Source organism: Flavobacterium granuli (genome assembly GCF_900129705.1).
In the GTDB taxonomy this organism is placed as follows: Bacteria; Bacteroidota; Bacteroidia; order Flavobacteriales; family Flavobacteriaceae; genus Flavobacterium; species Flavobacterium granuli.
Window position 1 is genome coordinate 230,687 of sequence record NZ_FQWO01000001.1, and the last position, 115,343, is coordinate 346,029.

The 115,343-nt window shown below is 35.4% G+C and carries 76 protein-coding genes (2 of these 76 running past the window's edge); 44 read left to right on the forward strand and 32 right to left on the reverse strand.

What is annotated here, in order from left to right; all coding sequences use genetic code 11:
• The 3 genes from BUB25_RS01025 to BUB25_RS01035 all read left to right on the forward strand — a co-directional run.
• A protein-coding gene (locus tag BUB25_RS01025) for an efflux RND transporter permease subunit (protein WP_072938418.1) crosses the window boundary here: on the forward strand, positions 1-2,071 show its 3' portion. It extends 1,094 nt beyond the left edge of the window; the window shows 2,071 of its 3,165 coding nt (coding positions 1,095-3,165); its start codon lies off the left edge, out of view; its stop codon occupies positions 2,069-2,071.
• A 2-nt stretch (positions 2,072-2,073) separates the two neighbouring features.
• Entirely contained in the window at positions 2,074-3,501 is a 1,428-nt protein-coding gene (locus tag BUB25_RS01030) for a TolC family protein (RefSeq protein WP_072938421.1), read from the forward strand.
• Positions 3,502-3,767: 266 nt separating this feature from the next.
• On the forward strand, positions 3,768-6,275 hold the full coding sequence (locus tag BUB25_RS01035) for a beta-N-acetylglucosaminidase domain-containing protein (protein ID WP_072938424.1): 2,508 nt from the start codon (positions 3,768-3,770) through the stop codon (positions 6,273-6,275).
• 87 nt (positions 6,276-6,362) lie between these two features.
• Here the strand turns inward: BUB25_RS01035 and BUB25_RS01040 are convergent, their stop codons facing one another.
• Positions 6,363-6,806 carry a hypothetical protein gene (locus BUB25_RS01040; protein WP_072938427.1) on the reverse strand — a complete coding sequence of 148 codons (444 nt, stop codon included), beginning with the start codon at positions 6,804-6,806 and terminating at the stop codon, positions 6,363-6,365.
• A 273-nt stretch (positions 6,807-7,079) separates the two neighbouring features.
• On the opposite strand from BUB25_RS01040, the gene BUB25_RS01045 reads away from it, so the two are divergent.
• The 6 genes from BUB25_RS01045 to BUB25_RS01070 all read left to right on the forward strand — a co-directional run bounded on the left by BUB25_RS01045 (position 7,080) and on the right by BUB25_RS01070 (position 15,694).
• Positions 7,080-7,313, forward strand: coding sequence for a hypothetical protein (locus BUB25_RS01045; RefSeq protein ID WP_072938430.1), 234 nt, complete (start codon positions 7,080-7,082; stop codon positions 7,311-7,313).
• Complete coding sequence (locus BUB25_RS01050) at positions 7,301-7,561, forward strand: type II toxin-antitoxin system RelE/ParE family toxin (RefSeq protein ID WP_072938434.1); 261 nt, start codon at positions 7,301-7,303, stop codon at positions 7,559-7,561. The genes BUB25_RS01045 and BUB25_RS01050 overlap by 13 nt, the downstream gene beginning before the upstream one ends.
• 124 nt (positions 7,562-7,685) lie before the next feature.
• Complete coding sequence (locus BUB25_RS01055; protein WP_072938438.1) at positions 7,686-10,529, forward strand: M16 family metallopeptidase; 2,844 nt, start codon at positions 7,686-7,688, stop codon at positions 10,527-10,529.
• Between the two features lie 14 nt (positions 10,530-10,543).
• Positions 10,544-12,442: a heavy metal translocating P-type ATPase gene (locus BUB25_RS01060; RefSeq protein WP_244533799.1), complete on the forward strand. Its 1,899-nt coding sequence runs from the start codon at positions 10,544-10,546 to the stop codon at positions 12,440-12,442.
• A gap of 173 nt (positions 12,443-12,615) precedes the next feature.
• A complete protein-coding gene (locus tag BUB25_RS01065) occupies positions 12,616-13,281 on the forward strand; it encodes a DUF6629 family protein (RefSeq protein WP_072938444.1) in 666 nt (221 codons plus the stop codon).
• 262 nt (positions 13,282-13,543) lie between these two features.
• Complete coding sequence (locus BUB25_RS01070) at positions 13,544-15,694, forward strand: PAS domain-containing protein (protein ID WP_170066870.1); 2,151 nt, start codon at positions 13,544-13,546, stop codon at positions 15,692-15,694.
• A gap of 186 nt (positions 15,695-15,880) precedes the next feature.
• On the opposite strand, the gene BUB25_RS01075 is transcribed toward BUB25_RS01070, so the two are convergent.
• Positions 15,881-16,237, reverse strand: a complete 357-nt coding sequence (locus tag BUB25_RS01075) for a hypothetical protein (protein WP_072938450.1) — start codon at positions 16,235-16,237, stop codon at positions 15,881-15,883.
• A 108-nt stretch (positions 16,238-16,345) separates the two neighbouring features.
• Complete coding sequence (locus BUB25_RS01080; RefSeq protein ID WP_072938453.1) at positions 16,346-17,524, reverse strand: AIR synthase related protein; 1,179 nt, start codon at positions 17,522-17,524, stop codon at positions 16,346-16,348.
• 250 nt (positions 17,525-17,774) lie between these two features.
• Between BUB25_RS01080 and BUB25_RS01085 the strand changes: the two genes are divergently transcribed.
• Entirely contained in the window at positions 17,775-18,047 is a 273-nt protein-coding gene (locus BUB25_RS01085) for a DUF4242 domain-containing protein (RefSeq protein WP_072938456.1), read from the forward strand.
• A gap of 73 nt (positions 18,048-18,120) precedes the next feature.
• Here the strand turns inward: BUB25_RS01085 and BUB25_RS01090 are convergent, their stop codons facing one another.
• Entirely contained in the window at positions 18,121-20,310 is a 2,190-nt protein-coding gene (locus BUB25_RS01090; protein ID WP_072938459.1) for a glutamine synthetase III family protein, read from the reverse strand.
• Between the two features lie 301 nt (positions 20,311-20,611).
• Here BUB25_RS01090 and BUB25_RS01095 point away from each other — a divergent pair, with 301 nt between their 5' ends.
• Positions 20,612-21,589 carry a TerC family protein gene (locus tag BUB25_RS01095; RefSeq protein ID WP_072938462.1) on the forward strand — a complete coding sequence of 326 codons (978 nt, stop codon included), beginning with the start codon at positions 20,612-20,614 and terminating at the stop codon, positions 21,587-21,589.
• Positions 21,590-21,661: 72 nt separating this feature from the next.
• On the opposite strand, the gene BUB25_RS01100 is transcribed toward BUB25_RS01095, so the two are convergent.
• The 5 genes from BUB25_RS01100 to BUB25_RS01120 form a co-directional block, all read right to left on the reverse strand.
• Entirely contained in the window at positions 21,662-22,171 is a 510-nt protein-coding gene (locus BUB25_RS01100) for a hypothetical protein (RefSeq protein ID WP_072938467.1), read from the reverse strand.
• Positions 22,172-22,344: 173 nt separating this feature from the next.
• Complete coding sequence (locus tag BUB25_RS01105; protein WP_170066871.1) at positions 22,345-24,555, reverse strand: T9SS type A sorting domain-containing protein; 2,211 nt, start codon at positions 24,553-24,555, stop codon at positions 22,345-22,347.
• Between the two features lie 513 nt (positions 24,556-25,068).
• On the reverse strand, positions 25,069-30,873 hold the full coding sequence (locus tag BUB25_RS01110; protein ID WP_072938476.1) for a hypothetical protein: 5,805 nt from the start codon (positions 30,871-30,873) through the stop codon (positions 25,069-25,071).
• A gap of 1,174 nt (positions 30,874-32,047) precedes the next feature.
• Complete coding sequence (locus BUB25_RS01115) at positions 32,048-33,268, reverse strand: 3-oxoacyl-[acyl-carrier-protein] synthase III C-terminal domain-containing protein (RefSeq protein ID WP_072938481.1); 1,221 nt, start codon at positions 33,266-33,268, stop codon at positions 32,048-32,050.
• Between the two features lie 504 nt (positions 33,269-33,772).
• Positions 33,773-37,225 carry a methylmalonyl-CoA mutase family protein gene (locus BUB25_RS01120; protein WP_072938485.1) on the reverse strand — a complete coding sequence of 1,151 codons (3,453 nt, stop codon included), beginning with the start codon at positions 37,223-37,225 and terminating at the stop codon, positions 33,773-33,775.
• A gap of 304 nt (positions 37,226-37,529) precedes the next feature.
• Here BUB25_RS01120 and BUB25_RS01130 point away from each other — a divergent pair, with 304 nt between their 5' ends.
• Both BUB25_RS01130 and purU read left to right on the forward strand, forming a co-directional pair.
• Positions 37,530-38,240, forward strand: coding sequence for a DUF4197 domain-containing protein (locus BUB25_RS01130; protein ID WP_072938493.1), 711 nt, complete (start codon positions 37,530-37,532; stop codon positions 38,238-38,240).
• Between the two features lie 82 nt (positions 38,241-38,322).
• Positions 38,323-39,177 (forward strand): formyltetrahydrofolate deformylase, encoded by an 855-nt coding sequence (gene purU, locus BUB25_RS01135; RefSeq protein WP_072938497.1) that lies wholly within the window; start codon positions 38,323-38,325, stop codon positions 39,175-39,177.
• Between the two features lie 9 nt (positions 39,178-39,186).
• Here purU and BUB25_RS01140 read toward each other — a convergent pair whose 3' ends face one another.
• The 7 genes from BUB25_RS01140 to prfA form a co-directional block, all read right to left on the reverse strand.
• On the reverse strand, positions 39,187-39,843 hold the full coding sequence (locus BUB25_RS01140) for a VOC family protein (protein ID WP_072938500.1): 657 nt from the start codon (positions 39,841-39,843) through the stop codon (positions 39,187-39,189).
• Between the two features lie 16 nt (positions 39,844-39,859).
• A complete protein-coding gene (locus BUB25_RS01145) occupies positions 39,860-41,347 on the reverse strand; it encodes a catalase (RefSeq protein WP_072938503.1) in 1,488 nt (495 codons plus the stop codon).
• A 358-nt stretch (positions 41,348-41,705) separates the two neighbouring features.
• Positions 41,706-42,491: an alpha/beta fold hydrolase gene (locus tag BUB25_RS01150; protein WP_072938506.1), complete on the reverse strand. Its 786-nt coding sequence runs from the start codon at positions 42,489-42,491 to the stop codon at positions 41,706-41,708.
• Positions 42,492-42,509: 18 nt separating this feature from the next.
• Positions 42,510-43,310, reverse strand: a complete 801-nt coding sequence (locus BUB25_RS01155) for an ABC transporter substrate-binding protein (protein WP_072938509.1) — start codon at positions 43,308-43,310, stop codon at positions 42,510-42,512.
• Between the two features lie 222 nt (positions 43,311-43,532).
• The gene (gene pyrF / locus BUB25_RS01160; RefSeq protein ID WP_072938512.1) at positions 43,533-44,372 is read right to left on the reverse strand and encodes an orotidine-5'-phosphate decarboxylase; all 840 of its coding nucleotides are present in this window, start codon (positions 44,370-44,372) and stop codon (positions 43,533-43,535) included.
• Positions 44,373-44,402: 30 nt separating this feature from the next.
• Complete coding sequence (locus BUB25_RS01165) at positions 44,403-44,762, reverse strand: four helix bundle protein (protein ID WP_072938514.1); 360 nt, start codon at positions 44,760-44,762, stop codon at positions 44,403-44,405.
• 46 nt (positions 44,763-44,808) lie between these two features.
• Positions 44,809-45,885: a peptide chain release factor 1 gene (gene prfA, locus BUB25_RS01170; protein ID WP_072938517.1), complete on the reverse strand. Its 1,077-nt coding sequence runs from the start codon at positions 45,883-45,885 to the stop codon at positions 44,809-44,811.
• A 1,362-nt stretch (positions 45,886-47,247) separates the two neighbouring features.
• Here prfA and BUB25_RS01180 point away from each other — a divergent pair.
• The gene (locus tag BUB25_RS01180; RefSeq protein WP_072938525.1) at positions 47,248-47,760 is read left to right on the forward strand and encodes a hypothetical protein; all 513 of its coding nucleotides are present in this window, start codon (positions 47,248-47,250) and stop codon (positions 47,758-47,760) included.
• Between the two features lie 195 nt (positions 47,761-47,955).
• Here the strand turns inward: BUB25_RS01180 and BUB25_RS01185 are convergent, their stop codons facing one another.
• Together BUB25_RS01185 and BUB25_RS16385 are read right to left on the reverse strand one after the other, a co-directional pair.
• Positions 47,956-50,442 (reverse strand): DUF4982 domain-containing protein, encoded by a 2,487-nt coding sequence (locus BUB25_RS01185; protein ID WP_084089371.1) that lies wholly within the window; start codon positions 50,440-50,442, stop codon positions 47,956-47,958.
• Between the two features lie 368 nt (positions 50,443-50,810).
• Positions 50,811-50,990, reverse strand: coding sequence for a hypothetical protein (locus BUB25_RS16385; RefSeq protein ID WP_139256878.1), 180 nt, complete (start codon positions 50,988-50,990; stop codon positions 50,811-50,813).
• Positions 50,991-51,500: 510 nt separating this feature from the next.
• Here BUB25_RS16385 and BUB25_RS01190 point away from each other — a divergent pair.
• From BUB25_RS01190 to BUB25_RS01215, 6 genes are all read left to right on the forward strand, one after another.
• Positions 51,501-53,792: a DNA topoisomerase 3 gene (locus tag BUB25_RS01190; protein ID WP_072938529.1), complete on the forward strand. Its 2,292-nt coding sequence runs from the start codon at positions 51,501-51,503 to the stop codon at positions 53,790-53,792.
• Between the two features lie 189 nt (positions 53,793-53,981).
• On the forward strand, positions 53,982-54,461 hold the full coding sequence (locus tag BUB25_RS01195; protein ID WP_072938532.1) for a DUF6265 family protein: 480 nt from the start codon (positions 53,982-53,984) through the stop codon (positions 54,459-54,461).
• A 198-nt stretch (positions 54,462-54,659) separates the two neighbouring features.
• The gene (locus BUB25_RS01200) at positions 54,660-57,053 is read left to right on the forward strand and encodes a TonB-dependent siderophore receptor (protein WP_072938536.1); all 2,394 of its coding nucleotides are present in this window, start codon (positions 54,660-54,662) and stop codon (positions 57,051-57,053) included.
• Positions 57,054-57,178: 125 nt separating this feature from the next.
• Positions 57,179-57,727 (forward strand): PepSY-associated TM helix domain-containing protein, encoded by a 549-nt coding sequence (locus BUB25_RS01205; RefSeq protein WP_072938539.1) that lies wholly within the window; start codon positions 57,179-57,181, stop codon positions 57,725-57,727.
• A gap of 241 nt (positions 57,728-57,968) precedes the next feature.
• On the forward strand, positions 57,969-58,640 hold the full coding sequence (locus BUB25_RS01210; RefSeq protein WP_072938542.1) for a ferredoxin reductase domain-containing protein: 672 nt from the start codon (positions 57,969-57,971) through the stop codon (positions 58,638-58,640).
• Between the two features lie 31 nt (positions 58,641-58,671).
• Entirely contained in the window at positions 58,672-59,031 is a 360-nt protein-coding gene (locus BUB25_RS01215; RefSeq protein ID WP_072938545.1) for a DUF488 domain-containing protein, read from the forward strand.
• A gap of 75 nt (positions 59,032-59,106) precedes the next feature.
• On the opposite strand, the gene BUB25_RS01220 is transcribed toward BUB25_RS01215, so the two are convergent.
• Complete coding sequence (locus BUB25_RS01220; RefSeq protein WP_072939696.1) at positions 59,107-61,740, reverse strand: valine--tRNA ligase; 2,634 nt, start codon at positions 61,738-61,740, stop codon at positions 59,107-59,109.
• A 228-nt stretch (positions 61,741-61,968) separates the two neighbouring features.
• On the opposite strand from BUB25_RS01220, the gene BUB25_RS01225 reads away from it, so the two are divergent.
• Positions 61,969-62,361, forward strand: a complete 393-nt coding sequence (locus BUB25_RS01225) for a DUF1573 domain-containing protein (RefSeq protein ID WP_072938548.1) — start codon at positions 61,969-61,971, stop codon at positions 62,359-62,361.
• Positions 62,362-62,425: 64 nt separating this feature from the next.
• Here BUB25_RS01225 and BUB25_RS01230 read toward each other — a convergent pair whose 3' ends face one another.
• Positions 62,426-63,754, reverse strand: coding sequence for a PDZ domain-containing protein (locus BUB25_RS01230; RefSeq protein ID WP_072938551.1), 1,329 nt, complete (start codon positions 63,752-63,754; stop codon positions 62,426-62,428).
• Between the two features lie 128 nt (positions 63,755-63,882).
• On the opposite strand from BUB25_RS01230, the gene BUB25_RS01235 reads away from it, so the two are divergent.
• From BUB25_RS01235 to lgt, 5 genes are all read left to right on the forward strand, one after another.
• On the forward strand, positions 63,883-65,076 hold the full coding sequence (locus BUB25_RS01235; RefSeq protein ID WP_072938554.1) for a pyridoxal phosphate-dependent aminotransferase: 1,194 nt from the start codon (positions 63,883-63,885) through the stop codon (positions 65,074-65,076).
• Between the two features lie 265 nt (positions 65,077-65,341).
• Positions 65,342-66,013, forward strand: coding sequence for a GTP cyclohydrolase I FolE (gene folE, locus BUB25_RS01240; RefSeq protein WP_072938557.1), 672 nt, complete (start codon positions 65,342-65,344; stop codon positions 66,011-66,013).
• A gap of 48 nt (positions 66,014-66,061) precedes the next feature.
• Complete coding sequence (gene cysS / locus BUB25_RS01245; RefSeq protein WP_072938561.1) at positions 66,062-67,540, forward strand: cysteine--tRNA ligase; 1,479 nt, start codon at positions 66,062-66,064, stop codon at positions 67,538-67,540.
• A 38-nt stretch (positions 67,541-67,578) separates the two neighbouring features.
• Complete coding sequence (gene yidD, locus BUB25_RS01250; protein ID WP_072938564.1) at positions 67,579-67,827, forward strand: membrane protein insertion efficiency factor YidD; 249 nt, start codon at positions 67,579-67,581, stop codon at positions 67,825-67,827.
• 61 nt (positions 67,828-67,888) lie between these two features.
• Complete coding sequence (gene lgt, locus BUB25_RS01255) at positions 67,889-68,842, forward strand: prolipoprotein diacylglyceryl transferase (protein ID WP_072938567.1); 954 nt, start codon at positions 67,889-67,891, stop codon at positions 68,840-68,842.
• A gap of 64 nt (positions 68,843-68,906) precedes the next feature.
• On the opposite strand, the gene BUB25_RS01260 is transcribed toward lgt, so the two are convergent.
• The 8 genes from BUB25_RS01260 to BUB25_RS01295 form a co-directional block, all read right to left on the reverse strand.
• A complete protein-coding gene (locus tag BUB25_RS01260; RefSeq protein WP_084089373.1) occupies positions 68,907-70,463 on the reverse strand; it encodes a T9SS type B sorting domain-containing protein in 1,557 nt (518 codons plus the stop codon).
• Between the two features lie 151 nt (positions 70,464-70,614).
• On the reverse strand, positions 70,615-71,226 hold the full coding sequence (locus BUB25_RS01265) for an acyloxyacyl hydrolase (RefSeq protein WP_072938572.1): 612 nt from the start codon (positions 71,224-71,226) through the stop codon (positions 70,615-70,617).
• A 149-nt stretch (positions 71,227-71,375) separates the two neighbouring features.
• The gene (gene secDF, locus BUB25_RS01270) at positions 71,376-74,345 is read right to left on the reverse strand and encodes a protein translocase subunit SecDF (protein ID WP_072938576.1); all 2,970 of its coding nucleotides are present in this window, start codon (positions 74,343-74,345) and stop codon (positions 71,376-71,378) included.
• 225 nt (positions 74,346-74,570) lie between these two features.
• Complete coding sequence (gene mdh / locus BUB25_RS01275; protein ID WP_072938579.1) at positions 74,571-75,506, reverse strand: malate dehydrogenase; 936 nt, start codon at positions 75,504-75,506, stop codon at positions 74,571-74,573.
• A gap of 112 nt (positions 75,507-75,618) precedes the next feature.
• On the reverse strand, positions 75,619-77,562 hold the full coding sequence (gene gyrB / locus BUB25_RS01280; protein WP_072938583.1) for a DNA topoisomerase (ATP-hydrolyzing) subunit B: 1,944 nt from the start codon (positions 77,560-77,562) through the stop codon (positions 75,619-75,621).
• Positions 77,563-77,744: 182 nt separating this feature from the next.
• A complete protein-coding gene (gene asnB / locus BUB25_RS01285) occupies positions 77,745-79,358 on the reverse strand; it encodes an asparagine synthase B (protein ID WP_072938586.1) in 1,614 nt (537 codons plus the stop codon).
• Between the two features lie 310 nt (positions 79,359-79,668).
• Complete coding sequence (gene asnB, locus BUB25_RS01290; RefSeq protein WP_072938589.1) at positions 79,669-81,345, reverse strand: asparagine synthase B; 1,677 nt, start codon at positions 81,343-81,345, stop codon at positions 79,669-79,671.
• Positions 81,346-81,558: 213 nt separating this feature from the next.
• Positions 81,559-82,008: a hypothetical protein gene (locus tag BUB25_RS01295; protein ID WP_072939700.1), complete on the reverse strand. Its 450-nt coding sequence runs from the start codon at positions 82,006-82,008 to the stop codon at positions 81,559-81,561.
• 226 nt (positions 82,009-82,234) lie between these two features.
• Between BUB25_RS01295 and BUB25_RS01300 the strand changes: the two genes are divergently transcribed.
• Positions 82,235-82,780 (forward strand): DUF2911 domain-containing protein, encoded by a 546-nt coding sequence (locus tag BUB25_RS01300; RefSeq protein WP_072938592.1) that lies wholly within the window; start codon positions 82,235-82,237, stop codon positions 82,778-82,780.
• 131 nt (positions 82,781-82,911) lie between these two features.
• Here BUB25_RS01300 and BUB25_RS01305 read toward each other — a convergent pair whose 3' ends face one another.
• The gene (locus tag BUB25_RS01305; protein ID WP_072938595.1) at positions 82,912-84,663 is read right to left on the reverse strand and encodes a porin family protein; all 1,752 of its coding nucleotides are present in this window, start codon (positions 84,661-84,663) and stop codon (positions 82,912-82,914) included.
• Positions 84,664-84,785: 122 nt separating this feature from the next.
• Positions 84,786-87,800, reverse strand: coding sequence for a tetratricopeptide repeat protein (locus BUB25_RS01310; protein WP_072938598.1), 3,015 nt, complete (start codon positions 87,798-87,800; stop codon positions 84,786-84,788).
• A 273-nt stretch (positions 87,801-88,073) separates the two neighbouring features.
• Here BUB25_RS01310 and BUB25_RS01315 point away from each other — a divergent pair, with 273 nt between their 5' ends.
• From BUB25_RS01315 to BUB25_RS16540, 17 genes are all read left to right on the forward strand, one after another.
• Positions 88,074-88,757 (forward strand): cell division ATP-binding protein FtsE, encoded by a 684-nt coding sequence (locus tag BUB25_RS01315; protein WP_072938601.1) that lies wholly within the window; start codon positions 88,074-88,076, stop codon positions 88,755-88,757.
• Positions 88,758-89,311: 554 nt separating this feature from the next.
• Positions 89,312-89,839, forward strand: a complete 528-nt coding sequence (locus BUB25_RS01320; protein ID WP_072938603.1) for an RBBP9/YdeN family alpha/beta hydrolase — start codon at positions 89,312-89,314, stop codon at positions 89,837-89,839.
• Positions 89,840-90,437: 598 nt separating this feature from the next.
• Positions 90,438-92,351, forward strand: coding sequence for an AAA family ATPase (locus BUB25_RS01325; protein WP_072938606.1), 1,914 nt, complete (start codon positions 90,438-90,440; stop codon positions 92,349-92,351).
• 3 nt (positions 92,352-92,354) lie between these two features.
• Positions 92,355-94,184: a site-specific DNA-methyltransferase gene (locus BUB25_RS01330; RefSeq protein WP_072938609.1), complete on the forward strand. Its 1,830-nt coding sequence runs from the start codon at positions 92,355-92,357 to the stop codon at positions 94,182-94,184.
• 11 nt (positions 94,185-94,195) lie between these two features.
• Positions 94,196-96,511, forward strand: coding sequence for a DEAD/DEAH box helicase (locus tag BUB25_RS01335; protein WP_072938614.1), 2,316 nt, complete (start codon positions 94,196-94,198; stop codon positions 96,509-96,511).
• Between the two features lie 7 nt (positions 96,512-96,518).
• Positions 96,519-96,734, forward strand: a complete 216-nt coding sequence (locus BUB25_RS01340) for a DNA modification system-associated small protein (protein WP_084089375.1) — start codon at positions 96,519-96,521, stop codon at positions 96,732-96,734.
• A gap of 5 nt (positions 96,735-96,739) precedes the next feature.
• A complete protein-coding gene (locus BUB25_RS01345) occupies positions 96,740-98,743 on the forward strand; it encodes an AAA family ATPase (protein ID WP_072938618.1) in 2,004 nt (667 codons plus the stop codon).
• 12 nt (positions 98,744-98,755) lie between these two features.
• Positions 98,756-100,336: an ATP-binding protein gene (locus BUB25_RS01350; protein WP_072938621.1), complete on the forward strand. Its 1,581-nt coding sequence runs from the start codon at positions 98,756-98,758 to the stop codon at positions 100,334-100,336.
• 30 nt (positions 100,337-100,366) lie between these two features.
• Entirely contained in the window at positions 100,367-100,945 is a 579-nt protein-coding gene (locus tag BUB25_RS01355) for a hypothetical protein (protein WP_072938625.1), read from the forward strand.
• A 4-nt stretch (positions 100,946-100,949) separates the two neighbouring features.
• On the forward strand, positions 100,950-102,143 hold the full coding sequence (locus BUB25_RS01360; RefSeq protein WP_072938631.1) for an SIR2 family protein: 1,194 nt from the start codon (positions 100,950-100,952) through the stop codon (positions 102,141-102,143).
• Positions 102,136-103,965 (forward strand): ATP-binding protein, encoded by a 1,830-nt coding sequence (locus tag BUB25_RS01365; protein WP_106357390.1) that lies wholly within the window; start codon positions 102,136-102,138, stop codon positions 103,963-103,965. Before BUB25_RS01360 ends, BUB25_RS01365 begins: the two co-directional genes overlap by 8 nt.
• Positions 103,966-104,028: 63 nt before the next feature.
• Positions 104,029-105,825: a DUF262 domain-containing protein gene (locus BUB25_RS01370; protein ID WP_072938638.1), complete on the forward strand. Its 1,797-nt coding sequence runs from the start codon at positions 104,029-104,031 to the stop codon at positions 105,823-105,825.
• A gap of 257 nt (positions 105,826-106,082) precedes the next feature.
• Positions 106,083-107,414 carry a hypothetical protein gene (locus tag BUB25_RS01375; protein ID WP_139256879.1) on the forward strand — a complete coding sequence of 444 codons (1,332 nt, stop codon included), beginning with the start codon at positions 106,083-106,085 and terminating at the stop codon, positions 107,412-107,414.
• Positions 107,415-107,518: 104 nt separating this feature from the next.
• Positions 107,519-109,015 (forward strand): DUF4339 domain-containing protein, encoded by a 1,497-nt coding sequence (locus BUB25_RS01380; RefSeq protein ID WP_072938649.1) that lies wholly within the window; start codon positions 107,519-107,521, stop codon positions 109,013-109,015.
• A gap of 16 nt (positions 109,016-109,031) precedes the next feature.
• Positions 109,032-109,556 carry a hypothetical protein gene (locus BUB25_RS01385; protein WP_072938654.1) on the forward strand — a complete coding sequence of 175 codons (525 nt, stop codon included), beginning with the start codon at positions 109,032-109,034 and terminating at the stop codon, positions 109,554-109,556.
• Positions 109,557-109,949: 393 nt separating this feature from the next.
• Positions 109,950-113,663: a YobI family P-loop NTPase gene (locus BUB25_RS01390; protein WP_072938657.1), complete on the forward strand. Its 3,714-nt coding sequence runs from the start codon at positions 109,950-109,952 to the stop codon at positions 113,661-113,663.
• 495 nt (positions 113,664-114,158) lie between these two features.
• Positions 114,159-114,299, forward strand: coding sequence for a hypothetical protein (locus tag BUB25_RS16540; RefSeq protein ID WP_170066873.1), 141 nt, complete (start codon positions 114,159-114,161; stop codon positions 114,297-114,299).
• 184 nt (positions 114,300-114,483) lie between these two features.
• On the opposite strand, the gene BUB25_RS01395 is transcribed toward BUB25_RS16540, so the two are convergent.
• Together BUB25_RS01395 and BUB25_RS01400 are read right to left on the reverse strand one after the other, a co-directional pair.
• The gene (locus tag BUB25_RS01395; protein ID WP_072938660.1) at positions 114,484-114,978 is read right to left on the reverse strand and encodes a hypothetical protein; all 495 of its coding nucleotides are present in this window, start codon (positions 114,976-114,978) and stop codon (positions 114,484-114,486) included.
• A 344-nt stretch (positions 114,979-115,322) separates the two neighbouring features.
• Positions 115,323-115,343: the 3' end of an HTH domain-containing protein gene (locus tag BUB25_RS01400; protein WP_072938663.1), read on the reverse strand. It continues 609 nt past the right edge of the window; the window shows 21 of its 630 coding nt (coding positions 610-630); its start codon lies off the right edge, out of view; the stop codon is at positions 115,323-115,325.

Sequence of the window (115,343 nt, forward strand, 5' to 3'; positions counted from 1 at the left end):
TACCCTTATTCCGGCAATTGCCGTTCCGGTTTCACTTATCGGTACGTTCTTCTTTATGCAATTGTTCGGATTCTCCATCAACTTGATAACTTTGTTTGCCTTAGTATTAGCCATCGGTATTGTAGTAGACAATGCTATCGTAGTAGTGGAGGCCGTCCATGCCAAAATGGAAGAAGAACATCTCGATGCCAAAGCCGCTACTGAAAGTGCCATGCACGAAATTGGAGGAGCGATCATAGCCATTACCCTGGTAATGTCGGCGGTATTTATACCCGTTGCCTTCCTTCCCGGACCTGCGGGAGTTTTCTACCGTCAGTTCTCGGTAACTATGGCTATTGCTATTGTGCTTTCGGGTATTAGTGCGTTGACTCTTACGCCTGCTTTGTGTGCGATGATGCTAAAAAATACGCACGGACAGCTCAGAAAAAACACTTGGATCAATCGCTTTATTGATTCGTTCAACAAACAGTACAACAAGATTTCAGATCGTTACCGAAAATTATTAGGACTGATCGTTAACCGTCGTGTTGTAACTATTCTGAGCTTACTGATTTTCTGTGTGGCAACAATGGGCTTAGGAAAATTATTGCCTACTGGATTTATCCCAAACGAAGATCAGGGAACAATCTATGCCAGTATCACAACGCCTTCGGGCGCAACCCTTGAGCGTTCAGAAGCTGTAGTGGATGCCATTCAGGAAGTGGCTATGAAAAATGAAGGGGTCGCCTCGGTTTCAACCTTGGCAGGATACAACTTTCTTACAGACGGAACTGGGGCTTCTTACGGGATGAACTTAATCAGTTTAAAAAGCTGGAAAGACCGAAAAGGCACTACAGACCAAGACATTATCCAGCAATTAAAAGAAAAAACCAATCATATTAAGGATGCTAAAATTGAATTCTTTACCCCTCCTCCGGTACCAGGATACGGAAACTCGAGTGGATTTGAGCTCCGAATTTTAGACAAAACCGGAAAAGGTGATTTGAAAAAATTAGAAGAAGTAGCGACTAATTTTGCAGCCGAACTAAACAAAAACGAGGCTATCAAAAACAGTTTCTCTTCTTTTGACGCCAGCTTTCCGCAGTATTTGGTAAACATTGACAATACCAAGGCAGCTCAAAAAGGAGTAAATGTCAACGAAGTGCTAAGCACCCTGCAAACCTATTTGGGAAGTGATTATGCTACCAACTTTATCCGATTCAATCAGATGTACAAAGTAATGGTACAATCATCACCGGAATACCGCGCCAAACCGGAAGATATTCTAAAATTATATGCCAAAAACTCCGAAGGCGAAATGGTCGCAATGTCTTCCTTTTTATCCATAGAAAAAGTGTACGGACCGGAACAAATTACGCGTTACAACATGTACCCTTCGGCTATGTTAAACGGAGAACCGAGCGAAGGTTACAGTAGTGGTCAGGCGATTGCTGCCGTAAAAGCCATTGCCGCCGAAAAACTACCCAAAGGATATGGATACGACTGGGGCGGATCATCACGTGATCAGGCTAGTGCAGGTAATGAAGCGATCTACATTTTCCTAATCTGTTTGTTATTTATTTATTTCCTACTCGCAGCCCAATACGAGAGTTTCTTATTGCCTCTACCGGTAATTTTATCCTTGCCAACGGGGATCTTAGGAGCCTTTTTCTTATTAGCCGCCTTGGGATTAGAAAACAACATTTACGCTCAGGTAGCCATGGTCATGCTTATTGGACTTTTGGGTAAAAATGCCGTATTAATCATCGAATTTGCAGTGCTGCGGCACAAAGACGGACTGCCTCCGCTACAAGCTGCTATCGAAGGGGCTACAGCGCGTTTACGTCCTATCTTGATGACTTCATTTGCTTTTGTCGCCGGATTAATCCCACTGATGTTGGCCTCCGGAGCTGGTGCCATCGGAAACCGAACCATTGGAACTGCCGCTGCGGGAGGAATGTTTTTCGGGACTCTTTTTGGAGTACTGATCATCCCGGGCTTATACTTCATTTTTGCCAGTATTTCCGAGAAACACCCTCTTATTGAAGGAGAAGAAGAAAATCCATTAACCGAAGAAATTGATTCCTTATAATTATGTCAAGAACAAAAATAATAGCAGGATGTGCTGCCCTAACGTTTTTTGCGTTGGGATGCAAAACAATAGCAACTCCACTAATGGTCGAAATGAAACCGTTGCCCGAATCCTATGTAGCTTCAAAAGATACATTGAATATAGCCGCTACAAAATGGGATCTGTTTTACAAAGATCAAAAACTGAAACAATTGATAGAAATAAGTCTGGCGAATAACTACGATTTACAGGCCGCAATGCAAAAGATTGAAATCGCACGCAGTAGCTTACGTCTTAATAAAGGAGCGCAATTGCCAAGCCTTAGTGCGGGCATAGGTGCTGCCCAAAGGAAATTCGGTTTGTATACGATGGATGGTGCCGGAAATGCTACCACAGATATTAGACCCGGTCAAATCGTACCGGAACACTTACCCGATTATTTAGCTGGATTCAATGCGAGCTGGGAAGTAGATGTTTGGGGGAAACTTCGTTCCAAGAAAAAAGCGGCTGCCGCCCGATACAGCGGAAGCATAGAAGGCAAAAACGCCATTCAAACCGCATTAATTGCCGAAGTAGCCTCAGCTTATTTCGAATTATTGGCTTTAGATAACGAATTGGACATCATCAGAGAAACCATCGTATTGCAGCAAGCGGCTTTAGAAGTCATTAAAATAAAAAAAGCAGCAGCCGTTTTAAACGAATTGGCCGTAAAACAATTTGAAGGACAGCTATCAAATTCAAAAGCTTTTGAATTCGAAATCATACAGAAAATTGCCCTTACCGAAAACCGATTGAATTTCTTGAGCGGTCAATTTCCTCAAACTATTTTACGTGATAAGACGAAATTCAACGCTGAGAATACCAGTCCAATCAGCTTAGGAATTCCATCCCAACTTCTTAAAAACAGACCCGACATCCGTCAGGCTGAACTGGAATTAATTGCCTCAAAATGTGATGTAAAATCGGCCAAAGCCGCTTTTTACCCTTCCTTTACTATAACCGGAAGTGTGGGATACCAAGCCTTCAAAACGGCGCTTTTGTTTCAATCTCCCGATTCTTTCGCCTATACAATTTTAGGAGGCTTGACAGCTCCTTTATTGAACCGAAGCGCTATCAAAGCACAGTTCAATACAGCCAAAGCCAACCAAACAGAAGCTTTGCTAAACTATCAAAAAACAATTTTGAACGGTTATATTGAGGTAGCTAACGAATTGTCGAACTTGAACAATCTAAAACAATTGTACGAGCTTAAAGACAAAGAAGTCGCTTCCTATACACAATCGATAACGATCGCAAATGATCTTTTTAAATCTGGCAGAGCAAGCTATTTAGAGGTTCTAATGAGCCAGCGTACGGCCTTAGAATCAAAAATAGAATTAATTACCACCAAAAAACTCCAACATCAGGCTGCAATAAACCTATACAAAGCGCTGGGTGGAGGATGGCAATAATTCAATTCGTTTTTTAAAATTTCGCCTTTAGTTTGTTAGTACAAAAGCTAATGTGAACAATAGAAAAACCAAAGAGGCTGTGCGAAAAGAAATTTTCAAACAGCCTCTTTTCTTTTGGACTGAATTATCACTTTTTTAAGACAAAAACATTTTTTCATAAAAGACAATTCACATATATTTACCGGTTTCGTCTTGACCTATTATTATTACATTTCAATCGCAAAAATCATACAACCAAATTAACCTCTATAACATTAAACTAAAAAATGAAACTAAAACACCTCTTACTAACTGCCTTATTTTTATCCTTTGTAACTACTGCCTGGACACAAACTGATAGCTACACTATTTTCCCAAATCCACAGATCATAAACCTCAGCGGACAAAAAATCAGTGCCGATGTATCTTATAAATTAGAAGGAAACTTCAAACTAAAGCCCAATAGCCTGGCTTTATTGAACGAAATATTCAACGTTCAGAATAAAAGCAAACCCTTGACTGTAATTATTAATCCTATAACTAAAACGGATAAAAATTTACAAATATCAGGAGCCTATACTTTAAAAATTACCGCTAAAGCCATAGAAATTGCCGTTTATGATAATCGTTCCGTTTTTTATGCCTTGCAAACTTTAAAACAACTAAAAAAAGACAATAGCCTTCCTACAGTTGATATTACTGACTTTCCGGACGTTCTTTCACGGGGTTCCGTTGAAGGATTCTATGGCACTCCTTGGAGCCATGAAGATCGCATTTCGCAATTTAAATTTTATGGAAAATTAAAATTAAACACTTATATCTACGGTCCAAAAGACGATCCTTACCACTCTTCTCCAAATTGGAGAAAACCCTATCCGGCAGAAAATGCGAAACAAATCAAGGAACTCGTTCAAGAAGCCAACAACAATGAAGTTGATTTTACTTGGGCAATCCATCCCGGTTTAGACATCCAATGGAACAACGCTGATCGCTTAGCTATTTTAAATAAACTGGAATGGATGTATGATTTAGGCATACGCTCCTTTGCCGTATTTTTTGATGATATTTCAGGTGAAGGTACCAAAGCCGAAAAACAGGCTGAATTATTAAACTATATCCAAAAACAATTTATCGAAAAGAAAAAAGATGTCCTGCCTTTGATTATGTGTCCTACTGAATACAACAAGGCCTGGTCAGACCCAAAACCAAATACCTATTTAGACATTCTGGGAGATCAATTACATCCGTCGATACAAATTATGTGGACCGGCGACCGAGTTATAGACGATGTTAGCAAAGCGGACTTGGATTGGATCAATAAACGCATCAAACGCAAAGCCTACATTTGGTGGAATTTCCCTGTAAGTGATTACGTTCGCGATCATTTGTTGATGGGTGCCGCTTATGGCTTGGACACCACCATTAAAAACGATTTATCCGGTTTTGTGTCCAATCCAATGGAACGAGCCGAAGCTTCTAAACTGGCCTTATTTAGTGTTGCCTTGTATTCCTGGAATCTAAAAAGCTACGAACCGATGGCTGCTTGGCATGCAGCGGCAAAATATATTATGCCTGAAGCCGCAACAGCTTTTCAATTATTCAATGAACACAATAGCGATCTCGGTCCAAACGGTCACCGTTACAGAAGAGAGGAATCAGTGATCATCAAACCTGTAATAGATTCTTTTCTAACCGAATATAAAAACAACACTTATTCTACCGAATTAGCGACTAAAATCAAGACGGAATTTGAACGTATTATTCCGGTCACTCAGGAATTGCGTGACAAATGCCTGAACAAAAATCTGATTCGCGAGATCGATCCTTGGCTAACACAATTTAACTTATTAGGAAAAGCAGGACTGCAAACGATGTTATTTCTTGAAGCAAAAGAGTCTGGTAATAAAGCGATGGCTTGGGATAATTATTTAAAAACGAAAATGCTTTTAGACAGCATTCAAATAGTAGACAAAACCTTCAACCAAAATCCCTACCAACCGGGCGTAAAAACGGGTTCTTTGGTTCTAATGCCTTTTGTAAAAACTGTTTTTGATGAGGCTCAAAACTACTTTATTCCTACTATAGCAAATTCTGAAAACCATAGCACTACGGCTCTGATCAGCAATACGGAGAAATTAAAAAACCAACCTTTACAATTAAGTAATACGAGTATTGCCATTTCTCCTGTTTTAGAAGTTTTAAATTTAAATCCGCAAGAATATTTGGGAATTCGCCTTGACAAAAGCCTAAAAGCAAAAGAATTCCACTTTAATTTAGAATCCAATAATTTGATGGAAGGCGGTGCTTTTGAAACTTCTGTTGATGGCCTTAATTGGCAAACTTTAAATCTGGAGCAAAAACGCGGAAAAGGAAGTCTTAAAGTTTTGACCGATGGTGTAAAATACATTCGTTACAAAAACGACTCCGCAAACAGCAAGAGCTTGTTCTTAAAAGAATTTAAAGTAATTGTGGAAGCCGAAAATAAAAACACAGATCAAACGATCTATGTTCAAGATTATTCGATTGCAACCTATTTAGAACTGAATGCTAAAAACGAGCTAAACTTGCCCTTGTCTCTAAATAAGCAAACAAAAACGATAAGCTTACTTGTACAAAACAGCAACAAGCCTTTTGAAGTAAACCAAATCAGCAAGCGAGGCAAAAAAACTCCAATCTATAAAGGTGCCGGAAATTACATCGTAATCCCTTCTAAACAATTAAAAAAAGCGACTGCCATAGAAATAAACTCTAACGGCAATAAAGATTTTAGAATCTATGAAATTCTGGAAAACTAAGCCTTTAAAAAATTAGCACAGTCCTGTTTAGCAACAAAAAACCCGATAGTTTAAAAGCTATCGGGTTTTGTTTTTTATGAATGCGAATTACTTTTTAGCAGGAAACTTCCAATCAAATTCATCTTTTTGATTGATGATGGCTCCAATTTCAAATTTCACCACCTCATCAAATTCCGTTTGAAAAATAATCCAGTTTTCCTCGTTGAAATAGTTCTCAAAAGTGTCAAACTCTTCTTGCGTAAATTTAGTGATTCCTTTGGCAGCCAAATCTTTCTTGACATCATTGATTTTTTTACCAATCACTTTGTTGCCAAACAATTCCAAATCTGGACTAGAAGCTACCATATAGCCTAATTTGAATTCTTCTTCCTTGTAAAAAGTCAAACGAATTTTAAGCGCATTATAGGCAAAAATTACGTTATCGTCCTCGTCTTTGTAGTCTCTATCCGGCTTACCGTAAATAGCGGTAACATCCTTTTGTTTCATCCCGAAAATGAGTTTATCAATTCCGTTTTTTAGGTTTATTTTCATCTGATTCTATTTTAACGCAAAGTTCGCAAAGTTTTTCGCAAACCGCGCTATAATTTTGGGTTTATAATTGCTTCAAACTTTTAATCCTTGGATAAAAACTACTTGTAAATAAGAGTTTGTTCCAATAATTTAATTTTTAAGAAAAAACCAACTATGAAAAGCTTTTTTTAAATCTACTCTAAACCTAAATCCGCTGCCTCAAATTCTATATGGACTATTCACAGCCGTTTGGAAAATTCGCAATAAATATCGAACTTTACAAAAAACGAAATTATGAATGCCTTAAACGACATCAAAAACAGTTTGATTGACCGCATTTTAGCCACCAAAAACGAAAAATTATTGGAAGCTATAAACAGCATTTTTGATTCCACCCAATCTGAAGAACTCATTTCACTTTCATCAGAACAAATAGAAATGTTAGCTATGAGCGAACTAGATATTCAAGCCGGAAAACTCATTTCTGAATCTGAACTAAACAAACGTGATTCTGAATGGCTCAGTTAAAAATATTGTGGACTGAAACTGCAATCCTACAAAGAAATTATATTTTTGAATATTGGATTGAAAGAAATAAAAGCAATACTTACGCAAAAAAGCTGAATCAAAAAATAAAGGAACGAACCGAACTTTTAAAACAAAATCCTGAACTGGGAAAGAAAACGGAATTTAAAAATACCAGAGCCGTTTCTTTGGGCCATTATAGCATCCTTTATCAAAACTATCATTCAAAAATAATTATTAGTGGTTTTTAGGACAATAGACAAGAGCCTGAAATATTATTAAAACTTCTGAAGAGCAATCAATAGTCTCTAATACAATATTAAACCCTACTTAAATTACGCAATTCTCTAAAAAACAACCATTCAACTCCTTATCATGAAATCATTCCAGTTGCTAACAATCTCTTTCTTACTATTCACGGGATTCATTTCCTATGGACAAAAGGATGCTAAAGCGAACAAGTCAAAAGAATTCAAGGTAGAATTCGAACAATTCACTTTAGACAATGGTTTGCAAGTCATCTTGCATATCGATCGTTCTGATCCTGTTGTTGCCGTTGCATTGACCTGTCATGTGGGATCAGCGAGAGAGAAAGCAGGCCGAACTGGTTTTGCCCACTTATTCGAGCATTTGCTTTTCTTGGAATCGGAGAATCTGGGCAAAGGGGGATTGGATAAAATGAGCGCGCGTATTGGCGGTTCCGGTGCTAATGGTTCTACCAGCCGCGATCGCACCAATTATTTTCAAACCGTTCCCAAAGATGCTTTGGAAAAAATGATTTGGGCAGAAGCGGACAAACTGGGTTATTTTATCAATACAGTGACTGATCCGGTACTTGCCAAAGAAAAACAAGTGGTAAAAAACGAAAAAAGGCAGAGTTACGACAACAAACCTTATGGAAATAATTTTTCAGTAATCAACTCCAATTTATATCCTGAAAACCATCCTTACCATTGGGAAGTAATCGGTTCTTTGGAAGATTTACAAAATGCGTCTCTTCAGGATGTAAAAGAGTTTTACAACCGTTGGTATGTACCTAATAATGTGACCCTAACCATTGCTGGTGATGTTGATGTCAAACAAACTAAGGCTTGGGTACAGAAATATTTTGGCGAAATAAAACGAGGAGAAACAATTCCAAAAATGGAAAAACAGCCTGTGACTCTGAATCAAACCAAAAAACTATACCATGAAGACAATTTTGCCCGTTTACCGCAACTTACGCTAACCTGGCCTTCCGTTTATGAATATCATCCAGACAGCTATGCCCTGGAAGTTTTGGCTAACTATCTTTCAACCGGAAAAAATGCACCCTTATACAAAGTTTTGGTAGAAAACAAAAAATTGACCGATCAAGTAGGGATGTTCCAATACAATTCTGAACTGGCAGGACAATACATGCTCAACGTAATCGCTTTTGACAAAACGAATTTGAATGACGTCATGAATAGTATAAATGAAGCTTTTAAAAACTTCGAGAAAGAAGGGATTTCCCAGCAGGATTTAAACCGAATCAAAGCCGGACAGGAAACCGCCTTCTACAACGGACTTTCCAGTGTTTTAGGAAAAGGTTTTCAACTTGCCCAATACGAAATCTTTGCTGGAACCCCTGATTTCATCAACCAAGACGTAAAAAATATTCTTGCAGTAACAACTGCTGATGTGATGCGCGTCTATAAAAAATACATCAAAGATCAACATTTTATCGCCAGCAGTTTTGTTCCAAAAGGAGAAACCAATTTGATATTAAAAGGATCAACCCTAGCCACCGTAGTCGAAGAGAAAATAATTGAAGGCAAAGAAGAATCCTTTGATGCCAGTATTGTGGCAACTTACGAAAAAACGCCTTCCAGCTTTGACCGCAGTGTAGAACCTGCTTATGGGAATAGCCCTGATGTAGTGTTGCCATCAGTATGGAAAGACAAACTAACATCTGGTCTATCGCTTTTTGGAATCGAAAATCAGGAAGTGCCCTTAGTACAATTTCAACTGCAAATTAAAGGCGGAATGTTGCTGGAAAATAAGGATAAAATTGGAGTCGCAAACCTCTTGTCCGAATTAATCACAAAAGGAACCCAAAACAAAACACCAGCCGAATTAGAAAATGCCATCGAAAGCCTTGGCGCAACAATCAGAGCTTCGGCCACTGACGAATCTATTTTAATCCAAGGAAATACACTGGCAAAAAACTACGCTCAAACAATCCAATTAGTTCAGGAAATCATTTTACAGCCTCGTTGGGACAGCAAAGAATTTGAGCTGATAAAACAAAGTACTTTGAGCCAGATTCAACAGCAAAAAGCAGACCCCAATACTATTGCCAGAAACGAATACAGAAAGCTGGTTTACGGCAAGGAATCTATTTTATCGAACAATCGAATGGGTACCGAAAATTCAGTCAACAGCATTACTATTACCGACTTGAAAGCCTATTACAACCAAAACATCTCTCCATCAGTTTCTAATTTCCAAATTGTAGGTGCCGTTTCAAAAGCAGAAGTCAATCGTTCATTAAGCGCTCTAAATAAAAACTGGAAGTCTAAAAAAGTTCGCTTTCCGGAAACAAAAATTGCCGATGCTCCGGAAAGTTCAAAAATCTATTTCTATGATGTCCCGGGTGCTAAGCAATCGGTAATCAGAATAGGATATCCGGCTCTTGCTGCCACTGATGCTGATTTTTATCCTGCCGATATCATGAATTATCGTTTGGGAGGCGGAGATTTCTCTTCACAGCTTACCCAAGAACTACGCGAAGGAAAAGGCTATACGTATGGAATTGGCTCTTCTTTTGACGGAACCACCACCAAAGGTCCTTTTACCATTTACAGTGGAGTGCGTTCTAATGTGACCTTTGAATCAGTGAAATTGATAAAAGATATTCTAGAACAATATGGCCCTCTTTTTACAGCCAATGATCTTGATGTTACCAAAGGGTACTTGATTAAAAGTAACGCCAGAGCATTCGAAACAATGGGCTCAAAACTAAACATGCTGTATGAAATCAGCAACTACAATTTCTCCGATGATTATGCCAAACAAAGGGAAAATACCGTAAAAAAAATGGCTATCGAGGACATAAAAAATCTTTCCAAAAAATACCTCAACACTAATAAAATGATCTATCTGATTGTAGGTGATGCCGAAACCCAGCTTAAAAAATTAGAACAAATTGGTTTTGGAACACCTATTCTTTTAAACAAAGAGCAAAGCCACAAGTAAACTCAAATAATTCAATGATGCATCTGCCAATAAACGATAAAAAATTTATTTTCCTTCTGCTGGCAATTGCCACAGTACTTCTTTTAGAAGTTTTATCGCTTATTGGCATAACTATTCCCATGCCTTACGAACCTTTTGTTTTTATTGCCTTTATTATTGGCATTGGGCACGGGGTTTTGATCAATGGACTGAAAGCCCTTTTTAAACTTCAATTCAGCAGCATTAATTTACTGATGACTATTGCGGTGGTTGCTGCTTTCTATTTAGGCGAATATCCTGAAGCGGCTGTTGTAATCGTACTTTATGTTTTAGGCGAACGATTAGAGGATATCGGTTTGGAAAATTCTAAATCAGCTCTCGATCAATTAGTGAGCAGGGCTCCTAAAACTGCCTTTGTAAAATCAGAAAACAAAGCCATAATCCTCAATAAAATAGCCATAGGAACCATCATTCAGCTAAAACCGGGCGAAATGATTCCGCTGGACGGGAAAATCATTTCCGGAGAGACTACGGTTGATGAAGCCGCCATCACGGGGGAACCCATTCCAAAAGACAAGCATCCCGGCGATACCTTATTTGCGGGAACACTGAACAAAAATGGCTTTATCGAAATGGAAACAACCAAGCTTTCCGTCGACACCACTTTTGCAAAAATCATTCGACTCACCTTTGAAGCCACAGCCTCCAAAAGTGAAACCCAAAAATTCATTCAGCGCTTCTCCAAATTTTATACGCCAACGATTATTGCAATGGCAGTTTTATTATTTGCAATTCCTGTTTTTGTATTGCAATTGGATTTTGATCTTTGGTTAAAACAAGCCATTACCCTCTTGGTCATCGCCTGCCCTTGCGCATTGGTCATCTCCACTCCTGTTGCGATCTATGCAGCCATTGGGAACGCTTCCGCAAAAGGAGCCCTGGTAAAAGGAGGCAAATACATCGAAGCGATGGCTCAAATAAAAGCCATTGCCTTAGACAAAACCCGAACAATTACCTATGGGAAACCGATTGTTTCGGATGTCTTTTTACTAAATAATACCAGCCGTGAAAAACTATTGGCCTGTGCTGCAGGAACCGAAATTTTCTCAGAACATCCCTTGGCGCAAGCCATTGTTACCGCCAGCAAAGCAGCAGGTTTTGAACCGCACAAAGCTGAAGCTTATAAAAGTATCATAGGAAAAGGCGCTACTGCAAAATGCCTGGTTTGTGAGGATAAAGCCGTTTTTGTAGGTAAACTTGAATTTATTAAAGAACAGCATGAAGTAACCGACGAAGCCGAAAAAATAGTAGAAAAACTTGCCTCAGAAGGCAAAACAAGTGTGGTGGTCAGTTTTGGCACAGCCGTGGCAGGCATCATTGGTCTCACTGATGAAATCAAAGCCGACAGCAGCACCGCCATAAAACAATTACAGGCACAAAATATCGAATTGACAATACTTACGGGTGACAGCGAAAAAACAGCTCATTATGTAGCCAAACAACTTGGCATAAAAAATGTATTTGGCGGATTACTTCCGGAAAACAAATCCGAAAAAATAAAGGACTTACTGCAAGAATACGGCAGCGTAGCCATGGTGGGAGATGGAATAAACGATGATCCTGCCCTAGCATTGAGCACAGTGGGGATTGCAATGGGAGCCGCAGGAAGTGACACGGCCATAGAAACAGCCAATATTGCCCTGATGAATGACAAACTCTCGCTAATTCCATTCCTCATTCGACTGAGCAAAAAAACATTATCCCGAATAAAAATCAATACTATTGGCGCAATCTCAGTCAAAGTAATTTTTATCCTTTTAGCTTTTTTGGGTTACAGCAATCTCGTACTAGCTATCGCCGCAGATGTAGGAGTTACATTAGTTGTGATCGTACTGAGCCTGAATTTGATGAAATTTGAAACTTCACAGAATTAATCTAATAAAATAGAGCCGTTTATAACTACCTTTAATGATATTCTGGTCTAATAACTTTAAACTAGTATGTCTTCTATTAAAAAAATCAGGCTTTTATTAATTGTTAACTAAAGCCAATAAGACAAAAACATATGGACCTTATAATTAGATATGAATTAGATATGAATTAAATCATGTGTTTTTCAGCAAGTGCAAGTTTTGGTGCCGCAATAATCCTTTCGGCAATCAGTATTTCCACAATAAAAAAAGTGGAAAAACCTTCGCAAATATACTTTGCGTGCATTCCCTTGCTATTTTGCGCCCAACAACTATCCGAAGGTTTTTTATGGTTAGCTTTAACCCAGCCAGCTTATGCATTGTTTCAAAATATTACGACCTATATTTTTCTTTTTTTTGCTCAAATATTATGGCCTGTTTGGCTTCCCTTTTCTTTGTACAAACTAGAAAACAACAGCAGAATTAAACAAAAAATAAAACTATTTTTAGGGATGGGAATCTTAGTCTCCTTTTACCTCGCCTACTGTTTAATTTCGTTTGATGTCAAAGCAGAAATAGTGGGTTATCATATCTCCTATATTCAGAACTACCCCATCCTATTTGGAAATTATGGTGATCTGCTTTACATTATGGCTACCACCTTACCGCCTCTGATTTCTAGTATTAAACGCATGTGGACTCTGGGCGCAACTATCTTCATTTCTTATGTTTTTACACTGTTTTTCTATGCGGATTATGTCATATCAGTATGGTGTTTTTTCGCATCAGCCATTAGCGTAGCAGTACTGTACCTAATTATGCAAATGAAACACCCAACTAAAAAAATCAGTCTGAAATATTAAATAAAATTGTCCTACTTCATTTTTTACCGCCCCTGTGGTACCCCAATTAACTTCTAGAAAAAATATTCAAAAAAAAGCACTTTAATCCTTTTTCAATCAAAAACAACCCCTATTAATATCTATTTCATCTTATCAATTAACTGTGGTTTTAAAACAAAAAAACAGAATAGACCTTACAAATTTAAATATAATTCACTAACTTTCAGATATATAAATAATTGATTCGGTTTTAATGAAATTCCTTTTAAAAAACCCTAAAATCATGAAAATTTCTTTTGAAAAAAAAATATTCCTTGGATTTATTGTCAACTTATTAGTTGTTATTGCTTCTGGTCTGATTTTCATCTCACGGCTGAACAAACAAACAAATCAATACATGGATCCCTTGCTTAACTGGGTAGAACTTTCATTATTTTTACTTTCTATCATTTTATTAATCATTGTTTATTTTATTATTCGTTCCCAATTACGAGCCAAAAAAATCTCAGGAGACTTACTTTCCGAAAACAGACAACTCCTTCGATCCATTATAGACAACACCACCAATCCAATCTTCATAAAAAAATTAAATGGAGAATACCTGCTCGTCAACAAGCAATTTGGCGCTTTATTTAAAATCTCTAACGACGAAATACTGGGAAAAACAGACTATGATTTTCTGCCAAAAAGCACCGCTGATCGCTACAGGAATTCAGATCTTGAAGTTGTAAAAGTATTAAGAGAATTAAAGATCGAAGAAATAATTGAGCAAGAAGATGGACCACACACTTACATAGCGGTAAAATTCCCCTTATATGACGCAACGGGAAGAATTTATGCTATAGGTGGAATTTCAACTGACATCTCCGACAGGAAAAAACTCGAGGAATCCAACAAGATCACCAACAAATTCTTTAATATGTCTTTGGATATCATGGTAATTGCTTCCAAGGATATGTTCATCCGAATCAATCCGTCATTAAGTAAAATATTGGGATATACTGAAGAAGAATTATTAAACCATCCCTTTCTGACTTATGTGTATCCAGAAGACAAAACAGCCACTCTAAAAGAGATTGATAAACTCAAAACAGGTGTTTCAATTATCCAATTTGAAAACAGATGGATCTGCAAAGACAAATCCGTCAAACGCCTGCTATGGTCGGCCTCTTCTGATATTGCATCAGGCTTGTTTTATGCCGTTGCCCATGACATTACTACCCAAAAAGAAATTGAAAATTCGCTTATCATTGCCGATGCCTTTTTTAACATATCGTATGACATCTTTGTCGTGGCAAAAGAGGAGTATTTTATAAAAATAAATCCCGCTTTTACCAGAACGCTGGGCTACAATCAAGAGGACATGGACAAAATGCCTTTTCTGTCTTTTACCCATCCCGAAGAACAAAGGGCTTCGCTGGATTCCATGAAAAAACTGCAAAAAGGAAGTACTGTTCTGAATCACAGAGCCCGAACACTATGCAAAGACGGTTCCTATAAATGGCTCGACTGGACCAGTACATTTGATGTACGAACAGGATTAATGTATGCAGCGGCTCGCGATATCTCTAAACTGGTTGAAAATGAGGAATCCCTAAAAATGGCTGATCAGTTTTTCAATATGTCATTCGACATCCTTACGGTAACCAAAGAGAATCAATTGGTCAAAATAAATCCCGCTTTCACAAAAACATTAGGCTACAGTCAGAAAGAGATAAACAAACTCAAATTCACAGAATTAATCCATCCTGATAATAAAAAGACCGTCGAAGAAATATTAGCAAAACTTTCAAAAGAGAACCCATCTGTGAATTTTAAAGACCGTATGCTATGCAAAGACGGTACCTATAAATGGTTAGACTGGAACATCAATATTGACACCAAAAAAAACATCCTGTATTCTGTAGCTCGTGATATTACTGAAAAAGTACGATTAGAAGAAGAAGAGAAAAAAATAATAAATGAACTTTATGAAAATGAAGAGAAGTTACAATTGATTATTGAGAATATAAACGAAGCGGTCATCGTAGCAAATCTCGACAAAGAAATTATCATGGCCAATTACATGGCCAATGAAATCTTTGGAATTGAAAATGATGCAAAAATACCGGCTAACTTATCAGAGCATTTTGAATTGTATTTCCCGGATGAACAAACCGTTTTCCCCTCGCAAAATCTTCCAATGGAACGCGCCTTAAACGGGGAAGAAACAAATGATGTAGATGTTGTGCTTTGGAATCCCGCCACTCATGTAAAAAGACGGGTGCTTATTAGTGGTAAACCTTTAATTGACCAGAACAAAAATGTGGTTGCCGCCGTAGTAACCATCAAAGACATCAGCAATTATAAAAAAATGGAAGAAGAATTAAAAGAAACCGAATCGAAATACAGACAACTGATTGGTTTTAGAAAAGAAGACAAAAAAGAGTCCTAACATTGCCTATCCCTTTTCGTCGTGTTTTAACTATTTTTTAATGCTTTTCTACCTGGTATTTTACTGTTGCACAGCGATGATCTAAACTAAGTTCAATGATATAAACCATTTAAGGCATTAAAATAACTAAGGATTTTTCATCTTAATTATTTTAATGCCTTAAATGCTTAAAATATTTTTTCGCCTTTATTCGCTCATTTCGTCGTAACGCATGGGAACTTGTGGGTCATAAAGCGGACATTTGAATTCTTCCATGATATCTACCAAGCTATCCATTGTTTTGCCCTCAGTACCATAGCAGTCAATCTGGATGCTTTGTGCGGTTGTATTTACTTGGAAAGCGCCTGGACCTTGGTTGTTTTTCCAACTGCTATCGTCTACTTTTTCCCATTTTGAGAATTTAGAAGCAATTCTATTCAAAATCAGCTGAACAGGAAGTTGTTCCAGTCCATCTACGGTTTGTTGCTCCATAATGGCTTCATAGACCTCCTGATGGTTTAAATAAACCTCGTCTAAATATTTCCAAAAAATTAATTCGTACATATCATTTTGTTTTTAGCCCCGATAGAAGCGGCATCCTTTATGTTTTTTCTTTAAAAACATAAAGATACAGCGGATAGCGGGCATAGCTCCTAAAAAAAAGCGCTGTAATTAATATTCGAAAGTTCCGTATTCGCTGCTAATCGTCAGTTTTTTAGTATCGGCTGCTTCTACCCTTCCTACAATTTGTGCATTGACATTGAAGGATTTAGAAATAGCGATAATATCCTGAGCGACAGCCTCTGGAACGTATAATTCCATACGGTGGCCACAGTTAAAAACCTGATACATTTCTTTCCAATCTGTTTTGGATTGTTCTTGAATCAATTTAAATAGCGGCGGTACAGCAAATAAGTTGTCTTTTATGATGTGTAGGTTTTCAACAAAATGTAAAATTTTAGTTTGTGCTCCACCACTGCAATGTACCATACCATGAATGTCTTTCGCATCGTATTTATCCAAAATTTTCTTGATAATAGGCGCATAAGTACGCGTAGGAGAAAGCACTAATTGTCCGGCATCGATAGGGCTGTTTTCTACTGCATCGGTTAGTTTTACCTGACCGGAATAAATTAAATCTTCTGGAACGGCAGCATCGTAACTCTCTGGATATTTGCTGGCCAAATATTTACCAAAAACATCATGACGGGCCGAAGTCAATCCATTGCTCCCCATTCCGCCATTATAGCTTTTTTCATAAGTAGCCTGACCAAATGATTCCAAACCTACAATCACATCGCCTGCCTTGATATTAGCATTATCAATCACTTTAGAACGTTTCATGCGAGCCGTAACGGTCGAATCTACAATAATGGTACGAACAATATCGCCCACATCAGCCGTTTCTCCGCCTGTAGAATGTATGGTCACACCAAAAGAGGCCAATTCCTGGATTAATTCTTCGGTTCCATTGATAATGGCCGAAATAACTTCTGCGGTAATCAAATTTTTATTTCTACCGATGGTCGAAGAAAGCAGAATATTATCGGTGGCCCCAACGCACAATAAATCATCGATATTCATGATTAAAGCATCTTGCGCAATGCCTTTCCAAACCGATATATCGCCCGTTTCTTTCCAATACATATAAGCCAAAGAGGATTTTGTTCCTGCTCCGTCTGCATGCATGATAAGACAATATTCTTCGTCTTGCGTTAAATAATCAGGGACAATTTTACAAAAAGCCTGTGGAAACAAACCCTTGTCAATATTTTTTATGGCGTTATGCACATCTTCTTTTGAAGCCGAAACGCCTCTTTGTGCGTATCTTTTTGAAGTATCTGAACTCATGAAATAAATGGTGTTGTGTGTGGCAAAGATAATTATTTTTTTGGGTTTAGCTTAACCCCTTTCTGCATCTGTTTTACAAAATTAGCAGTCAACATCGATAATGTTATTTTATTTTATTAAATTTAATGTAATTTACTGAAATACAAATAAATAAAACCAGAACTGAATGAAAAGTGGAAACCAGCGACCACTATAAAAAACGGGGCCATACCGAAAAGCCACAAGAGTAGGGAACTAAAAAAAAGAAATTATGCCTAAGTATCTAATTGAAAGAGAAATTCCCGGTGCAGGAAAACTGACTGCCGAACAGTTGAAAGGTATTTCACAAACTTCCTGTGGAGTATTGAACAAAATGGGACCGCAAATCCAGTGGGTCAACAGCTATGCCACAGCTGATAAAATCTATTGTATTTACAACGCCCCAAACGAAGAAATGGTTCGAGAACACGCAAAACTAGGTGATTTTCCTGCTAATTCAATAAGCCAGGTCTCCACAATCATCGATCCTATAACTGCTGAATAATTTGGATTAACAAAAACACCCGACGAGATTCGAAAACCTGTCGGGTGAAAAAAAAAAATCTTTTTTAAAAGAATTATTTAGTGAATAATAATTCTCTGTATTTAGTCAAAGTCCATAGTTCATTGTCAACCAAAAGCTCTAGTTTATCACAGTGCTCACGGATGATTTCAAAGTAAGGTTTTACTTTATCACAATAAGCTTCTGCCATTTCTTGTGCATCCGTCAATACATTAGCTTTCTTTCTTTCGTTAGTCATCGCTTCTACTTTAGAATTGATTCCTTCAATATGTCTAGAAATTTCTTTGATCAGGATAATTTGTTCTTTGGCAATGGTTTCAAATTCAGTTCCAAAGATATCTTTCAAACCTTTCACGTTCTCAATCAAGGTATTTTGGTAACGGATTGCTGTTGGAATAACGTGATTTTTTGAAATATCACCTAAAACTCTACCTTCAATCTGAATTTTCTTAGTATATTCTTCCAATTCAATTTCATAACGCGCTTCTACTTCAATGTGGTTCATGATACCCATTTCAGAAAACAAATCCAAAGCTTGTTGAGATGCTCTTGCTTTCAATGCCTGAGGTGTTGTTTTGAAATTGCTCAAACCTCTTTTAGCTGCTTCTATTTCCCATTCTTCGCTATATCCGTCACCTTCAAAAAGGATTTTTTTAGACTGCTTGATATACTCTCTCAATACATTGAAGATAGCATCATCTTTCTTCATGTCCTTAGATTCAATCAAAGCATCCACTTCTTTTTTGAAATCTCTCAATTGCTTTCCTACAATGGCATTCAAAGTAGTCATTGCATTCGAACAGTTTGCCGTTGAACCTACGGCTCTGAACTCAAATTTATTTCCTGTAAATGCAAATGGTGAAGTTCTGTTTCTGTCTGTATTATCTAAAAGAACATCCGGAATTTTACCTACTACATTTAATTTCAAGTCTGTTTTCTCTTCTGGAGATAATTTACCGGCAGTTACGCCTTCTAATTCGTCCAAAACCTTAGTCAATTGCTCTCCAATAAATACAGAGATAATTGCTGGTGGCGCTTCATTAGCTCCTAATCTGTGATCATTACTGGCAGAAGCGATAGCTCCTCTCAATAAAGCTTCGTTATCATTTACCGCTTTTATTGTGTTGATAAAGAAAGTAAGAAACTGTAAATTACTCATTGGCGTTTTACTTGGACTCAACAAGTTTACACCGGTATCTGTCGCCAATGACCAGTTGTTGTGTTTTCCGGATCCGTTTACGCCTTTGAAAGGCTTTTCATGGAATAAAACTTTAAAATCATGACGTTCTGCCACTTTTTGCATCACATCCATCAACAAACAGTTGTGATCTACTGCCAAGTTTGTTTCTTCAAAAATAGGTGCCAATTCAAATTGATTTGGAGCTACTTCGTTATGACGCGTTTTTACCGGTATTCCTAATAACATACATTCTTGCTCCAAATCTCTCATATAGGTAAGAGCACGAGTAGGTATGGCCCCAAAATAATGATCGTCCAATTGTTGTCCTTTGGCAGAAGTGTGTCCTAGCAAAGTTCTTCCTGTCATCATCAAATCAGGACGGGAACTAGCCAAAGCACTATCTATCAAGAAGTATTCCTGCTCCCATCCTAGGGTTGCAGTAACCTTCTTTACATTTTTATCAAAATATTTACATACTTCAGTAGCCGCTTCATCTATAGCTGTCAAAGCTCTTAACAAAGGGGTTTTATAATCTAAAGCTTCACCGGTATACGATATAAAAACAGTAGGAATACACAAGGTAGTTCCAAAAATAAAGGCTGGAGATGTAGGGTCCCAAGCAGTATATCCTCTGGCTTCAAATGTATTTCTAATTCCTCCATTTGGAAAACTAGAAGCATCTGGTTCTTGTTGCACTAATTGGGCACCACCAAATTTTTCAACAGGATCGCTACCATCATAAGAAGTTTCAAAAAAAGCGTCATGCTTTTCAGCTGTTGTTCCTGTCAAAGGCTGAAACCAGTGTGTATAATGAGTTACTCCTTTTGAAAGAGCCCATTCTTTCATACCCATGGCAATATAATCGGCTAATTTTCTGTCTATTTTAGTTCCATGCTGTACAGCACCTTGGACCCCTTTAAAAGCATCCGAAGTCAAATATTGCTTCATCGCCTTTTCATTAAACACATTTGAACCAAAAATCGTAGATTTTCTATCGGTTTCTTCAAATTTAACTGGATTTCTGTTTGATGCTTCTTTCAAAGCTTGAAAACGTATTGTTGACATATAAAAAAATGTTTTTAGAATTGAACCCCCTATAATTTCACTGCAAATATAATTCAAATATTATTTTCTCAACAGATGACCTCTATTTTTTTATGGGTACACTATTAAAAATTACTAAATCGTCAATATTTTCGCTTAGTATTTAGAACATGATAATTTTACCTCCTTTTTTTTTGCAACACTGATGTTCAAAAAAAGTAATATTTTCCTATCCGGATAAATAAAGAATAATTTTAAGTTAAAATTTAAAAAATAAAAAATCTAAAAGTATCTTTACCCTTTTAATTAATCTTGTAATTTTATGATTGTCTGGATCTGTTTTTTAATCGCTATTCTATTATTCCTTGCACTCGACTTGGGTGTATTCAACAAAACGCCTCATATTATTAGTACCAAAGAAGCCAGTAAATGGACCGCCATCTGGGTCAGCATTTCCTTCCTTTTTTCAGGCGTTATCTATTGGTTGTACTCCAACAATTATGTTGCAAATCCTGACGAATTAAAGCCGGCCGTGGCCTCAATGAAATTCATCACTGGATATTTAATCGAATTATCCCTTAGCGTCGACAATATATTTGTCATCGCCATCATTTTTAATTCCTTTCGAATTCCAAAAAAATACCAACACCGGGTTTTGTTCTGGGGAATTTTGGGCGCCATTGTATTTAGAGGAATCATGATTTATTTTGGTGTCTTATTGATCAATAAATTCGCATGGACCACCTACATTTTTGGAGCCTTTTTATTCTATACAGCAGCAAAAATGCTATTCACTAAAGAAGAAGAAGAACAGTTTAATCCCAAAAAATCATTTATTTACAAAAGCTTACGTAAATTTATACCTGTAACCACTCATATCGATGGCGAACATTTTTTTGTAAAAAAAAGACATCTTAATGTAGCAACGCCTCTTTTTGTTGCCTTGATTATCATTGAAGTGATGGATGTTATCTTTGCCCTTGATAGCGTTCCTGCTATTTTAGCCATAACAAGCGATCCTTTCTTAGTGTTTAGCTCAAACATTTTTGCCATATTAGGATTGCGATCCATGTATTTCTTTTTAGCTAATATGCTCGAAAGATTTAGCTACCTTGAATACAGTCTTATTGCTATCTTAAGTTTTGTGGGACTCAAGATGCTGCTTCATGATTTTATAGAAATTCCGGAATGGGGATCACTGGCATTCATTGCGGTATCGCTTTTAACGGGAATTGCAGTATCCTTAAAAATAAATAAAAAAGAAGTTTCTAACGAAAATACAGAATCCGAAAATTCTTAAAACCTATACTAGAAAGCATAAAAAAAGGAAATCTCACGATTTCCTTTTTTTATGATTGTAGCAGATTAAACCCTAAAAATTAATTTTCTGAATTTGATTTTCATTCACATTCAAAGCAGTAATAACAGCATCAAAATTGTTTTTATCAATTGTTTTTGCGAAATTCCCTGGAACTATTACTATTCTAAAAGTCTGATTATCTAAATATCCAGGAGTTGTTTCTAAATCATAATTTCCTTTGGCAAATATTTTAAAATCTTCTCTACTAAAATCAAAATCATAATCGATCTCTCTTCCATTTGTTAAATAAAGTGTTCTAGGTATTAATTGCCATATAGGAGTATTGGAATCAATAGTTCCAGAAAGCCTATAAATTAACACCACATCTGAAGCTAGTATTTTAGGTGTCAACTTTTGATAAATATTAAATCCATCAACCGTATTATAACCGAAATCAATATTCTTAATTTCAAACACCTCACTAATGGTATCATAATCCACATAATCTGTGGTGTCATTTACGGTACAGCCTTGTAAGCTCAACATTCCTACAAAGGACAAAAGGGTAATTATCTTTTTCATACTATTCTATTTTAATTGATTAATAATTATTTGTTAAAACGATATATTCATGAACTGTGCCAAAGTTTATTTTGAATAAAAAAATGTAGCATTTTTAACGAGCCTTAAAAATGAACAATAAAAAAGCAGCCGTTTTTGACCGCTGCTTTTCAATTTAAAATTAAAAAATCAATTTATTGCGAAGACATTACTTTTTTGGTACTAGTACCTCTATCAGTGGTCAGTTTTACAATATAGATCTGTTCTTTTGCTTTATTTGTATGAAGATCCAGTGTAATTTCTTTGTTCAGATAACTATTGGTATCTGTTTTTGAAAAAACCCGGACACCTTGTGTATCGAACACTTCAATTTTCACGTCAGACACATAATCAAAATTGTACTTAATGGTCAACTGGTCTTTGAAAGGAACAGGATAAGCCTCAAAACTTGCTTTTTTAGTTGTCTTATTTGTCGACAGTTCTTTTGATACAGCCGTTTCTGTAATTTTAAGTAACGACGGAGCTGGACAAATCTCTGGAAGAGAACCGCAGCCACTGGCCGAAACAGAAACCTGATAACCAGATCCGGCAGGAAAATTATTAAATATAATATTATTCGTATTTAAAGCAATATGAGGAGATGACGGAGAAAGCCCAGGAACAGTGTTACCGTCCTTATCTTTTACGGTGTAAGTAGCGCCACTGATAACGCCACTGACAGTAATACTAAAAGTAGTCTCATCACAAGCTGGCGGATTATAGGTTACATTTGGCGGAGATGGGTTAGCATTTACAGTCAAAATGCCCGAACCACTACCGGTACATGTTGTACTAGGATTAGTAATAATAACACTATAGGTTCCCGCTACACTCGAAGTAAAGGAAGCTACATTCCCAGGAGCTGTTGCTCCTACAGGGACGGTCCATGCATAGTTGTATGAACCCGCGGGAGATGGCGTCGCAGTTATTGTTACTGCGGGATCACTGGCACACTTCGTAGGCGAATTCACCGTTACAGTCGGATTCGAATTTACGGTCAGAGTCCCGGAACCACTTCCTGTACAACTTGTGGTAGGATTTGTTATAATCACACTATAGACACCCGCAATGCTTGAAGAAAAAGAAGCTACATTCCCGGGAGGCGTTACTCCTGCAGGAACTGTCCATGCATAGTTATATGAACCCGTAGGTGAAGGTGTCGCCGTTATTGTTACTGCAGAATCGCTAGCACATTTGGTTGGTGAATTAACCGTTACCGTTGGATTGGCATATACTACAATATTAATTGACCCGGTACAACTACCATCAGAACTAGTGTAAGAGATTTCGTGAGTACCAGCACCGGCACTGGAAGGTGTAAAATAATAAGGTCCCGTACCGCTAACACCTAGTCCGCTAAAAGTACCGCCACTAGGTTCCGCCGATAGAAGATAAGCTGTAGTATCATCTGCGCAAAATGGGCCAATCCCAGTGATTTCCGTACTACCAAAATTAAAATCCACTGAAATAGGAGTTATAAAATCTTTGAGAGCAGCAGTTGGAGCAGCAGAAGCCTTGGTTTTAACCCATAATGTTTTTATTGTAAGACCGCTACAACTGGCTCCTCCAAGTACCTGATTTAGAAGATAAGTCACATTGACCGCTGCTTCAACAAATGCATACTGCTGATAGCTATTAGAGCCAAATGCAGAATAAGGCACATTCAATTCAGCGCCCGCTCTATTGGTTTCGGCAAATGCGTTAGTACCCAAATCTGCCAAAGTTACCAATTCATAAGACCACTTGGTTCCACTCAACATCCATTGATAGATATATACATTAGGCTTTGTTCCTCCATTGGTATACTCCATAGAAATGATGATATCATCTTTGGTTCTGCCTCCGCCATTTGATTTACCTGCCAATGGGACTCCGGTAAAAGTGCCATCATTATTTTGGACAATCGTACCTTGCAATAATTCAAAATCAATGTAACTGGTTCCATTAGTAGACTTACGGTCACCGGAAATAAAAATCCATTGGTTATTACCGGAATCACGTGACACATGATACAATGCATTATCAATATCATTTTTATCCGGAGCCGAATTATCAAACCATCTTAAAGCCGACACATAGTCATTGAATTTACTTCCATTTGTAAAAATGTCGTCATTAGAACCAAAAGGCTCTTCTGTATCCACACGTCCACTTGTCTGAGCGGTAGCGGGTCCTATTGGCACTCCGGATTCATCAAAAACAGATCCACCTGTACCTCCTGCCCCAGGATACCAATCGCCTTGATTGAAAGCAAAGGGGCTAGGACTGGTTGGCGTATTGGCTCTTAAACCTCCATCAATAGCAAAACCCCCAAATGGCGGGTTTACATTAGCAAACTGTCCATACATTTGTGAAGAGAAACTCAAGAAACAAATTAATAATAATATCAGCAGGTTCTTAAACCAAAGGGAAGAGCTCTCTTTACTTGATTTTAAAATGTTATTGTGGGAATAACTTTGTGCAAAATTTTGATTTTGAAATCTGGATATCAGATTTGAAAGATGAGGTATAAGAAGACCTAAATTAAAAATACTATCTTTTTTTAAAAAAGGACAAATCACTTTACGTAGTAAAACATCGAAAAAATTCGAAATTGTAAAATTTTCCATGATAATAAAATTTAATACCATAAATTATTACAAAGTAGGAAACTAGCAGATTTGGAAAAACTTGTAGAAAAACATAATATCTTCATAAAACAAATTCATGAAGTACGCCATCATTTAAAAGAATCTTAAACTAAATCCATTTGTCCGAAAAAAGTCGCTAATTCAATTAAAAAACTATAAATAAACCCCGAAAGCGATACTTTCGGGGTTTAATCATGGTTACCTAATCCTTCTCTAATGTTTTATTAGGATTAGAAAATTAGTATTAAATTATTCTGAAGACATTACTTTCTTGGAACTGCTTCCTCTATCAGTAGTCAATTTCACAATAAAAACTTGCTCTTGTCCTATATTCACATTAAGATCAAGCATAACATTTTTATTTAAGTAACTATTAGTGTCTTTTTTAGAATACACTAAGGTTCCTTGTGTATTAAACACTTCAATTTTCACGTCAGACTGATAATCAAAATCATATCTGATAGTCAACTGATCTTTAAATGGAACCGGACTCGCAGTAAAACCGGCAAGTTCTGCACTAGAAAGTGATGATTGTTCTGCTTTAGGACATTCAGGAATATCCCAACCAACGAATATAGCACATTCGTCAAACACTTCATTAATAGCACCAACAGCACCCGCAATATCAGATAATGATGCACCTCCTTCAGAGTTTTTAATTCCGTCAACATTAGCTAAGGCACGATTTGCTAAATCTAACAAACCGGCAACTGTTTTATCACCATTAATAGCATTAATAACAGCAGCGCTGAATGTTCTACGAGTATACTCATTTACAGTTGGCACCCAAATATCACCTTCATAATGACCACAAACTCTTGTTTTTGGAATATCAGATCCACATCCGCCATCAGGCTTGGCTGTTGCCAAAGTACCTGCCTGCAATAGGAATGCTCCTAAATCAGACGGACTGGTTATATTAATATTCAACGCCATGGCAATGGTTTGTGAAAGAAGCACGTTGTTAATTCGGCCATTTTTCAAATAGGAAGCTGGCAATCCACAAATACTTACATTACCTCCATCAAGTTCTCTGGCTTTGCCTCCGCCCGGCATTACGTCAATAATGCAACTAACAGCACCCGGTAAAGACATAATGACAGTTTGAGCGTTTTTACCTATGGTAATAGAACCTCCGGCATTAGTTAATGCCTGCGTAATTAAATTCGCAGTGGAAATTCCTCCTACTGATCCGTCACAGTATTTACCTCCAGAATTACCATAAGCTCCTTGAGTATAAGTACATATAGCTGCAGCACATGATGGTCCTTCAGCTATTACTTCTGAACCGGATTGCTCACATCCATGTGCGTCTTTTACGATCCAATTATAAGTACCTGCTGCCAGTCCTGAATAAACTTTTGGAGAGCTTTGCGTTACAAAACCACCTCCATTGAAATTCACCATATAAGGAGCTGTTCCTCCACTAAAAGTAAGAGTAACGGAACCGTCTGAATCTCCCAGACAAGTCACTTCGGTATGAGCATCACTGGCTATAAGAGCGGTAGGTTGTCCTACTGTTTCAGAGCCGGATTGTTCACATCCATGAGCGTCTTTTACGATCCATGAATAAGTACCTGCTGCCAGTCCTGAATAAAGTTTAGGGGATGTTTGCGTTACAAAACCACCACCATTGAAATTTACCATATAAGGAGCTGTACCGCCACTAAAGGTAACTGTTACCGATCCATCAGATCCTCCGTTACAACTTACATCAACATGAGCATCACTGGCTGCAAGAGCGGTTGGTTGCCCTACTATTTCTGAGCCTGACAATTCACATCCATGATCATCTCTTACAGTCCATGGGTAAGTACCTGCTGCTAAACCTGAATAAACTTTTGGTGAAGTTTGTGCTGTAAAAGCACCTCCATTAAAGCTCACTGTATACGGAGTAGTACCATTGCCGAAGGTAATTGTTACACTACCATCAGTTCCACCATTACAACTCACATCAACATGAGCATCACTGGCCGTAAGAGCAGTTGGTTGTCCTACAGTTTCTGATCCGGCTTGTTCACATCCATGAGCGTCTTTTACTGTCCATGAATAAGTGCCCGCTACCAATCCTGAATAAAGTTTAGGGGAAGTTTGCGCTACAAATCCACCGCCATTAAAGTTCACCATATAAGGAGCTGTACCGCCACTGAAAGTAACAGTAACTGAACCATCAGTACCTCCATTACAATTTACATCGGCATGAGCATCACTGGCTATTAGAGCAGCTGGCTGTCCTACAGTTTCTGATCCGGTTTGTTCACATCCATGAGCGTCTTTTACTGTCCATGAATAAGTACCTGCTGCCAGTCCTGAATAAACTTTTGGGGATGTTTGCGCTACAAATCCGCCGCCATTGAAGTTTACCATATAAGGAGCCGTACCGCCACTAAAAGTAACTGTTACTGAACCATCAGATCCTCCGTTACAAGCTACATCAGTATGAGCATCACTGGCCATAAGGGCTGTTGGCTGTCCTACTGTTTCAGAGCCGGATTGTTCACATCCATGGGCATCTTTGACAATCCAAGAATAAGTACCTGCTGCCAATCCTGAATAAAGTTTAGGAGAAGTTTGCGCTACAAATCCTCCGCCGTTGAAGTTCACCATATAAGGAGCAGTACCGCCACTAAAAGTGACTGTTACCGAACCATCTCTTCCACCATTACAGCTTACATCAACATGAGCATCACTAGCTGTAAGATCCGTTGGTTGACCCACGGTTTCTGAACCGGATTGTTCACATCCATGGGCGTCTTTTACTGTCCATGAATAAGTACCCGCTGCCAATCCTGAATAAAGTTTAGGGGAAGTTTGCGTTACAAATCCACCTCCATTAAAATTCACCATATAAGGAGCCGTACCACCACTGAAAGTCACAGTAACTGAACCATCGGCTACTCCATTACAGGATGCATTAGTATGAGCATCACTGGCTGCAAGAGCGGTAGGTTGCCCCACAGTCTCTGAACCGGATTGCTCACAACCATGGGCATCTTTTACTGTCCATGAATAAGTACCCGCTGCCAGTCCTGAATAAAGTTTAGGGGAAGTTTGCGTTACAAATCCACCGCCGTTGAAGTTCACCATATAAGGAGCTGTACCGCCACTAAAAGTGACAGTAACCGAACCATCGGTACCACCATTGCAGTTCACATCAACATGAGCATCACTGGCTGCAAGAGCGGTTGGTTGTCCCACTGTTTCTGAACCGGATTGCTCACATCCATGGGCATCTTTGACAGTCCATGAATAAGTACCCGCTGCAAGACCTGAATAAAGCTTAGGAGAGCTTTGTGCTACAAATCCTCCGCCGTTGAAGTTCACCATATAAGGAGCCGTACCACCACTAAAAGTGACTGTTACTGAACCATCAGTTCCGCCATTACAACTCACATCAACATGAGCATCACTGGCTGCAAGATCGGTTGGTTGCCCAACTGTTTCTGAACCGGATTGTTCACATCCATGAGCGTCTTTAACAGTCCAGGAATAAGTACCCGCTGCCAATCCTGAATAAAGTTTAGGGGAAGTTTGTGTTATAAATCCACCTCCATTGAAGTTCACCATATAAGGAGCTGTACCACCACTAAAAGTGACCGTTACTGAACCATCAGCTACTCCATTACAGGATGCATTAGTATGAACATCGCTGGCTGCAAGAGCCGCTGGTTGTCCCACGGTTTCTGATCCTGACAATTCACATCCGTGATCGTCTCTTACAGTCCATGGGTAAGTGCCCGCTGCCAGTCCTGAATAAACTTTAGGGGATGTTTGTGCAGTAAAAGCGCCTCCGTTAAAACTTATGGTATATGGAGTCGTACCATTGCCAAAAGTAATAGTAACCGTACCATCACTACCTCCATTACAATTTACATCAGTATGCGCATCAGTAGCCGTAAGAGCGGTGGGCTGACCCACTGTTTCTGAACCGGATTGTTCACATCCATGGGCGTCTTTGACAGTCCAGGAATAAGTACCCGCTGCCAATCCTGAATAAAGTTTAGGGGAAGTTTGTGCTACAAATCCGCCTCCGTTAAAGTTCACCATATAAGGAGCCGTACCACCACTAAAAGTGACCGTTACTGAACCATCAGTTCCTCCATTACAGTTTACATCAGTATGAGCATCACTGGCCAAAAGAACGGTAGGTTCTCCTACTGTTTCTGAACCGGATTGTTCACATCCATTTGCTCCTCTTACAATCCAGGAATAGCTTCCCGCAATAAGACCGGAATAGGTTTTTGGAGAAGTTTGTGTTACAAATCCGCCACCGTTAAAATTAACTTCATAAGGAGCTGTTCCTCCGCTGAAAGTTATAGTCACTGAACCATCAGAGGCTCCGTTACAACTTACATCAGTATGAGCATCACTGGCCGTTGGCGGCACTTTATCTTCTAAAACGGTTACATAACTTGTAGCCGTACAGCCTGCAAAGCCAGTTGCCGAAACAACAGCAGCATATACCCCACCTTGCGTAACTAAACGATTTAAGTCGGGTTCCGAATCTTCCGCTGGAAGGAGTGGCCCAATACCATCTGTTTTATCTCCTGGCGTTGGATCAGGCCCATAAAATGCAACAATTGCCCCTGGCGGCATCACAGCTGTAGCTGTAATTGTCGCATTAGCGTTAGTACACGTAATGGAACGATCAACCCCCAATGTCACTTCCGGTTTAACCGTAAATCCAAACAGGTAGGGGCCCGCAAAGTCTTTTAACTCACAGCTGAAAGGGTCATTATTCCCCCCTGCGCAGCTTCTGGTTTTAACCACTAAACTACCCAATATATTGGCACAGGGATCAGAACTTCCTTTTCTGTCCAATCCAAAAGCAGTCAGATTAATACCAATCTCTACATGTTGGAATTTTTGGTAGTTATCGAAGAAAGTAGCATTAGGCCCTTCTATAGTTCCCCAAGGTGGCCCCAAGGTTGTATCTTCAGCATTAACTCTACCAAATATATTTGTATCCGATCCACTTTTGTCAGTAATACGGGCATATCCGAAATCTCCGCTTTGCAAACCCTTTTCAAAAGAGCCTGCTACTGGAGTAAATTTGAGATTTGGAGTCGAAAACAAACTGTTAAACTGAGCCTCTGACATCCACAATCGGATTCTTACATCCGGTTTGGTTCCTCCATTTTCATAATCTACAGAAACAATGATCGTTCCGGGAGTAATAATGTTACCACTTGCATCAAAAACCCAGGCAGTACGCCCACCATCATTTCCCGTATTAGTAAATTGTGATCCATTGAAAGCTACTAAAGTTCTAAAGAATTCAAAATCAATATGCTTACTACCATCAGTCGATCTGAGTGTAGCTGCAGCATAGGCCCAAAGTTCATCAAAGGGTCTGTCATCTAATGGAAATCCTGGATTCTTGGAAGGATCATGTGGATTTGTTCCTCTTAAATGCGCCATAACATCAATGATATCATCTTTTTGTGGCACACTTCCAGATCCAAGATTCCAAGTGATAGGGTTATCCGGATTTTTATCAGAAGTAGCAGTAAAAATAGTAGCATCAGAATTACCCTGAGCAGAATTGTTATCTCTGCCGTAAACGGCATCCAACCACAGATAGTCCTTGCCGTCTCCTGAGCTGACAACGGGATATGGATAAGGAAAAGTTGGATTACTGATAGACTGTCTTAGCTCAAAGGAAAAATTATTATTGGCTAATATTGAAGCTCTTTTCGCAGCCGCAGTACTCTCATCTATTACTCCTTTACCTTTACTATCAGGCAAAGCATATGTATGATTAAACCAGTCATCAGTATTCTGGCCACCGCCAAGATTCCCGAACTGCAGCAAATTAGCATAGGCATCGGCCTCAATACCAAAATTGGCCTTGACAGCGGCCCCACCAACAAGCTGCCCATAAGTAGTAGTCGTAAAACCAAATCCTAAAAGCAGCAGTGATCCATAAAAAAAGAGCTTTTTAGAGAACGTATTCGTCCAAAAAAAGCTCGAAAAACCCGCTTTGAGACAGCAGGAAAAAGTGTACCAGCATTTCAGTACACTTTTAATCGTGTAAAAAATAATATTTTTCATAGTAATAGTATTTTTATGCCATAAATTAAAATTGAGTAGGCAATTCAGAGAATTGAGGTAAAAGCTGTTAAAAGAATTACCTTCATAAAACGCTTTATGAAGTAGGCCATCATTCAAAGGATAAAACATGAACACTAACAATCATGCGATTCCTTACCAATAAGAGAGTCATTATTGATAAATGACTTTTAAAGTTAGGAGTGACCAAAAGGTTAAAAACAAGCATTTTCAGACTTGGGGAAGAAAAGCCGCTACAGAAAAGAAAACTTCAAAAAATACTCCTGAAGCACACTATCAATCAAAGGATTATTTCAATAGAAAAGAAATTAAAATCCTTTTTTCAAACAATTACTAATATTAAAACGATTAACATTTTTCATATAAAAAACTCAGTATTTTTAAAAAAAGTTGCTATACTTGAGGAGAAAACCTTAAAAAAAATTCATACAGAATCACAGTATCAAAAAGCCGTTTTTATGTGCTGACTAAAAATATAGACTGTCCTTTTTTCTGAATTTTCAGTTAATATTTTAAGACTATTGAATTAGGTTTCTATACACTCAAATTTAAGGGTTTAGCTAAAAAAAGAGAAGGGAATTAGTCTAAACAAGACCAAATTCTTTTTTCTACGACAAAGAACAAGGCGCGCTAAGAAAAGCATTACACAAATAAAACATTAACAATAAATAACATGTTAACTACCTGATAATTAAATTATTACAAATAATATTACCAAAATAAGGTTGATCCCAAAATAATGTTAAACTTCTAAAAATTAATCTAATACATTCGCATTCTATCGAATAAATCTTGATTTTAAAATAAAAAAAAACGCAAAATGATACATAATTTTTAATCTGTAAAATGAACCTCTTTTATTAGTTTCAAAAATAAAAATCAACAGTTTTAACATCTGTTTACTACAGTTTTACAAAAAAGTGACCCAACTTGCTCAATTGAAAAAAAAAAAAAAGACCTTTCATTGCTGAAAAGGTCTTTTGCTGATTTAATAGAGTAACGATCTAAAAAACTAATTGGATGTTCTTTATTAGACTTTCATTTCCGTTTTATTCTTCATTGTTGTGATTCTTGTTTAGGAAATGTTAACTGGTTTAAAATGAAACCTATTGTAATTTAGTAGCTTTAACAAGCTAAATTTTACTTAAAAAAAAAATCAGATTTTTTCAAGCAACAATCCGGTAGCAGTAAGACCCGGTCCAAAGGCCATGGCAACAACTTTGGTTCCCGGCTGAATGTTTGAATCATTTACAATTTCATTAAAAATATGTGGGATGCTAGCCGAAGACATATTTCCATGACCTCGTAGGACTTCGAAAGACCAATAGGCCTGTTCTTTTGAAAGACCAATTTCACTGACCACATAATCAATAATTTTAGGTCCGCCGGGATGAATCGCAAAATGCATATTGGCTTTCTGTTCTTCAAGATCAATATCTCCTTTTTTACAAAGTGTGCTTAAAAATGATTTGATGTTTTTACGAATAAAAACAGGAACCCGTTTAGAAAGTGTCATCAAAAAATTGTACTCTCCTAAATCCCAAGACATATCTTCCAGGGAATCCGGGATAATAACCTCATGAAAAGCCAAAATTCGCAATCCTTTTTTCTCTGTAATACTGGCATCATTCAGGAATGACTGCTCTTCATATAAAGAATAGCCTATAAAACCATCCGCAAAAAGCGAGCAAATCATCGTATTGGCTGAGGAAAATTCTGTTAAATTCAAATGTGCCGACAATAATTCCGTATGAACCACGTCTGCCCTACCGTTACTTTTACTGGCGCTTATTAAACTGCTGGCGGTACGGATTGCCGGAAAAGCGCCGTAACAGCCCATGTGGTAGGAATGGGTGACCTGAACCGTTTCCCAGTTTCTTTCTATTACCGCTTCCTGGGCAACACTGGGCGAAGAATAACCGGAACAAGTAACATGTATAAGATTTTCAGGTCTGGCGCTTACATTGGAATAAAATGCATCAAAAACAAAGCCCATTTTTCTTTTGAACCATTCCATTCGAACCTCAATCTTAGGGCCAAAAGAATGCCCGGACTTGACTTCAAAACCACTTGGAAAATGATATTCTGAAGGGGAAGTGATGTCCATTATATTTTCAATAAAGTCTTCAACTTCCTCAAAAATGATACTTTGTCTGCAATTAATACTTTCCGGAGAAACAGAATACTTATCCACCTGATCCGAAATAAACTTAAAGCTAACCGACTCATCCTCATTAACCTCATTCCCTGAAGCATCTATCTTAGGTAGGTTTTGAAAATGATAATATAAAAACTTGGTGTACTGATTGAGCTTTGCCTGGTCGAATAAGGTACCAACCTGAATAGGATGAAAATTGGAAATAATAACACTTTTCATAAGAAGTTAACATTTGCTTTAATTAGAATAAAAGATTCGTATTTACTCCGCTAAAGCTTATTTAAATAAAATCTAGAGGCAGCATAGGAACCCTATCGAATTGAAATTCAACATATTTCATAAGTTTTGAACCGAATTCTCTACTAAAAATAAATTAAAACTTTTTAAAAAGAAATAAGCCAACTAAGCTCTTAATTGAAATAAACCACAATCACTTGATTAACAACAACTTACGCAATGTTGTAATTTTGTTAAAATACTCATTATCAACACATTGTAAGAATGCTGCCACGCTAGATAATTCACTTAGCACTAATTACCAACTGCAATCCAAAATTTAAAAACAGAGAAAATGACAGATCTTACTTTTGACTATTCAACCCTTAGCCTCAAAATAAAAAAGACCTTTCATCTCTGAAAGGTCTTTAAAATTCTGATTGAATATTTCTGTAAAGCTATGATGCTTTGTTTTCAAAAACGGAATAAGGAATCCAACTCTTTGACTTACATATTCCTTCTATATTGACCTCCTACTTCAAACAAGGCCGCTGTGATTTGTCCTAACGAACAAACTTTGGTCGCTTCCATTAAATATTCGAATAGGTTTTCATTCTTAATAGCCGCTTCTTGAATGGCTTTCAATTGCGCATCTACTTTGTCGTGATTGGCTTGATGCAAATGCTCCAACATCGTGATTTGGTATTGCTTTTCTTCCTCAGTTGCTCGAATCACTTCGGCCGGAATTACCGTTGGCGAACCTTTGGAACTCAAGAACGTATTGACTCCAATAATTGGAAATTCACCCGTATGTTTCAAAGTTTCATAATACAAACTTTCTTCCTGAATTTTAGAACGCTGGTACATGGTTTCCATCGCGCCAAGCACACCACCTCGTTCTGTAATTCGATCAAATTCCTGTAAGACAGCCGCTTCAACCAAATCAGTCAATTCCTCGATAATAAAAGCGCCCTGGATTGGGTTTTCATTTTTGGCCAGACCCAATTCCTTATTGATAATCAACTGAATCGCCATCGCACGACGCACCGATTCTTCTGTTGGGGTTGTAATTGCCTCGTCATACGCATTAGTATGCAAGGAATTACAGTTGTCATAAATGGCATACAAGGCCTGCAAAGTGGTACGAATATCATTGAAATCAATTTCCTGTGCGTGCAAAGAACGTCCCGATGTTTGAATATGGTATTTCAGCATCTGCGCTCTTTCATTGGCCCCGTACTTATTTTTCATGGCTTTCGCCCAAATTTTACGTGCCACACGACCAATTACTGCATATTCCGGGTCTACTCCGTTCGAAAAAAAGAAGGATAAATTTGGCCCAAAATCGTTGATATTCATGCCACGACTCAAATAGTATTCTACATAAGTGAAACCGTTTGAAAGCGTGAAAGCCAATTGCGTGATTGGATTTGCTCCTGCCTCAGCAATATGATATCCTGAGATCGAAACCGAATAAAAATTCCTTACATTCTTAGTAATAAAATATTCCTGCACGTCACCCATCAATCGTAAAGCAAATTCCGTCGAGAAAATACAGGTATTTTGTGCTTGGTCTTCTTTCAAAATATCTGCCTGAACGGTTCCACGAACTTGAGATAATGTTCTTGCTTTGATTTCATTATACACCTCCAAAGGCAACACCTGATCTCCGCTTACCCCCAGAAGAAACAAACCTAATCCATTATTTCCTTCGGGTAAATCTCCTTGATAATGCGGTCTTTGGACACCTTTATCTTTGTATATTTTAGCTATTTTAGCTTCAACTTCTTGCTCTAAACCATTCGCTTTTATGTACAACTCGCATTGCTGATCAATAGCGGCATTCATAAAAAAGCCCAACAACATAGGTGCCGGTCCATTGATGGTCATACTTACCGAAGTCATCGCATGAACCAGATCAAAACCGGAATACAGCTTTTTGGCATCGTCCAGACAACAAATAGAAACACCGGCATTCCCTATTTTTCCGTAAATATCAGGACGAAGATGCGGATCGTTTCCGTACAAAGTCACACTGTCAAAAGCAGTCGACAGTCGTTTAGCCGGCAAACCCGCGCTTACATAGTGAAAACGCTTATTCGTTCGTTCCGGTCCGCCTTCTCCGGCAAACATTCTTGAAGGGTCTTCTCCTTCTCGCTTAAAAGGGTACAAACCGGCGGTAAAAGGAAATTCTCCCGGTACATTTTCCTGTAAACACCAACGCAGAATATCGCCCCAAGCCTGGTACTTTGGCAAGGCAATCTTCGGGATTTGTGAATGCGAAAGCGACTCCGTATGCGTTGCCATTTTTATTTCCCGGTCGCGAACCTTAAAGGTATAAACCGGATTTTTATATTTGTTTACTTTTTCGTTCCAATTCAATATGATTTCCCAATTGTAGGGATCCAAATCCATTTTTACTTTATCAAACTGGTTCAGTAAAAGATTAAGGAATATTTTATTTTCAGCTGCTCCTGGCTTTTCGGATTCAATAGCGCTTGGCAAAACCGAATTATCATCAATTCCAGTTTTTGTGATAACGGGTACTTTTCCGGAAACCGTTTCCAAGGTTTTGAAAATTCCGTATAATTTTTGGGCAACTTGCTCTTGGCTTAAAGCTATTTCATCATATTTGCGATTGCTTTCAGCAATTTCAGACAAATAACGGGTTCTATGTGGCGGAATAACAAAAATCTTCTCGCTCATCTCACGGCTGATTTCGAAGGTCGACTTCAAATCAGAATTGGTTTTCTCCACAATTTTATCCATGATTGCCTTGTACAGCGTATTCATTCCCGGATCGTTGAACTGCGAAGCAATGGTTCCAAATACCGGCATTTCATCCGGATTCACATCCCACAGATTGTGGTTGCGTTGGTATTGTTTTTTGACATCCCGAATAGCATCCAAAGCACCGCGCTTGTCAAATTTATTCAAGGCGACCAAATCAGCAAAATCAAGCATGTCGATTTTTTCCAATTGGGTAGCCGCTCCAAATTCCGGCGTCATGACATACAACGAAACATCCGAATGGTCCATAATCTCCGTATCCGATTGACCAATTCCCGAAGTTTCAAGGATTATAATATCGTATTTTGCCGCTTTGATGACTTGAATCGCATCGGCAACATATTTTGACAAAGCCAAATTCGATTGACGCGTAGCCAATGAACGCATATACACTCGAGGATTGTTAATCGCATTCATACGGATTCTGTCTCCTAATAAGGCGCCTCCTGTTTTACGTTTGGATGGATCTACAGAAATCAATCCGATGGTTTTCTCCGGAAAGTCAATCAAGAAACGACGAACCAATTCATCCACCAATGAAGATTTCCCAGCCCCACCCGTTCCTGTAATTCCCAGAACTGGCGTTGTGCAATTTTCGTTGATTTTATGAATGGCTTCCAAAGCCGGCTTGGCCACTTCAGGGAAATTCTCTGCCGCTGATATGATTCTGGCAATGGCTGTCGGATTTTTAGATTCCAATTGTTGTACCTCATCGGTCAATGTATCACCGGTAGGGAAATCAGAACGCTCTACCAAATCATTGATCATTCCCTGTAATCCCATAGAACGACCATCATCTGGCGCATAAATACGACAGATTCCATAAGCTTGCAATTCTGCAATTTCAGAAGGCAGAATCACTCCGCCTCCGCCACCAAAAATCTTGATATGCCCTGCTCCTTTTTCTTTTAGCAAATCATACATGTATTTAAAATACTCGTTATGTCCTCCTTGATAGGAAGTCATGGCAATCGCATTGGCATCTTCCTGAATGGCCGTATTCACCACCTCTTCAACACTGCGGTCATGCCCAAGATGAATTACTTCTACTCCGGTAGATTGTATAATTCTTCTCATGATATTGATGGCCGCATCGTGACCGTCAAAAAGAGAGGCCGCGGTGACAATTCTTACTTTATTCTTAGGAATATATGGTGTTTGTGTATTCATTTTGAGAATATGATAATTTTAGTCGTGCAATTTACAAATTTTTTTAATGATTGCTTAACCTTCGTTCAGCTTGTTGATAAAAAAGCAATTAAACTTCTTCTTAGCCCCGATGGAAGTAGCATCCCATGCCTTGCGAGGAACGGAGCAATAAGGCATGGATACAACGGACAGCGGGACTATTGTGGCCAAATAACCCCAAATGTTTAAGCTTCTAAACAAAATTATAGCTTTGTTTTTGAATTAAATAGTATTTTTGACTCCGAGCACTAAATAAAAAGAAAAACAATCATAAAAAAACAGACACATGAAACAATTTTTGACTTTAATAGCAGTATTTTCTCTTTTTGGTTGTGCCGAGATGCAACAAGTAATGAATCAATTCCCGCAAACCCAAGCTATGGGATTGGTCGATATATCAGGAGGATTAAAAGAAGCCTTAAACAACGGAATTTCAAAACAAGTCAGTAAATTGACCGCCACCGATGGCTTTTACAAGAATGAAGCCGTAAAAATTCTCTTGCCCGAAGAATTGCGAAAAGTAGATACAGGCTTGAGAAGAATTGGAATGAGTGCCTTGGCCGATGAAGGCTTGAAAGTATTGAACCGCGCTGCCGAAGATGCGGTAAAAGAAGCCACACCTATTTTTGTAGATGCCGTAAGAAACATGTCTTTTGCTGATGCCAGAGGAATTTTGATGGGGAATGAAAGTTCTGCTACAAATTATTTGCAAAACAGCACTTCGACTGCGTTGTACGGAAAATTCAATCCGGTGATTAAAAATTCTTTTTCCAAGGTAGGAGCCGACAAGGTTTGGAGTACTATTATCACCAAATACAATAGCATTCCATTAGTCAATAAAGTAAACCCTGATTTGACAGATTATGTTACGAACCAAGCAATGAAGGGCGTTTTTAAAATGGTGGCTGTCGAAGAAAAAAACATCAGAACCAATCTAAGTGCCCGAACTTCCCCTTTATTACAAAAAGTCTTTGCCATGCAAGACAAGAAGATTTAAAAAAAATCAGAATTACACAATAAAATTACATACGCTACAATAGCTTTAAAACCTATTGACTGCCAAAAAATAACCAACCAAAATGCGAAAAATCACCCTACTTATTCACTGCAAAGACCAAAAAGGGATTATTGCCGCAGTGACTAATTTTATAGTAAAAGTCGAAGGAAACATTATCTATATTGACCAGCATGTTGATGTGGAGCAAAATGTATTTTTCATGCGATTGGAAACCGAACTGACCAATGCATCAATCCCTCTGGATTCGATAAAAACTAATTTTGAACAAACCATTGCCCGAGACTTCCAAATGTCTTGGGATTTTTACAGCAAAGAAACAAAACCCAAAATGGCCTTGTTTGTATCCAAATACAACCACTGTCTTTTTGATATTTTAGGGCGTCACAGCGCCGGGGAATTAGACATCGAAATTCCGCTGATCATCAGCAATCACATCGATTTAAAACCTATTGCAGACCAGTTCAATATTCCATTTTATCATGTCCCGTTTACAAAAGACAATAAAGAAGAAGGGGAAAAACGCCAAATCGAATTATTACAACAATATCAGATTACTTTTATTGTTTTGGCGCGTTACATGCAAATCATTACACCTAAATTGATTGCACTTTACAAAAACAAAATTATCAATATCCACCATTCGTTTCTACCTGCTTTTCCGGGTGCCAAACCCTACCATTCGGCATTTAAAAGAGGCGTGAAAATCATTGGCGCAACCAGCCATTATGTGACCGAGGAACTGGATGAAGGACCAATCATTGAACAGGATATTACCCGTGTTTCGCATATTAATTCCATTGAAGATTTCATCATGAAAGGGCGCGATCTGGAGCGCACGGTTTTGGCCAGAGCCATAAAACTGCATTCAGAAAGGAAAGTGATGGTATTTGAGAATAAAACGGTGGTGTTTTACTAAAAGCAAGGTTTAATAATTACCTTGAATGTAATTCGTTTTATTTTCATTTTCAAAAGTTACTTTTTTCCAAAACGGCTTTGCCTTAATTTTTGTGGGATACCAATCTTTACCTTCTGCAGCGAGTATAAAAAGTCCCGTTTCTGTCCCCAGAACGATGAACTTTTCCAGTTTGGGTTGTATCGAAAAAACAGCGAGATCGTATTTCTCCACTAATTCATCGCAAAACTGCGAAACACTTTTAGCCACAAAACCAATTTCACTCACCGATAAAATCGAAGAACTATTAAAGGGTTTATCCGATTTATTATCCAAATTATATCGGGCAATGAATTCTAAAATATTTCCGTTGTTGTCATAAAAATAAAATGATTTCGCATTCCAATTATGAAAATCTGCAATTTTATCAGGGGAAACGACTTCCAAAATTTCGGCTTTTTCATCCATCCAGTCAAAGGCTTCCAGCAACTGATTGTTTGGAATATCGAAGGCAAAATGATAAATCGGTTTTTGAATGTTAGACAATCTGAAAGTCAGCTTCGTTTCCTTGATTCCAAATGAAATACGGGATTGGTTCTTTGAAATAATTGGCAGTCCCAGTTTCCCTGCATAAAAAGCATCCGTTGCCTTAATATCATTTGTCAGCAACTCCAGTTCCAAAATAGTCATATCAGTTGCACTAAAACTATTCTGGCTCTTCCATATCTACATCAACCCCTAACCCATCAGCAATCGCTGCTCCTAAACGACCGTCTGCTCTGTACCAATGACTCAATTGCCTGTTGACAATTTCAGCTTTTTTAGGCCCTTCAATTCCTGACATGGCTCCAATGATATTGTTAATAGTATTTAGTTGTTGTTCAGGCGTCATAATTTTAAACAAATTTCCCGGCTGCGTAAAATGATCGTTCTCGCCTTCGCAATTCCTGTCGTACCAATCGGCATAAGGACTGTCAATAGGAAGCGGCGGTTCCTGATATGCCGAATCAATTTCCATACCGTCAAAACTATTGGGAAAATAATTAGGATTCTCCCCTCCGTTACCATCCACCCGCATCTGTCCGTCTCTTTGATAGTTGTTTGTGGCAAAAGGACATCGGTTTACAGGAATTTGTTCATAATTGGTTCCCAAACGATAGCGGTGAGCATCCGGATAGGACAATAGTCGTCCTTGTAACATTTTATCTGGCGAATAGCCAATGCCATCCACGATATGCGCCGGCGCAAAAGCGGCCTGCTCGATATCCTGAAAATAATTATGCGGATTTTGATTCAATTCTACGACACCTACATCAATCAATGGATAATCACCATGAGGCCAAACTTTTGTCAAATCAAACGGATTCAGATAATAATCCTGACTAAGCGCTTCCTCTTCGCTCATCACTTGTATTTTCAAATCCCATTTTGGAAAATTCCCCGCATCTATATTTTCTATCAGATCCCTTTGTGCAAAATCCATATCATGGGCTTTCATCTGCGCCGCTTCTTCATTGGTAAAATTCCGTATTCCTTGGGCAGTTTTAAAATGAAACTTAACATAAGTTCGTCTGTTGGCCGCGTCAATCATAGAATAGGTGTGACTACCGTATCCATTCATGTGGCGGTATCCATAGGGCGTCCCCCTGTCTGACATCAATATTAAAACCTGATGCAAACTTTCCGGATTCAACGACCAATAATCCCACATCATCGTGGGCGATTTCAGATTGGTATGGGGGTCTCTTTTTTGGGTGTGTATAAAATCGTCGAATTTTTTAGGGTCTTTCACAAAAAAGACCGGTGTATTATTCCCGACCAAATCCCAATTTCCATCCTCGGTATAAAACTTCATCGCAAAACCTCTTGGGTCTCTTTCTGTATCTGCCGAGCCCTTCTCTCCACCTACCGTAGAAAAGCGCAGCAGCATTTTGGTTTCTTTCCCTATCTCCGAAAAAATTTTTGCCTTCGTATACTTCGTGATATCATGGGTTACCGTAAAAGTTCCAAAAGCACCCGACCCCTTTGCATGCACTACCCTTTCCGGAATGCGCTCTCGATTAAAATGCGCCATTTTTTCGTGAAGAATATAATCCTGTAATAAAAGGGGACCCCGCGAACCCACAGATTGGGAATTTTCATTTTCCACATAAGGTCTCCCCGATGCAGTTGTTAGCTTTTTATGTAATTTCATGATGAAGAATTTAAAAATTTTTATCAAATGAACATGCTAAACAATAATTGCAATCCAAAAAAAAATGGACACGCTATAGCTGCTTTTAAAAAACAGAAAAAAAGATACAGAAGTAACAAGAGCAAAAAAGGCTTGCTCTAAAAAAGATCAAAATTAGGGACTTGGGGACTAATGCCGTTAACTTCGAAAAAACACTTAAAGTTAAAAAAACTTAACTAATAAACAACAAACTAATAACAAAATATTAACAGCCTAACAGGGACTTATATACGATCTTTGCAGGGTAATAAACTGGTTATTTATTATATTGGTTTTGGTTAGTTAAAAATTTGCCGACATTTTTAGGATGTCGGCATTTTTATTTTGTAGTATTCATAAAAGAGAGTACTGCGGTATTAAAAACATTTGGTTGCTCCACGTTCACCACATGCCCACAGTTTTCAATCACAAATAGCTTGGAGGATTTATAATGAGCCTCTACCACCTTTCGAACGGAAGGCAAAAACATATAATCTTCTTGTCCCATAACATATAGTGTGGGAATATTTAGTTCCACCTGACGAAACCATTTTAGCACAGGATTAATTTCTGCCGTGAGTTTAAACCATTTGATGAACTCTTTTTGATATAATTTTTTGGCCTCATTGATAAAAAGTAAACGGGATTGTTTATGATTCTTTTTGGGCATGATTACAAAAGCAAAAAAACGATACAATACCAAATAAGGCAAAACATATTTAAACGCATTCCCCAATCGCATTAACACCTGCGAACGGAAGTTCATTTTTAAAATCGCACCTCCCAAAACCATACTTTGAACCCTTTTCGGATACATTTCAGCCAATTGTCTGATTAAAATGGTTCCCAAAGAAATCCCTACAAAATGGGATTTCTGAATTTGGAGAAAATCCAAAACTTCCAAGATATCATTGGCCAAAGCCGAAAAAGTATATTTCTGTTTAAGGGCCGTTTTAAGCGAAGGTTTGGAATTGCCATGCCCGCGTAAATCCAACAACAAAACATTATACTGTTTCTGAAAATCCCTGATTTGTTTGAACCAAATAGAGGAACTCCCACCGGCACCGTGGACAAAAGTCACCCACTGCTGGCTGTTTTTATTTTCATAAATGGTATAATTAATCACTGTCGTAGGATTTTAAATTTATAAAGTTTTATGTAGTTTTTTAAAATAATCAAAGGCTTTCAAAAGACGACTTCCATACCAGGAAAACATTTCTCCGTCTACCAAAATAATGGGAACATCAGGAACAAATTGCGCTATTTCATGGCCGTCTTCTTTTTTAAAAGGGAAAGGCTCCGAGGAAAGAAAAATGATCTCTGGATTCCCCTCTTCTTGCATTTTTTCAATATGTATTTCCGGATAACGCCCTAGAGTATCATAACTGTTTTTAAAATGATTCAGCTTCAGCAATTCATTGATAAAATTGTCTGAACCGGCAACCATATAGGGATTTTTCCAAATAAAATAAGCTGCTTTTTTCACCCTTTTGTCTTTGATGAAATTTTTAAAATCACTCAAGGCAAAAGCCAGTTTATCATTCCATTTTTGGGCTTCGATTCTGCAGTTGAACAGCTGTCCAAAATCACTGATCATCCTGAAATTGTCTTCAATCGTGATAATATCAGTAACCCAAACCCGGCATATTCTACGCAATTCCTCAACAATTTCCTTTGTATTTTCCTCTTTGTTACAAATAATAATATCCGGTTGCAACAAACGGATTTTTTCATAATGCACTTTCTTAGTACCGCCAACTATCTTCTTAGTCGATTTAAAATGGTAGGGATGCACACAGAATTTGGTTATTCCAACAATACGGTCTTCCAAACCTAAATCATACAACAATTCCGTTTGCGAAGGAACCAGCGAAATGATTCGCCTAGGTGAAGTCTCAAATATATGTTGAGTTCCAAGTTGATCAGCTAAAATTATTTGTTTCAAGTTTGAAAAGATTTCGAGTTTAACCGCAAAGGTCGCTAGGTTTTTCGCAAAGTACACAAAGTTATTTACTCCAGCTTAATGAATCTTAATACCTTAATGGTTCAAAAAAACATCAAGTTTAAAAGCTTCAACCATTAAGGAATTAAGAAAAATTAAGGTTTATGGTGTTCAAAATATTTTATTTACATTCCAAAAAACTTGAAACCTGAAACTTGAAACTTCTTATACTTTAAACTTCAAACTAATAATCTCTTCCATTTGCTGTTGCATTTTTAAGGCTTCTTCTCTTGCCTTTTCAGCAAAATCGGTGCCGTTTGAAGCATAAATAATCCCTCGAGACGAATTAATAAGCAATCCCACATTGGCATTCATACCATATTTGCAAACTTCGCTCAGGCTTCCTCCTTGCGCTCCTACTCCAGGAACCAACAAGAAACTGTCAGGAACAATTTTACGGATTTCGGTGAAATATTCGGCTTTGGTAGCGCCTACCACATACATCAGATTTTCGCTGTTTTTCCAACTTTTAGAGGTTTCCAAAACTTGTTTGTACAATTCTTTTCCTCCCAAAGAGTCGGAAACATTTAAGGTTTGAAAATCGAAAGCCCCTTCGTTTGAAGTCAAAGCCAACATAATGGTATGCTTATTTTCGAAAGCCAAAAAAGGCTCCACCGAATCTTTCCCCATATAAGGAGCTACGGTCACGCTGTCAAAATTCAAATCCTCAAAAAAAGCCTTGGCATACATTGACGAAGTATTTCCAATGTCTCCGCGTTTGGCATCGGCAATAGTGAAGACTTCAGGGTAATTTTCGTTGATGTAATTGATGGTTTTTTGCAATGAAATCCATCCTTTTATCCCATAAGCCTCATAAAAAGCGGTATTGGGCTTATAGGAAACCGTCAAATCATGCGTCGCATCGATAATCGCTTTATTGAATTCGAAAATAGGATCTTCCAGTTCCAATAAATGCTGTGGAATTTTATTCAAATCAACATCCAATCCAACACATAGGAAGGATTTTTTAATCTTAATTTGCTCAATTAATTGTTGTGTAGTCATTTTTCGGGTGTTTGGTGTTGGGTGCTGGGATCAGACTTTGGAATCAACATATTTTTTCAAAGATTGTATTCTTTTTTGTATTGAATTTAACTCTAAAATAACATCCAAATATAACTCTTCATTAATGAAACCAATTTCTTTAGCTATTTCTATTTGGGTTTCCAACTCAAAAGAAGACCCCAAACTAATCTGCAAAAAACGAGAGAAATCTTTTTGGGAACTTCTGGAACAGCCTTCCGCTATGTTCGAGGGAATCGAAACTGAACATCTGTTAATTTGAGAAACTAAACCAAATTTTTCCTCATTCGGAAATGTACCGGTAATAATGTAAATTTTCTTTACTAGATTAACCGAACATTTCCAAACTTCCAAATCTCTAAAGTTTCTCATATATTTTAATTTTACAAAAACCTAGGACCTAAAACCTAAGACCTATTTAAAAAATCTCGCTGGCTTCTTTCAATTTCTCCATATTGTTCACCAATTGCAATTCGTCAACAATTTTCTGAATGTCACCATTCATGATATTTCCCAGATCATACAAAGTCAATCCTACACGGTGATCCGTTACACGACCTTGGGCATAATTGTAAGTACGTATTTTGGCAGAACGGTCACCTGAACTCACTTGTGAAGTACGTTTTGTAGCATCTTCCGCTTCTTTTTTGGCCAATTCCTGCTCGTACAAACGGGAACGCAATACCGTTAAGGCCTTATCTTTATTTTTGTGCTGTGATTTTTGATCCTGACATTGGGCCACTAATCCGGTAGGAATGTGTGTCAAACGCACGGCCGATTTAGTTGTATTTACCGATTGTCCACCAGGTCCTGACGAACAAAAGAAATCCACACGCACATCATTCATATCGATTTGAACGTCAAATTCCTCCGCCTCTGGCAATACCATAACAGTCGCCGCCGAGGTATGAACACGGCCTTGAGTTTCCGTTTGGGGAACACGCTGCACACGGTGAACACCAGCTTCAAACTTCAAAGTTCCGTACACATCTTCTCCCGAAACTTCAAAAATAACCTCTTTGAAACCACCCGAAGTTCCTTCATTCATATCCACAACCGAAGTTCTCCAACCTCTGTTCTCACAATATTTAGTATACATACGGAACAAATCTCCGGCAAAAATACTCGCTTCATCCCCACCCGTTCCGGCACGAATTTCCACCATAACATTTTTGGCATCTTCTGGATCTTTGGGAATCAACATAAATTTGATTTCTTCCTCCAGTTCCGGCAATCTTTCCTTCGCTTCTTCGAGTTGCATCTTGGCCATTTCGGTCATATCTGCATCACTTCCATCCGCTATTATTTCATTGGCTTCATCAATATTAGCCATCAAAAGAACATATTCATCTCTTTTTTCAGCCAAAGCCTTTAGATCCTTATACTCTTTATTCAGCTGCACATAACGCTTCTGATCCGAAATCACATCCGGTTGGATGATCAAATCCGAAATCTCATCGAAACGTTGTTTTACTATTTGAAGTCTATCTAACATAATCTTAGTCCTTTTATTGGAGTGCAAAATTACGAAATTTTTATTTAAAGTTTTCTATTTGATGTTTCAAGTTTTTCAGCTGCTTTTTCAGGCTATCCACTGTCTCTTTTTCTGGCAAAAAAGCCCCAGCTCTGCGAAATATAAACCAGTAAAAACAACAAAATACAATCGTAATGGCTCTGCGAAGTCGCAAAAGCTGGTGCGAGCATCTTGCTCGTACACACAACCACCCAACTCTGTAAAGTATAAACCAGTAAAAACAACAAAATACAATCATGATGGCTCTGCGAAGTCGCAAAGGCTGGTGCGAGCATCTTGCTCGTACACACAACCACCCAACTCTGCAAAGTATAAACCAGTAAAAACAACAAAATACAATCATGATGGCTCTGCGAAGTCTCCCGACTTCGTAGCCATTCCAATAATCTACAAAGACAGGAAAATAAAGTATGCTAAAATTAGAATCATCCTCTGCGAAGTAGAAACAACAAAATACAATCATGATGGCTCTGCGAAGTCGAAAAGGCTGGTGCGAGCATCTTGCTCGTACACACAACCATCCAACTCTGCAAAGTATAAACCAGTAAAAACAACAAAATACAATCGTGATGGCTCTGCGAAGTCTCCCGACTCGTAGCACAAACTGAGCAAGTAATACAATTTCACAATCAAAACACTTGCTATCAACGAATTAACTTACTATCAAAAGCTAACCGCTCAGGCATACCGCTCACTTCAGGAAAGACTCCTTGATCTTAATTTATGTAAAAAATGTATAATAAATAAATTCTTTAATATACATTTTTAATACCTTTGCAAAGAATACCCACCAGTCCCAGAAAATAAATCTAATACCAGTGGGAATTAAATTCTAAGATTAGCGTTTTATTTTAATCTCAAAGATTAACTTTCTAATCTGCTTTACTACGTATCCAATTAAATAGATACATAACATACAAAATAAATTATCTATGTACTCCATAGTATTTTATATTTAGAGTTAATAACTCTATCACCTAAAACCAAAGTCCGAGCTTTGGTTTTTTTTATGATGCCAGACTATCCAGCGAATTATTTTTAACAAAGATAAGCCTAGTTCAAAATTTAGGCAGCAATTATTCATTCTAATTATTTACATTTTTTTTGTGGCTACTGTCATTTCTTAATAATCACCCCAAGGCCATGCGAAGTATATACAAGTCATTACAACAAAAAAAATCGTAATAACGCTGCGAAGGGTTCGCATCGCCTTTCTTTTGATATGATAAAAAACTTTGTAATTCCCCATAATATTCTTAACTTGAGAGGTTAAAAATACCACTGAGATCAAATCATATTTGCTCAAAAAAGCGACATACTATCATGGAAAAATATTTGCGTCAATTGATTACAATTGAATTTGAAGATAAAAAAGACCTTTTTACCGGCTTTCTGATTGATTGGACCGAAGATTGGATTTTGATTAAAAACAATCCCGTTGATTTTATTATTGATGGTTATACGATTTTGAAAAACAAAAATGTAAAATCGATTACCCAAGACAAAGACCATGAATTCACCGAAAGAGTCATTAAATTAAAAGGTTTAAGAACCAGTGCCGAAGAAATAATACCGCTTACTGATTTAGAAACCATTATCCATTTTTTAGCGCATAAATATGAAATTTTTCAGATTATGAAAAAGTCTGACAAAGCGGTTTATCTGGGTAGACTCATCGAGATCAATGACCGAGAGTTGGTCATGGATTTTTTAGGCCCAGAAGGAAAATTTGAGGGAGAAATGAGTTTCAAACCTAAAAAAATAAGAGCAATTGAATTTGACACCGACTATATCAACTCCTTAAAATTAATTATTCAAGAAGATAATAAAAACTAAGTTATTTTCTTTTATTCTCGCAGCTGCTGCTCGTTTGTAATGAAAAGCGCAATCCTGGTGTTTGCAATGCGATTACTTTAATTTTAATGAAATTGTTCCTCATAGCGATAAACAAATAAAACAACAGACAAACTGGATGTGATTTCAGCTCGCCCAAAGCACTGGAACATTTTGTTCGTACCAAAAACCAATTAGCTATTTTAATTCCTCTTTGGTAGCTATTTTTATTTTTGCAGTTTGCAATCCTTTTCCTGAGACCTTCAATTCTATCTCGCCAGCGCTTGAGGTTGACTGAACCAAAACAACCAATTTACCACTAAACAATTTCATAGTTGGCAAATGAAATAGTTCCAGCGAAGTCGCATCACCATTACAGGCTGCGCGAAAAACCCCTTCTCCTTTAACATTAAATTGCAATTGATTGGTTGCTGTCGGACATGGAATACCCTTTTTATCCACCACAGATACCGTTACAAACGACAAATCCTTGCCATCTGCATCCAATTCTGTTTTATCGGCTTCCAATACTAATCTATAAAGTTTCCCTGCTGTATGCGTTTCTTGTTCTGCAACAGCCTTTCCGTCATCGTCAAAAGCCACCACTTTTATAGTTCCTGGCTCATATTTAACATCCATCCACATTAAACGGTATCTGTTTGTAGGCGAGCTATTGTTTTTTTTCTGAATACCCATACTTTTTCCATTGACAAAAAGTTCGGCGCTATTATAGCTTGTATAGACAAAAACAGGGGTTACTTCGCCCTCGCGCCCTTCCCAATTCCAGTGCGGAAGCATATGCAAGGTTTTTTCTTTTATATTCCAACGACTGCGATACAGATAATAGCGGTCTTTGGGCAAACCTGCCAAATCATTAATCCCAAAATAAGAACTACGTGAAGGCCACTTCGTATCATAAGGAGTAGGTTCGCCTAAATAATCAAAACCTGTCCAGACAAATTCGCCAATGACCCAAGGCTTATCATCTTGCAAAACAAAATCTTCATCTGGAATATTAGACCAACTGCAGGCTTCTAAATCATAAGAAGAGGATTGAAAATCATCGTATTCCTTCATCTTTGCCGCTACAACAGGAAACTTATAGATTCCTCTCGAACTCACCGTCGAAGCGGTTTCTGAACCTAGAATTAATCCTTGCGGAAAAGCCTTATATGCTTTATCGTATAAATGCACTCTATAATTCAAACCTGGAATATCCAATACTGCGCCAAATCCTGATGCCATGGTGGCCTCCACTTGATCCATACCTACGGTTACAGGTCTAGTTGGATCTTCTCTATGAAAAATATCTTGCAACCATTTGGCACGTTTTGCGCCTTCACTTCCCCATTGATCAGGAACTTCGTTTCCGGAACTCCACATAACAATACTTGGGTGATTTCGAGTAGCATGAACGAGGTTTACAATATCTTTTTCTGCATCTGTTTCAAAATAGCGATGGTAGCCATTCTCTACTTTGGGTTTCGCCCATTCATCAAAGCTTTCTGCTAAAAACAAAAAGCCCATTTCGTCGCATAATTCCAACTGCTCCAAAGAAGGCATATTATGTGAACTTCGAATGGCATTGGCTCCCATATCTTTTAGAATTGTTAGTTGCCTGCGCAAGGCCGCCTTGTTTACGGCAGTACCAATTGGCCCTAAATCGTGATGCAGACACACTCCCTTAAACTTGATAATCGAGTCATTTAAACTGAATCCTTTATTGGCTTCATATTTTATTTTTCGAATCCCGAATTTGGTTGAAGTTTCGTCTTTTAAGGTATTTCCAACATAGAGTTTCGAAACAGACGTGTACAAATATGGGGTTTCCGGACTCCATAATTTTGGATTCTTTACCGCGATATTCTGCTCAAATTCATTTCCATAAATAGTAGCTGTGCTATCAATCGCGACTGTATTACCGGTTGCATCTATAATGCGGCTTACTAATCTAAGATGCTGTCCGGAAACCTTGGTTTTGATATTCACTTTCGCAAATTCAGGGCTAATTGTAGGCGTAGTTATAAACGTACCCCATTGATCGATACTTTCGTTGTTTTTGACAATAAGACGTACATTTCGATACAAACCGGCACCAGGATACCAGCGGGAGGACAACTCTCTATTGGTCAATTTAACTGCCAAAGTGTTTTTTAAATTACCCAAGACGTGTGCTGTTATATCAAAATAAAAATAACTATAACCATAATTCCAACCCCCTATTTTTTTACCATTGATAAAGATCTCCGGCTCACTCATCGCACCTTCAAAGAGAAGAAGTACCTTTTTATTGGAATCAAAATTGGGTATAGCAAATTCATTGCGATACCAACCAACGCCGATGTAAGGTAATGCTCCTGTTCGACCTGTTTTTTCGGTGGCGGCTTTTTCCCCGTTTTGAACAATAGCTACGTTCTGTATATCGATGGCTTTATCAAAAGGCCCTTTTATTGCCCAATCGTGCGGCACAGTCACTTTTTCCCATTTTGAATCGTTTAACGATTCAGAATACCCATTGGCAACATCCCCTTTGTGAAAACGCCAATTTTTTTCTAAAGTCAAAACCTCCCTCGTGGTCTGCTGTCCAAAAGTGGGTACTGTAAAAATTAAACCGAATAAGACAATACTAAAGAGCTTGTAATTCACCACGTTTTTTATAATTAATTTTAGTTTACTATTCTTCATGCGGGTACTTAACTAAAGGTTTATATCATTATTTATTCTGGAAAATATGGAACGGCTTTGATCTCCGATCGACAGTCAAAAGAACAACTCCATGTTTAGGCACTTCAAAACTCAATGAATGTTTCTGTATGTCCAAATCTTTTTTAGCCCATAGATTGAGCTAAGGGCACCCTTTTTAGACATCAATACCAAATGGTATTCAAATCAAAACTTATGGTTGCTGTTTTACAATAGCAATGCTCAAAAATAGAATAGTTTGCTTAATTTACACACCACTGCCCACCAGTTTTTTTGCCATTTTTTTTAAAATTACACCAATAAAAAATGAATAAAAAAAGCAACCTCCATTTTTCTAAAAAAGCATTTCATCAGCTTCCAATCCACCCCAGCAACTGTCTTAGCCTAATAAATTCTGATGGATGTATTGACGAAGAAGATTCTGAAGATTTGCTGTAATTGGTATTTTCAAGAACATGAGGTAACCATTTAGATGGATTGATGCTGTTTTTCTTGCAAACGGAATCATCAAAACAGAGTTCAATCTTCATAGTAGCCAATTAGGCTTTGAACAAACCTACAATCAGATAAAGAGAAGTATAAAAGTCTATAATGAAATAAGACCTCATTCAAGTTGTGATGATTTAACCCAAATCAAGCTCATCTACAATCAGAGAACTTGAAAGAGAGATGGAAGAATGATAATAAAAAACTTAACTATGAAAAAAAACGATGTATAGTAAGTTCAGGATCAAGGATTATTTTTGTATTTGCATAGCAATAACAGGATTTATTTAATAAGCTGTATAGTTATTTCAGGACGGGTCAATGACTCGTCATATAGCATAGATATAGTACTAATATAGTACTAATATAGCATAGATATAGTATCGATAATATATAGATAATGCATAGATAGTGTATGGATAATGCATGGACAAAAACAGCTTCATTTATACCAACACCTCCTCCTCTATTTATCCCGTTCATAACTCCTGCCACTTTATCTTTAATACCAAAATCTAAATTCCTAATTTGCGCCCTTAAATTAGAAGGAGAAAATGAAGGTCTGTATTGCCGAGAAACCAAGTGTAGCCCGTGAAATCGCATCCGTTTTGGGAGCCAATACCAAACACGATGGCTATTACGAAGGCAACGGCTATGCCGTGACCTATACCTTTGGCCATTTATGCACCTTAAAAGAACCCAACGACTACAAATCCTATTGGAAAAGTTGGGATCTGAACAACCTGCCGATGCTGCCCGAAAAATTCGAAACCAAAGTGGTACAAAATTCGGGGATCCAAAAGCAATTCAAAATCATAAAAGCGCTATTTGACAAAGCCGAGCTGGTCATCAACTGCGGGGATGCCGGCCAGGAAGGGGAACTCATTCAGCGCTGGGTGATGAACGAGGCCAATTACAAAGGCGAGGTACAACGCTTGTGGATTTCGTCCCTAACCACCGAAGCCATCAAAGAAGGTTTTGAAAACCTGAAACCATCGGCTAATTACGACAATTTATATTATGCCGGTTTTTCCAGAGCTATTGGCGACTGGTTATTGGGCATGAACGCCACCCGTTTGTACACCGTAAAACACGGCGGTTACAAGCAAGTATTGTCTATCGGACGGGTGCAAACCCCTACGCTGGCCATGGTCGTGGATCGCTTCAAAGAAATTGAAAATTTCAAACCGCAACCCTATTGGGAGCTGCAAACCTTATATCGAGAAACGCTTTTCAGCTATGAGGAAGGTCGTTTTTTGAAAAAAGAAGACGGAGAACTTTTAGCCCATAAAGTCCAGGAAAGTGATTTCGAAATTGTCGCTGTCGAAAGAAAAAACGGCAATGAATATGCTCCAAAACTGTTTGATTTAACAGGCTTACAGGTGTATTGCAATACCAAGTTTGGATTTTCGGCCGATGAAACGCTTAAAATTGTCCAAACCTTATACGAACAAAAGGTAGTTACTTATCCCAGAGTGGACACCACGTTCTTGCCGAATGATATTTATCCAAAAGTGCCCGGTATTTTGCAAAAATTAAGCAATTATGCCGCACTGACGCAACCGCTTTTGGAAAAGAAGATCAAGAAATCGCCCAAGGTTTTCAACGACAAGAAAGTAACCGATCACCACGCAATAATTCCAACGGGAATTCAAACCAACTTGCAATACAACCAACAGCAAGTGTATGACATTATTGTAAAGCGTTTTATTGCCGTTTTCTATGATGATTGTTTGGTCGCCAATACCACGGTAATAGGAAAAGCAGCCGATGTAAGCTTCAAAACCACCGGAAAGGAAATCCTGAAAAAAGGATGGCGCATTGTTTTTGAAGATTCAAACGCCAAAGAAAAAGAGGCCGATATATTGCCGAGTTTTGTTGTAGGCGAAAAAGGGCCACATCAGCCTTCGTTTTTAGAAAAAGAAACCAAACCGCCCAATCAGTTTACCGAGGCGACTTTGTTGCGAGCGATGGAAACTGCAGGAAAACAGGTCGATGATGAAGATTTACGCGAATTGATGAAAGAAAACGGCATTGGTCGCCCGTCAACACGAGCCAACATTATTGAAACGCTGTTTAAACGCCAATACATCGTTCGAAACAAAAAACAAGTATTGCCAACGCCAACGGGAATCCAGCTGATTGACACCGTTCAAAATGAATTGATCAAGTCGGCTGAATTGACAGGAAGTTGGGAAAAGCAGTTGAAAGACATTGAAAAAGGCAGCTTTACCGCTGGCGCTTTTATCAATAATATGAAACGCATGGTCGAAGCTTTGGTTTATGAAGTTCGAAGTGAAACCAGACACGCCAATATTTCTCATGCCGAAAGCACTCAAAAGCAACTGGCTAGGGTGGAGAAAAAGAAAGTCGCAGGGATTTTGGCGGAAGCCTGCCCAAAATGTAAAAAATCAACCTTGATCAAAGGAAAACAGGCTTATGGATGTGCCGATTATAAAGCGGGCTGTAATTTCCTATTGCCTTTTAGTTTTGCCGAAAAAAAAATATCCGAGAATCAATACCTGAGATTGCTTCAAAAAGGTTCAACCGTAAACTTGAAAGACTTCAAAACCGATGCCGGCGCTGTAGAAGGTTTGCTGCGTTTTGATGAAAACTTCAAATTGGTTTTAGAACCCAAAAAGACTGTGACCAAAACAACATCGGATGAATTGTCTTGCCCCAAATGTCAAAAAGGCACCGTTCTAAAAGGAAAAACGGCCTATGGTTGCGGTAATTACAAACTGGGCTGTGACTTCAAAGTGACTTTTGATGTGGTTAGAGCAAAACTAAAAGATCAAAAACCAACCAGAGAACTGGTTCATGCTATCTTGAAAGAGAGTATTTAATTTTAAACATATAAGTCAGATCAGTTTTTTTAAGCTCACTCTAAAAAACGATTACCTATATGTTAAACCTTTAGATAGCGGTTGTTTTTAACTCATCCGTTTGCGCTAATATTACAAAACTAAAAAAGGGACATTATGCTAATTTTTTATACTTTAGCTTATTCAAAATAACCGCAAATATTTACCCCCATGATTCAAAAAACAACTCTTATACTGCTTTTATTAGCCATTATTTCCTGCAAAAATTCTGATTCAAACGAAAAAGACAAAATTAAAATGGCGCATTGGCTCCTTGGGAAATGGGAAACCAAAACGCCGGAAGGAACACTTTCTGAAAATTGGGAGAAATTGAATGACAGCACTTATAAAGGACAATCTTATTTCATAAAAGATAAGGATACCTTACATTTTGAAACGATACTATTGCAACAAACCGGAGAGGAACTTGATTATATTGCCAGCGTAAAAGGACAAAACGATGATAAGGCTGTTCGCTTTAAACTAATAGAAACCACCGAAAAGGAATTGCGTTTTGAAAATCCGAAACACGATTATCCACAAAAAATCAGCTACAAACAAATTTCAAACCAAAGTTTGACTGCTGAAATATCAGGTCTGCAATTTGGAAAACCAAGTTCAGAAAAATATTCCATGACTAAAATCAAATAAAAAAAAAGCTAATCTCCCGCTAATCAAACCAACTTGCTCTAAAAAAGCAAGTTTTTTTTCGCTATTAATTTACTGAATAACAACAAGCTAAAAACAAACCTTATTCCTCTATTCATATTTAATCTAAATAAGTTTTGCCAAACCAAAATCAGTTTCTATATTTGCATCGTTATTTTTAATTATTCCAAATAAACAATTATGAGCAATCAAATTAGAATACTATTTGTCTTATTATTTACATCATTTTATATACAGGCCCAAGAATCCGGAATCATTGAAGGAAAAATACTTTCTGCAGATGGATTCCCTCTTCCCGGGATAGCAATCAAACTGGGAAAAGAAGCAAAAACAACCCAAACTGATAGCAATGGTGAGTTTAACTTTGTCAATTTTCCTACCGGAAGCCATACCATTACTTTGGAAGGAAGCGGCATGAAAAAACAATCCAAAGAAATTAAAGTTTTGGCCAACCAAACAAATTTTGTGGAATTCAGATTAGTTGAAGACATTACTACCTTAAAAGAATTGGTAATTAAAATTAAACAGACTCCCAATAAAAAAAGAGAGACCGTGCTATCCGGTTTAGACATAAAGCCAATAGACCTGCCTCAAAGCATACAAATAGTGAGTCATCATGTTATTGAGCAGCAACAAGCGATACGATTGAGCGATGTAATTAAAAACGTAAACGGGGTATACGTAGGTTCAGCCCGTGGAGGTGCCCAAGAATCATTCTGGTCCAGAGGTTATGATATGTCATCCAATAATATGTTTAAAAACGGTTTCCGTTTCAACAATGGTTCCATTCCAGAAGTATCTTCGTTAGAAAGAATAGAAGTGCTTAAAGGAAGTGCCGCCTTATTATTTGGTAATGTTGCTCCGGGAGGAATCTTGAATATGGTGACCAAAAAACCCTCTTTTAGGAAAGGTGGAGAACTTAGCATGCAAATGGGAAGCAATGCTTTCTACAAACCTTCGGTTGACATTTACGGCCCGTTAAACAAAACGATTGCCTACCGTTTTACCGGTTCTTATGAAAACTCTGAGAGTTTCAGGGATGTTGTAAAAAAAGAACGCTATTATATCAACCCATCGGTACTTTTTAAAGCAAGTGACAAAACCGAAATTATATTGCAGGGAGATTATTTACACGACAATTGGACTCCTGATTTTGGAACAGCAATCATCGGCAAAGAAATTATAGATATCCCAAGAAATACCTATCTAGGGGCAACCTGGTCAAACGGTCAAACCAGACAAGCCAGCGTTTCGGGATTAGTGAAACACGAATTTAATGACAATTGGAAACTGAATTTCAACAGTTCATTTCAAAATTACAACAGAACCTCAAAAGGTACAGAACGCATCCAACCAAAAAGCAACGGTGACTGGGAAAGACCATTGGGACAAAACAAAAATCTGGAACAAATCATTGGCGAGCAAATTAGTTTACAAGGAAATTTTGTTACCGGTAAAATAAAACACCAGCTATTTACAGGAGTTGATTTTGAAAATTCATTTGCACAAGCCTACACTTTTACATTTGATCCAAAAACGTATGGAAGCGGTAACATCTTTGACTTTGATAATTTTGATCAAGGAGGCGCTATTCCAGACGGTACAAATACCAAAATAGTAAAAACAGATACGAACCGTTTTGGAATCTATGCCCAAGATTTAATCTCACTTACCGATAAATTCAAAGTATTGGCAGGATTACGTTGGTCATGGCAGGAAGCTCAGGCAAAAAATCTTGATTTAACTAAGAGCCCTGTTGCAATTAAAAAAGACGCCAACCGCATCGATCAAGCTTTTACTCCAAAGTTAGGTCTGGTTTTTCAACCGACACAAGACATGTCATTATTTGCCAGTTATTCTAATTCGTTTACCCCAAATACGGGAACAACAGCAGATCTAAAAGTAATAAAACCTTCCATAATCGATCAATACGAGTTGGGAATCAAGAAAGATTTTTGGAGAGGTTTATTGAGCACAAACATTACCTTATACCAAATTGAGAACAGTAATTTAGCTCAAACTGCCGAATTTAAAGCGGACGGATCAGCCAATACCGATACCAGCATAAAGGTCTTGAGCGGATCAACCAAAAGCAAAGGTGTGGAACTGGACATCACCGCTCGCCCTACAGAAGGCCTAAGCATAATGGCTGGCTACAGCTATAACGACATGCGCTACACTAAAACTTCAGGACTTGAAGGAAGCTTTATTGTAGGCGATCGTCTGGCCAGAACACCGGCAAACACGGCTAACTTAAGCTTCTTTTATACCTTGCCTTCAGGAGTATTGAAAGGAATCTCTTTTGGAGCAAATGCAAATTATATCGGACAAAGAGTGGGCGGATGGAACAACCAATATAAAGCGACAGAAGCTAACGGAATTTTCGACAGAGAAATTCCACTGGAAGCTTACACAACCATAGATGTTTCTGCTGGTTACGAATGGGGAAAATTCTCAATATTGTGTAAACTGTCTAACCTTACTAATGAATTGAATTATACCGTTCACGAAAATTACAGTGTAAATCCAATTGCTCCACGTCAAGTAATGACTGCATTAAAATACAAGTTCTAAAAACAATCAGAACATTGTGATTAAAAAACTTTTTCCTGACTTGGAACAACTATCAAAACAGCAAAAAGTTTTTGAATTATAATACCAAAATAGATTATTTTCGCAAACACAAAACAGCAGCTACAATGAACAAAAAAACTTTCCGTAACTTACACAGAGATTTAGGTTACTTCTATATTGGACTTATTGTTTCCTTCGCTTTATCAGGGCTTATGATGAATCACCGAGACTATTGGCATCCTGAAAAATATACTATTGAGACCAAAGCGATCGAAGTAAAACTCCCTGCTGAAGACGAAATTACCGAAAAATATGCTAAAAATTTAGGAAAGGAATTGGGCATCGATGATAAATTCAGACGTCATACGATTAAAAAAGAAAACTTAAAAATCTCTTTTGAAAAACACGATGTCGAAATTGATATCAAAACGGGAAAAGGAGAAATTGTATCATTCTTGAAAACGCCAATCATCAGCCAAACGATGAAATTGCATAAAAGCACTTCGGATTTCTGGATTTATTATTCCGATATTTTTGCCCTGAGTTTAATCATTATTGCACTTACGGGAACTATAATGGTAAAGGCCGGAAAGTTCAGCTTCAAGGAACGCGGCTGGAAACTGGCTTTGGCCGGAATAATATTCCCTTTAATTTTCTTGTTTTTCCTGGCCTAAAAAATCAAAATACTTACTACCTAAAAATCCGTGTTGCCACGGATTTTTTTTTGTTTATGACCCATTTACTATAGCTAGACCTAATATAAGTTTGCCTTGACCGGAATTATTATTTTACTTTAAAAAAAGCGTATTACAATCTACGGCAACTTTTTCGTAACTTTATGACAATCAATACGAAGTGTTTTATTTTTAAGTATCAAACGCATCATAAAAAATAAATCTTTAAACTTAGTAAGCCATGCAAAACTACACCGTAAAAGTAAAATCTGCTGAGCATGTCACCCACGATGTACTTAGAATAGTCCTTGAAAAACCAAAAGATATCGAATTTAAGCCAGGTCAGGCAACCGAAATTTCAATCAATAAAGACGGCTGGAAAGATAAAAAACGTCCTTTCACTTTTACCTCCTTACCCAAAGATGATTTCCTGGAATTTACCATCAAAACCTATCCCAGTCACCAAGGAGTTACCAATGAATTGCTGAAACTCAAAGCTGGTGATGAGCTTATTTTACATGACATTTTCGGAGACATCGGCTATACCGATGAAGGCATTTTTATTGCCGGAGGTGCCGGAGTCACTCCCTTTATTTCGATTTTCAGAAATCTTGAATCCAATAATAAAATTGGAAATAACAAATTGATTTTTGCCAACAAAACCAAGCAAGACATCATTCATGAAGAAGAATTCAGCCGTTTACTTGGTGCAAATTTTATAAATATACTCTCAGACGAAAATCTCAATGGCTATGATCATGGATTTATAACCGAAGATTTTTTGAAATCAAAAATCGACGAGCATACCCATAAATTTTATGTTTGCGGTCCGCCGCCAATGATGGACGCCATCATCAAACAGTTGCACCATATCAATATAACGGACAAAGACATCATCAAAGAAGCCTATTAGCTGCTATTGCCAAACAATGTCTAATTGCAAGATGAAAACGATACGAATAAAAAGAGCTTACGATCCGGCATCTGCTGAAGATGGATTCAGAATATTGGTAGATCGCCTGTGGCCTCGGGGTCTCACAAAGGAAAAAGCGGCCGTCGATTTATGGCTTAAAGAAATCGCGCCCTCTACTGAATTGCGAAAATGGTTCGACCATGATGCCACAAAATGGGAGCAATTCAAATCAAAATATTCAAAGGAACTTTCTGAAAATCCGGCAAACTTGGAAATAATTAGAGATCATCTCAAAAAACAAAGCATTACGCTGCTCTATGCCGCTCGGGATACAGCACACAATGAAGCCATTTTATTGCAAGAAATACTAAACAATTCGATAGCCCAATAAAGTTACTTTAATTCAAAAAAAAATCCCATTCGTCAAGACGAATAGGATTTATGTATTTCAAAAAAGATCTACTCTTTATTTCAATCCGGCCAAACTTTGTTCAATCGTAGCGATTTTAGCCAAAGCATCGGCTTCTTTTTGTCTTTCGTTTGCCAAAACTTTCTCCGGCGCACCATTTACAAATTTCTCGTTAGACAATTTATTTTGAACCGATTTCAGGAAACCTTGCGTATAAACCAGCTCAGCAGTCAATTTTTCAATTTCTGCTGCAACATCAATGTTTCCAATAATTGGGATAAAATATTCATTCGATTTCACACGGAAAGACAAGGCGCCGTCCACTTTATCCGAAACATATTCCAATGAAGTAATGTTTCCTAATTTGGTCACAACCGCATCAAAATAAGTAGAAGCTTTATCGTTATTGATTGCTTTTAACTCAATCGCGTCCTTGAACGGAATATTCTTGTCTTTACGAATCGTTCTGATTCCAGAAATCACTTCGATTGTATTTTCGAAATCTGTTATTAAATCCGCGTTAAATGGTTTCATTTCTGGCCAAGTAGAAACAATCAAAGCTTCTTCCGGGCTTCTTTCGGCCAATAATTGCCAAATTTCCTCAGTCAGGAAGGGCATAAACGGATGCAATAATTTCATATTGTTCTCCAGCATTTCTATCGCTTTGGCAAAAGTCAGGCTGTCAATTGGCTGTTGGTAAGCCGGCTTGATCATTTCAAGGAACCAAGAACAGAAATCGTCCCAAACCAATTTGTAAATTCCCATCAAAGCATCGGAAATTCTGTATTTTTCAAAATTGTCTTCGATTTCCAAAAGTGTTTGTTGCAACTTAGCCTCATACCATTCAATCGCCACTTTTGAAGATTCGGGTTGCGGAATAGCATCCGAAACTTCCCAACCTTTGATTAATTTAAAGGCATTCCAGATTTTGTTGGTAAAGCCTTTTCCTTGGTTACACAATTCCTCATCAAACATAATGTCGTTTCCGGCAGAAGCGCTCAAAAGCAATCCCACACGAACACCATCGGCACCGAATTTATCGATTAAATCTAAAGGATCTGGCGAATTCCCCAATGATTTGGACATCTTGCGTCTTTGTTTGTCACGAACTAGTCCGGTTAAATACACATTCGAAAATGGTTTTTTACCCGTGTATTCATAACCTGCAATGATCATTCTGGCCACCCAGAAAAACAAAATATCCGGACCGGTAACCAAATCATTCGTTGGATAATAATATTTGAAATCCTCATTTTCAGGATCCATAATCCCGCCAAAAACGGACATTGGCCACAGCCAGGAAGAAAACCAGGTATCTAAGGCATCAACATCTTGTTTTAAATCTTTTGTTTCAAGTTTAAAGTTTAAAGTTTTCTGTTGTGCTAACTTCAGTGCTTCTTCTATAGATTCAGCAACTACAAAATCTTCTTTTCCGTCACCGTAGAAATAAGCCGGAATTTGCTGTCCCCACCACAATTGACGCGAAATATTCCAATCGCGGATATTATTTAACCAATGCGCGTAGGTATTATTAAAACGGGCCGGGTGCAATTTGATTTCGCCGTCTTCTAAAACTGCTTTAATAGCCGGTTTTACCAAATCCTCCATTTTCAGGAACCACTGATCTGATAATCTTGGCTCAATAACGGCTTTGGTTCTTTCAGAAGTTCCCACTTTATTCAAATGGATTTCAGTTTTTGCCAAAGCTCCATTTTCTTCTAATTCTTTTGCAATTTCGGTGCGAACCACAAAACGGTCTTTCCCTTGATAATGCAAACCAAAACTATTCAGAGTGGCATCTTCATTGAAAATGTCAACGATTTCCAAATTGTGTTTTTCGCCAAGGGTTTTATCGTTCATATCGTGAGCCGGAGTCACTTTCAAACAACCGGTTCCGAATTCGATATCCACATATTCATCTTCGATAATTGGAATAATTCTGCCGCAAATAGGCACAATCGCTTTTTTGCCTTTCAAATGAGCAAAACGTTCGTCATTCGGGTTGATACAAATCGCGGTATCCCCAAAAATAGTTTCCGGACGCGTTGTAGCTACGGTAAGAAAGTCTTCGCTTCCTTCGATTTTATATTTCAGGAAATATAATTTTCCTTGTTGTTCTTCATAAATAACCTCTTCGTCAGACAAGGTTGTTTTGGCTTCGGGATCCCAGTTTACCATTCGATATCCACGATAAATCAAGCCTTTGTTGTATAAATCGACAAAAGAGCGAATTACCGATGCTGACATATCCGGATCCATCGTAAACTTAGTTCGTTCCCAATCACAGGAAGCGCCCAGTTTTTTTAACTGATCCAAAATAACACCACCATATTTGTCTGTCCATTCCCAGGCATGAGCCAAGAATTCATCACGAGTTAAATCATTTTTATTGATTCCTTCGGCTTTTAATTTGGCAACAACCTTGGCTTCTGTAGCAATCGAAGCATGATCTGTTCCGGGAACCCAGCAAGCATTGAATCCTTTTAAACGCGCTCTTCTGATCAGAACATCTTGAATGGTGTTGTTCAACATGTGCCCCATGTGCAAAACTCCGGTAACATTTGGCGGAGGAATTACGATGGTATAAGGAGTTCTATGGTCTGGCTCCGAATGAAAATAATTGTTTTTCATCCAGTAATCGTACCATTTATCTTCAATAGTCTTGGCGTCAAATTGTGCAGGAATAGTCATTTTATAGTGGATTCGTTTAATCGTTAATTTGGTGTTTTTTTTATCTTTCAATACAATGATTAGCAGTGAAATAAATGCAAAAATAAGCTCTAAATTTTACTTTGGTCTAATTATTGTAATTCATATAGGCAACAAAAGTAAATAATTAAGTAGACTATAAAAAGGGAAATAAAAATTTGTGTACTAATTAAAAGAAAGTATATTTACTTTTATTAAATAAAACTAAAAATGAAAAAAATAGCCACATTATTAGCAATCGTACTCTTTAGCTGTATAGGATTTGCCCAAAAAGGTGCTAAAATTGAATTTAAGGTACAAAATAACACTATCGATTATGGAAAAATAAGCAAAGGCAGTGACAACGGGATTCGGACTTTTGAATTTACCAATACCGGTGACGCTCCATTAATCATCGTTTCGGTGCAATCAACATCAAATTTGACCATCCTTTCCGCACCGAAAGATTCTGTTTTGCCGGGAAAAACTGCCAAAATTGAAATTAAATACAACATGTCGGCTCCCGGACCAATCCGTAAAACAATTACCGTGGAATCCAACGCTATAAATTATGAGGAAGGCCGAATCCCCTTGAAGATTAAAGGGGAAATAATTGCCAATTAAACAATTTAATACACCTAAAAATCGCTTCTTGAATCTTTTTTCAAGAAGCGATTTTTTTTTTTTGCTATAAAACATCAATGAGTTGAAATTTGAATACATAAGTCTTATCATTCCTTTCAATTTCTAATGTTATCCATTTTTCATCCTCAGACCTCAATAACATATTAATTTGTTGCAAAGTATACTTATAAGCCGGGTTTTTATTAACCGAAAGTATTATATCTCCTTTTTGCAAGCCGCTAATTTCCGCTGGTGATTTTTTTCGAATATTTGCAATTTCAAAAACAGGTTTTAAATCAAATTTGTATTTAAATTCTGAAGTGTTAGTATCCTCTTTATCCTCTTTGCCGTTCATGAAAATTTTAGTCGTATTGAGACGCACGGTCTCTTTGACCCACTGCATCCCGGCATGACTAATTTCAATTCCACTTTTATTGTAACTAAAAGGAGTAGAAAATCCTTTGTTCTTTCTTAAATAAATATATCCGTTAGGATAGTCAAAAACAATTAAAAACCTTTTTAGAATTTCACCTCCTACAGAACCCAATCGACCAGAAGCCATGGTCACATGCTTTATGGAGCTGGAATCCGGAAAAGCGGCAATAGGTTTATTAAATTTAAAATCCGCAATTGTAAATGCTGAAATTCGCGCTCTTTTGCCCAATACATCACCGCTGAAGCCTTTGCCTAAGTAGTCTTCGAAATTTTTTTGGGGAACCTTTATCTTATCCGAAATCTTTTGAAAAAGCCATATTGCATCACTGTTTCCGATATCGATCAATAATTTGGCCGCAATAGGGACTGAATCTATCACCATCGTGGTGTTTATATACGGCTTTGCCTTTTCGATAGAAATTGGGCTCTTTACTGTCTTCTTCTCTATTTTTTTTCTGTTTTTTGGAGTGTCTTTATATACAATGAGCTGTTTCTTCGTATAATCAATTGAAACCAGATTATGTTTCAAAAAGGAATAACCGATAATTCCATTTACGGGAATCCCTACATGAGATGATAAATTAAAACTGGGATCCAAAATAATATACAACAGATGCTGCTTTGATTCCATTCCGTTAACTTCGATCAGGTTCCCTTCAGATTTTAAACCTTCGACCGCATCTTCACTCCCCAAACCGCGCAGGCTTATTTTTTCAGTATTTTTAAGACTCACCTCGCTTTTATCTTCTAAACTGAATAAAATAGTTTCCTGCACACCTGAATCCAACAAAACCGTAAGTTGGGTACCGTTGACTTTTATAGGAATAAAAATTAAATTATTGATCAATTGAAAAGGGATCTTAACTTTATCAATTCCGTTTTTAAATTGAAATTCATCTTGAGCCGAAGCAGGCCAGACGACAAGAAAGGCAAAGAAAAGCAAGATCAATTTTCTCATATAAAATCGTTTTTTATAAAATTACTAAAATTCCTTCTTTATAATACACAATCAACAATAAATATCCTTTTTGACGGCATTAATTTCGAAAAAAAGTCGCAAATTTGCATATCAAATATTTTATAATCATGCCAAAAATATCCAATAAAGGCAAACAAATGCCTGAGTCTCCTATCCGTAAATTAGTTCCTTATTCGGAAATTGCCAAGAAAAAAGGACATAAAGTATACCACTTAAACATTGGCCAACCCGATATAAAAACGCCGGAAGTAGCCATGAATGCTGTAAAGAATTTCGACATTAAAGTATTAGAATACAGTCATTCAGCGGGTTTTGAAAGCTATAGAACTAAACTATCCCAGTTCTATAAAAATCAGGGATTACCAATCAATGTTGAAGACATTATCATCACAACAGGTGGATCTGAAGCCTTGCTTTTTGCTATGGGAAGCACCATGGATCAAGGTGATGAGATCATTATTCCGGAACCATTTTATGCTAATTACAATGGCTTTTCGACCGCTTCCGGTGTAAAAGTAGTACCTGTTATTTCTACCATTGACACGGGTTTTGCCTTACCTCCAATAGCCGATTTTGAAAAACTAATTACTCCAAAAACCAAAGCAATCCTTATTTGTAATCCAGGAAACCCAACGGGTTATTTGTATTCTAAAGAAGAAATGATGCAATTGGCTGATTTGGTGAAAAAACACGATTTGTTTTTGATTGCTGATGAAGTATACAGAGAATTCACCTATGATGGCGACATTCATTATTCAGTAATGAATATCCCGGGACTTGAAGAAAATGCCATCATGATTGATTCTGTTTCTAAAAGATACAGTATGTGCGGTGCCAGAATTGGTTGTATTGTTTCAAAAAACAAAGAACTTATGGCCACTGCAATGAAATTTGCGCAAGCAAGATTGAGTCCGCCTACATTTGCACAAATAGCAAGCGAGGCCGCTCTTGACACTCCTCAAAGCTATTTTGACGAAGTAATCACCGAATATAAAGATCGCAGAGATACACTTATAGCTGAACTAAACAAGATTGAAGGCGTAAAAGTGGCTACACCAAAAGGTGCTTTTTACTGTATTGCTGAACTCCCGGTAGAAAATGCTGATGATTTTGCTCAATGGCTTTTGGAAAGTTACGATTACAACGGTGAAACCGTTATGGTAGCTCCGGCAGCTGGTTTCTATTCTACCCCAGGCGCAGGTTTGAACCAGGTGCGAATTGCTTATGTATTAAAAAAGGAAGATCTTATCAGTGCGGTTCATATTTTGAAAGAAGCTATTGTTGCTTATAATTCGAAATAATTTACATTAGAAACAAAGTTGTCCATCTAAAAAAAAACTGTTCCTCAAAAATGAAGCTTTTCAATTGAGAAAGCAATAATTAAATACTTATAACAAAGGCAATAACAATTCTAACGTTATTGCCTTTGTTCTTTTTGATAAAATTCCCCGTTTAAACCGCAGCAAAAAGAGATCAATTAATTATTAAAAGCGATAGAAATTCTTTGGTTTTTATTAATTATCTTTACCGCTTAAATTATTCTACCCACTATAATAGTAACTTTTAATGATAAATAGAGAAGAATCACATGACGAAATAGGAGACAATCATATTGGTTCATGCGCACAAAATCCATTAAGAAAAGACGCTTTTGATCTTTCAGACGATGAAAAAATAGAAAGTATAAAAAAGGATGTCAAAAATATTCTGCTTACCCTTGGTATGGATTTGACAGACGACAGCATGAAAGGAACCCCTAATCGTGTTGCTAAAATGTTTGTAAAGGAAATTTTTGGCGGTCTAAATCCGGATCGAAAACCAAAAGCATCCACATTTGATAATAATTACAAATACGGCGAAATGTTAGTTGAAAAGAACATTATCGTCTATTCTACTTGCGAGCATCATTTATTACCAATTATAGGAAGAGCTCATGTGGCTTATATTTCTAACGGAACTGTGATTGGACTTTCTAAAATGAATCGAATTGTTGAGTATTACTCCAAAAGACCTCAGGTACAAGAGCGATTGACAATGCAAATTGTTCAAGAATTGCAAAATGCTTTAGGAACCCAAGATGTTGCCTGCGTTATTGATGCAAAACACCTTTGTGTCAATTCAAGAGGAATCAGCGATATTGAAAGCAGCACGGTTACCTCTGAATTTGGCGGTAAATTTAAAGAAGCCCAAGCCCGAAGAGAATTTTTAGATTATATCAAATTAGAAACAAAATTCTAACCCCTCCCAACCCCAAAGCAGAATTCATTAGAAATAAATAGATAAATAATGCCTCTATACAATAATCAGACTCTAAAAATATACAATTCACTCTCGGGAGAGAAAGAAACATTTGTACCTATCCACGAAGGAAATATTGGTATGTATGTTTGTGGCCCTACGGTTTACAGCAATGTACATCTTGGTAACGTGAGAACTTTCATGTCCTTTGATGTTATTTTTAGGTATTTATTGCATTTAGGATACAAAGTGCGCTATGTTCGAAACATTACTGATGTAGGTCATATTGTGGATGATGTTGACGAAGGTGAGGATAAAATTGCCAAAAAAGCACGTTTAGAGCAGCTCGAACCAATGGAAGTGGTGCAACGCTATACCGTTGATTTTCACGAAATCCTGAAAGCATTTAACTTTTTACCTCCCAGTATCGAGCCTACAGCTACAGGTCACATTATTGAACAAATTGAGATCATCAAAAAAATTATTGACAAAGGCATTGGTTACGAAGCCAATGGTTCCGTCTATTTTGATGTGGTAAAATTCAACGAAACCAATCATTATGGCAGGTTGAGCGGCCGAAATATTGAAGACATGCTTGCCAATACCAGAGATCTTGACGGGCAGTCTGACAAAAGAAATCCACAGGATTTTGCCCTTTGGAAAAAAGCTGAACCGCAACACATCATGCGTTGGCCATCACCTTGGAGCGATGGATTCCCAGGTTGGCATTTAGAATGTACAGCCATGAGCACGAAATACCTTGGCAATCATTTTGATATTCACGGTGGAGGAATGGACTTAAAATTCCCACATCATGAATGTGAAATTGCCCAAAATGAAGCCTGTACAGGACAAACTCCGGTAAATTACTGGATGCATGCCAATATGCTTACCTTAAACGGTAAAAAAATGGCAAAATCTACCGGAAATAATATCCTTCCAAGAGAGATTTTGACCGGTGAAAACACGATTTTAAGCAAAGCATTCTCAGCATCTGTAGCCCGATTCTTTATGCTTCAGGCACATTACAGAAGCATCCTCGATTTTTCGGATGATGCCATTGTAGCAGCCGAAAAAGGATACAAAAGATTGATGGAAGCCATGGATGTATTGAAACAAATCAATCCAAGTGCTAAAAGTTCCCTTGACATTGCCAGCTGGAAACAAGCTTGTTATGACGCGATGAATGACGACTTCAACTCCCCTATTTTAATTGCTCAATTATTCGAGGGCGTTCGGTTTGTCAATCTATTAAATGACGGCAAAGAAAGTCTGAATGCGACTGATTTAGAAATATTCGCAGCAGCAATGCATGCATTTGTATTTGATGTATTGGGATTAGAAGATGAAAAGCTTGCCGACAATAGTAATGATAAACTGGAAGGGACTATAAATATGCTTATCGGAATGCGAAATCAAGCGAGAGCCGATAAGAATTTTGCGCTTTCTGACCAAATCAGAGATCAATTGATTGCTTTAGGCATCCAATTGAAAGATGGTAAAGAAGGAACTTCATTTAGTCTCTAAACAAAATGCAATAACAAAGTGGAAAATCCATATTGAAAATGTTTTCAAAAATTCTCATATATCCATTTCTATTACTGGTTCGATTTTATCAGGTCGCCATATCGCCCTTTACTCCTGCTGCCTGTCGATTTGAACCAACATGCTCTTCTTATATGATGGAAGCTTTACAGGTACACGGCTTGTTTTACGGGGGCTTTCTAGGAATAAAAAGAATTCTTGGCTGCCATCCATGGGGAAAAAGGGGCTACGACCCGGTTCCAAAAAAACAATGTTCTCACAAACATTAACCTTTTATTAGTACGGATTTTACACGGAATCTCTATTTTTACAAACTATAAAAAAAAATAAATGACACAGCCTTTACATATAATTTGGAATCCATCAGAAGGTATTGATTTAGGTTTTTTCATGATCAGGTATTACAGCTTAATGTTTGTAATTGCCTTTGGATTAGGCTGGTATATTATGAAAAAAATATACGAACGCGAGGGCGAATCCATCGAAAAACTAGACTCCTTATTCATTTGGACCGTTCTTGCTACCCTAATTGGCGCACGTCTTGGGCATGTGTTTTTTTATGATTGGGAATACTATAGGAATCATTTGCTGGAAATATTTTTACCTATCAGAGAAAATCCAAACGCAGTCCTTTTTGACCTAATTATAGGATGGGAATTTACCGGATTCCAAGGATTAGCGAGTCATGGAGCAGCAATTTCTATCATAATTGCTATGTACTATTACAGTAAAAAAGTACTGCAAAGACCCCTATTATGGATTTTAGACCGAGTAGTAATCCCTGTAGCTAGTGGAGCCATCTTTGTAAGACTTGGTAATTTTTTCAATTCAGAAATAGTAGGAAAAGAAACTAATTCTCCTTTTGGAATTAAATTTATTCACGATCATTTTAGCCCTAGGGACGCTGTAAATGCAACACAAATCCAAAACCCAAAAGAAGCTTATACTGCCATTGCCACAGACCCTCAGTTCGCTAGTTTACTGGAACAGGTACCGGCAAAACATCCGGCTCAATTGTACGAAGCCTTTTGTTATATTTTTGTTTTCGCAATATTGTTTTTCCTATATTGGAAAACAGATGTAAGAAAGAAATCAGGATATTTGTTTGGACTTTTTCTAGTATTACTGTTTTCAGTACGTATTGTAGTGGAGTCCGTCAAAGAAAGCCAAGGCGGATTTGAAAGCGCTTTAGGACTACTTTCTACCGGACAATGGCTAAGCATCCCTTTTATAATAATTGGCCTTTATTTTATCATTACAGCTGAAAAGCCCGTTGAAATTTAATTAAGTTTCTCAAATAACATATAAAAATAAAAAAGCTTCCGAAAATGCGGAAGCTTTTTTTATTTTACCGTTTTAAAGCAAAATGAGACTTAAATTCTTTTCGAATATTTTGTTCCGTATAATGAATAACAAACCAATAATCATCGGCAGGCAAAGCTCTACCGTTATAAGTACCGTTCCAACCGTTACCATTAGGTCTAATTTCTTTTAGCAGCTTACCATAACGATCAAAAATATGGATTTTAGAACTCAAGTCATTCTGCAATTCAAAAACATTCCAGGTATCGTTATAATTGTCTCCATTTGGAGTGAAAAATTTAGGATAATCAATAACATGAATATCATTCACTGTAACAGCCAAACTACAACCGTATCTATCCTTAACGGTAATAGAATGTACACCATAGGAAACCGACTCAAAACTTGCCTTATCCTGAAAAGGCCCCTCATCCAGCTGGTATAAATAATCCCCTGCTGGTGTCACAGAAACAGCTATTATTTGGTTATTTGCAAAAGCCTCAGAAACCGTCCAATCTACAGCTGTAATAGTGACTAATGGATTTACATCAACATTTATCGTTTTTGAAACAGCACATTGTCCTAGATCAGGAGTAAAATCATAGGTTCCACTTGTTGTGTTATCTATAACAGCCGGTGACCAAGATCCGCTAATTCCATTTGGAGACTGAGTTTCTAAATCAGGAGGTATTGTACCATAGCAAATATACAAATCAGTAAAATCAGGTACTAAAAAATCTCCAATAATTATATCCATCGTTTGTGATACAGCACATGGATAAGCCACAGGATCTGGGGTAAAAGTATGTCTTACAGTGCCCGGCACACTAGAATCTATCGTTGATGGAAACCAAGTACCTGTAATTCCATTATTAGAAGTGGATGCTAATGAAGGAACAGTTCCTCCCTCACATATAGGTCCAACGGGAGTAAAAGTAGGCGTCGTTGTTGTTAAACATGGAACTCTACAAGTAATTACAGAACGATCACAAGGATAGGTTGTATGTGCCACAGTTAAAGTAACAGATTGTCCCGGCGAAAGTCCTAATACTTGTAAAGTAGTAGGTCCGGTAGTTCCTGTAACTGCAGCTCCACCATCAATTGAATAACTGTAGCTGTATTGATTAGGCAAGCCGACAGTATTTGTCCAATCAAAAAGAACAGAAGAATATTTATCAGCTATCGCAATTTGACTAGGATCACATCTCAAACTTAAAATTGAAGAGCCATTATCTGCAACTACGATAACATCTATCTTTGAACGGGGACTTTCAATACCCGCTGCTGTTTCACTGACATAATACGATAGCGTCCCAACCACAGCTGTAGATGGTATTGGCGCAGTTGAAGAGGCTGTACCGCCTGTAGCATTTGTTCCATACCAATTTAAAACTGCTCCCGCAGAAGGAGTCGCTGTTAATGGTACAGCTGCACTTCCTTGACAATAATACACTGGAGAACTTACTATCGGGGCTAAGACGGATTTCTCCGAACTTAGCTTTAAAAAACCAATCTTCAGATCCATATTAGTCACATTGGCGTAAGCAAAAAAGCAGGAACTGGTGCAACATACAAAAACAAATAATAGTAAATTCTTTCTCATAGTTCTAATTTTTAAAATAGATTAAGAAACAGGAATTATATTCTATTGTTTAGTAAATATATAAAATTTGAGCCTTTTAAAAGAGAAAATTTACATAATTAAAAACCGTAAAAGACTTATAAAAAACACTTTAACTCTAATAAACACAAAATTACAATCGATACTTAAGGCCAAGTTCAAAATTAAGAACACTGTAGCCACTATTGGTTTCTTGTAGTCCTGCATTAGAAATATGGTTATAATTAGGACCAAATTCAAAACTAAAATGAGAATAGTTTATCGCAATTCCCATTGACAAAACACTTGAAAAGGCAAAACCTTTAGAGAGTCTTTCAGTCTCTGTGTCCGTAATCATTGGACCAGTACTGACTAAAACAAAAACATCATATCTTTCAGAAATGCTTTTTTTAATAACGAAGCCTACATTAAACACATAATCGGTAATTGATTTTAAGTTCCCAAATTCTTCCCGTTTTTGAATATAGTCCGGTAGATCTTCACTAACATAGTTAAGATTCAAAAGCTTATGTTTTACAAAATTTAACTGAGGCTGTATGAATAATTCGTATCTAAAATGTTTTGACTCTTTTATTACACCAGAAATCCGAAGCTTGAAGCAATGGCTATTATAAAAATAATCCTCCTTATTGATATTTCTCCCAAAACCATAAAAAACCCCAACAGAAAAATCTCGTCTCTTTTCTTGCGCATAGAAAGTCATAGAAAACAAAAGAAAGACTAAAGTGAACATTTTCGCTTTCATGATCTGATTTTATAATTAGAATAAAAACATACAAATCAAATACTTACCCTAAAATTAATCAATTATCACATCATTAATATCAAAAAAAAGCATAAAAAAAAAGCCTAACTCTCGTTAGGCCTTTTCTAAAAATATTTTAAATCTGTTGATTAAGCTTCTAGATGATGTTTTTCAATTAAGTCTTTATCAACACTAGAAATCGTATCTACCAATACTGGTGTAGCAATAAACAAAGATGAATATGTACCTACAAGAATACCTATCAACATTGCAAAGATAAACCCTCTGATTGATTCACCTCCAAAAAGAAACATAATCAATAATACTGCAACCATTGTTAAAGACGTATTGATCGTTCTTGACATAGTCGTATTAATAGATTTATTAACTATCTCATAAAAAGAACCTTTGATTTTTCCATCAAGAAATTCACGAACCCTGTCAAATACAATTACGGTATCATTCATAGAATAACCAATTACGGTAAGAATAGCCGCAATGAAGTGCTGATCAATCTCCATTCCGAAAGGCATAAATTTATAGCATAATGAATAAATTCCTAAAACGAAAATAACATCGTGAGCAATAGCTGCAATTGCACCTAAACTATACTGCCATCTTCTAAAACTGATCATCAAATACAAAAACACAATTGCCATAGATCCAAGAACCGCCCAATAGGCATTGGTTTTAATATCCTCTGCAACGGTAGGTCCTACTTTAGAAGCCTGTAAAATACCTAATTTTTTTCCATCATAAGCATTTACAAATTTTTCGTAAGTAAGTCCCGCAGAATAATGTTGTTTCAAATTATCATACAATAATTTATTTACTTCTTCATCAGCTTCACTTCCGTGTTCTTGTACTTTATACTTGGTTGTAATTTTTAATTGATCATCGCTTCCAAATACTTTTGCTTCAGCACTACCAAAAACTTTAACCAACTCTTCTTTTACTACTTCAGCTTGTACCGGTTTTTCAAAACGCACTTGGAAAGTTCTACCTCCAACAAAATCTACCCCTTGATCCAATCCATTTGTAGAAAGAGAAACGATACTCACCACCACAACAACGGCAGAGAAACCATAAGCCCATTTTTTATACTTCAAGAAATCCAAATGGAAGTTTGTAAAGAAATTTTTAGAGAAATTAGTTACAAATGATAAATCATTCTTTCCTGCAATATTTCTATCGATAAAAATTCTAGCAATAAAAATAGAGGTAAACAATGAAGTAACAATACCAATCAATAATGTAGTAGCAAAACCTTTAATTGGTCCTGAACCAAAAATAAACAATACCGCTCCAGTCAAAATATGCGTTACGTTCGCATCAACAATAGAACGCATAGCTCCAGTCCAACTGTAAGAAGAAACCACAGCTTCGCTCAATGACTTGCCGTCACGCAATTCTTCTTTGGCTCTTTCATAAATAATGATATTCGCATCTACCGCAGTACCCATAGTTAATACGATACCGGCAATACCCGGCAATGTAAGAACCGCTCCTAAACTGGCTAAAATTCCAAACAAGAACAGTAAGTTAACCGCTAAAGCGATATTAGCATACCAACCCGCTTTTCCATAATATACCATCATCCATAGCGATACTAAGAGCAATCCAACTAATGCAGAGTTAGTACCATTATCAATAGCTTCTTGACCTAAGGATGGCCCTACTACTTCTGATTGAACAATATCAGCGGCTGCTGGTAATTTACCTGCTCTTAAAACGTTAGCTAAATCTTTCGTTTCTGTTACATCAAAAGAACCTGAAATTTCAGATCTTCCTCCAGAGATAGGTCCGCTGGAAACGCCTGGTGCAGAATATACCACGTTATCCAAAACGATAGCAATATTACTTTTTTGAGTATAGGCTTTGGCTGTTAATTCTTCCCAAGCTTTAGCACCTTGTCCATTCATTTGCATAGAAACCGAAGGCTTTCCAAATTGATCGAATGAATCGTGAGCATCAGTAACAACTCCACCACTCATAGCGGCTACGTTATCTCTATTTCCTTTTAAAGCATATAATTCAACAGCATCAACATCTTTATCTTTAGCATCTTTGATTGTTGTCAATTTACCCCAAACAAATTTAGCATAACGCTGATCAGCTGCTAATAAAATTTTGATATCCGCTCTTTTCAAATAACCATTTACAACGGCTGTATCTTTTGGTGAGAAAAGACCTAGAACCGGACCACCACCTTGAGCAATAATTTTATCGAACAAAGGATTGTTTCCTTTTTTAGCAACAGCAGAATCTTTACCATCAGCCAATAAAGCACTCAAAGAATCTTTTACAACTTCTTTAGTCTCTACTTTATTAATTTCAGTTTTTTTCAATGACTCGTTAGCGGCCATTAAGAAATTACCAATTTCTTCAATTTTATAGGTTTCCCAAAACTCTAATTGAGCAGTACTTTGCAATAATTTCTTGATTCTGTCTACATCTTTAGCCCCAGGAAGCTCCACAAGAATTTGTCCAGACGCCCCTAATTTTTGAATATTGGGTTGAGTTACACCAAATTTATCGATACGTTTTCTCAATACTCCGAAAGCACTTTCTACTGATTCATCAACTTTTCTTTTGATTACTTTTTTAACCTGTGCGTCTGTCATTTGAAAATCTACACCACCTTCACCTTGTAAACTTCTGTTAGCAAAGATATCTGGAGAAGCTAATTTTACTGTTCCTTTGGAATTGGCATCAAAAGCATCAAAAAACTTATCTAAATAAGGCTTATTTCCTTGTTTATCAGCAGTAGCGTCAGCCAAAGACTTATTGAAAACAGGGTTTTTAGAATTATTGGATAATCCTTTCAAGATGTCTTTAACAGAGATTTGAAGTATCACGTTAATACCTCCTTCTAAGTCAAGACCTTTGTTGATTTGCTTATCAGTAACTTCATTAAAAGTAAAATCTGTAAATCCAAGATTGAATACTTTTTCCTTACTGATAGAATCTAAATACTTCAATTCTTTATCAGGGTTTCCAGCTGCAAAAGTTTTTGCATCGCTTTTTACTTTATCTGCGACAAAAGTGAATGAAAGTTGGTAAATACTCACCAACGCAAATAGAATTGCGAAAAATTTAATAAGTCCTTTATTCTGCATTATTACTAAAAATTAATTATTTTATATTTATTTATTTTTGTTTTAGTCTTTCTAAGATTTACCCTAATACATTCTTAACCATACAATTAGAAAAACCAAGAATTATATTATTTTTTTAAACCGAGCAAATATATAATTAACGACAAGATTAACCAATTTATTTATTAATTAATCTCAAAAAAAAGACTGCAAAAGTGCAGTCTTCTCTATTATATAACTAAATTATTAAGCTAAAATTGATTTCAAAGCGTCATTCATTTGTCTAACAGCATCGGCGCTTTTAGCAAATAAAGCTTTTTCATTGTCATTCAACTCGATATCAAGAATTTCTTCAACCCCATTTTTACCAATAATGCAAGGCACGCCAATACAAATATCATTTTGCCCGTATTCTCCTTCGACAAAAACAGAACAAGCAATCATTTTCTTTTGATCATTCAAGATACTATCTACCAGGTAAGCAACTGAAGCTCCCGGAGCATACCAAGCTGAAGTTCCCAAAAGCCCTGTCAATGTAGCTCCTCCTACCATAGTATCAGCAGCTACTTTCTGCAAAGCTTCCTCAGAAAGAAACTGAGAAACCGGGATACCATTATAAGATGCCAAACGAGTCAACGGAATCATCGTAGTATCACCATGACCCCCTATTACCATAGCCGAAATATCATTAGCCGGTTTATCTAAAGCCATAGACAAATAAGTTCTAAAACGAGAACTATCAAGTGCTCCGCCCATACCTATAATCCTGTTCTTTGGCAATCCTGTAGCTTTTAAGGCTAAATAAGTCATCGTATCCATTGGGTTAGAAACCACTACAATAATTGCATCAGGCGAATATACCAATACATTTTCGACAACCGTTTTGACTATCCCAGCATTAATCCCAATTAATTCTTCGCGCGTCATTCCTGGTTTTCTTGGAATACCTGAAGTAATAACCACTACATTACTATTTGCCGTTTTAGAATAATCATTGGTAACACCGGATACCTTGGTATTAAAACCCGTATTAGTAGCACATTGCATGATATCCAAAGCCTTACCTTCGGCAAAACCTTCTTTTATATCCAATAATACTACTTCACTCGCAATTCCTCTATAAGAAATCACATCGGCACAAGTGGCTCCAACATTACCTGCTCCTACAATGGTAACTTTCATATTTTATACTTTATTGGTTATTAGTTAAATTATTTCTTCGATAAATCGACAATTCGTTTAATCGTTTACGTAAATATAAACAATTAAACGAATTGACAATTAAACTTTTTTATTAAGCATCAATATTTGCATAAACTGCATTTTTCTCGATAAATTCCCTTCTTGGAGGAACCTCATCCCCCATTAGCATAGAGAAAACACGATCGGCTTCTGCCAAACTATCAATATTAACCTGACGCAATGTTCTGAAATTAGGATCCATTGTTGTTTCCCATAATTGCTCTGCATTCATCTCTCCAAGACCTTTATAACGCTGGATGGCTGCGCTTCCTCCCATTCTTTCATTGGCTTGGTCGCGTTGTACATCATTCCAAGCGTATTCTTTCTTATTTCCTTTTTTAACCAAATATAAAGGAGGTGCTGCTATATATACATATCCTTGCTCAATTAATTCTCTCATGAAACGAAAAAAGAACGTTAAGATCAAAGTAGCAATGTGGCTACCGTCGACATCGGCATCACACATAATGATTACTTTATGGTATCGCAATTTTTCAAGATTAAGAGCTTTACTATCCTCAGCAGTTCCGATTGTTACCCCTAAAGCTGTAAAAATATTACGAATCTCCTCGTTTTCGAATACCTTGTGATGCATTGCTTTTTCTACGTTCAAAATCTTACCACGCAATGGCATAATAGCCTGAAAGGCACGATCACGACCTTGTTTGGCCGTTCCACCTGCCGAATCTCCCTCGACAAGGTACACCTCACATTTTGCCGGATCTTGTTCAGAACAATCAGACAGTTTTCCTGGCAATCCGCCTCCACCCATTACGGTTTTGCGTTGTACCATTTCACGTGCTTTCTTGGCAGCGTGACGAGCCTGAGCTGCCAGAATTACTTTTTGAACAATGATACGGGCATCATTTGGATTTTCTTCCAAATAATTTTCAATCATCTCACTTACTGCCTGACTTACCGGCGACACCACCTCCCTGTTTCCAAGCTTAGTCTTAGTTTGCCCTTCAAATTGCGGCTCTTGCACTTTTACAGAAATAATTGCCGTCAATCCTTCACGGAAATCATCACCTGCAATATCAAATTTCAATTTATCCAACATTCCCGAAGCATCCGCATATTTCTTTAACGATCTTGTAAGACCCGTTCTAAAACCTTGCAGGTGCGTTCCCCCTTCGTGTGTATTGATATTATTCACATAAGAAAAAATATTCTCCGTATAACTGGTGTTGTAAATTAACGCAACCTCCACCGGAATTTCTCCTTTTTCGTGATCCATAGAAATCACATGAGCAATAATTGGCTCACGGTTTCCATCTAAGTAACGGATGTATTCTTTTAAACCTTCATCTGAATGAAAGACCTCAGAAACAAATTTACCGTCTTTATCTAATTCTCTTTTATCCGTAAAAGTGATCGTAATCCCTTTATTCAAAAAAGACAATTCACGCATACGTGCCGACAAAGTATCGTATGAAAACTCAGTAGTTTGAGTAAAAATAGTTGGATCCGGAAAAAAAGTTACAATAGTACCTCTCTTTTCAGTCTCGCCAATTTGTTTTACCGGATACATTGCTTTTCCTCTTTCATATTCCTGCTGGTATATTTTACCGTCACTGCTGTGAATAGTTGCAGTAAGATGAGTAGACAATGCGTTTACTACCGAAACCCCAACACCGTGCAAACCTCCAGAAACCTTGTAAGAATCCTTGTCAAATTTACCTCCGGCACCAATTTTAGTCATTACAACCTCAAGAGCAGAAACACCTTCTTTTTTATGAATCCCAACCGGAATACCACGTCCATTATCCTCTACAGAAACGGAACCATCTTCATTGATACAAACACCAATAGTGTCGCAATGTCCTCCCATTGCCTCATCAATAGAGTTATCGACTACTTCATAAACTAAATGATGCAGTCCTCGAACACCTACATCTCCAATATACATCGATGGACGCATTCTAACGTGCTCCATTCCTTCTAATGCCTGAATACTATCCGCTGAATAATTGTCCTTCTTGATTTCTTCGCTCATATGTTTTATTCTAATAATATAATTGTCTCTAACACGCAAATATATAAAAACGTAAACTATATAACCGTTAAAATCCCTTTTTAAGCCGTTAAGTTATTAACATATTGTTGATTTAAGGCATAAAAAAAACACCCTCAAAACCGAGAGCGTTGTTCTTAACTGATAAAAAAAAATATTCTAAACTATATCATGAAAGTTTTCGCCATTTCAACATCCGCTTTTAGGTGAGCGGCATTTGCCCTTCCGCTTGGATCTTGATTTTCCTGCCACTTCGGAATCCACTTTCTAACCGTTTGAGCAGCACTGATTTGCGGATAGTGTTTGTTAAATATGGATCTGTAAAAATAAGCTTCTTTGGTCGTTGGGGTATTGTATTGAAATTCGGCTGCAGCTCCGGCTAATTGCTCATCAGTAACCTGAGAAGAACAACAGTCGATCAACTGGTCAATCCAATTGTAACCTACACCGTCAGAAAATTGCTCTTTCTGCCTCCACAAAACGTCTTGTGGTAAATAAGGATCTTCTGGAGTATCGAATGCTTTTCTCAATATATATTTTTCTTTTCCTTCATAGGTTTTAGGCATTTTCTCTTCCGCTTTGATACAAATAGCCATTTCCAGAAAAGCTTTGTCTAAAAACGGCACTCTGGCCTCTAATCCGTGCGCCATGGTCGACTTATCTGCTCTTAACAAATCGGCGGTGAATAATTTCTGTACCCTTTCAATGGTTTCTTTCTGAAACTCTTCGGCAGAGGGCGCATTTCTAAAATAAAGATATCCTCCAAAAATCTCATCGGCACCTTCGCCCGAAAGCACCACTTTGATTCCTAAATCGCTTATTGCTTTCGATAAGAAATACATTGGAGTACTCGCCCGTATTGAAGTCACATCATAGGTTTCCAGATGCCAAATCAGTTTATCCAGAATCTTGATTCCTTGTTCTATTGTAAAATGAACTTCATGATGTTCCGTTCCTAAAAACTCAGCCACTTGTCTTGCCGCCAAAGCATCCGGAGTATTTGCATCCAATCCTATCGAAAAAGAATGCAGCGTTTTCCCTTGCTCCTTCAACAATCTTGAAGCGATAGACGAGATCAATGAGGAGCCTAATCCTCCCGAAAGCAACACCCCAATAGGCACATCACTCATCAAGCGCTTACGCGTAGCCTCCGTTAGAGTTGTTCTGATTAATTCGAGATCTAAATCCTGATCGGCTTTTAGATAATCTTCGTATTGTGGTCTGTAATATTTCACAAAAGCTGTTTTTTGGGTATAATAATACCCCGGCGGAAAAGTAGAAAATGTTTTACATTGATCAGCTATAGCTTTCATTTCCGAAGAAAAATAAATCTTCCCTCGGGCATCTAGTCCATAATACAACGGCTTAACTCCAAGCGGATCTCTCGCTGCGATAAAATCATCTCCGTCAATGACAACAAAGGCAAAAACCCCATCCAGCATATCGCAGAAATCATAACCAAACTCTTCATACAAATGAACAATTACTTCCGAATCCGAATGGGTTCTAAAAGTATGCGCTTTCAAAATACCATCTCTCAATTGCTGATGGTTGTAAATTTCACCATTGTGAACCATATAAGCCGATCTAGTCCCTTGAATAGGTTGCTTCCCCGAATGCAAATCAATAATAGACAGGCGTTCGTGACTTAGAATATGCCCTTTGTCAGTAACATGAAAATCACTTTCATCCGGACCACGATGCGACATCCTTTTTGAAAGCTCTTTTACTAATTCCTCATCTTTTCCTTTTCCTATAACGGCTAATATTCCACACATAACAGTATTTTTTTACAGTTCCCCATCAATTTTATCAAAACAAATTTGCATCAATACTTGAATTTACAAAACACAAACTTCCATTTTAATTACAAAAAACAACCAAAACGCATTATTTACATAAAAAATGTAATACACAAACCTTAAATCCTCACCAGAAGAAGTAAAACTCCAAGCTTAAAACAGCAATCGTCTATACTTAAAGCCTATAACTTCTTTAACAACTGATTCCTAAACAAAAAACGCGCTCAAAATGAGCGCGTTTTTTTAACTAAAATTCAAAATATAAAGATTAAAATCTCAATCTGATTTATGCTTTGGCGTAGGCATCATCATGCACGTTTGTCACTGCTCTTCCTGATGGATCATTCATGTTTTTGAATGCTTCATCCCATTCTAAAGCAATTTTAGTACTACAAGCTACACTTGCTTCCTGTGGCACACATAAAGCCGCCGCATCGCTAGGGAAATGCTCAGCAAAAATAGAACGATAGTAATATTCTTCTTTAGATGTTGGCGTTTGCAATGGGAATTTATATTTCGCATTGGCCAATTGTTCGTCAGAAACTTCTTTAGCCACCACTTCTTTTAGAGTATCAATCCAACTGTACCCAACACCATCAGAAAATTGCTCTTTTTGTCTCCAAGCAACACTTTCCGGCAGCATATCTTCAAAAGCTTTACGAACGACCCATTTCTCCATTTTGCGTTCGCTAGTAATCATTTTATCTTTTGGATTCACCCTCATCGCCACATCCATGAATTCTTTGTCCAAAAACGGAACACGCCCTTCAATACCCCAAGCCGCTAAACTTTTATTGGCACGCAAACAATCATACATGTGCAGTTTACTCAACTTACGTACGGTTTCCTCATGGAATTCCTGTGCATTTGGCGCTTTATGGAAATACAAATAGCCTCCAAATAATTCATCGGCACCTTCACCTGACAATACCATTTTAATTCCCATTGACTTAATCACTCTCGCCATCAACCACATAGGAGTCGAAGCACGAACAGTAGTCACGTCATAGGTTTCTAAGTTGTAGATTACATCTTTCACTGCATCCAGACCTTCTTGGATCGTGAATTTAATTTCATGGTGAATCGTACCAATATGATCTGCAACTTTACGAGCGGCAGCTAAATCCGGCGAACCTTCTAATCCTACTGAAAACGAATGCAGTTGCGGATACCAGGCATCTGTAGTATCATCTGATTCAATGCGTTTTTGGGCGTATTTTTTGGCCACAGCCGAAGTAATAGAAGAATCTAAACCTCCTGAAAGCAATACTCCATAAGGCACATCACTCATCAATTGTCTATGAACAGCCGCTTCCAGCGCCACTTTGATATCTGAAATACTGGTTTCGTTATCTTTTACCGCATCATATTCTGTCCATTCTCTTTTGTACCATTGCACAAACTCTCCGTCTTTACTGCTCATATAATGTCCCGGAGGGAACAATTGAATTTTAGTACAATAGCCTTCAAGCGCTTTCAATTCTGAAGCCACATAAAAAGTTCCATGTTGATCCCAACCAATGTACAATGGAATAATCCCCATGTGGTCACGTGCCACAAAATACTCGTCTTTATCTACATCATAAATTGCAAATCCGAAGATTCCATTCATTTCGTCTATAAAATGAGGTCCTTTTTCTTTATAAAGTGCCAAAATAACCTCGCAATCACTTTCTGTTTGAAAGTTATATTTTCCTTCAAATTGCTTGCGCAACTCTCTGTGGTTGTATATTTCGCCATTAGCAGCCAAAACTAATTTTCCGTCTTCACTCAACAAAGGCTGTTTTCCCGAAGCCGGATCAACAATAGCCAATCGCTCATGAGATAAAATGGCTTTATGATTGCTGAAAATCCCACTCCAATCCGGTCCGCGATGACGAATAATTTTAGACATTTCTAATACTTGCGGTCTTAAAACTTCCGCTTTTTGTTTTAAATCAAAGGCACATACTATTCCGCACATAACTATATATTTTAAATATTTTATTTAATTTGATAAGGCAAAGGTGCGCTATCAGTTATAAAAACAAAACACAAAAACACTATATAGTTACATATATAAACCTAAAATCAATTTTTATGCAAAATATGTAATTTGAATGATTTTAAATGCGATGCTAAAGTTGAAAATTTTAATTTTCAACAAAAAATGCAAAGCAAATAAGCAACAAGAAGACTATACTATTTCCTCAATAGTATATTTTGTAGTGTTGATTTCAAAGGTAAAACCCACTTTATTCCCCATTAAATGGGTTCCCAGCGGAGATTGAGGAGACAAAGCAATAACATTGACTCCATCGATAGTAATCTTTGGCAATGCCAAACTCAGATACAGATAGATCCCATTGGCTTTGACCAAGCTCCCCAATATAATGGTTTCAGCAATTACACTGGAATCCATTTTATCCAAAACTGCTTTTTGGGCAAGCACTTCCCTCAACTTAGTATTGAGTTTCTCCTGTTCAAGATGCATCATTGACAAGGCCGTTTCATGTTTGTCACCGGCAGAACCTTTGGCATCGTTTTTAGAATCCTCCGTCAATGCCGCAATCATGTCCCTAAAAACATCGATTCGGTCTTGAACGAGTTGCTGGTAATACTGATATATTTTTTGTTTGAAAGTCATTTTATTTATTTTAAAAATAGAGAATAATGGAAGCAAAACCGCAAATCTCATCATAAAGAAGTACATTTTCATTGTTCCAAAAGAGCCCAAAGTTAGGCTATTATTCTAAAGCCCCACAACTTTTCCTCAATCCCTTTCGACATTGTTATGAAACTTTGAAAGGATTTTCTAACTTTACAAAACCACAATTAATAATTTTAACCTTATAAATAATTCAATTTAAACTATGAAAAAATCGACACTTATCACTACCCTTAGCTGTGCATTTTTGATGCTTTTATCTGTTAATGCAAATGCGCAAAAGTTCCCGGATCTTGACAAAAGCCCGATGGATGCGGCTTGGTATCCTAATGATTACAAAGATGCCAACAAAATTGCACGAATAATCTATAGCCGACCTCAACTAAAAGGTCGTAGTCTTAGTGAATTAGCTCCTTATGGAAAAGTTTGGAGAACCGGAGCCAATGAAGCTGCCGAAATAAGCTTTTTTACTGATATGTATCTTGGTAAAACCAAAATAAAGGCAGGGACTTATACCTTATACACCATTCCCGGAGAAAAAGAATGGACCGTTATCATCAACAAAGATCGAAACGTTTGGGGAGCCTATACCTATAAATCGGAGAAAGATGTAGCGCGTTTGACCGTTCCGGTAACTACCGCCGACGATTATCTGGAAGCTTTTTCAATGGTTTTTACCAAATCAGACAATGGGGTAATCCTTAATTTAGGTTGGGATAAAATGCGTGTTGCTATTCCTTTTGTCAAATAAAAGTTTTCTGCTTTATACTTTTTTAACCGCAAAGAGCACAAAAATTTACGCTAAGTTCGCTAGGTTTTATTTTTTATAATTCATTGCGCTCTTTGTCAAACCTTTGTGCTCTTTGCGGTTAAACATTTATTTTAAAAATCAAACTTGTAGTTTGCACCCACCACTATTTGAAAACCCTGAACCGGATAATTCAACCATTTTTGATACGCCTGATTTGTAATATTATTTGCTCTCAAGAAACCAGTTAATCTGTCGCTGTATTTATACCCTAAATGAGCATTTACATCAAAGTAACTATCCAATTTTATTGAAGTATAATTTACAACTACTGCCGTATTCGCTTTCATATCCTTGCGCTCGTCCACATAGAACACCGCCGCTCCTGCATACCATTTTTCAGTAATATTAAAATCAATATTCGAGTTCAGTTTCACCGTTGGCAAATTCCATGCTTCAGCCTGAAAGTCATTGGTAAAACTATTAAAAGTTCCGCTTACCCCAAAAGTCACATTATCTGAAAAATCAGCTTTCAGGTCTCCCGAAAAACTCAAGGTTCTCATATCATCGTAAACCACTTGCATTGAATTTCCAAAAGCATAATCTTCGTTTGTAATGTCTTCACTATAATCATTGCTCTTATACAATGCTTTATTTCTTTCATTTCGATAAGAACCACGAATATTATAACTCACATTATTGGCTAATTTTCCCTTCAATCCCGCAAAAACATCATATTGCTTGTCTGTAGGAGCAATATTTAAAGTAGGTGCTAAAAATGAATTTCCGTCAACAAAATCCAGATAAGAGTTTTGTTCCAAACTTCCTTCGGCTCCGGCGTAAAAAATCATCAAATCGCCCACTACCTTGTACGAAGCATTAATATTTGGATACACAAAAAATTTATTGTTGCTGTTTTCATTGTCAATACTATAAAATACCGATGCCCCTAAATTTAATGTCCAATCATCCTGTTGCATCACAAAACTAGGCGAAATACCCAAATTAGTGTAGCCGTATTTTAACAGTTGCGTATTATTCATGTAGTTCTTTTCAAAACTCCCGCCTACATAATCAACGATAATGTTTGTTTTGACAGATTCCTCCATCACATCAAATTGCAAAGAAGGCTTAATAAAAAATCTATTTTCGGCAGAGCCAAAATTATCCGTAAAATGGCTGAATTTAGCCGCAGCTTCATTGAAAAACCCCTCTTTAAAACTAATCTTACTACCTAAAGAAAAAGTATTATAACTATGCTGAGGATCGATTCCATTTAGTAAATCTGCTCTTTCAGAAGGCGCTAATGTATTTCCAAAACCTTCCGGCAATCCGTACCAGTTATAAATCTGGTTTTGATAGCCTAAATCAATATTCCAGGACATATCCTTATAATTAGAACCATAAGTCAAATCGACCGAAGTATCATAAAAACGATCATCAAGCTCCACTCCCTTTATTCCACCTTGCGAAGAAAGATGACGAAACATCCCGCCTACATAATCGTTATTATTCAATTGTTGATTTACAAATAACTCCGCATTAAGAGTTCCGTAATTTCCAAATCCTAAAGTGGCATAATTATCATACAAATGCGCCTGTTTTGCTTTATCCACTCCCTCGGCTTTTCCTTTGGAAGGCGTAAAAGTTGAGGCCACAGGGAAAGAGAAAATCGAATATTTAATCGTTTCTTTCTTGGCGTTTCCGGCATCATCCAGGACAGGCGTTTCCGGTACTTTGAAAACATCTGAAAGTGTTGGGGTATAAGGTTTCACCACATTGACCACTTCTGAACCAATATTCTCTTCCTTCTTTTGGGCAAAAGAGAACTGAAAAACCATTAACAACAGGACAATACTAATTTTATTTTGGAAATTGAATTTCATGTTTTTTTATATTTTTTCCTCTTACCAACCCTCTCCAATGAAGAAGGAGTTGTAACAAGGTTAATTTTTATGTTAATTTAATACCGTTACATTTCTGAATCTAAATTCTATTTTCTTTAATCCTATTTAGATATTGACGAATTGGTCTTAGATTCTTCAGCATTGATGCGATCCAATTCCGTTTGCGCTTCTGAAACAACATCTGGGAAATCAGTAAAATTCTGAATAACATTGTCTAAAATATAAGTCGCCTGAAAGCTGTCTTTCAATCCATAAAAGTTTTTAGCCATCAAAATCAATCCTTTTGCACCAAAATAACGGTAAGCCGAATAGTTTTTGGCCAGTTTTTGAACTGCTACATTTGACGCTTCAAATTTTCCGTCTTTGTTTTTAAAATAAGCATCATAGTACAAGGCTTCTGCCGCAAGTTCGCCTTTGGCAATGGTCAATAACCTAGCATAGCCTGATCTTGCTTTGACTTCGTCACCGGTTTGCACGGCTGAACGGGCAATGATGATTTGAGCATCACTTTTCACATTCTCATCTGTTTTTGGATTATTCAAAACCTTATCGGCATATACCACTGAGTTTGCGTAATCCTTCTTATCATAATAGCATTTCATCAAATTAGACTGAGCGAAGATTTTATTTTGAGGAAAATCGGCTTCATTTTCTAAACGAGTCAATACCGGAATTGCCTTTGCTTTTTCGTTATTGTCTAAGAAAACCTGAGACAATCTTGCCAAAGATTGTTCTGTAAACTCACTTCTGGGCTCTTTAATCACATACTCATAATTAGGTACTGATTTGTCTTTTTGTCCTTCGGAAAAATAGGCTTGCGCCAAATAGAAGTTAGCCTTCAACGAATGAATTCCTCTTGGAAAACTAGAAATATAAGCGCTAAAACCTGAAATCGCCTGCTTGTTGTTGTTTTGCTCAAATTGTTTCAAAGCCGATTCATAGGTATCATTATCCAAATCAACATCCGTAACTGCAACAAAGTCTAATGTTCTTACCCAAGTTGCATACTCATCTACTCTTCCACCGTCAACATAAATCAATCTCGCTGTCGAAACCGCTTCCAGCGCTTCGGGTGTTTTAGGAAAATCGGCCGCTACTTTTTTAAATTTGACCAAAGCCTCCGTATTTTTATCTGAATTATAATACACTAATCCCTGACGTAAAACCGCTTTAGCAGTATAAGATCCGTTTTTGAACTCATTGATTAAACGGTCATAGGTTTTTAAGGCTAAATCCTGCTTGCCAGTTGCAACATAGGTATTGGCTAATTCATACATTGCGTCATCCTTCAAATTTGATTTAGGATACAATTGTAAAAACGAATTCAGATCTTCTATTTTTCGATCATTTTTAGAGACAAACCCATAACAAATTGCTTTTTGATAAAAGGCATAATCAGCATCAAGACCTTTAAATTCAATCACTTTATTATAGGCATCCATCGCCGGCCAATATTTGGATGTCACAAATTGACAATCCCCTAATCGCAAGTAAGAATCATTCAATCGCACTTTATCGTCCTTTACCTTATCAATCTGAGCCTGAAAATGCGTTGCCGCCTGATCGTATTCTTTCAGTTTAAAATAAGCATAAGCCATGTTGTAATTGCTGTTTTTATATTCTGGTGTCGAAGCAGCACGAGGCATGCCCGAGAATTGCTTGTAACTCAACAGTGCGTTTTTATAATCGTCCGCAACATAATCTGTTTCTCCTTTCCAGAAAGTCGCTCTGGCAGTAAACTCAGCGTCAATTTGACCGTCAATTGATTTTTTGAACATTTTTGCAGCCTCTTGGTAATCCCTATCCACATAAAGTTCTAAGCCTCTGTAGAAAGTTACTTTTTGATAGGCTAATTTATTCTCCCCACTTTTATTTTTTTCCAATAAAGCCAAGGCTTCCTTGTAATTCTTTGAGGAAATATAAGAATCGATCAGTAATTTTTCTATAACGGAACGGCTGGAGTTGTTTGGGTATTTTTTTATGAACCCAAGTAAAACCGCTGGAACACTTTGATACGAATTCCCCAATTCATAACTCAGTTTAGCATAATTCAAGCTGGCATCCTCTTGTATTGCGGAATCAAATGCCATTTCGGATGCATTTTTGAAGGCATTCAAGGCTTCTTGCTTTTTATCCAAATTTAAATAGCTTTCTCCTAAATGGTAATAGGCATTTTGGGCAACGAAATCTTTGCCTCTGACGATTTTATTGAATTGAGAAATGGCGTTTTCAAAATCATTTTGCTTGTAATAAGCATAACCTAACTGGTAAAAATCAGTATTATTCCATTTTCCTTTTTTCCCTTTGTAGGCTGCCAAATACGGAATTGCCTGATCGTACTTTTTTAAATTGAAATAACTTTCCCCGATAATTTTATTCAGCTCTGATTTTTCTGAGGCGTTGGATTTTGCCATGGCTTTCTCGCCCAATTCGATTGCTTTTTGGAAATTACCCAACTTAAAATTCATATCGGCTTGATAATACGAAAGCTTCTCTTTGTACTTTTCTTCGCCGGAAACTTCATCAAAATACTTGGTCGCTTCTTTATAATCATCGCCTTCATAAGCCATGAAACCCAAATAATATTTGGCTTGAGATCCGTATTCTTTTGAATTCACTACTTTATTTAAGTAGGTCGTGGCTTCTTTTTTATTCTTAGAACTAAAAAAAGCATATCCTTTTTGGAAATTAAATTTATCACGATCAGCATAACTGAGTTGGTTTTCATCTACTTTTTGAAACCATTGCAAGGCTTGCGGATAGTTTCCTTGGTCAAAATAATAATGCGCCACTTCAATAAAAGCCTGATTGCTCTTGGCACTTGTAGGATAATCCGAAACAAAACGTTCCATCAGATCATCGGCATTGGGATGATTGAGTCGAATGGCACAAGTTGCATTATAATAAGCGCAATCGGATTTTAATTCCTCATTTTTAGTTTCAGATTTTACTTTGTCAAAAATAATTTGAGCCGAAGCGTATTGATTGTCTTTAAAAAGAGACACAGCCTCGTTAAAATCCTTTAATTCATGGGTGTATATTGATGATTTTTGTGCCGAAACGCTTAAAGTCTGAACAAAAATCAGTAAAAAGAAGAGCCAGGAAAGTTTACGCATTTTTATTTTATTTTTATAATTTTCAAATGTATCATATTCTACGGTCTATAACGGCTTGTAAATCGCTTTTATTATGAACATTTTTGTCAACATTGGCACTTTAACATTTAAAGAAAACTACTATTTAAACCCAAAAACCACAAATCAAACCCTAATACTGCAGGAACTGCTTCAATTTAAAATGATCCTCGACAGGAATACTCTTTATTGCAAAAATTTATTTTGAATACAAGCGTTATCTTATTACTTTTACCCAATAAACAAATAGTAACTATGTCTCAAGCTGTACTGTCTTTAAAAAACGCAACCATTTATCAAGAGGATAAAGTAATTTTATCTAATATTAATTTGGAAGTAAACCATGGTGAATTCTTATACATCATTGGAAAAACAGGATCAGGAAAAAGCAGCTTAATGAAAACGCTTTATGCCGACTTGCCGTTAACCGAAGGAGAAGGTCATATTGTTGATTTTGATTTGGTCACTTTAAAAGAAGATGACATTCCGTTTTTGAGAAGAAAAATTGGAATTGTTTTCCAAGATTTCAAATTATTGCCGGATCGCACCATAAAGGACAACATGCTTTTTGTACTAAAAGCAACCGGTTGGGCAGATAAGGATGAAATGGATCGTAAGATTGATGAAGTGCTGGATAAGGTAAGCATGAAAGAATATGCCAACAAGATGCCACATCAAATATCAGGAGGCGAACAACAACGTGTTGCCATTGCCAGAGCTTTGCTTAACGACCCGGAACTTATCCTTGCCGATGAACCTACCGGAAATCTTGATCCACAAACCAGCGCCGAAGTACTGGAACTTTTAAGACAAATAAACGCAAACGGAAAAACAATCATTATGGCAACACATGACTATGCTTTATTGATGAAATTCCCATCGAAAACCTTGAAATGTGAGGATACTAAAATTTTCGAAGTGGTTCAAAGAGCCGTTTAATATATTTTTATCTTTACTCTAAATATCCTGTTTTTAGTTTAAGTATTTCTTACTAACTAAAAGCAGGATATTTTGCTTTCGCACTGTTTTATTTATTTCCCAAAGCAGGCAAATACCACTTGAATTTGACCGCCATCAAGCGTACCGCAATAATAACCAAAGAAGTGGTTAGGTATAAAATATCATCGTTCAGATGGAACTTTTTTAAAATAAAAAAATTAGCAAATCCAAAAACAGCTAATTAAGAGTAGTTTACAAGATTCATAAACACTATCGGTAACGATTTAGTAATGGTGCTCATTGCATTCATTTTCAACCAAATTCCTTGTAAATCAATAGCAAATTTACAAAAAAACAGAGAAACATTTAGAATATCTAGCTTATTTTTCATCTGTTTTTAGGATTAGTGCCTTCTCTTTAATCATTAAGAAATTTTATGTGATTTGTTTTTTACTCAATAGTTCAAAATTAGGCATAATAAAAGTTTCCCAATCAGTATTGAATGTATTGCATAGTCATCTAAAATTCAAAACGACAAAAAACATTTAGACTAAATGACAAATTATTTAATTATACCAGGACTTGGAAATTCAGGACCAGAACATTGGCAGACATATTTTGAAAAATCAGGAGATAATTTTTTTAGAATTCACCAACAAGAGTGGGACGCACCAACTTGTGAAGAATGGATAACTGTCATTGACAAGAAAGTTTTAGAGTTTGATCCTTCAACTGTTGTACTTGTCGGACACAGTTTAGGTTGTTCAACTATTGCTCATTGGGCGACAAAATACAAAAGACAAATTAAAGGAGCATTGCTTGTTGCACCAAGCGACCTTGAAGCACCACAATACACTTTTCCAGCGACAGGTTTTGCACCAATTCCACTTGACAAAATAAATTTTAAGACAATCGTTGTAGCAAGTGCGGACGACATTTGGGTTTCGTTGGACAGAGCCAAATTTTTTGCAGACAGTTGGGGAAGTGAATTTATAAATATTGGTAACGCAGGACACATCAATGCAGTTTCAGGACACACAAATTGGGACGAAGGAATGGAGATTTTAAAAACACTCGGTTGACAAAATGCACTGCTACCAATATTCGGTTTGGCAATATGGAGGGGCGACGAATATATTCTCAGTTTTTTGTTCGCTATCAGCAACTGTTCGGGCTTGACTTTTACTATTGAGCTTTAGTTGTTATCTTCATCATTAGTAATTCTATTCGGTTGCGGTTTCGAGTAGGATGTTTTTCAAGAAACATTTTTTATTTTTTTTCTTCTAAAAAAATCGGGTAACATAAGACCATATCAGTGTAAAATAATAAAGTAGTCGTTTCATTTTGCACTCAAACAGCCATATAAATCTGTTTTTTATTTTATAAAAATATAAAATATCTTTTACTCTAAATTTGGTTACCCTCCTTGCCCTAATTTTTTTTGCGCTATTTTTCTGTTTTTTTCATCCGTTTACGGTTTTCCTCATTTTTCTTTCCATTGCTTTGTTATATATTTACATCCTATTGTTAAAATTGTATAATTAAATGCCTAAATACTAGAAACAAAAACAAAAAGCAGCTTGAATTAAAGCATAATTTAATAATGGGAGTATTGTTTTGAAAAATATATTTCAAAAAATTTTAATCAAAAACTAATCGATTACAACAGCTAGACTAATTATGAAAATAGAAACTGTACACATAAAAAACTTCCGCTCATTCAAGGATGATACTATACATTTTGATGATTACACTTGTTTAGTTGGAGCAAATGGTGCAGGAAAATCAACAGTATTTACGGCTTTGCAAGTTTTCTTTAGACACTACAAAGACAGTAAAACCGATTTGAGTAAGCTTACTGAAAAAGACTTTCATCATTGCAATACTGCCGAACCTATTGAGATTACAGTAACATTTACAGATTTAAGCGAACAAGCCCAAGAAGATTTAAGTAATTATGCTCGACAAGGAAAGTTAATTGTAACCGCCAAAGCTGAATTTGATGCTGCAACTCAAAGAGCTGAAATAAAACAATTTGGTAACAGATTGGGTATTGATGATTTTAGAATATTTTTTGAAAAAGAAAAAAGTGCAGCCAAAGCACCAGAATTAAATGAGTGTTATGCTCAATTACAAGTTAATTTTCCGGAATTACCTAACGCCGGATCTAAAGAAGCTAAAATGACAGCTTTAAAAGAATACGAAGCTGCAAGACCAGCCGAATGTATTTTAATACCTAGTGAAGACCAATTCTATGGAGCGTCTAAAGGTGCAAATCGATTGGCTCCTCATATTCAATGGGTGTTTGTTTCAGCTTCAAAAGATGTTACCGAAGAAGGAGAAGAAAATAAAACTTCCGCTTTAGGAACACTATTATCAAGAACCGTAAGAGCCAAAGTTAATTTTACAGAAAGAATATCAGAAATAAGAAAAGAAGTTGGCGAACAATATTCTAAATTACTTGATGACGAACAAAATGTTTTAGATGATATTTCAGCTTCATTAAAAAGTAAGTTAAGTCAATGGGCTAATCCAAGTATAAGTGCTTCCGTTCAATGGAAAAAAGATGCGGACAAAGCCATTAAAATTGAAGAACCATCAGCAGCAATAGCATTAGGCGAAAGAGGATTTGAAGGCGAGTTATCTCGCTTTGGTCACGGATTACAAAGGTCGTTTATGTTGGCTTTATTGCAAGAATTAAGTACAACCGATGATGAAAACGCACCAACTTTAATATTAAGTATAGAAGAACCAGAGCTATACCAACATCCACCACAAGCAAGGCATTTAGCGGAAACATTAATGGATTTGGCAGGACTAAATACGCAAGTAATGTTATGCTCACATTCGCCACTATTCATTCCTAAAAACAGTTTCGAGAAAATAAGAATAATTCGTGAACACGGAAATCCAATTGAAACATTAAGTTCCAGTGTAAGTTATCAAGAATTATCAGATTATTTAACCAGTATTGGTTCAAAACCAATCAATAATAAAGGAATTGTAGCAAAACTATTTCCATATTTAAGTCCGTCTATAAATGAAATGTTTTTTTGTAGAGTTCCAGTTTTTGTAGAGGGTATTGAAGATATTGCTTACATCAAGACCTATTTAGAATTAATGGGATTATCAGGGCAATTCAGAGCTACAGGTATGCACTTAATCAATGCCGATAAAAAAAGTAACATAATAGAACCAGCAGCTGTAGTCAAACTATTAAAAATTAATGGATTTGTAATTTACGATACCGATACGGATTGCAAAGAAATTCATCAGAATGATCATAAAAGAGACAACAAGAAATTATTAACTATTCAAGGGCACGATGCCGAAGATGAATTTCAAGCGGCTAATATTGTAAAACCAAATCTTTGGGCTTGGAAAACTAATTTAGGTAAAGAAGTAAAAAGTGAAATTCCCAATTGGAACGCATTTTACACTATTTCTTGTGCTGAATTTGGCAATGCAGCAGATTTACATAAAAACCCATTAGTTGTAGCAAGAACATTAGAGTTAGCTTGGGAAAAAGAAGAAACATCGCCAAACCTTATAAAATTAATTGAAACCATTATCGAATTCGGTACAGTAAAATAAACAATGAACAAACAAGACCTAATATCTAAAATAAAACAACTCGACGGTATCTCTCAAGACGAACGCGCCTATTTAATTAATTTGGTAAACACCAAGAAAAAATATGGCCTAGTTTGGGAAGACAAACCGGAAGATTTTGAAGAACAATTACGAGATAATTTACCAGTTTTAAAGGAAGTAAAAGAAAAAGCAATTATAAATGGCGAGGACAACCCTAATCATATATTAATTGAAGGCGACAACTTACACGCGCTTACTGCTCTAACTTTTACCCACGAAGGCAAAATTGATGTTATTTATATTGACCCTCCATACAACACTGGAGCTAAAGAAGATTTTATCTACAATGACCATTATGTTGACAAAGAAGATGCATTTAGACATAGCAAATGGTTATCATTTATGCATAGAAGGCTTAGAATTGCAAAATCACTTTTAAAAGAAGATGGTGTGATTTTTTGTTCAATTGGTGATGACGAGATTAGTCAATTAACATTGTTATTTAATGAAATATTTACTGAAAAAAATAAATTAGGTGTTATTACTAGATTAGCTAAACCAGCAGATGATCAAGGTAATTATTTTTCATCAAGTAAAGATTATGTAATAGCTTATACAAAAAGCATTAATTTACTTGCTAATTTTAAAGATAGTGTTAACGAAACTCTTTTTAAGAAAGTTGAAACCGTTGGTCCAAAAACTGGAGAAAAATATCGTGATGATGTGGCATTTTATCAAGCAGCATTGGGCGTTCGTCCAAATTTACGATATTATGTTAAATGCCCTGATGGTTCATTGGTTATACCTCCAGGCAATACTTTTCCTGTTGAAAAAAGCGATGGTTCACAATCAATTCCACAATCAGATGAAGATAAATGTTGGAGATGGTCATTAGAAAAATATCTCATTGATAAACATTTGTTAGTTTATAAAAAATCAAACAAAACACCATTAGTTGATGAATTTGGTAATCAAGCAAAATGGAATATTTACACAAAAAGTTACCTAAATGATCGTTCAGAAAAAGGAGCCTCTCCAAGAGATTTTATAGACCAATTTATAAACCGTAAAGGAGCGGATTTAATAAAACAATATGATATAAAGTTTAGTTACTCAAAACCTTTCGAATTAATTCAACATTTAGTAAAAATCACTAATAAGAGTAATGACATTACTGTTTTAGATTTCTTTGCTGGTTCAGGAACTGCATTACATTCTGTAATGAGTTTAAATGAATTAGATAAGGGAACTAGAACTTGTATCATATCAACTAACAATGAAAATAATATTTGTGAAGAAGTAACTTATCCACGATGTGAAAGAACAATAAATCCATACACAAATAAAAAAGGAAAGGAAATGCCAAGTTTTCCAAATAACAATCTACGTTATTACAAAAGTGAATTTGTAAGTCGTGAAACTTCACTAAATAATAAAAGGGAACTTACATTATTAGCTACCGAACTTCTGTGCATTAAAGAAAACTGTTATGCTGAAAAGAAAATTGATATTAAAAAAGTTAAATATTTTGAAAATAATAAGGTGACATTACTTATTCTGTTTGATGATATTGCAATTACTGAAACTATTGAATTTATAAAAAACTATACAAGTAAGAATAAAATCAAAATTTATATTTTCTCGATTGGAAGTGATCCTTATACAGAAGATTTTACAGAGGTTCTTAATAAAGTTGAGCTTTGTGCATTGCCTGATGCTATATACAAAGCGTATCAAAATGTTTTGCCTAAAAGAAAAAGACCAGAAACAATAATTGATTTGGAAACAGTAAATCCAATCAATGAAAACGGTGAACAGTTATCAATTTTATAAGAAGTACCATAATGAAGTTATTACAATTAGAATATAGAGACGAAGCAATAAAACAATTAAAGAAATACTTTTTTGAGTTATTGAATAAAGATTATCACCGTCATATCATAGCATTTCAAGCTCCAACTGGTTCTGGAAAAACAGTAACGATGGCTTGTTTATTGAAAGAAATAGTAAACGAACTGCCTACCCATTTTGAATTACCAAACAGGAACGTAACTTATATTTGGATAGCACCAAATGCACTGCATTTGCAGAGTTATGCCAGTTTATCTCACTTTTACAGTGAAACTCGTGATATTAAGACAATAAGTATTGATGATATTACTGATGATTGTTTAAAGCCAAATGAAATGTTATTTCTCAATTGGCAAACCATCAACAGAGACGATACTATTTTTATGAGAGAAGGCGAAGATGGTAAAAGCTTTTACAACATCATTAACCAAACCATTCTAAATGATACCGAAATAGTGGTTATTATTGATGAAGAACATTTGATGGCTGGAGGTAAAACTGCTGAAAAAGCCGAAAAAGTATTACGAAATATAAAACCAAAAATTGAATTAAGAATATCAGCTACACTAACCAATAATAGTATGCGTTCGCCATACAGGGTAATGATTTCAAGAGACGAAGTGGTAAAAGCTCAAATGATTAAAAAAGGGGTGCATTTAAACCCGTTGGTTAGAGCCGAAGAACAAGCAGGTCGTGATGCGGATGTAGTATTATTAACCAAATCATTAGAAAAACGCGTTGAATTAGATAAAATATACCAATCAATTGGTACCAATATAAGACCATTATTATTGATACAACTACCTTCGGATACTGCAAAAGTTTCTACAGAAGATATTCGTATTCGTGATACTGTGGTAGATTATCTTTCTACAGTAGGAATTACAGAACAAAACGGAAAATTAGCAGTTTGGTTAAGTGGCGAAAAAACAAACCTTGAAGATATTTCAAAACCTGACAATATGGTGGAAGTTTTGTTATTCAAACAAGCCATTGCGTTAGGTTGGGATTGCCCTAGAGCTTCTGTTTTATTAATCTATCGTGAAATGAAAAGTGAAACATTCACTATTCAAACAATGGGTAGAATTTTACGTATGCCAGAGCAAAAACATTACAATGAAGAAGCCTTAAATTACGGCTATATTTATACCAATTTAAATAAAAATCTAATTACAATACTTCCAGAAGAAGCAGATTATATAACAGAAAATAAGGCAACAAGAAACGATGAAATCTATTCGGCTGTTGAATTAAAATCATATTACATTCAGAAAGAAATATCAAGAAATCGTATTGGTTTACACTTTAGGGAAGCACTATTTAAAGCTGCTGAACAACTCTTTAATGTAAGTAGTGTTGCTACAGACGAAACCTCAAAGTATTTCAAGAATAAAGATGCGATGGTTCAATCCGGCATAACAATGGATGTTGATAATATCGAAATTGGCATTCCTACTGATGTGAATTTAGATGTTACTAGCGTTGGTGCTACTAGAGCTGACCACGTAGAAAAATTTGCTAAAACACCTTATCAATTGGAGCAATTATTCAACAGGGTTTGTTTGGCTAGTTGTGGCGATTATCAAAAAGATGCAAGTTGGGAGCGTATTAAATATCATACACAATTATTTTTTGAAGAATATTTGGGCTTGTATGGTGTTGTAGTGTATAAAATAGTATTGTATAATGAGGATAGATTTGCTGATTTATTCAATTTAGCACGTGAAATATATGCTAAACTAATGGAAGCAAAAGCTTCAAAAAATACAGCTTCTTTAAAGGAATATGAAAAACCTTGGGATGTTCCAGAATTCAAAATTTTTAATGATAAATATGTTGAATACGAGGCAAATGCACACGCATTAGACCCATTATTTGCTAGAAATAGAGGAAATAGTTTATTGTTTGATAGTGCCAATGAACATCAGTTTATCAATGTTTTAATAGAAAATGAACAACATATTCAATGGTGGTATAAAAACGGTAGCAGCAACAAAGAAGATTTTGCAATACCTTATAAAAAGAAAAACGGTACCCAATCACTTTTTTATGTTGATATAGTGATAAAATTCAAAAATGGGTTACTAGGTTTATTCGATCCAAAAACAATTGAAAGCGATCCTGAAAATGTTGCCAAACATAATGCTTTGATAGAATATATTGAAGAATTAAACAAGCAAGGGAAAAAAGCGGTTGGAAGTATTATTATCAATAATAAAGGTAGTTGGAGATATTGTAATATGAGAATTGAAAATGATAAGGATTTAACCAGTTGGGAATTTTTTAATGCTGCTGCACTAAATAAATAACATAGCTATGATAAACAAAGGACTAGATACGACATTCATTCATTTTGGTATTCGTAAAGACGATATGGAAATTATCAAAAATCTCTGTGAAGAACAAGGATTAGGCTTTGAATGGCTGGAAGAAAACATATTAAAAGAGTTCCACAATCTTAAAATCAATAACGAAGATATTGATAGCAAAAAGATTGAAAAAATTATCGAAAAGGCTTTAAACAAAATATAAGTACTATGCTCATTACCAAAATAATTGCCAAAAACTTTAAAACCTATCGGGAACTCGATTTGGATTTAACCGTAAACGAAGAGCAACCGATTATTCTAATTGGTGGAGAAAATGGAGGTGGTAAAACTACCTTGTTTCAAGCCATTTATAGTGCGTTGTATGGTCTAAAAGTAAAAGACGAACAACACTTCAATAAACTGCAAAACGCGGGCGAAAGGGCAAAAAACGCAGGTAATAGCAGCAACAAAATTGAATTAGAAATTCACTTCACGGGTAAAGTATTGCACAGCGATTACAAATACATAATAAAGCGATTATATACACTCAATGCACAAAACAATCCTGTAGAAGCAGTAATGCTAAATCTTAACGGTGATGTTTTTAATTATGGAACGGCTACACCACACGCTGAAAGAGTAAAGAAAGAAGCCGAAGTAAATAAAATAATCAAAGCCAATCTGCCCCAAGAATTAAGTAAATATTTCCTTTTTGATGCAATGGAAGCAGGTAATTTGTTAAAGGACGAATACCTTAATCGTGTCATCAAAGAGAATATTGAAAACGTGATGGGTTTTAATAAGTACATTCAATTAGGCAATGCAACCAATACACTAACGCAAGAATACATTGCACAAAGTATTGAAATTGAAGAAGAAAGAACACAATACAAAAACCTTTTAGAAGAGCATAAAAAATACCAAGACTTAATTGATGCTACTAAAGTGCAATACGATAGAAGTTTAAGTTATGCTATGGCTCAAAAGGATTTCTACGAAAGTGCTAAAGAAGGTAAAAGTCTTCAGGCAAACATCAAAGAGCAAATTCAAATTGTAGAAAGAAAGATTGATGATATTCTAAACAAGGAAATTCTATTCATAGACCAATCAGAAAAATTCCTTAATGATATTGAAATTCAAGTTTTCATTCCGAAACTCATTACAATTGTTCAAAACGAAATTGAATTAATACTTTCGGAGAAAAGCCAACAAAACAATAGCGATTTTATAGAGCCGGAACACATCAATAAAGTTTCGGATAAAGTGTTAGAATTCCTTGCAGCATACAATTTAATTAAAGGAGAACTAACAGCCGAACAGAAAATAAAACTAGCGGATTATATCATAAAAAAATCAGGTCAAAACAAAAATGATACAGAATATGATTTTATTGATAAAAACGATATAACTCATTTTGAACAATTGTTAGGTTGGTCAAGCATCAATCAATACAACATATTAGAGCAGCAAAAAAGCAGTTTAGAAAAGGAAATAGCTTCGCTACCTAATTTAAAAATTCAGTTATTGGATTTAAGAAAAAATGATATGGGTGGTGGTGAAGAAATTATCCAAAGTTATGATGCCAACGAATTAAAGATAAAAGAATACAAAGACGCTATCAAAAATTACCAATCTGAAATTGAGCGTTTAGATACTAAAATTAAAAGATTTGATTTGTCAGATGAAGAGGTGCCAAATCCTAAACTAGAAATCCTGAAAAAGTTAGGCCCATTATTTTCAAATATTTCCAATGCCTTGTTAAAAAACAAAAAGGCACGTATTGAAGAGGCAATGAAAAACGATTTAAATACAACTTTAGTGGTATATGAAAATCAGATTGATCGTGTGGTTTTGTCAGAAGATTTAAGTAATCTTTCATTCAAAATTTACCACAAAGCCGGTAATGAAATATACCTTGATGAATTAAATGCAGCTTCAAAACAAATAATAATCCAGGTACTTTTAAAATCTTTGCATTATTTTGGAGATTATAATCCTCCAGTAATGATTGATACCGTTTTTGGATATTTAGACGAAAGTAGTCGAGCTTCATTACTCGAAAATTACTTCCCTAAATTATCACATCAAACCATTTTATTAAGTACGGATAGTGAAATTAGAAAGTCTGTTGATTTGAGTAAAATCGAAAATTTCATTTCAAAAAAATTCACTCTCGTTAGAGACAAGGAAAATCAATTAACAGAAGTAGTTGAAGGCTATTTTCCTAATTAATTTTAAGTAGTTATGGCAGCAATAGAAACAGGATTACGACAAGCGGAAGCATTGAATTCAAAAATGAATGATTTGCGAGAGCGTTTAGAGAAACACATCAATTTAAAACACTATACCGATAATCATAAAAATGTAAGTCCGAAAGGAAATGCAAAACTGATGCGTATTTGTTTAATTGCGGGATTGTCCGATAATGAGAAAAGAAACAAAGAAGTACTCAATATTCAAATGTCGTCCAACAGTATTCATCCAACACTTTTTACGGTTCACAATCTAAATGGAATGCTGTCTTCAATGATAAAGTTACGATACCACGATTTAGAAATAAATTGGGAAGATAACATTACAAAAAGTAAAGTCGTTAATGCGGAGATTTTCAGAGGCTTTGATATGCTGATGAAAGGCGATACATTACACGAATGGCTAAAAGTAAGTACAACAGCTTCAATAAAAGCAGGACAGATACCATTATTAAACTTAAATATAGGTAATTACGATGGGGATATTAGCGCTTATTTAGATATGAATAGCAAAAATGTAACCAACACTCAAATTCTTATTGCAGGTTCAACAGGTTCTGGAAAATCAAACCTTTTAGCCGTTTTAATGAACGAAATGCGTTCCTTATCAGTTGAAAGTAATTATCCGGTAAATTTCCTTTTCTTCGATTACAAAGGAGAGTTTTCTGATATTGCTAATAATGATTGGCTGCAACATTTTGAGGTAAACCGTTCTTCTATTTTAGATCCAATGGTAGAGCCTTTGCCGTTTACGCCATTCAAAGATTTTGTAGGTAAAACACAAAACGAAATCAATCTATACTCAACAGAATTGGCAAATGCTTTATTAGCTATAGATAGTGCAAAAATAAGCGCCAATATGAGTAATAGATTATCAGAAGCAATAATAAATGCCTACAAAGACACAAAAGGTAAATCAATCGACTTCACAACGATAATAGAAAACTACACTGATTTACAGCCACAAAACGAACGAGAAAGAATGGATAGTGTAAAATCGGTTTTAAGTCAATTAGAGCGTGCTAATCTATTCCTAAACGATGATAGAATTGATTTGATTGGAAATAGTTTTATTGTAAAAATGGATAAATTCCCAAAAGAAGGTCCAATTGGAAAGGCAATAGTATATTTCATAGTATCAAAACTAAATTCAATATACGAAAATCTTCCAGTTCAAGCCAATGACAAAGAAAAAGTGGAATTAAGACACTTCACAATTATTGATGAAGCCCATTATATGCTAGGATTTGACAACAAACCACTTCGTGATTTGATTGCAGTAGGTCGTAACAAAGGAATGAGTATTATTCTGGCAACTCAAAATATGGATGCCTACAAAAGCAAACATTTTGACTTCTATGCCAATGCACAATATCCTTTAATAATGAAGCAACAATCCATTAACGATGCAGTACTAAAAGATATGTATGGGGTTTCAGGAACCGATTTAGTAGAAATAAAACAAGCCATTGCAGGGCTCCAAAAAGGAGAATTAATTATCAAAAACAACGAAGCTATTATACTAGGATTTGGTAAAAAGTTTAAGAAAATAATGGTTAGGCACCTTATATAGTTTAAGAATTAATTTTTTCATGAATTTATTATGACAGCTAGACAATTTCAAAATATTATATTTCCATTATTAACTGAAAGACTTTTTAACTGCCCCGTTAAAAATGAATGGTCGGCATTTAATGGATATATTAATCACTACTCACCACGTGTTGATATTGCTGTGGGTCCTTTTAGTATGGAGCAAGGTTTAAATCAAATACAGAATTATAATAATCTTGTAAATGATCAGAATATAAATTCCTTTCTCAAACAATTGTATGAATATCATATAGAAAATATTGGAGGAGAAATTGACAATGAGATAACTATTCCAAATTTTGACGATTTGATTTATAAAAATCAGAATGCTAGATGTTTTTTAGCTATTGAAATTGAAAACCAAAATTCTAAAAAGCATATAATGGGTAGTATGATAAACGCTGCATCATTAGGTAGAATAGGAATTGGGATAGCTTACAATGATAATACTTTACGTACTTTTATTAGAATAATGAATTACCTTGGTTTTCTTCGTCGTGTAGAAAAGAACACATACGACACCACTAATTTTTTAATAATTACAAAAGACCAGTTAGCTGAATTATTAAATCTTCACATTCAACAATAAAAATATGGAAGAACATGACTTTGAGAAAATAAAAGAAGAAATAAAGAAACAACTTGATTCTAGTAGACAAAATTGGTTATTTGGTGCAGGTATAAGTTATAATTCAAATATTCCATTAATGTATCCTTTGACCGAAAGAGTTAAAAACATTATACTTGAAGATTTAACAAATCCTTCTCACAAGAAGAATAATGAAATTTATGAATTATTAACAAATGAATTAATAGCAAATTCTCATATTGAGCACTATTTAAGTCATATTGGTGATTTAATTGCTTTAGCTGAGAGGTCTAAAGCGCAAACAGCAAATATTAATAAATTCTCATTTACAAATGAAGAATTGATAAATCTTCATAAATCAATTATTTCAGCTATTGGTGATACAGTTAGGTACGGTTATTTTAAAAATAAAGATGAAGAACAAATTGGAAATTCAAATAATCCAATAGTTGAAATAGAGCATCATTTGAAGTTTGTACAAGCATTATATTCAAATAGATCAAATTTGATGTCACGTTCAAAATTAACTTTTTTCACAACAAATTATGATACTTTATTAGAAGATGCTTTGGCACTTGAAAAATTTACAGTTGTTGATGGTTTTTCTGGTGGTTCAGTTGGATACTGGAACCCACAATTTGAATTCCAAGATTTAAATAGTTTACCAAATAAATGTTTATTGTATAAGTTGCATGGTTCAATTGATTGGCAAAGAGATAAAAATAAAGGCTTAATGCGAACACGCTACGGTACTAAATATTTATCTAATACTTCGGATATAATGATTTATCCACAAGCTACTAAATATGTAGAGACACAAAAGGATCCATTTTCTTATTTATTTCATGGTTTTAGAAATAGTTTAAATTCAAAAGAAGATAATATATTAATTACGTGTGGGTATAGTTTTGGTGATGACCATATTAATGCTGAAATAGAAGCGGCACTTTTCTCAAAAGATAATAGGACGACTATTATTGCATTTGCACAAGAAAATTCAAATGGCGATATAGTTATAAATAAAACATTAGATGCTTGGATTAAAAATCCTGAATTTGGTGAAAGAATATATGTAGCAGGTCAAAAAGGTATTTATTATAATTCAACAAATCCAATTAAACCAGATGACTCTAAAGATTTATTCTGGTGGACATTTACAGGTTTAACAAATTTCATTATTACTGGAGAACATGAATAAAGAAATATTTACAACAAATCAGTCACTTCGAATTGGAAAAATTATAGAAGTAAGTGGTAACTCTATTCGCATTGAGTTAGATATTAAAATTACTGAATTGACAAGGTCAGTTTATGGTCAAATATATTCTGTTGGTCAAATAGGCAGTATTATAAAAATTCACTTTGGAAGGAAGATTTTATTTGCCTACGTGAGGATGCTAAGAATGCAATCTGATATACAGTCAGAGGAAGGGAAAGCTCAAATTTTACCAGGAGATGATAAAAGAATTTTAGAAGCTGATTTATTTGGACAAGGTATTTGGAGTGTTAAAAATAAGCAGTTAGAGTTCAATAGAGGTATAGAAACATATCCACTTCCTTTGCAAGATGCTTTTTTATGTTTAAATGATGAATTGGAAAGTATTTACCGTGCTGCTGAAAATTTAAAAGAAAATAAAATTAACCCTATGGTTCCTATAGGGAATTATGTAGGTGGCAATAATGCAATTTGTAGAGCAAACATAGATAAATTATTTGGACATCATTGTGCAATTTTGGGGTCAACTGGTTCCGGAAAATCTGGAACAGTTGCTTCTATTTTACATTCTGTTTTATCACACAAAACGGATGGCAAAAATATTTCACCAAGAATTATAATGATTGATCCACATGGTGAATATGCAAAAGCTTTTGGCGATAAAGCAGTAGTCTATAAAGCTTATAGTGAAGCATCGACCAGTACCATTAAAGCTGAACAATTAAAATTACCTTATTGGTTAATGTCTAGTGATGAATTTAGGTCGTTAGTTATTGGTAAAACAGAATTTGAAGCTACTTCACAAACAAACATGGTTTATCAAGCAATCACATACGCTAGATTATTGAATCATGAATTAGTGCAAAATATAGGTGCTAATCCTTTGGGGGAAGCCAAAGATGATATTCCAGAAGGAGTAACAACCCCAGAGCAAATATTAAACTTTGATAGAGATAAACCTACACCCTTTCTACTGTCTGAATTCATAAAACATATTGATAAAGTTCAAGGACAAAAACCTGGTAAAAGTGAAAACCTTGCAGCTAGTTCTGGTAGAGATAAAATAGATTCTATACTTAAAAAATTAAAAGTTTTAAGAACAAATCCTCAACTTTCATTTATAATGGATGAATTTAGTCCTGAATCTCCAAAATTAGATGAGATTTTAGCTCAATTTTTTGGTGAGATAAAAGACGAAACAACTGGAGTAGATAAAAACCTTAGAATAATTGATATTTCAGGTTTGCCTAATGAAGTTGCTGGTCCTCTTACAGCTCTAATTGCTAGATTATTATTTCAATATAAACTTTGGCAAACTAGAGAAGAAAGAGAAAAAGATCCAGTTCTTTTTATTTGTGAAGAAGCACATAGATATGTTCCAAATCATGGTGAAGCGCAATACAAAGAAGCTCAAGAGGCCGTTCGTCGTATAGCAAAAGAAGGTAGAAAATATGGCGTTGGATTAATGTTAATTTCGCAAAGGCCTTCCGATGTTGAATCTACTGTTTTATCACAATGTAATTCTTGGATTATTCTTCGTCTAACAAATTCTAGTGACCAAGAACATGTTTCTAAATTTTTGCCTGATAGTTTAACTGGGTTAACAAAAATGTTACCATCACTAACTAGAAGGGAAGCTATTTTTGTTGGTGAAGCTGCTGCTTTACCTAGTAGAATTAGAATTAATAAATTAACTGAAGAACAATTACCTGACTCAAATGATATAAGTTTTGTTAAAGGGTGGTCAAACGAACCGACTAAGTCTTCAGAATTGGAAACAGTTAGTAAGAGATGGCTAGGATAATTACACCTTTAAATTTTATTATTAAATTACATATAAATTATTATTTTTTAAGACATAATAAAAATGGCAAACGAATTAGAAAAAGCTATAACAATAAAAAATGCAATTGATAAAATTGACTCGGGAGATTTTTTATTACCATCAATACAAAGAAGATTTGTTTGGAATCCAATTCAAATTGAATTTTTATTTGATTCTATAATGCAAGACTATCCAATTAATACATTTATGTTTTGGGAAGTTGAAGAAGATAGTATTAAAAATCAATTTCGTTTTTATGATTTTCTTAAAAAATACGTTGAATATCAGGGAGGTAACAATCATGAAAGAAAAACTAAAGGATATAAAAATTTCAAAGCGGTTATTGATGGTCAACAAAGATTAAATAGTTTATATATAGGATTAAAAGGAAGCTATGCATACAGGCATTATGTTTATAATAAAAAAATATATTATGAAGATGAAGTGAATTATCCAACACGAAAATTATTTTTAGATATTCTATCTCCTATTGAGAACCATGAGGAAAAAAAAGTATACGATTTTTTATTTTTAATTCAGAATGAGCATAAAGATGAGAGTATATCGAGAGTTAAACAAATTTCTGATGAAAATGGTAATAGTAAAGAAATTGAATGCTTTTGGTTTGAAGTTGGTAATATATTAGAGTTTAAAAGTGAGCACAATGTAATTACATATCTAACTAAAGAAAATTTAGATATTTCTGGTTTTCCTGGAGAAACATTGTTAAAACTATATAAACTTGTTAACGAAAAACCAATCATTAATTATTTTTTGGAACAAGAGCAAGATTTTGATAAGATATTATATGAATTCATAAGAACAAATTCAGGCGGTACTAAATTATCATTTGCAGATTTACTGATGTCTATAATAACTGCTTCATGGGAGATTGGTCAATCAAGTAAGGGAGCAAGAGAAGAATTGGATAATGTCATTAGACAAATAAGAGAATTTGGCTTTACAATAGATCAAGATTTTATTTTAAAAACCTGTTTAGTTTTAGTTGGAACCGATATTAGGTTTGCATTAAAAAATTTTGATAATGATACTATAAGTAAAATCAAGTTAGATTGGAGTAAAATAACATTGTGCATAAAAGAAAGTTTTCAATTGGTTAAATCATTATCATTTAATAATCATTCTCTTCGTGCTAAGAATTCTATAATTCCAATTATCTATTATTTATATATTTCAGATTTCTACAAGGATATAAATAAGGAGAATAAACATAGTGATAATAAGAAATTAATTAAGCAGTATTTAAATATATCCTTACTAAATAAGCTTTTTGGAGGTAGTTCTGACGGGTTTTTAATAAAACTCAAAAAAGTAATTACTGATAACGGGATTAGTGATTTTCCATTAGCAAATTTTAAAACTACTTTTAAAGGGACAAGTAAGAGTTTTAATATAGATGACGAAAAGTTAGACACAATACTAAGAACATCTTATGATAATTTGGATAGTTTTTATATTCTTTCAATATTATTTCCAAAATTTAATTTTGAGTTCAAAAATCCTAATGTGGATCATTTACATCCTAAATCTCAGTTTAATTATGAAACCTATTCTTTACTGAATGCAGATCAAATAGTATTCTATAATAATCATTATAATACAGTACTTAATCTTGGATTGTTATCAGAAGAGCAAAATAAATCAAAAAATAAAAGTCCATTAAAGGATTGGATTGATAAGCAATTAGTTTTTAGTGAAACCATAAAAGATCATTTATTAATACCTGAAAATACTAGTTTAGATTTCAACAATTTTGAAGAATTCATTAATAATAGAGAAATTAAACTAAAGCAGATTATTAAAGAAAATATAGTTTAAATAAGTTGATATTAAGGTTATTTGTTTTATTAATTATATAACCTATAAGAATCACATTACTTCATTACTCTCCATCCAATTGTAATAGTGTACTAAAAGTTGTATATATTTGGAATAACTATACGTCTAAGTTAAATACACTCTATTCAATAGCGACAATCTACCCAATTTTGGCTGTATAGGCGCTACTTTATAGCGAGTATATACAAGTTGTGTGCCATGCGAAAGAACCACCACCAATAAAGAAAATACAACAGATGGAATATTTAAATTTTTCACGCTTAACTGAAAAGGACTTCGATGATATAATTGCGATGGTCGATGGTGAAAGGTTTACATATGATCCATCAATTGAAACTAAAAATTGCGATTATAGATATGAAAATATTCTGATTGAACTAAAAATCATTGAGGAAGAGCCTATTGAAAAGCAATCAAAACAAAATAAACTAGCTGAGTTGTTTCGGTCTGATATAAAAACTGTAATTATAAATCCATTAGACCTTGATTTTGAAAACAAAAGGAAATATTACAATGAGCTTTCTACGCCTATAAAGACTGCAATAAAAAAAGTATCTCAACAACTCAAGATTTCATCAGAAAATGGAGAATATAAGATTACTATAATCGTGAATAATGGTTTATCGATGACCTTGCCTGATGAGTTTTTTGACATAGCTGTTAGGCGAGCAAAAAATGACACATCAAATATTGACATGCTCATTATTTGTGGAATCTATCATTTTTCAGACGGCTTTGATACAATTGCAACAGCGATGTTTAAAGATGTTGAAATACAAAATAAAGAAAAGCCCATTGATTTTATTGATAAATTAAGAGAGGCTTGGAGTATTAAGGTTAATGAATATATGACACAACAAATCATTAGTAATGAAATAGAAAGAACGAAGCCACCCATTAAAGATATTTATTTTGAGTTAAATAATATTAGATATGTAAAACCTCCTATTCAATGGGGAAAAGAATCCGATTTTTATGGAAAACAAGGAAGGCCTAGATTTGACACAACAGGGATGGAATCATGTCCTCCAGTTGGAGTTGTTATGCCTATCTTTGATTTAGAGAGCTATAATTTTGTTAAAAAAAACATTAGTATTTTTGATAGTTATTTGCTTAAAAATAATTTGGAGGATTACCTTAAATGGATAGAAAAGGAAAGAATTGAAAATGATGACTTTTTAAAACCAATAGTACCGATAAAAGTTTCAAAAGAAGAACTAATTAAAACTCCCTCTCCATTTAGTTTTAAAGATATTGGAATTTCTCTTTTACCTATATTTCAGAAAGAAGTTATTAAAATAGCTGAGAACAGCTTTGCATTTAATAATACACCAATCAGTAATAATTACATATTACTTCAAATTAATGAAATTGGTATGGATAAGGCAAATGATATTGCTTTTATTTCATATAACAAAACTAGAATGAGTGGAGAAACACAGGAGTATTTGATTAAAGGTGAAAGAATGAAATATGAATATGCATTAATATTAGCGTCTGTTTATTGCTTATCTTTAAATGCTGATGCTGTTTATTATATGATTAATGACGATTTTAAATGGAAATAATGCACGGGCACACAACAGCGCTTTGAGAAATTCAAAGCACTTCGCAAAGCGCCGCTGGTTACCAGCCATTTTGGGCGACCGAATAAAAATTTAACAGACAGTTAATGGAAAAAGAATTTTACTACTTGGACGAAAAGGAACAAAAAGGTCCTTTCACTATTGACCAATTAAAAACAATTGGACTAAAACCAGAAACTTTAGTTTGGTCAGATGGATTTGAAAATTGGAAACAAGTCAAAGATGTTGATGAGTTGAAAATTGTATTAAAAAAAACGCCACCGCCACCACCAATAATAGACACTTTATCATCATCTTCGATTAAAGATGATGAGAATGAAATTTTAGACGAAAAAATGAATAATGTTGAAGATAGCAACATAAAATTTTGGGCTTCTTTTAAAATTTTCGGTTCTATTGTTATCTTTATTCTTTTAGCAATATTTATAGGCTTTTATATTGTAAACTCTAAAAAAGCAAAACTAAAAGATGAAATTTCATTAAAAATCAATAATGTCCTTGACAATAAAAGTTTAATTATTGACGGAACAATAACTTTAACGGAAGGTAAATTAAAAAATATAGATTACGGAAAAAGAAAACAGAACCTAACTGATGACCCTCTTTCAATTCCTATTAGAAATCCTTGGTGGGAAACCGAAAAACTTTACACAATTTTTACTGCTGAAAGTGGTGGTTTTACAATTAAACAATTAACAAAACAAAGTGACGAAAGTTTTGATGTTTTGACATCATATTCTGGAGATATGGGATATAAAAAACCAAGTTCATCATATATTGCTCCGCAATATATGGATGATGGTTTGGGTGGTAAATTTAAAATTAGTGGAGGTTACCAATCCCAAAATTATAGAACTTCTGTACGTGATGCTTATCGTAGTGCGTATGAATATTTCACAAAAGAAGATAAAAAATCACCAGGAGCGTATTCTCCAGGAAAATTTATTGACATTAACAATTTTCCAGATTTAAGAAATGAATATTTTTATTTAGAGAATAGAGAACCTAAATCATATTCTTCATCAGGTACATTTGCCGCTTCTTGGGAAAGTTCTGGTGACCACGGAGCAAATATTAATAATGAAAACTGGGTTGTATATTATAAAACATATGGAGAACATTATGAACTAACAGAAAACGACAGTAAAATAAACAAAGATTTATTGACCAATATCGGAATCGCCATTGGTTTAATATTCTTGATACTATTAATTGCTTTTATATCTAAACCGAAATATTTTAGAAACTTGAACTTGTATGGTAAAAGATGGCAAAACCTACTTTATAAGGAACAAATATTTTTCTTTGAACACTCATTTTTTGGAAAACAAACATTTACTGAAATAATTAACGACAAAGTTTACAAAGGAACATTAAAAATTACCGACAAAGGGAACACAATCAATTTATCATATCCAAACAAAGAATTATTTTATAAAATTGACAAAATTGATGTCGATAATTTATCTCTAATCTCAATAAAAGATAAAAGCGTTGTTACATTAAAAAGAATTGGAGCAAAAGAAACTATAGAAATAAAAAACGAAGATATTAGCACACAAAAAGAAGAAACAAATCAGTAATTTAATAGTAAACACAATGCCAACTTTTGGAGAAAAATCTATGTACAGTCTTGAAGGCGAAGAAGCCAATCATTTAAAATCTTTAAATGAACGCTTTATACGTTGGCAAGAAAAACAAATCGCTTTACTTACATTTTCAATCAACCTTCTGTTTACTATTTCAATTGCATCAGTAGGTTTAATAATCAATAACTTTGACAAACCGATATTCAAAGAAAAATATGCTTGGGGATATATACTTCCACAGACAGTTGCATTTATTATTACAATTTCATCAATTTTTGGAATTGTCGCTTTGTTTTGTCGACTTTTTGATTTTCGCCTCACAAAGACAATTATTCGCAAAAGAATATTATTGTTTAAAGTGAAAAATGAAATTAAGTATGAGAATTGCGAAGAGCTAACACAAAAAAAACTTAATGACAAAATAAAAAGTCTAAATTGCTTTACAAAATATTTAGGTAAGGCAACTTGGTGTTTTTTCATTCTGCAAGCGGTAACATTTGTGATTGCACTAATACTATTAATTTACAAGATATAACAGCAATAAACCCCTCTTGTCCTCGTTTGTATCCATATCAGGTGCTTGCCTGCGGCGAGTACCTACTCACATTAGAAAAACAAATCGTAGCGTTTTCAACGCGGTTTTAACCAAGACAACCTTCACCACAAAAATCAAAGAAATTATCTCCATCCAATTATAGAAATATTATAGAGGATAGATACACTTGAAGTGAACTAAAACTTCGAAAGTAAATACACAGTTTATAGCAGCAATCTAACCTCAATTGAGGTGTGAATCTTGAATTAAATAAAATACTAATTATACATTTTGTTGATAACTAAAATAGAATACAACTTTTAAAAAAATTAATTTAGCAGAAACAATTCTTACAATTAATTTTTAAGTTGTTTTCTTTAAACATATTATGATATGAGTCAAGTCAAAGTGAATATAAATGAATCTACATTTTTAGAAAAATTTAAAATTAAAAAAAATAAAATTTTAAAACTGATTCTTTTCATAGTAATAAAATATTCAACCAATTATTTAAGAAAAATAAATGGTATAAATAATTATGAAAATCCTGATAATTTAGAAGATTTTAGTCCTGTTGTTTTAAATGAAGAAGAAGATAGTCACAGCACTACAATTAAGTTTGCAATAGACAATCCTAATATTCAAAATCTTGCCCTAACTGGTCCATATGGAAGTGGAAAAAGCTCAATTTTAAAAACATTTGAACACAAACATCTTGAATATAAATACTTAAACATTTCACTTGCAACATTTGATGAAAAAACATTAGTAACTGATAAAATAGAATATAACATTTTAAAACAACTTTTTTATAGTGTTGAACATAAGAAAATTCCTGAATCACGTTTTAAAAGAATTGAAAATCATACTGGAATTTGGTCAAAAACAATATTCTTTTCACTATGGCTATTTTCAATATCTTACTTTATAGAATTTGAATTTTTAGAAAATCTTAAAAGAAATCTTCATCTTTATTTTCACATTAAAGGATTTGATTTCTTTTATGGTTTTTATCTAGTTATTGGAACAGGCATTATCTTAAATAAAGTAATGAATTTTATTATCAATTTTAAATTGACAAAATTTAAAATAAAAGAAACTGATTTTGAAAATGATCAAGACAAAAAAACTATAAATTTCGAAAATGAAATTGATGAAATTTTATATTTTTTTGAAAAAAATCCAATTGAAATTGTCTTTATTCAAGATATTGACAGATTTAAAAATAAAAGTGAAATATTTATAAAATTAAGAGAAATTAATAATTTGATAAATAACTATGAACCAATAAAAAACCAACGGAAAGTAACATTTATCTATGCCGTTTCTGACGATGTTTTTAAAGAAAGTGAAAGAGCTAAATTCTTTGATTTTATTATTCCTGTAATTCCTATTATAAATTATACAAGTTCAAGTTCTAAATTTTTAGAAAAATTAGATTTAGATATTAAAAACAAGAAATTATCAAAAGAATTTATTGATGATGTTTGTTTGTTTTTGAATGATTATAGAACAATTAAATCAATATATAATGAATATACGATTTATAAAAAAATCATAGGCAAACAATTAGACAATTACAATAATTTATTAGCAATGATGGTATATAAGAATATTGAACCAACAGATTTTAATGAATTAAATTCTAATCAAGGTTACGTTTATAAAATTATTGAAAATTCTAGTGAATTAATTGAAGAACGTATTCAAAGTCTTAATACAAAAATAAACTTAGAATTGAATCCAAAATTAGAGAACATTAAAAATGAAAAGATCAAAAATATAAAAGAATTAAGAATGCTTTATATTTTAAAATTTTGCGAAATAATTAACTCTCAAAATAATTATTCGGTTTTTGGTTTTAACTTAAAACAAACTAAATGTTCAATTGAAAATCTTCTAACAGATGAATATTTTGAGTTATTTAAAAACCAACCAAATATTAATTATTATTATTCTACTTACAATTCAACAGCTAGTGGGGTTTCATTTAGCCAAATTGAAAAAGCATTAGATAATTCAATTTATTCTGAAAGATTAGAAACACTTAAAAGCGGTGAAAAAGAAAACCTAAATCAAATTAAAACTGAATTAATCGATATCGAAAATAAAAAACAAGAACTCAATTCAAAAAAATTATTTGAGTTATTAGATGAAAATAATTCAGCACCTTATTTTGAAAAATATTATTCAGAAAAGAAAATCATTAACAATTATAAATTAATCAACTATTTGTTAATCAAAGGATATATAAATGAAGATTACAACCACTACATTTCTTATTTTCATCCTGGTAGTATTACTAAAGAAGATAATGATTTTTTAATTAGTTTACTTCCCAGCGAAAAAGCATTATCTCATAATCATAAACTAAAAGAAGTTAAAACTTTAATAAAAAAAATAAAGCCTGAAAATTATTATCAAGAAGCGATCTTAAATTTTTATTTGATTGATTACTTGATTGAAAATAAAATCAATGCAAAATTAAACTCTATAATTGCATTATTAAGCAAAGGAAATGAAAAATCTGTTAAATTTATTGATGCTTATTTTGAGTATGCTAACGAAAACAATAGAGCTGAATTATTTAAAATTATATTCATCAATTGGAGTGAGATATTAAATTTAATTTTCAATAAGTCTAATCTTCCTGACGAAAAAATCAAGCAATATTTAAAATACATTTTCAAATATCTTGATATAAAAACAATTGATAAAATTGATAACCAAAAAATACTATCAAATTATATTTCTAAATTAGAAAATCTAAATTATCTCAACCCTAAAGAAACTAATTTAGAAACATTCAAAAAATTTCTAGAAAACTCAACAATAGAATTTGAAAATATTAAATACAATAAAGAAAATAAAAATATTTTTGAATTTATTTATGATAAAAACAAATATGTAATAAATGAAAAAATGATTGAATTGTTTATAACCAATTTTAATCAAAATGGAACTAATGTTGAAAATCTTAAAACATCAAATTATACAACAATTAAAAATTCAGGAAAGCCAAAACTCATTAAATATATTGAAGACAATTTAGAAATATATTTAGAAAATGTTTTTCTGAAATTAGAAAATAATTCTAATGAATCTCAAGAAAGTATATGCTCAATTCTTAATAACGAAAAAATCAACATCCGTTTTGATATTATAGAAAAAGGCAAGTTTTCAATAGTTGACTTGTCAAAAATCAATGAGATTGAAATCCAATCAGCATTAATAATATATGAGAAAATAATTCCAACTTGGAAAAATTTAATGGCCTATTATAAAAAATCAAAAGAATTTGATGAAACAATAATAGATTATTTAAATCTTGAACATAATTATAATATTCTTTCAAAACCACCTTTTATTGATGACTCAGATGCAGGTGTAAAAACTAGTTTTCCTAAAGATTTAATTAATAGCAATATTTCAGATGAGAGTTTTTCTAAATTAACTTATAGTCTCCCATTTGCCTATAAAGATGGGAATGAATTCATAAGTATTAGCAATTCAAAGATGAAATCATTAATTGAATCTAAAAGAATATTATTATCGACTGATAATTACACTATGATTGATGAATCATATAATGATTTGTTAATTCTTCTTGTAGAACAAAATGTTAATGATTTTATAAAATCAATTGAGGAATATACTTTGAATAGTTCTATTATTTTAGAAATATTAAATTCTAAAATTTTTAATACTTCACAAAAATTATCAATCATAGAAAGCACAACCGATACGATTTTAATTGACAATAAAAAATTACTAATTAAGTTGAGCGAATTTTTATTAAATAATAGAATTAATAAAATTAGTTTTGTTCTCTTAACCGAATTAATATCTAATTCGTCCACACTTAAACATAAAGTGGAGTTAACTAATAATTATTTCACTTTTATAGAAAACATTAATTTAATCGCAATTATTGAAAAAATTGAAGAATTTTCAAAGTTACTTTTAGGCAAACATCCCAAAGTGGATAACACAGTTTATAACCAACAATTAATCAATAATCTTGAAGGTAAATTAATAAGTAAAAAGAAAGCATCAAAGGATAATAAACAAATTGAATTATTCCCGTTTATAAATAGCAGAATTTAATGTTTTTGAATAGATTCATTTTGAGCCTTTGAGTTTTATCCATTATCTCATTCAGCTGCACAAAACTTTCATTTAGTCCAAGTATTCCTAAACTCAAGTCTTTGTTTGCTTCATTTCGCTAATTACGTTTCCAATAACAAGAACATTCTTTTTCGTTCGGTGATAAAAGGACGTTTTACATTTCAGTTGCCACTCCTTTGCCAACGCTCCAAAAAAAATTACTGGCACAGTTTTTATCAAAAACACGTACGCTTCGCAACTTGCACCAGTATTGAAATACTCAAATAGTCATTACCTCATTCAGCTGCACAAAATCCTCGTTTAGTTTAAAAAAATAAACTTAATCTTTAAAATAAATAAATATTTTTTTCTGTAATTAAATATTAAGTTCAACAAAATCAACACAATGTATTTATTATAAAAACAAACAATAAAGTGCAATTAATATTAAAACAAAGCATAATCAAAGAACATCAATTTTAATTACATTTGTATATGGCGCAATTAGATATGTTTGGGGGCAATGGAAATGATAATACTTTTCCTAAAACTGGTTTAAATAAAATCACTAATGGTGAATTTATTTATTTGCCAAACTTTTTCTCAAAATTCGAAATGATTTTTTCTATCGCATAAAACAAATTCATAATTCAATCGGATGTTAGAAGTTAGAAAGAACACATACTCAAGAAATTACGAAAACACCTTTTTCCGAGAGTTTGCAAGACACTTACATAAATCTTTCGTAGACAACGGACGTTCTGGGCTCTTAATTGGGAGCCCATTTTGTGAAGTGGACGAAAGACTTCAAATTGACGCTTTACTTATTACTGACCAAGTAGTTTGCATTATTGGCTTCAAAAATTGACTTTATCCCATTAACTTCATTTTTAGAATAGGGCAATAAATTAAAACTTGAATTTCGGCCTTGTATTTTTATACTATCGTTATTTTTATTCTTGCCATAATTAATGTTGCCAAATAATGCAATAGTGCTGTTTTTAGAAGTTTCTTTTTTTATTTCAATAAGCTCTTTCGTGCTTCCGAGATAAGTAATATCGACTTTCATTTCATTCAATAATGCAGGAAAAGAAATGGTATGAAGCAAGCCACTTACTGATAAATAAATCTTGTCATTAGGAGAAATTTTATTCTCAATTTTTTTCCAAATCAAATTACTTAGTTTATCGCTATTCTGTTGATAAATAGAATTTATCCTTGCTTCCGTATTTCCTTTCTTATTTAAAATAGTAGTCAATTCGCTTTCCAAAAACAATGAAATAACTTCTGGAACAACTGAATTTTTCTTTATCAATAATGCAAAATAGCCTTTATCATTTTTTCCTACTCTGTTTACAGGGACATTTATTATTTCAATGGTAATTTCTTTTGCTTCAAGCGATTTCTTTATATTTCCCCATTTTATTGCAGTAGGATCTAAAAAGTGATAATTTGAATCAGATGTTATTTGTTCAATTAAATTTCTTTGTTTCTTGTTTAAATTAAATTCGAATTCTTTTGATTTCGATTTAGAGTAAAGTAGCGTTTCATTTTCTTCTAAAAAACCCGACAGGTTTTTTTAAAACTTGTCGGGTTTGAAATTCTATTAACCAAAAATTTACGAAGCTATTTCCAATCGTTTCAAAAATTAATCTGCATTTATACTTCCTTCTTAGGAAC

Bases quoted from the DNA above. Each gene is read 5' to 3' on its own strand.
- BUB25_RS01030 (WP_072938421.1), top strand. From the start codon at position 2,074: ATGTCAAGAACAAAAATAATAGCAGGATGTGCTGCCCTAACGTTTTTT.
- BUB25_RS01035 (WP_072938424.1), top strand. From the start codon at position 3,768: ATGAAACTAAAACACCTCTTACTAACTGCCTTATTTTTATCCTTTGTA.
- BUB25_RS01040 (WP_072938427.1), bottom strand. From the start codon at position 6,806: ATGAAAATAAACCTAAAAAACGGAATTGATAAACTCATTTTCGGGATG.
- BUB25_RS01045 (WP_072938430.1), top strand. From the start codon at position 7,080: ATGAATGCCTTAAACGACATCAAAAACAGTTTGATTGACCGCATTTTA.
- BUB25_RS01050 (WP_072938434.1), top strand. From the start codon at position 7,301: ATGGCTCAGTTAAAAATATTGTGGACTGAAACTGCAATCCTACAAAGA.
- BUB25_RS01055 (WP_072938438.1), top strand. From the start codon at position 7,686: ATGAAATCATTCCAGTTGCTAACAATCTCTTTCTTACTATTCACGGGA.
- BUB25_RS01060 (WP_244533799.1), top strand. From the start codon at position 10,544: ATGATGCATCTGCCAATAAACGATAAAAAATTTATTTTCCTTCTGCTG.
- BUB25_RS01065 (WP_072938444.1), top strand. From the start codon at position 12,616: ATGTGTTTTTCAGCAAGTGCAAGTTTTGGTGCCGCAATAATCCTTTCG.
- BUB25_RS01070 (WP_170066870.1), top strand. From the start codon at position 13,544: ATGAAAATTTCTTTTGAAAAAAAAATATTCCTTGGATTTATTGTCAAC.
- BUB25_RS01075 (WP_072938450.1), bottom strand. From the start codon at position 16,237: ATGTACGAATTAATTTTTTGGAAATATTTAGACGAGGTTTATTTAAAC.
- BUB25_RS01080 (WP_072938453.1), bottom strand. From the start codon at position 17,524: ATGAGTTCAGATACTTCAAAAAGATACGCACAAAGAGGCGTTTCGGCT.
- BUB25_RS01085 (WP_072938456.1), top strand. From the start codon at position 17,775: ATGCCTAAGTATCTAATTGAAAGAGAAATTCCCGGTGCAGGAAAACTG.
- BUB25_RS01090 (WP_072938459.1), bottom strand. From the start codon at position 20,310: ATGTCAACAATACGTTTTCAAGCTTTGAAAGAAGCATCAAACAGAAAT.
- BUB25_RS01095 (WP_072938462.1), top strand. From the start codon at position 20,612: ATGATTGTCTGGATCTGTTTTTTAATCGCTATTCTATTATTCCTTGCA.
- BUB25_RS01100 (WP_072938467.1), bottom strand. From the start codon at position 22,171: ATGAAAAAGATAATTACCCTTTTGTCCTTTGTAGGAATGTTGAGCTTA.
- BUB25_RS01110 (WP_072938476.1), bottom strand. From the start codon at position 30,873: ATGAAAAATATTATTTTTTACACGATTAAAAGTGTACTGAAATGCTGG.
- BUB25_RS01115 (WP_072938481.1), bottom strand. From the start codon at position 33,268: ATGAAAAGTGTTATTATTTCCAATTTTCATCCTATTCAGGTTGGTACC.
- BUB25_RS01120 (WP_072938485.1), bottom strand. From the start codon at position 37,225: ATGAATACACAAACACCATATATTCCTAAGAATAAAGTAAGAATTGTC.
- BUB25_RS01130 (WP_072938493.1), top strand. From the start codon at position 37,530: ATGAAACAATTTTTGACTTTAATAGCAGTATTTTCTCTTTTTGGTTGT.
- purU (WP_072938497.1), top strand. From the start codon at position 38,323: ATGCGAAAAATCACCCTACTTATTCACTGCAAAGACCAAAAAGGGATT.
- BUB25_RS01140 (WP_072938500.1), bottom strand. From the start codon at position 39,843: ATGACTATTTTGGAACTGGAGTTGCTGACAAATGATATTAAGGCAACG.
- BUB25_RS01145 (WP_072938503.1), bottom strand. From the start codon at position 41,347: ATGAAATTACATAAAAAGCTAACAACTGCATCGGGGAGACCTTATGTG.
- pyrF (WP_072938512.1), bottom strand. From the start codon at position 44,372: ATGACTACACAACAATTAATTGAGCAAATTAAGATTAAAAAATCCTTC.
- BUB25_RS01165 (WP_072938514.1), bottom strand. From the start codon at position 44,762: ATGAGAAACTTTAGAGATTTGGAAGTTTGGAAATGTTCGGTTAATCTA.
- prfA (WP_072938517.1), bottom strand. From the start codon at position 45,885: ATGTTAGATAGACTTCAAATAGTAAAACAACGTTTCGATGAGATTTCG.
- BUB25_RS01180 (WP_072938525.1), top strand. From the start codon at position 47,248: ATGGAAAAATATTTGCGTCAATTGATTACAATTGAATTTGAAGATAAA.
- BUB25_RS01185 (WP_084089371.1), bottom strand. From the start codon at position 50,442: ATGAAGAATAGTAAACTAAAATTAATTATAAAAAACGTGGTGAATTAC.
- BUB25_RS16385 (WP_139256878.1), bottom strand. From the start codon at position 50,990: ATGAAGATTGAACTCTGTTTTGATGATTCCGTTTGCAAGAAAAACAGC.
- BUB25_RS01190 (WP_072938529.1), top strand. From the start codon at position 51,501: ATGAAGGTCTGTATTGCCGAGAAACCAAGTGTAGCCCGTGAAATCGCA.
- BUB25_RS01195 (WP_072938532.1), top strand. From the start codon at position 53,982: ATGATTCAAAAAACAACTCTTATACTGCTTTTATTAGCCATTATTTCC.
- BUB25_RS01200 (WP_072938536.1), top strand. From the start codon at position 54,660: ATGAGCAATCAAATTAGAATACTATTTGTCTTATTATTTACATCATTT.
- BUB25_RS01205 (WP_072938539.1), top strand. From the start codon at position 57,179: ATGAACAAAAAAACTTTCCGTAACTTACACAGAGATTTAGGTTACTTC.
- BUB25_RS01210 (WP_072938542.1), top strand. From the start codon at position 57,969: ATGCAAAACTACACCGTAAAAGTAAAATCTGCTGAGCATGTCACCCAC.
- BUB25_RS01215 (WP_072938545.1), top strand. From the start codon at position 58,672: ATGAAAACGATACGAATAAAAAGAGCTTACGATCCGGCATCTGCTGAA.
- BUB25_RS01220 (WP_072939696.1), bottom strand. From the start codon at position 61,740: ATGACTATTCCTGCACAATTTGACGCCAAGACTATTGAAGATAAATGG.
- BUB25_RS01225 (WP_072938548.1), top strand. From the start codon at position 61,969: ATGAAAAAAATAGCCACATTATTAGCAATCGTACTCTTTAGCTGTATA.
- BUB25_RS01230 (WP_072938551.1), bottom strand. From the start codon at position 63,754: ATGAGAAAATTGATCTTGCTTTTCTTTGCCTTTCTTGTCGTCTGGCCT.
- BUB25_RS01235 (WP_072938554.1), top strand. From the start codon at position 63,883: ATGCCAAAAATATCCAATAAAGGCAAACAAATGCCTGAGTCTCCTATC.
- folE (WP_072938557.1), top strand. From the start codon at position 65,342: ATGATAAATAGAGAAGAATCACATGACGAAATAGGAGACAATCATATT.
- cysS (WP_072938561.1), top strand. From the start codon at position 66,062: ATGCCTCTATACAATAATCAGACTCTAAAAATATACAATTCACTCTCG.
- yidD (WP_072938564.1), top strand. From the start codon at position 67,579: ATGTTTTCAAAAATTCTCATATATCCATTTCTATTACTGGTTCGATTT.
- lgt (WP_072938567.1), top strand. From the start codon at position 67,889: ATGACACAGCCTTTACATATAATTTGGAATCCATCAGAAGGTATTGAT.
- BUB25_RS01260 (WP_084089373.1), bottom strand. From the start codon at position 70,463: ATGAGAAAGAATTTACTATTATTTGTTTTTGTATGTTGCACCAGTTCC.
- BUB25_RS01265 (WP_072938572.1), bottom strand. From the start codon at position 71,226: ATGAAAGCGAAAATGTTCACTTTAGTCTTTCTTTTGTTTTCTATGACT.
- secDF (WP_072938576.1), bottom strand. From the start codon at position 74,345: ATGCAGAATAAAGGACTTATTAAATTTTTCGCAATTCTATTTGCGTTG.
- mdh (WP_072938579.1), bottom strand. From the start codon at position 75,506: ATGAAAGTTACCATTGTAGGAGCAGGTAATGTTGGAGCCACTTGTGCC.
- gyrB (WP_072938583.1), bottom strand. From the start codon at position 77,562: ATGAGCGAAGAAATCAAGAAGGACAATTATTCAGCGGATAGTATTCAG.
- asnB (WP_072938586.1), bottom strand. From the start codon at position 79,358: ATGTGTGGAATATTAGCCGTTATAGGAAAAGGAAAAGATGAGGAATTA.
- asnB (WP_072938589.1), bottom strand. From the start codon at position 81,345: ATGTGCGGAATAGTATGTGCCTTTGATTTAAAACAAAAAGCGGAAGTT.
- BUB25_RS01295 (WP_072939700.1), bottom strand. From the start codon at position 82,008: ATGACTTTCAAACAAAAAATATATCAGTATTACCAGCAACTCGTTCAA.
- BUB25_RS01300 (WP_072938592.1), top strand. From the start codon at position 82,235: ATGAAAAAATCGACACTTATCACTACCCTTAGCTGTGCATTTTTGATG.
- BUB25_RS01305 (WP_072938595.1), bottom strand. From the start codon at position 84,663: ATGAAATTCAATTTCCAAAATAAAATTAGTATTGTCCTGTTGTTAATG.
- BUB25_RS01310 (WP_072938598.1), bottom strand. From the start codon at position 87,800: ATGCGTAAACTTTCCTGGCTCTTCTTTTTACTGATTTTTGTTCAGACT.
- BUB25_RS01315 (WP_072938601.1), top strand. From the start codon at position 88,074: ATGTCTCAAGCTGTACTGTCTTTAAAAAACGCAACCATTTATCAAGAG.
- BUB25_RS01320 (WP_072938603.1), top strand. From the start codon at position 89,312: ATGACAAATTATTTAATTATACCAGGACTTGGAAATTCAGGACCAGAA.
- BUB25_RS01325 (WP_072938606.1), top strand. From the start codon at position 90,438: ATGAAAATAGAAACTGTACACATAAAAAACTTCCGCTCATTCAAGGAT.
- BUB25_RS01330 (WP_072938609.1), top strand. From the start codon at position 92,355: ATGAACAAACAAGACCTAATATCTAAAATAAAACAACTCGACGGTATC.
- BUB25_RS01335 (WP_072938614.1), top strand. From the start codon at position 94,196: ATGAAGTTATTACAATTAGAATATAGAGACGAAGCAATAAAACAATTA.
- BUB25_RS01340 (WP_084089375.1), top strand. From the start codon at position 96,519: ATGATAAACAAAGGACTAGATACGACATTCATTCATTTTGGTATTCGT.
- BUB25_RS01345 (WP_072938618.1), top strand. From the start codon at position 96,740: ATGCTCATTACCAAAATAATTGCCAAAAACTTTAAAACCTATCGGGAA.
- BUB25_RS01350 (WP_072938621.1), top strand. From the start codon at position 98,756: ATGGCAGCAATAGAAACAGGATTACGACAAGCGGAAGCATTGAATTCA.
- BUB25_RS01355 (WP_072938625.1), top strand. From the start codon at position 100,367: ATGACAGCTAGACAATTTCAAAATATTATATTTCCATTATTAACTGAA.
- BUB25_RS01360 (WP_072938631.1), top strand. From the start codon at position 100,950: ATGGAAGAACATGACTTTGAGAAAATAAAAGAAGAAATAAAGAAACAA.
- BUB25_RS01365 (WP_106357390.1), top strand. From the start codon at position 102,136: ATGAATAAAGAAATATTTACAACAAATCAGTCACTTCGAATTGGAAAA.
- BUB25_RS01370 (WP_072938638.1), top strand. From the start codon at position 104,029: ATGGCAAACGAATTAGAAAAAGCTATAACAATAAAAAATGCAATTGAT.
- BUB25_RS01375 (WP_139256879.1), top strand. From the start codon at position 106,083: ATGGAATATTTAAATTTTTCACGCTTAACTGAAAAGGACTTCGATGAT.
- BUB25_RS01380 (WP_072938649.1), top strand. From the start codon at position 107,519: ATGGAAAAAGAATTTTACTACTTGGACGAAAAGGAACAAAAAGGTCCT.
- BUB25_RS01385 (WP_072938654.1), top strand. From the start codon at position 109,032: ATGCCAACTTTTGGAGAAAAATCTATGTACAGTCTTGAAGGCGAAGAA.
- BUB25_RS01390 (WP_072938657.1), top strand. From the start codon at position 109,950: ATGAGTCAAGTCAAAGTGAATATAAATGAATCTACATTTTTAGAAAAA.
- BUB25_RS16540 (WP_170066873.1), top strand. From the start codon at position 114,159: ATGGCGCAATTAGATATGTTTGGGGGCAATGGAAATGATAATACTTTT.